104 protein-coding genes, 1 tRNA gene and 3 pseudogenes (2 of these 108 running past the window's edge) are annotated in these 115,343 nt (G+C 57.5%); 63 read left to right on the forward strand and 45 right to left on the reverse strand.

The genetic code is table 11. From position 1 onward, the window contains the following. The 6 genes from RYA97_RS11680 to RYA97_RS11705 form a co-directional block, all read left to right on the forward strand. Positions 1-649, forward strand: the 3' portion of a protein-coding gene (locus RYA97_RS11680; RefSeq protein WP_117140162.1) for an alpha/beta fold hydrolase. Its footprint begins 233 nt before the window's first position; the window shows 649 of its 882 coding nt (coding positions 234-882); the start codon falls outside the window, past its left edge; it ends in the stop codon at positions 647-649. 147 nt (positions 650-796) lie between these two features. Continuing rightward, positions 797-870: transfer RNA gene (locus tag RYA97_RS11685), tRNA-Gly, on the forward strand. Between the two features lie 518 nt (positions 871-1,388). After that, a complete protein-coding gene (locus RYA97_RS11690; RefSeq protein ID WP_005745585.1) occupies positions 1,389-1,682 on the forward strand; it encodes a metal-sensing transcriptional repressor in 294 nt (97 codons plus the stop codon). 8 nt (positions 1,683-1,690) lie between these two features. Continuing rightward, a complete protein-coding gene (locus tag RYA97_RS11695) occupies positions 1,691-2,569 on the forward strand; it encodes a nickel/cobalt efflux protein RcnA (protein ID WP_117140161.1) in 879 nt (292 codons plus the stop codon). Between the two features lie 9 nt (positions 2,570-2,578). Further along, positions 2,579-3,019, forward strand: a complete 441-nt coding sequence (locus RYA97_RS11700) for a YqaA family protein (RefSeq protein ID WP_005779098.1) — start codon at positions 2,579-2,581, stop codon at positions 3,017-3,019. 111 nt (positions 3,020-3,130) lie between these two features. Next, positions 3,131-3,712 carry a hypothetical protein gene (locus RYA97_RS11705; RefSeq protein ID WP_117140160.1) on the forward strand — a complete coding sequence of 194 codons (582 nt, stop codon included), beginning with the start codon at positions 3,131-3,133 and terminating at the stop codon, positions 3,710-3,712. 141 nt (positions 3,713-3,853) lie between these two features. Here the strand turns inward: RYA97_RS11705 and RYA97_RS11710 are convergent, their stop codons facing one another. From RYA97_RS11710 to RYA97_RS11725, 4 genes are all read right to left on the reverse strand, one after another. Next, positions 3,854-5,110, reverse strand: a complete 1,257-nt coding sequence (locus RYA97_RS11710) for a polysaccharide lyase family 1 protein (RefSeq protein ID WP_117140159.1) — start codon at positions 5,108-5,110, stop codon at positions 3,854-3,856. Positions 5,111-5,233: 123 nt separating this feature from the next. After that, on the reverse strand, positions 5,234-5,680 hold the full coding sequence (locus RYA97_RS11715; protein WP_005745579.1) for a GNAT family N-acetyltransferase: 447 nt from the start codon (positions 5,678-5,680) through the stop codon (positions 5,234-5,236). Between the two features lie 24 nt (positions 5,681-5,704). Next, a complete protein-coding gene (gene yiaY, locus RYA97_RS11720) occupies positions 5,705-6,853 on the reverse strand; it encodes an L-threonine dehydrogenase (protein ID WP_005745578.1) in 1,149 nt (382 codons plus the stop codon). Between the two features lie 150 nt (positions 6,854-7,003). Beyond that, on the reverse strand, positions 7,004-8,224 hold the full coding sequence (locus RYA97_RS11725; RefSeq protein ID WP_005745577.1) for a class I SAM-dependent methyltransferase: 1,221 nt from the start codon (positions 8,222-8,224) through the stop codon (positions 7,004-7,006). A gap of 295 nt (positions 8,225-8,519) precedes the next feature. Between RYA97_RS11725 and RYA97_RS11730 the strand changes: the two genes are divergently transcribed. Both RYA97_RS11730 and RYA97_RS11735 read left to right on the forward strand, forming a co-directional pair. Continuing rightward, the gene (locus RYA97_RS11730) at positions 8,520-9,740 is read left to right on the forward strand and encodes an alpha-xenorhabdolysin family binary toxin subunit A (protein ID WP_117140158.1); all 1,221 of its coding nucleotides are present in this window, start codon (positions 8,520-8,522) and stop codon (positions 9,738-9,740) included. After that, a complete protein-coding gene (locus tag RYA97_RS11735; protein ID WP_117140157.1) occupies positions 9,737-10,753 on the forward strand; it encodes an alpha-xenorhabdolysin family binary toxin subunit B in 1,017 nt (338 codons plus the stop codon). Before RYA97_RS11730 ends, RYA97_RS11735 begins: the two co-directional genes overlap by 4 nt. A 57-nt stretch (positions 10,754-10,810) precedes the next feature. Here the strand turns inward: RYA97_RS11735 and RYA97_RS11740 are convergent, their stop codons facing one another. Together RYA97_RS11740 and RYA97_RS11745 are read right to left on the reverse strand one after the other, a co-directional pair. Beyond that, positions 10,811-11,428, reverse strand: a complete 618-nt coding sequence (locus RYA97_RS11740; RefSeq protein ID WP_004664032.1) for a TPM domain-containing protein — start codon at positions 11,426-11,428, stop codon at positions 10,811-10,813. Positions 11,429-11,454: 26 nt separating this feature from the next. Beyond that, positions 11,455-12,147, reverse strand: coding sequence for a TPM domain-containing protein (locus RYA97_RS11745; protein WP_162882965.1), 693 nt, complete (start codon positions 12,145-12,147; stop codon positions 11,455-11,457). A 319-nt stretch (positions 12,148-12,466) separates the two neighbouring features. On the opposite strand from RYA97_RS11745, the gene bglX reads away from it, so the two are divergent. From bglX to RYA97_RS11790, 9 genes are all read left to right on the forward strand, one after another. Continuing rightward, positions 12,467-14,764 carry a beta-glucosidase BglX gene (gene bglX, locus RYA97_RS11750; RefSeq protein WP_117140155.1) on the forward strand — a complete coding sequence of 766 codons (2,298 nt, stop codon included), beginning with the start codon at positions 12,467-12,469 and terminating at the stop codon, positions 14,762-14,764. 69 nt (positions 14,765-14,833) lie between these two features. Continuing rightward, on the forward strand, positions 14,834-16,591 hold the full coding sequence (locus tag RYA97_RS11755) for an ATP-binding protein (RefSeq protein ID WP_005745572.1): 1,758 nt from the start codon (positions 14,834-14,836) through the stop codon (positions 16,589-16,591). A gap of 6 nt (positions 16,592-16,597) precedes the next feature. Continuing rightward, positions 16,598-17,932 carry a sigma-54-dependent transcriptional regulator gene (locus RYA97_RS11760; RefSeq protein ID WP_057402913.1) on the forward strand — a complete coding sequence of 445 codons (1,335 nt, stop codon included), beginning with the start codon at positions 16,598-16,600 and terminating at the stop codon, positions 17,930-17,932. Between the two features lie 224 nt (positions 17,933-18,156). Further along, positions 18,157-20,532 carry a PAS domain-containing protein gene (locus RYA97_RS11765; protein ID WP_117140154.1) on the forward strand — a complete coding sequence of 792 codons (2,376 nt, stop codon included), beginning with the start codon at positions 18,157-18,159 and terminating at the stop codon, positions 20,530-20,532. 131 nt (positions 20,533-20,663) lie between these two features. Continuing rightward, positions 20,664-22,358: a molecular chaperone HscC gene (locus RYA97_RS11770; RefSeq protein WP_005779084.1), complete on the forward strand. Its 1,695-nt coding sequence runs from the start codon at positions 20,664-20,666 to the stop codon at positions 22,356-22,358. Positions 22,359-22,363: 5 nt separating this feature from the next. Further along, complete coding sequence (locus tag RYA97_RS11775; RefSeq protein ID WP_162882961.1) at positions 22,364-23,998, forward strand: J domain-containing protein; 1,635 nt, start codon at positions 22,364-22,366, stop codon at positions 23,996-23,998. 183 nt (positions 23,999-24,181) lie between these two features. After that, complete coding sequence (locus tag RYA97_RS11780) at positions 24,182-25,507, forward strand: MFS transporter (protein ID WP_002554952.1); 1,326 nt, start codon at positions 24,182-24,184, stop codon at positions 25,505-25,507. A gap of 425 nt (positions 25,508-25,932) precedes the next feature. Then, positions 25,933-26,289 carry a hypothetical protein gene (locus RYA97_RS11785; protein ID WP_005733483.1) on the forward strand — a complete coding sequence of 119 codons (357 nt, stop codon included), beginning with the start codon at positions 25,933-25,935 and terminating at the stop codon, positions 26,287-26,289. A 139-nt stretch (positions 26,290-26,428) separates the two neighbouring features. Continuing rightward, positions 26,429-27,052 (forward strand): flavin reductase family protein, encoded by a 624-nt coding sequence (locus tag RYA97_RS11790; RefSeq protein ID WP_117140152.1) that lies wholly within the window; start codon positions 26,429-26,431, stop codon positions 27,050-27,052. On the opposite strand, the gene RYA97_RS11795 is transcribed toward RYA97_RS11790, so the two are convergent. Continuing rightward, a complete protein-coding gene (locus RYA97_RS11795) occupies positions 27,053-27,292 on the reverse strand; it encodes a hypothetical protein (protein ID WP_005745561.1) in 240 nt (79 codons plus the stop codon). A gap of 165 nt (positions 27,293-27,457) precedes the next feature. On the opposite strand from RYA97_RS11795, the gene RYA97_RS11800 reads away from it, so the two are divergent. Then, on the forward strand, positions 27,458-27,628 hold the full coding sequence (locus tag RYA97_RS11800; protein ID WP_162882962.1) for a hypothetical protein: 171 nt from the start codon (positions 27,458-27,460) through the stop codon (positions 27,626-27,628). A gap of 127 nt (positions 27,629-27,755) precedes the next feature. Continuing rightward, positions 27,756-29,252: an MDR family MFS transporter gene (locus RYA97_RS11805; protein ID WP_005753843.1), complete on the forward strand. Its 1,497-nt coding sequence runs from the start codon at positions 27,756-27,758 to the stop codon at positions 29,250-29,252. A gap of 14 nt (positions 29,253-29,266) precedes the next feature. Here RYA97_RS11805 and RYA97_RS11810 read toward each other — a convergent pair whose 3' ends face one another. Together RYA97_RS11810 and RYA97_RS11815 are read right to left on the reverse strand one after the other, a co-directional pair. Continuing rightward, positions 29,267-30,400 (reverse strand): DUF3396 domain-containing protein, encoded by a 1,134-nt coding sequence (locus RYA97_RS11810; protein ID WP_117140151.1) that lies wholly within the window; start codon positions 30,398-30,400, stop codon positions 29,267-29,269. Positions 30,401-30,880: 480 nt separating this feature from the next. Further along, positions 30,881-31,525, reverse strand: coding sequence for a TetR family transcriptional regulator (locus RYA97_RS11815; RefSeq protein WP_316892337.1), 645 nt, complete (start codon positions 31,523-31,525; stop codon positions 30,881-30,883). 255 nt (positions 31,526-31,780) lie between these two features. On the opposite strand from RYA97_RS11815, the gene RYA97_RS11820 reads away from it, so the two are divergent. The 3 genes from RYA97_RS11820 to RYA97_RS11830 are packed head-to-tail and all read left to right on the forward strand — an operon-like array spanning position 31,781 to position 37,536. Continuing rightward, the gene (locus RYA97_RS11820) at positions 31,781-32,941 is read left to right on the forward strand and encodes an efflux RND transporter periplasmic adaptor subunit (RefSeq protein ID WP_002554959.1); all 1,161 of its coding nucleotides are present in this window, start codon (positions 31,781-31,783) and stop codon (positions 32,939-32,941) included. Positions 32,942-32,944: 3 nt separating this feature from the next. Beyond that, positions 32,945-36,079, forward strand: coding sequence for an efflux RND transporter permease subunit (locus RYA97_RS11825; protein ID WP_005745558.1), 3,135 nt, complete (start codon positions 32,945-32,947; stop codon positions 36,077-36,079). After that, a complete protein-coding gene (locus tag RYA97_RS11830; RefSeq protein WP_005745557.1) occupies positions 36,076-37,536 on the forward strand; it encodes an AdeC/AdeK/OprM family multidrug efflux complex outer membrane factor in 1,461 nt (486 codons plus the stop codon). The genes RYA97_RS11825 and RYA97_RS11830 overlap by 4 nt, the downstream gene beginning before the upstream one ends. A gap of 66 nt (positions 37,537-37,602) precedes the next feature. Here RYA97_RS11830 and RYA97_RS11835 read toward each other — a convergent pair whose 3' ends face one another. From RYA97_RS11835 to pcaR, 5 genes are all read right to left on the reverse strand, one after another. Then, positions 37,603-38,904: an MFS family transporter gene (locus RYA97_RS11835; RefSeq protein ID WP_005745556.1), complete on the reverse strand. Its 1,302-nt coding sequence runs from the start codon at positions 38,902-38,904 to the stop codon at positions 37,603-37,605. A 212-nt stretch (positions 38,905-39,116) separates the two neighbouring features. Further along, on the reverse strand, positions 39,117-40,319 hold the full coding sequence (gene pcaF, locus RYA97_RS11840; RefSeq protein ID WP_170947366.1) for a 3-oxoadipyl-CoA thiolase: 1,203 nt from the start codon (positions 40,317-40,319) through the stop codon (positions 39,117-39,119). After that, on the reverse strand, positions 40,316-41,098 hold the full coding sequence (locus RYA97_RS11845; RefSeq protein WP_172681010.1) for a CoA-transferase subunit beta: 783 nt from the start codon (positions 41,096-41,098) through the stop codon (positions 40,316-40,318). The genes pcaF and RYA97_RS11845 overlap by 4 nt, the downstream gene beginning before the upstream one ends. Further along, positions 41,095-41,952, reverse strand: coding sequence for a CoA transferase subunit A (locus tag RYA97_RS11850; protein ID WP_004658869.1), 858 nt, complete (start codon positions 41,950-41,952; stop codon positions 41,095-41,097). The genes RYA97_RS11845 and RYA97_RS11850 overlap by 4 nt, the downstream gene beginning before the upstream one ends. A gap of 200 nt (positions 41,953-42,152) precedes the next feature. Beyond that, positions 42,153-42,995 carry a pca regulon transcriptional regulator PcaR gene (gene pcaR, locus RYA97_RS11855; protein WP_003363842.1) on the reverse strand — a complete coding sequence of 281 codons (843 nt, stop codon included), beginning with the start codon at positions 42,993-42,995 and terminating at the stop codon, positions 42,153-42,155. 835 nt (positions 42,996-43,830) lie between these two features. Between pcaR and RYA97_RS11860 the strand changes: the two genes are divergently transcribed. After that, the gene (locus RYA97_RS11860; RefSeq protein WP_002554967.1) at positions 43,831-44,028 is read left to right on the forward strand and encodes a hypothetical protein; all 198 of its coding nucleotides are present in this window, start codon (positions 43,831-43,833) and stop codon (positions 44,026-44,028) included. A gap of 205 nt (positions 44,029-44,233) precedes the next feature. Continuing rightward, positions 44,234-45,706 (forward strand): inorganic phosphate transporter, encoded by a 1,473-nt coding sequence (locus RYA97_RS11865; RefSeq protein WP_002554968.1) that lies wholly within the window; start codon positions 44,234-44,236, stop codon positions 45,704-45,706. Positions 45,707-45,755: 49 nt separating this feature from the next. On the opposite strand, the gene RYA97_RS11870 is transcribed toward RYA97_RS11865, so the two are convergent. Together RYA97_RS11870 and purU are read right to left on the reverse strand one after the other, a co-directional pair. Continuing rightward, complete coding sequence (locus RYA97_RS11870; RefSeq protein ID WP_005779067.1) at positions 45,756-45,956, reverse strand: hypothetical protein; 201 nt, start codon at positions 45,954-45,956, stop codon at positions 45,756-45,758. A gap of 78 nt (positions 45,957-46,034) precedes the next feature. After that, positions 46,035-46,886, reverse strand: coding sequence for a formyltetrahydrofolate deformylase (gene purU, locus RYA97_RS11875; protein ID WP_003363851.1), 852 nt, complete (start codon positions 46,884-46,886; stop codon positions 46,035-46,037). A gap of 357 nt (positions 46,887-47,243) precedes the next feature. Between purU and mvaT the strand changes: the two genes are divergently transcribed. Further along, complete coding sequence (gene mvaT / locus RYA97_RS11880; RefSeq protein WP_002554971.1) at positions 47,244-47,624, forward strand: histone-like nucleoid-structuring protein MvaT; 381 nt, start codon at positions 47,244-47,246, stop codon at positions 47,622-47,624. A 70-nt stretch (positions 47,625-47,694) separates the two neighbouring features. Here mvaT and sbcB read toward each other — a convergent pair whose 3' ends face one another. Next, complete coding sequence (gene sbcB / locus RYA97_RS11885; RefSeq protein ID WP_004658864.1) at positions 47,695-49,125, reverse strand: exodeoxyribonuclease I; 1,431 nt, start codon at positions 49,123-49,125, stop codon at positions 47,695-47,697. Positions 49,126-49,304: 179 nt separating this feature from the next. On the opposite strand from sbcB, the gene RYA97_RS11890 reads away from it, so the two are divergent. From RYA97_RS11890 to RYA97_RS11905, 4 genes are read left to right on the forward strand one after another with little or no spacing between them, the layout of a single operon-like run. Further along, complete coding sequence (locus RYA97_RS11890; RefSeq protein WP_057454136.1) at positions 49,305-50,030, forward strand: RDD family protein; 726 nt, start codon at positions 49,305-49,307, stop codon at positions 50,028-50,030. Continuing rightward, positions 50,027-51,007 (forward strand): stage II sporulation protein M, encoded by a 981-nt coding sequence (locus tag RYA97_RS11895; RefSeq protein WP_117140082.1) that lies wholly within the window; start codon positions 50,027-50,029, stop codon positions 51,005-51,007. The genes RYA97_RS11890 and RYA97_RS11895 overlap by 4 nt, the downstream gene beginning before the upstream one ends. Further along, a complete protein-coding gene (locus RYA97_RS11900) occupies positions 50,994-52,583 on the forward strand; it encodes a DUF4129 domain-containing protein (RefSeq protein WP_117140081.1) in 1,590 nt (529 codons plus the stop codon). Before RYA97_RS11895 ends, RYA97_RS11900 begins: the two co-directional genes overlap by 14 nt. After that, complete coding sequence (locus RYA97_RS11905; RefSeq protein WP_117140080.1) at positions 52,580-53,797, forward strand: DUF4350 domain-containing protein; 1,218 nt, start codon at positions 52,580-52,582, stop codon at positions 53,795-53,797. The genes RYA97_RS11900 and RYA97_RS11905 overlap by 4 nt, the downstream gene beginning before the upstream one ends. Positions 53,798-53,917: 120 nt before the next feature. Here RYA97_RS11905 and RYA97_RS11910 read toward each other — a convergent pair whose 3' ends face one another. From RYA97_RS11910 to RYA97_RS11920, 3 genes and pseudogenes are all read right to left on the reverse strand, one after another. Beyond that, the gene (locus tag RYA97_RS11910; RefSeq protein ID WP_002554979.1) at positions 53,918-55,303 is read right to left on the reverse strand and encodes a GntP family permease; all 1,386 of its coding nucleotides are present in this window, start codon (positions 55,301-55,303) and stop codon (positions 53,918-53,920) included. A 531-nt stretch (positions 55,304-55,834) separates the two neighbouring features. Then, a pseudogene (locus RYA97_RS11915) lies at positions 55,835-55,969 on the reverse strand (D-amino-acid oxidase); the annotation flags it as partial. Beyond that, a pseudogene (locus tag RYA97_RS11920) lies at positions 55,957-56,229 on the reverse strand (haloacid dehalogenase); the annotation flags it as partial. The pseudogenes RYA97_RS11915 and RYA97_RS11920, both read right to left, overlap by 13 nt. Before the next feature lie 293 nt (positions 56,230-56,522). On the opposite strand from RYA97_RS11920, the gene RYA97_RS11925 reads away from it, so the two are divergent. Both RYA97_RS11925 and RYA97_RS11930 read left to right on the forward strand, forming a co-directional pair. Continuing rightward, a complete protein-coding gene (locus tag RYA97_RS11925) occupies positions 56,523-57,626 on the forward strand; it encodes an AAA family ATPase (RefSeq protein WP_044324659.1) in 1,104 nt (367 codons plus the stop codon). Continuing rightward, a complete protein-coding gene (locus RYA97_RS11930; protein WP_057404443.1) occupies positions 57,623-58,966 on the forward strand; it encodes a DUF58 domain-containing protein in 1,344 nt (447 codons plus the stop codon). Before RYA97_RS11925 ends, RYA97_RS11930 begins: the two co-directional genes overlap by 4 nt. Before the next feature lie 28 nt (positions 58,967-58,994). On the opposite strand, the gene RYA97_RS11935 is transcribed toward RYA97_RS11930, so the two are convergent. After that, a complete protein-coding gene (locus RYA97_RS11935; protein ID WP_005745539.1) occupies positions 58,995-59,354 on the reverse strand; it encodes a PilZ domain-containing protein in 360 nt (119 codons plus the stop codon). A 193-nt stretch (positions 59,355-59,547) separates the two neighbouring features. Next, complete coding sequence (locus RYA97_RS11940; protein ID WP_002554984.1) at positions 59,548-59,943, reverse strand: tetratricopeptide repeat protein; 396 nt, start codon at positions 59,941-59,943, stop codon at positions 59,548-59,550. 176 nt (positions 59,944-60,119) lie between these two features. Between RYA97_RS11940 and pyk the strand changes: the two genes are divergently transcribed. Next, complete coding sequence (pyk, locus tag RYA97_RS11945; RefSeq protein ID WP_002554985.1) at positions 60,120-61,571, forward strand: pyruvate kinase; 1,452 nt, start codon at positions 60,120-60,122, stop codon at positions 61,569-61,571. A 120-nt stretch (positions 61,572-61,691) separates the two neighbouring features. On the opposite strand, the gene RYA97_RS11950 is transcribed toward pyk, so the two are convergent. Then, a complete protein-coding gene (locus RYA97_RS11950; protein WP_316892344.1) occupies positions 61,692-62,630 on the reverse strand; it encodes an iron-sulfur-binding ferredoxin reductase in 939 nt (312 codons plus the stop codon). A gap of 179 nt (positions 62,631-62,809) precedes the next feature. On the opposite strand from RYA97_RS11950, the gene RYA97_RS11955 reads away from it, so the two are divergent. The 5 genes from RYA97_RS11955 to RYA97_RS11975 all read left to right on the forward strand — a co-directional run bounded on the left by RYA97_RS11955 (position 62,810) and on the right by RYA97_RS11975 (position 66,637). Continuing rightward, complete coding sequence (locus tag RYA97_RS11955) at positions 62,810-64,333, forward strand: fumarate hydratase (protein ID WP_002554987.1); 1,524 nt, start codon at positions 62,810-62,812, stop codon at positions 64,331-64,333. Between the two features lie 360 nt (positions 64,334-64,693). Continuing rightward, on the forward strand, positions 64,694-65,182 hold the full coding sequence (locus RYA97_RS11960) for an Hcp family type VI secretion system effector (protein ID WP_044294441.1): 489 nt from the start codon (positions 64,694-64,696) through the stop codon (positions 65,180-65,182). Between the two features lie 51 nt (positions 65,183-65,233). Beyond that, a complete protein-coding gene (locus RYA97_RS11965; protein ID WP_054071787.1) occupies positions 65,234-65,734 on the forward strand; it encodes a type VI secretion system amidase effector protein Tae4 in 501 nt (166 codons plus the stop codon). Continuing rightward, the gene (locus RYA97_RS11970) at positions 65,734-66,168 is read left to right on the forward strand and encodes a type VI secretion system amidase immunity protein Tai4 (RefSeq protein ID WP_117140077.1); all 435 of its coding nucleotides are present in this window, start codon (positions 65,734-65,736) and stop codon (positions 66,166-66,168) included. Before RYA97_RS11965 ends, RYA97_RS11970 begins: the two co-directional genes overlap by 1 nt. A gap of 28 nt (positions 66,169-66,196) precedes the next feature. Then, positions 66,197-66,637: a type VI secretion system amidase immunity protein Tai4 gene (locus RYA97_RS11975; protein ID WP_057404439.1), complete on the forward strand. Its 441-nt coding sequence runs from the start codon at positions 66,197-66,199 to the stop codon at positions 66,635-66,637. A 76-nt stretch (positions 66,638-66,713) separates the two neighbouring features. Here RYA97_RS11975 and RYA97_RS11980 read toward each other — a convergent pair whose 3' ends face one another. After that, positions 66,714-67,199 (reverse strand): hypothetical protein, encoded by a 486-nt coding sequence (locus RYA97_RS11980; protein ID WP_117140076.1) that lies wholly within the window; start codon positions 67,197-67,199, stop codon positions 66,714-66,716. Between the two features lie 435 nt (positions 67,200-67,634). Here RYA97_RS11980 and RYA97_RS11985 point away from each other — a divergent pair, with 435 nt between their 5' ends. Further along, entirely contained in the window at positions 67,635-67,868 is a 234-nt protein-coding gene (locus tag RYA97_RS11985) for a DUF6124 family protein (RefSeq protein WP_002554991.1), read from the forward strand. Between the two features lie 41 nt (positions 67,869-67,909). Here RYA97_RS11985 and RYA97_RS11990 read toward each other — a convergent pair whose 3' ends face one another. The 4 genes from RYA97_RS11990 to RYA97_RS12005 all read right to left on the reverse strand — a co-directional run bounded on the left by RYA97_RS11990 (position 67,910) and on the right by RYA97_RS12005 (position 71,173). Next, the gene (locus tag RYA97_RS11990) at positions 67,910-69,067 is read right to left on the reverse strand and encodes a phospholipase D-like domain-containing protein (RefSeq protein ID WP_005734681.1); all 1,158 of its coding nucleotides are present in this window, start codon (positions 69,065-69,067) and stop codon (positions 67,910-67,912) included. A 1-nt stretch (position 69,068) separates the two neighbouring features. Then, on the reverse strand, positions 69,069-69,650 hold the full coding sequence (locus RYA97_RS11995) for a YceI family protein (protein ID WP_011169403.1): 582 nt from the start codon (positions 69,648-69,650) through the stop codon (positions 69,069-69,071). 81 nt (positions 69,651-69,731) lie between these two features. Next, the gene (locus RYA97_RS12000) at positions 69,732-70,070 is read right to left on the reverse strand and encodes a hypothetical protein (RefSeq protein WP_005741005.1); all 339 of its coding nucleotides are present in this window, start codon (positions 70,068-70,070) and stop codon (positions 69,732-69,734) included. Next, positions 70,067-71,173 (reverse strand): serine hydrolase domain-containing protein, encoded by a 1,107-nt coding sequence (locus RYA97_RS12005; RefSeq protein ID WP_117140075.1) that lies wholly within the window; start codon positions 71,171-71,173, stop codon positions 70,067-70,069. Before RYA97_RS12005 ends, RYA97_RS12000 begins: the two co-directional genes overlap by 4 nt. Positions 71,174-71,486: 313 nt before the next feature. Between RYA97_RS12005 and olsB the strand changes: the two genes are divergently transcribed. After that, positions 71,487-72,242, forward strand: a complete 756-nt coding sequence (gene olsB, locus RYA97_RS12010; protein WP_005741003.1) for an L-ornithine N(alpha)-acyltransferase — start codon at positions 71,487-71,489, stop codon at positions 72,240-72,242. Continuing rightward, positions 72,242-73,078 (forward strand): lysophospholipid acyltransferase family protein, encoded by an 837-nt coding sequence (locus RYA97_RS12015; RefSeq protein WP_046832736.1) that lies wholly within the window; start codon positions 72,242-72,244, stop codon positions 73,076-73,078. The genes olsB and RYA97_RS12015 overlap by 1 nt, the downstream gene beginning before the upstream one ends. Here the strand turns inward: RYA97_RS12015 and RYA97_RS12020 are convergent. Then, positions 73,036-73,635 carry an ACP phosphodiesterase gene (locus tag RYA97_RS12020; RefSeq protein WP_005741002.1) on the reverse strand — a complete coding sequence of 200 codons (600 nt, stop codon included), beginning with the start codon at positions 73,633-73,635 and terminating at the stop codon, positions 73,036-73,038. The genes RYA97_RS12015 and RYA97_RS12020 overlap by 43 nt on opposite strands. A gap of 164 nt (positions 73,636-73,799) precedes the next feature. Here RYA97_RS12020 and RYA97_RS12025 point away from each other — a divergent pair, with 164 nt between their 5' ends. From RYA97_RS12025 to RYA97_RS12035, 3 genes are read left to right on the forward strand one after another with little or no spacing between them, the layout of a single operon-like run. Further along, positions 73,800-74,114 carry an ArsR/SmtB family transcription factor gene (locus RYA97_RS12025; RefSeq protein ID WP_002554999.1) on the forward strand — a complete coding sequence of 105 codons (315 nt, stop codon included), beginning with the start codon at positions 73,800-73,802 and terminating at the stop codon, positions 74,112-74,114. Between the two features lie 28 nt (positions 74,115-74,142). Then, positions 74,143-75,309 (forward strand): MFS transporter, encoded by a 1,167-nt coding sequence (locus tag RYA97_RS12030; protein WP_005741001.1) that lies wholly within the window; start codon positions 74,143-74,145, stop codon positions 75,307-75,309. A 21-nt stretch (positions 75,310-75,330) separates the two neighbouring features. Then, positions 75,331-76,380, forward strand: a complete 1,050-nt coding sequence (locus RYA97_RS12035) for an alkene reductase (protein WP_002555001.1) — start codon at positions 75,331-75,333, stop codon at positions 76,378-76,380. A 71-nt stretch (positions 76,381-76,451) separates the two neighbouring features. Here the strand turns inward: RYA97_RS12035 and RYA97_RS12040 are convergent, their stop codons facing one another. The 4 genes from RYA97_RS12040 to RYA97_RS12055 all read right to left on the reverse strand — a co-directional run bounded on the left by RYA97_RS12040 (position 76,452) and on the right by RYA97_RS12055 (position 80,264). After that, positions 76,452-77,195, reverse strand: coding sequence for a hypothetical protein (locus RYA97_RS12040; RefSeq protein ID WP_039847536.1), 744 nt, complete (start codon positions 77,193-77,195; stop codon positions 76,452-76,454). A 166-nt stretch (positions 77,196-77,361) separates the two neighbouring features. Continuing rightward, a complete protein-coding gene (locus RYA97_RS12045) occupies positions 77,362-78,213 on the reverse strand; it encodes a hypothetical protein (RefSeq protein WP_005740999.1) in 852 nt (283 codons plus the stop codon). 84 nt (positions 78,214-78,297) lie between these two features. Further along, positions 78,298-79,290: an NAD-dependent epimerase/dehydratase family protein gene (locus RYA97_RS12050; RefSeq protein WP_004656428.1), complete on the reverse strand. Its 993-nt coding sequence runs from the start codon at positions 79,288-79,290 to the stop codon at positions 78,298-78,300. Positions 79,291-79,364: 74 nt separating this feature from the next. Beyond that, positions 79,365-80,264 (reverse strand): LysR family transcriptional regulator ArgP, encoded by a 900-nt coding sequence (locus RYA97_RS12055; RefSeq protein ID WP_005779034.1) that lies wholly within the window; start codon positions 80,262-80,264, stop codon positions 79,365-79,367. A gap of 94 nt (positions 80,265-80,358) precedes the next feature. Here RYA97_RS12055 and RYA97_RS12060 point away from each other — a divergent pair, with 94 nt between their 5' ends. The 4 genes from RYA97_RS12060 (at position 80,359) to RYA97_RS12075 (ending at position 85,703) form a co-directional block, all read left to right on the forward strand. Then, positions 80,359-80,961: a LysE/ArgO family amino acid transporter gene (locus tag RYA97_RS12060; protein WP_005779032.1), complete on the forward strand. Its 603-nt coding sequence runs from the start codon at positions 80,359-80,361 to the stop codon at positions 80,959-80,961. 192 nt (positions 80,962-81,153) lie between these two features. Further along, positions 81,154-81,735 (forward strand): superoxide dismutase [Fe], encoded by a 582-nt coding sequence (gene sodB / locus RYA97_RS12065; protein ID WP_003313497.1) that lies wholly within the window; start codon positions 81,154-81,156, stop codon positions 81,733-81,735. A 388-nt stretch (positions 81,736-82,123) separates the two neighbouring features. Continuing rightward, positions 82,124-84,175 (forward strand): putative bifunctional diguanylate cyclase/phosphodiesterase, encoded by a 2,052-nt coding sequence (locus RYA97_RS12070; protein WP_117140073.1) that lies wholly within the window; start codon positions 82,124-82,126, stop codon positions 84,173-84,175. A 169-nt stretch (positions 84,176-84,344) separates the two neighbouring features. Further along, positions 84,345-85,703, forward strand: coding sequence for an imelysin family protein (locus tag RYA97_RS12075; RefSeq protein WP_004666167.1), 1,359 nt, complete (start codon positions 84,345-84,347; stop codon positions 85,701-85,703). Positions 85,704-85,828: 125 nt separating this feature from the next. Here the strand turns inward: RYA97_RS12075 and RYA97_RS12080 are convergent, their stop codons facing one another. After that, the gene (locus tag RYA97_RS12080) at positions 85,829-86,458 is read right to left on the reverse strand and encodes a pyridoxamine 5'-phosphate oxidase family protein (RefSeq protein ID WP_004656445.1); all 630 of its coding nucleotides are present in this window, start codon (positions 86,456-86,458) and stop codon (positions 85,829-85,831) included. Between the two features lie 206 nt (positions 86,459-86,664). On the opposite strand from RYA97_RS12080, the gene RYA97_RS12085 reads away from it, so the two are divergent. The 3 genes from RYA97_RS12085 to RYA97_RS12095 all read left to right on the forward strand — a co-directional run bounded on the left by RYA97_RS12085 (position 86,665) and on the right by RYA97_RS12095 (position 90,358). Next, positions 86,665-88,092, forward strand: coding sequence for a di-heme oxidoredictase family protein (locus RYA97_RS12085; protein WP_054079024.1), 1,428 nt, complete (start codon positions 86,665-86,667; stop codon positions 88,090-88,092). Positions 88,093-88,170: 78 nt separating this feature from the next. Continuing rightward, a complete protein-coding gene (locus RYA97_RS12090) occupies positions 88,171-89,235 on the forward strand; it encodes an imelysin family protein (protein ID WP_005779024.1) in 1,065 nt (354 codons plus the stop codon). Positions 89,236-89,251: 16 nt separating this feature from the next. Next, the gene (locus RYA97_RS12095) at positions 89,252-90,358 is read left to right on the forward strand and encodes a DUF1513 domain-containing protein (RefSeq protein WP_117140071.1); all 1,107 of its coding nucleotides are present in this window, start codon (positions 89,252-89,254) and stop codon (positions 90,356-90,358) included. Between the two features lie 24 nt (positions 90,359-90,382). On the opposite strand, the gene RYA97_RS12100 is transcribed toward RYA97_RS12095, so the two are convergent. The 5 genes from RYA97_RS12100 to colR all read right to left on the reverse strand — a co-directional run bounded on the left by RYA97_RS12100 (position 90,383) and on the right by colR (position 94,178). Further along, the gene (locus RYA97_RS12100) at positions 90,383-90,610 is read right to left on the reverse strand and encodes a hypothetical protein (protein ID WP_002555016.1); all 228 of its coding nucleotides are present in this window, start codon (positions 90,608-90,610) and stop codon (positions 90,383-90,385) included. Then, on the reverse strand, positions 90,607-91,329 hold the full coding sequence (locus tag RYA97_RS12105) for a lipopolysaccharide kinase InaA family protein (RefSeq protein ID WP_002555017.1): 723 nt from the start codon (positions 91,327-91,329) through the stop codon (positions 90,607-90,609). The genes RYA97_RS12100 and RYA97_RS12105 overlap by 4 nt, the downstream gene beginning before the upstream one ends. 4 nt (positions 91,330-91,333) lie before the next feature. Beyond that, positions 91,334-92,014 (reverse strand): class I SAM-dependent methyltransferase, encoded by a 681-nt coding sequence (locus RYA97_RS12110; RefSeq protein WP_002555018.1) that lies wholly within the window; start codon positions 92,012-92,014, stop codon positions 91,334-91,336. 201 nt (positions 92,015-92,215) lie between these two features. Further along, positions 92,216-93,505 (reverse strand): sensor histidine kinase, encoded by a 1,290-nt coding sequence (locus RYA97_RS12115; protein ID WP_002555019.1) that lies wholly within the window; start codon positions 93,503-93,505, stop codon positions 92,216-92,218. Continuing rightward, a complete protein-coding gene (colR, locus tag RYA97_RS12120; protein WP_002555020.1) occupies positions 93,495-94,178 on the reverse strand; it encodes a two-component system response regulator ColR in 684 nt (227 codons plus the stop codon). The genes RYA97_RS12115 and colR overlap by 11 nt, the downstream gene beginning before the upstream one ends. A gap of 177 nt (positions 94,179-94,355) precedes the next feature. Here colR and RYA97_RS12125 point away from each other — a divergent pair, with 177 nt between their 5' ends. After that, positions 94,356-95,096, forward strand: coding sequence for a phosphatase PAP2 family protein (locus RYA97_RS12125; RefSeq protein ID WP_004666171.1), 741 nt, complete (start codon positions 94,356-94,358; stop codon positions 95,094-95,096). Between the two features lie 80 nt (positions 95,097-95,176). Here the strand turns inward: RYA97_RS12125 and groL are convergent, their stop codons facing one another. From groL to RYA97_RS12140, 3 genes are all read right to left on the reverse strand, one after another. Continuing rightward, positions 95,177-96,820 carry a chaperonin GroEL gene (groL, locus tag RYA97_RS12130; protein ID WP_002555022.1) on the reverse strand — a complete coding sequence of 548 codons (1,644 nt, stop codon included), beginning with the start codon at positions 96,818-96,820 and terminating at the stop codon, positions 95,177-95,179. A gap of 49 nt (positions 96,821-96,869) precedes the next feature. Then, positions 96,870-97,163, reverse strand: a complete 294-nt coding sequence (locus RYA97_RS12135) for a co-chaperone GroES (protein ID WP_003304675.1) — start codon at positions 97,161-97,163, stop codon at positions 96,870-96,872. Positions 97,164-97,417: 254 nt separating this feature from the next. After that, the gene (locus RYA97_RS12140) at positions 97,418-97,912 is read right to left on the reverse strand and encodes an FxsA family protein (RefSeq protein ID WP_002555024.1); all 495 of its coding nucleotides are present in this window, start codon (positions 97,910-97,912) and stop codon (positions 97,418-97,420) included. Positions 97,913-98,190: 278 nt separating this feature from the next. On the opposite strand from RYA97_RS12140, the gene RYA97_RS12145 reads away from it, so the two are divergent. After that, the gene (locus RYA97_RS12145; RefSeq protein WP_002555025.1) at positions 98,191-98,949 is read left to right on the forward strand and encodes an SDR family oxidoreductase; all 759 of its coding nucleotides are present in this window, start codon (positions 98,191-98,193) and stop codon (positions 98,947-98,949) included. A 53-nt stretch (positions 98,950-99,002) separates the two neighbouring features. Here RYA97_RS12145 and RYA97_RS12150 read toward each other — a convergent pair whose 3' ends face one another. Continuing rightward, positions 99,003-100,010 (reverse strand): DUF481 domain-containing protein, encoded by a 1,008-nt coding sequence (locus tag RYA97_RS12150; RefSeq protein WP_005733444.1) that lies wholly within the window; start codon positions 100,008-100,010, stop codon positions 99,003-99,005. Between the two features lie 164 nt (positions 100,011-100,174). Here RYA97_RS12150 and RYA97_RS12155 point away from each other — a divergent pair, with 164 nt between their 5' ends. From RYA97_RS12155 to RYA97_RS12195, 9 genes and pseudogenes are all read left to right on the forward strand, one after another. Continuing rightward, a complete protein-coding gene (locus RYA97_RS12155) occupies positions 100,175-100,531 on the forward strand; it encodes an MGMT family protein (protein ID WP_005740986.1) in 357 nt (118 codons plus the stop codon). A 54-nt stretch (positions 100,532-100,585) separates the two neighbouring features. Next, positions 100,586-102,136, forward strand: a complete 1,551-nt coding sequence (locus RYA97_RS12160; RefSeq protein ID WP_010200805.1) for an AmpG family muropeptide MFS transporter — start codon at positions 100,586-100,588, stop codon at positions 102,134-102,136. Positions 102,137-102,164: 28 nt separating this feature from the next. After that, entirely contained in the window at positions 102,165-102,497 is a 333-nt protein-coding gene (locus tag RYA97_RS12165) for a hypothetical protein (RefSeq protein ID WP_117140070.1), read from the forward strand. A gap of 327 nt (positions 102,498-102,824) precedes the next feature. Next, positions 102,825-105,386, forward strand: a complete 2,562-nt coding sequence (locus RYA97_RS12170; protein WP_117140069.1) for a type VI secretion system Vgr family protein — start codon at positions 102,825-102,827, stop codon at positions 105,384-105,386. Then, a complete protein-coding gene (locus tag RYA97_RS12175; protein WP_057405150.1) occupies positions 105,383-107,416 on the forward strand; it encodes a DUF3274 domain-containing protein in 2,034 nt (677 codons plus the stop codon). Before RYA97_RS12170 ends, RYA97_RS12175 begins: the two co-directional genes overlap by 4 nt. After that, entirely contained in the window at positions 107,413-109,089 is a 1,677-nt protein-coding gene (locus tag RYA97_RS12180; protein WP_162882963.1) for a DUF2875 family protein, read from the forward strand. The genes RYA97_RS12175 and RYA97_RS12180 overlap by 4 nt, the downstream gene beginning before the upstream one ends. Next, entirely contained in the window at positions 109,086-109,355 is a 270-nt protein-coding gene (locus tag RYA97_RS12185; RefSeq protein WP_003350919.1) for a PAAR domain-containing protein, read from the forward strand. Before RYA97_RS12180 ends, RYA97_RS12185 begins: the two co-directional genes overlap by 4 nt. A gap of 30 nt (positions 109,356-109,385) precedes the next feature. Beyond that, positions 109,386-110,944, forward strand: a pseudogene (locus tag RYA97_RS12190) (DUF2875 family protein); the annotation flags it as partial. Positions 110,945-111,028: 84 nt separating this feature from the next. Next, complete coding sequence (locus RYA97_RS12195) at positions 111,029-111,364, forward strand: hypothetical protein (protein ID WP_005745021.1); 336 nt, start codon at positions 111,029-111,031, stop codon at positions 111,362-111,364. 175 nt (positions 111,365-111,539) lie between these two features. Here the strand turns inward: RYA97_RS12195 and RYA97_RS12200 are convergent, their stop codons facing one another. Next, positions 111,540-112,370: a mechanosensitive ion channel family protein gene (locus tag RYA97_RS12200; RefSeq protein ID WP_003363993.1), complete on the reverse strand. Its 831-nt coding sequence runs from the start codon at positions 112,368-112,370 to the stop codon at positions 111,540-111,542. A 126-nt stretch (positions 112,371-112,496) separates the two neighbouring features. Then, on the reverse strand, positions 112,497-112,976 hold the full coding sequence (locus RYA97_RS12205; RefSeq protein WP_005745020.1) for a YajQ family cyclic di-GMP-binding protein: 480 nt from the start codon (positions 112,974-112,976) through the stop codon (positions 112,497-112,499). Between the two features lie 169 nt (positions 112,977-113,145). Between RYA97_RS12205 and RYA97_RS12210 the strand changes: the two genes are divergently transcribed. Together RYA97_RS12210 and RYA97_RS12215 are read left to right on the forward strand one after the other, a co-directional pair. Next, positions 113,146-114,066, forward strand: a complete 921-nt coding sequence (locus RYA97_RS12210) for a putative 2-dehydropantoate 2-reductase (RefSeq protein WP_005745019.1) — start codon at positions 113,146-113,148, stop codon at positions 114,064-114,066. Positions 114,067-114,110: 44 nt separating this feature from the next. Continuing rightward, a protein-coding gene (locus RYA97_RS12215) for a sensor histidine kinase (protein WP_005780979.1) crosses the window boundary here: on the forward strand, positions 114,111-115,343 show its 5' portion. The gene runs 804 nt beyond the window's last position; only the first 1,233 of its 2,037 coding nucleotides appear in the window; it begins with the start codon at positions 114,111-114,113; its stop codon lies off the right edge, out of view.

The following is a 115,343-nucleotide window of genomic DNA, read 5'->3' on the forward strand; positions in this document are numbered from 1 at the left end:
CCGGGAAGAGGAAGGTCAGCTTTTGCTGGAACTGATCGACCATTTCAACGCCGAGCACGTTCTGTCCTTCTCCTGGGGCGGCGCAGCTACGCTGGTTGCACTGGCGCATCAACCTAGACGCATCGAAAGCGCGGTGATCAGCTCGTTCTCCCCGGTCATCAACGGTGCCATGCGCGAGTACCTGGACAAAGGCCTCGACTACCTCGGCGCACATAGCCGTTACGACATGGGGCATTTGATCAACAACACTATCGGCAAGCACCTGCCGGCGCTGTTCAAGCGCGTCAACTATCGCCACGTCAGCAGCCTGGACGGTCATGAATATGACCAGATGCACTATCACTTCAGTCAGGTACTGGAGCTTGACCCGGACAACTACCTGACAGCAGGGCAGCGCATCAAGGTGCCGGTGCTGTTCATCAATGGCGCCTGGGACGAGTACACCTCCGCGAACGACGCCGCGCAGTTCTCCCGATACCTGCAGAACTGCAGCTTCAACACCATCGAAGCCACAGGCCACTTCCTGGACATGGAACACAAGGCCGCCTGCCGCGACTCGAAACAGGCGCTCATGAACTTCCTGCAACCGGCACACGCGTCACCCAGCGTCTACAACCGGGTTCAGGGCCACCATGCTTTCGCCTTCTGAAACCCGTGAGCGCCTCTCCGTCAGCCCACACGCATGTGCAGCTGGCGGGGGGTGTGATCAGGAGGGAAATCGCTGCGCGGTGAAATTAGCGCTTCAAATCAAGGCAGGGTTCTGGTACAAAGTCAGCCGCTCAGAGCAGCTCCCAGAGCGGGTATAGTTTAGTGGTAAAACGAAAGCTTCCCAAGCTTTAGTTGAGGGTTCGATTCCCTCTACCCGCTCCATTTCTCTCCTGACACGTTAATTCTCCTCAAATCTCCGAATGGCACGTAGCGTGACAACCTCTACCGCTGTCCGAGCGGGATCTACGCTTCTTCGCATAGCTGCTCATGTTCGGTATCGCTTCTATCTTCAGTCAGACTGATATCCATACATCAACGCATTCCAGCCACCTGACCGCCGAAAAAGCGATAGTACACAGCGTCTGGAATGACGACTTACCAAGCTTGGGTACATGCTAACGACTTGGCAGGAAGCACGTGCTCGTGCCAGCTCAAGCTTCAGAACCCTGGAAACTGAAATCAACTACCTGACTGTTTTTTGAAGATGGCCTGCGAACGTTAACAGGCCACTATCCGTTGCACCCAAGCCATCAAGTTCAGAGGGGCCTGAGGGTAACCAACATCCCGCCAGTCCCATCCTCAATCAACCAAATAGCAACGTCAGGCGCAACACCTTTGACCTTATCCCCCCGGGGAGGATAAGGTGTCAGCCTGGATCATTCACCCAACAGGCTCAAGCGATGAGTGAGCACGAACATCCGTATGACCATACGCACCAGTCACACGAGGCGATCATCAAACGTCTCAAGCGTGCAGACGGCCACTTGCGAAGCATCATCACCATGATCGAAGACGGCCGCGAATGCGTGGACATTGCTCAACAGCTTCATGCCGTCGAGAAAGCGATATGTCAGGCGAAACGCACGCTGATCCAGGATCATATCGATCACTGCCTTGAAAACACCATGGGGGCTCTTGCCAAAGGCGAGCGAGCGCCACTTGAAGCCTTCAAGCAAATCACTAAATACCTGTAAGGCCTCACATGCCCGACTTTGCCGATTTATTGCAGCGAGGCGGTGCCAACGCTTGGCTGTACTTCCCCAGCGCCGTCCTTTTAGGGGCATTGCACGGCTTGGAGCCGGGGCACTCCAAAACCATGATGGCGGCATTCATCGTGGCCATTCGGGGATCGGTGAAGCAGGCTGTCATGCTCGCGCTGGCGGCAACGCTATCCCATACTGCTGTTGTCTGGTTGGTCGCTATCGGCGGCATGTATCTGGGTCAGGGCCTGGATGCCGAAACGACCGAGCCCTACTTTCAGCTTGCGTCCTCAGCGCTGATCATCGCCATCGCGCTGTGGATGTTGTGGCGCACATGGCGCGGCGAGCAGCTGTTTAAATTCAAAGAAGAAAACGGTGGCCACAGCGATCACCACGACCACGAAATACACCATCACAGCCATGACCAGGACCAGGAACACCACCACGGCCTTAGCCATGATCACAGCAATCCGCACAGATTCACGCTGGCTGCCGAGGGTTATCAGGATGCTCATGAGAAGGCCCATGCCGAAGACATTCGCAAGCGGTTCACCTATCGTGAGGTCAGCAACGGTCAGATCCTGATGTTCGGTTTGACCGGTGGGCTCATCCCTTGCCCAGCCGCAATCACTGTTTTACTGCTGTGCCTGCAAGTGAAGCAAGTCACGCTAGGGGCCGCGATGGTGCTTTGTTTCAGCATTGGTTTGGCAATCACTTTGATGACTGTCGGAGCCGCTGCCGCTATCGGCGCTCGCAAAGCATCAAACTGTTTTCCCTGGCTCAATGCAGCTGCCCGACGAGCCCCGTATCTTTCCAGCGTATTGATCATTTGCGCCGGCGTGTACGTGGGTGTCCACGGCTGGAACGGATTGTATTCGTGAGATGACATCGTGTTCGAGCTGACCAGCTATCTGGGCCTCTTTGCCGTGGCATTTGGTGCCGCAACGCTTCTGCCGCTGCAATCTGAAGCGGTATTGGCTGGCATGCTCCTTTCGGAACATTACGTGACGACACTTCTGTTGCTGACTGCAACGACGGGCAATGTTCTGGGGTCGGTCGTGAACTGGTATCTGGGGCGCTCGGTTGAACGCTTTCGGCACAAGCGCTGGTTCCCCATCAGCGAGCGACACCTCGACAAAGCTCAAATCATTTACAGACGCCATGGACGCTGGGCATTGTTGCTAAGTTGGGTGCCTATCATCGGTGACCCGATCACCATGATCGCCGGTGTCCTGCGTGAGCCGCTTTGGAGCTTTCTGCTGGTTGTCACTTTTGCAAAAGCTTTACGCTATTTGACGCTGACAGCGATCACGCTGGGGTGGGCGGTATAGAGGAGACCGGCAGTGGTGGCGCCGCACTCCGTCGCTGATCCAACCCATGCTTCACCCTAACCCCATCTTGTGCTTTCATCGTGCGCCTTATTAAACTCTCAAGGACGAAAAATGCGTGCTGCCATTCTGATGCTGATCATTGCCTGCGTTACAGGCTGTGCATCCAAGCCCAATTACTACGTATCGCCCACCCCGGTCTACATTTCCGCCACCGCCACTTACTGGGTTGAATCTTTCAAGATAGCCCTGGAAGGTGAGAACGATCGCTTTCTTTCAAGGGCCCAGTTAGAAGAGGGTCTTGAACTGGAATTGATCAATCAGTTGAAGCAGGCCCATCGTTATGCAACGACAAAAGAGAGTGCCGATTACCTGCTGGACATTACGGGCTTGTACAAACGACGTATCGGTGACTCAAAAGGCGGATTCATATCGTTTATCGTCGATGACAATACGGTGATGGGCAGCGTGGACTTCAGCTATCAGGTCTCGGTAAAAAAAGCGGAGAAGGAGCTACTCCACTTTGGCCAGTACCGGGATTCGCTTCAGCCTGCCGGAGTGATGGGCAATTGGGAAAACATGAGGACGATGGCCGGAGCTATTACCAACAAAGGTAATTCCGACGTAGAAAAATTTTATATTCGTGTACTGCCTCGCTTCATTGTCGACGATATCAAAGCCATCCCCTCGCGCTGATATCGCGTTGCGTATGCCCAGCCTTACTGCACCCAGAGGCTGAAACGCACCCAAACTGATGATAAGGACCTCACGTACTTCATCGGCTAACAGTGCCAGGCCATTGCGCGGGCAACCAAGGAATCACGATACGTCACGAAGCTATCGTGATTCCCATGAACCAACATCCACCTTCCCCACTCCCGCGTCACGCATCACCTGCCCTCTGGCCTCTTGCGCCGAAACCGGCACCACCAGAAACTGCCGATAATCCCTGAAAGCCTCCAGCACAGATGTGTCCTGAGGACGATAATCATCGCCACTCATCTGTTGCTGATTCGCCACACACGCTCTTCCAATAACACTCATACACACATCGTTTGCGCCAGTTGAACCCGGCCCAAACAAAGCAAACGCTGTACCCGGCTGATCCGTATCGTTGAACAGTGGATGGGCTACGTTTTCAAAATCATTCCCTTCCACCAGCAACTGTGAGGATGAAGTCCGCGACATGATTGCGCCTTGGTAAGTCATGCGCTGAAAGACGTTATTGACCAGTTGAGCGCGGACTTGCGCATTATTCATGCCCCCGGAGTGCGGCGCTCTTCCCGAGGCGTCGTGTATGTAGTTTTTTGACAGCGTCAGCGTGTCCTGACTGCCGAGGAACAGCCAGACCCAGTAATGATGGCCATCGCAGGTCGACGAGTAAGGCGTGCGACCATCGAACTCATTGCTGGAAATGGTGACGTGTGAAGCAGTGCCCCAACCTGTCACGATCATTTGTCTGCCGATACGGGCGAAGGTGTTGTGGTCAATCCACACACCATCGGCTTTGTTCAGAGTGAGCGCATCTCCGCCCCATACGACACTCGGGTTGATGTCTAAAAGCGTCAGGTTACGGACAATCACGTTATGCGCGCCGTCACCGATGAACAGTCCTGCACCTTGGATACCGGCCTTTTTGCCCACGCCTATCAGGGTCTTGTTCGATCCGACTTTCAGTGGCTTCAGCCCTGCATTGTCGTAGGTCACCATGACCGGTGGCCTGGATTGGCAGAAGTTGTTGGGGCCATTGAGAGCAAGCTGCTCGCCGCCATGCGGACACTGCTTGACCATGCAGCCCGGTTCGGTGGTTTCGGCGCTGCCTTTGGCAACGAGACTCCCGCGAAAGTCGAACAGGTGCTCCAGCACAATGACCCGCGGGGTTTCATCGGTACAGGCACCGCGCGAGTCGTAAGACGCGCACAGTGCAGACCGAAGCTGGTCAAGCGTTGAAGGGTATACTGCCGCGGCGGCTCCGCCACCCGTAACCCCTTTGGCAAAACCTTCCGGCAAGTCCGCTGCCTCCAGGTATTGCGCACCCGACAGCATCAGGAACAAAGCAGAAACGCATTGCAAAAGAGCACCCCAAAGCCTCATTTGTTGAACTTCCAGTCCTATTCGCGAAGGGTCGCGAAAACAGTCTGAATGCTAAACGCAGAGCGGCCTCCCTTACTCGTATTCTGTAGACTTGGTCAGGCTCTGTTCAGCCGCGAGCATCCCTCACGAAAACGCCAGCTCCATTCTGATACTGTCGATTCCAGGACCATGCCCGTCCACTTCGACAGAGGTCACGACAAACCCCAGATTCAAGTAGAAGCCCTGAACGTGCTGGCTGGTATCGATGTGGGAACGGGTAACGCCCGGTAATGACCTTACGACATCAAGTCTCGCCTGGGTCAGAAACCTGCCCAGGCCGCTACCGTGTTGCTCACCGTGGACCATGCCCCATGTAAGCTCGGCCACTGACGGGTTTGACAGCACGAGGTATCCCCCGCAAGCCAGAACATCGCCATCACGCTCGACAACGAAATACTGACCCAACGGTGCCATCAGGAAGCTGGCAAATTGCTTGCGCTCCGCAGGATCAAAGTAACGCGGTACGTTGCTGTCGAAAATATCCAGACAGATATTCCGGGCCGAAAGTGTGTAGGGTAAGAGCGTTGCCATTTTTAGCCTGTCTGTTGCGGTTAATCACATTGCCTGACGAAATATCTCCTGAATCTGCTCAAGATCGGCACGACGCGGATTGGTCAGACCGCACGCATCTTTCAGGGCATTGGTCGCCAGGATCGGGAAATCCTCTTCCTTGACGCCAAGCACCGCCAGCCCCGCCGGGATTTCCACGGCAGCCGACAGTGCGCGAATGGCCTCGATTGCCGCCTGAGCACCTTCTTGCGGAGAAAGACCACGAATATTGCAGCCCATCGCATGCGCAACATCAGTCAGGCGCGCAGCGCTGACGCTGGCGTTGAAACGCTGAACATGAGGCAGCAATACGGCGTTGCACACACCGTGCGGCAAATCATAGAAGCCGCCCAGTTGATGCGCCATGGCGTGTACATAGCCCAATGATGCGTTGTTGAACGCCATGCCGGCCAGAAACTGTGCGTAGGCCATGTTTTCGCGTGCAGTAATGTTCGCTCCATTGGTGAAGGCGTCGCGCAGATTGTTGGCAATCAGTGCCATGGCCTGCAACGCGCAGGCATCCGTGATCGGATTGGCAGCCGTCGAGACATAGGCCTCTATCGCGTGAGTCAAGGCATCCATACCGGTGGCGGCGGTCAGTGACTTGGGCATGGCAATCATCATGTTCGGGTCGTTTACGGATAACAGTGGCGTCACGTTACGGTCAATGATGGCCATTTTTACGTGGCGCACTTCGTCGGTAATGATGCAGAAGCGGGTCATTTCGCTGGCGGTTCCGGCGGTGGTGTTGATCGCGATCAGCGGCAACTGCGGTTTTGCCGAACGGTCGACGCCTTCATAGTCGCTGATATGCCCACCGTTACTGGCGCACAGGGCAATGCCCTTGGCGCAGTCGTGAGGTGAACCGCCGCCCAGAGAAATCACGAAATCGCACTGGCGTTCCCGCAGCAAGGCCAGACCGTTCTCGACGTTGGCGATGGTCGGGTTGGGTTTGGCACCGTCATACACTACCGAGTCGATGCCCTGCTCCACCAACAGCCCCGCGACCTGACTGGCCACACCGGCCTTGGCCAGCCCTGCGTCGGTCACGATCAGCGCCTTGAGAAATCCGTATTTGCGAATGGCGAGCATGGCTTCATCAATGCAGCCAGTGCCGATGATGTTCACTGCGGGGATGAAAAAGGTGCTGATCATGACGGACCCTCGTGGGTAGCTCGGATGCTTGGGTGATAGCCCAAGCATCCGCCGTGTGCGAGGTACAACCATTGACCTGGCGCAATGAAGCAGCCTGATAGCAGACCGTTGGTCGAAGACTCTTCGGTCTACGTGTGCAGGGTGGCTATTTCAGCCGATGAAGCCGTCCGCCCTCAGCAGCGTTTCAAGGCACTGCTCGCTGATGCCGTAAAACGTCTTCAGCTCCTGGATACGCGCGATCAACAGGTCCGGGTTGACCGGTTCGGCGCGCTTGACCGCCAGGATCATCTTGTTCTTGTTGGTGTGCTCCAGAGAGATGAACTCAAAGACCTTGGTTTCGTAACCGCACGCTTCCAGCAACAAGGCACGCAGGCTGTCCGTGACCATTTCTGCCTGCTGGCCCATATGCAGGCCGTATTGCAACATCGGTTTCAGCAAGGCCGGGCTCTGGATTTGCAGGCGAATCTGTTTGTGGCAGCACGGCGAGCACATGATGATCGAGGCGCCGGAGCGAATGCCCATGTGAATGGCGTAGTCGGTTGCGATGTCACAGGCATGCAGCGCGATCATCACATCCAGCGCGCTGGGCGCGACAGTACGCACATCGCCGTGCTGGAACGTCAGGCCGGGGTGTTCAAGACCCGCCGCAGCGTTGTTGCACAAGGTGACCATGTCCTCACGCAGCTCGACACCGGTCACCTGCCCTTGCGCCTGCAAGGTATTGCACAGGTAGTCATGGATCGCGAAGGTCAGGTAGCCCTTGCCTGAGCCAAAGTCTGCCACCTTGATCGGCTGATCTAGCTTGAGTGGCGATGAACTCAAGGCATGGGAAAACACTTCGATGAACTTGTTGATCTGCTTCCACTTGCGCGACATCGCAGGGATCAGTTCATGCTGCCGATTGGTGACACCCAAGTCGGCCAGGAACGGGCGGCTCAGCTCCAGATAGCGCTTTTTCTCACGATCATGCCCGGCCGAAGGAGCTTCACGCTCCTGCTGAGCCTTGCTTTTGAACAGCGTGCTCTTGCCCTTCTTGCTGAACTCCAGCTGCACCTCGTCGGTCAGCGACAGCAGGTGCGCGTTCTTGAACGATTCAGGTATCAGGCTGGCAATAGCGCCCACCGCTTCTGCAAGCGGAAAATTCTTGGTGATATCGCGGGTCTTGTAGCGATACACAAAGGTAAGGCATGGCTGTTCCTTGACGGTCAGCGGTTTAATGATGACCCGCTGTAATTCGGCCTCGCTGCCCACGTATTTGGCCAGCACCAGCTTGATCAGCGAGTTTTGCGACAGGCTGGTGTCCAGCAGGCCGAGAAACTGCGCGCGGTGATCGGTCGCAGTGTTGGATGACGTGGGGGTAATGACTGACATTGAAAATGTGCCTCAAACGTCCCGGCCGGGACTCGAAAAATCAGACCGGCATTTTAGGCGCGTCGACGCGTCAAGGGCACCTCTATTTTTCAAAGACTACACACACTGTTTGCACGAACCTACACACCAAAGCGAAACACACATAACCTGTAAAACAATCACGACGAAATTCACGAGCCATTACTTGTACCGCGCAAAAACACCTTTATAGTCGCCCTCACTGATGACAGACAATCAGATCTCACTCCTGGAGCTTTTTGCTCTAACAGAATAACTTGTACAAGGAACGTGCAGTATGTTGAGTCAAGCAGCACTCTTGGAAAACGAAGATATCGCACGGGTTACTTTAAAACCCGTAGAGTACTTGAGCGTCATACTCGATGATGAAAAAAGCGGAGGCCGGAGCGCGGCACTTATTCTGACCAGGGAAGACATCCTCAGTCTTAAGCGTTACGAGCGTCACGCCCTGAACATTCCCACCTCGCTTACTCGTGTCGAACAGCAATTGGGTTTTACAAGAAGTTACATTCCCGGGCTTGAGCCTGAAGATATGCTAGTGACTTACCAGGCAATCAATAATCATGGCAAGAGCTGGCTCAGTATCGAGGATGGCATCAAACGCAGCGGGTTCGCCATTGAATTGTTTGCCACCCAATTCTCGAGACAGGGCGAACAGATCATCAACTACATCGAAAAAATGGATTTTGCCAGACAACTGGACATGACCGTTGCCGATTTAAACATCGAAGAGGTCCGTAACACTGCGCCGGTACCACTGGGTGAAACCGATCAGAGGGTGTGTATCACGCTGGCAGAGTTTCTGAAGAAAACGGCGTCACAAATAAAAAACCATCAGCACGCTGCGCAAACCCTGGCGGACCACATCGATACGTTCAGCACCGTCCTGAGCGTCCAGCTCATTCCCGGCATCAATGACAAGGTGAAACTGGCAAATTGTTCTGATCTGGACCAGCAGATCCAGGATCTGGAAAAAGATATCGAACAACTGACGACGGAAATCGAGCAGAAAAACAACGAGTATAAAACCGCTCTATATAATATTGCCTGGGGTCTTTTCGGCGGGCCCATCGGGGTCGCTATCACGGGGGGCATTTTTGGTGCCCAAGCAGAGGAAATCCGAAAAGAAAAAAATCGAATGGTGGCTTCCAAGAACGAGAAAGTTCAAAAACTCGAAGAAAAATCTCCTTTGGCAGCCGCCGTTCGCAGCCTGCAAATACTGTTTGAAGACATGAATATTCGTATGATGGACGCTCACCAGAGCGCCACCCATTTGAAAGACCTCTGGACCATGCTGGCGGCGTATATCGACCGTTCTGCCAGTGAACTTTCAGCGATCACGACTGATCAGGCGCTGATGATTTTCGCTATGCAGTTTCAAGGCGTAGTCACACCTTGGCGGGAAATAAGAGGCATGGCAAATCAGTTACTTAAGATATTTGATAGTGCACTGGATCAGTTTCAACGCGAACAGCAATCCGGCAAGAGAGGACAATGATCATGAGCACTGAAACCCTGAGTGAGCCGTTGGTCCTCACCCCTCCTGACAATAAAGTCATGACAGCCGCCCGCCAGAATATTCTTGCGCAGGTGAGCACTTTGAAGCTGAACTTTCTGCCGGCCATGAAAGAAAAAATGCTGCCGCTTCAAGACGCATTGATTAGCGCAGACAAGGTCTATCGCCAGGAACTGGCCAATATCACCGTGCAGTTGAATACTGTAAACCTGAAACCGATCGATCAGAAACAACAACTGATTGAGGCCGACGCAACGCTCAGCGACAAACAGAAACAACAAGCGATCAACCTGCTGAACGGGCAGCGCATTCGCCAGGTATCGAATATCACAGCAGCGGTACGCCGCAGCGCGGCGGCCATTGCCGAGCACAGCGACAATGTGGCGCAGATAAACCTGACGCTGGAAAGCAATCGTTTGCTGGAAACACTCCAGCAACAGATCGACAGCATCACCCAACGATCAGCCACGTTAGAAAGCGCAATGGCTTTAATCGCTGAAGACCGACGCCTGCTTGACGCAACGATCAGTACGCTTGAAAAGTACAACATTGCCGACCTGTTCAAGGAACTACTGCCTACCCAGGAGGAGCTACAGCTCATCATCACACCATCGCCAGAGCTTGCGCTGGTCTCCGCAGGGATTGCCAGACTCGAAAAACTACTCGACAAGATCAGCAGCGCCCTGACTTACCTTGATCTTACTCGAGAACGCGACAGGCTGAGGTCGCGCTATAACGCCCTGCTCGACGACTCCCGCATGTCTACCCAGGAAACAAAGGTAATCAAGGAAAAACTCGACGAGTTGACAGGGCTCGCTGGCGTCGCTCAGAGCAAAGCACTTTGGGTACAAGAAGCGAAAAAGGTTTATCAATCGCTCTATCATTTTCTTGATCAGATAACATCGCCAAGTGATGCATCGGCGTTGATCAGCCAGCATGTCGAACAACTGAAGACCTACATAAAATCGTTTTATGACGTAAAACGTATCGTCTGACCCGGACGATTTTCAAGCAAGGCAGATGTCGATAAAATCGACATCTGCCTTTTGCCGTTACCCCAACACCACCAGCCGATTCGGCAGCTCATTCCTGCCGTGCGTCACTGGAACGTGATCGGCAAGCAACTCGCCACAGGCATGGATACAGCCAAGAAACCCCTGCAAGGTCTGCCCGTCTCTGACCTGCTGGGTAAATACGTCGACCATCGCCTTCCAGGTATCGTCATGCAGACGACTGGCAATGCCATGATCAACCAGAATTTCGACATACCGTTCGGCCTCACTGACAAAAACCAGAATGCCGGTTCCGTCATGGGTCTTGTGCAGGTTTTGTTCAAGAAACTGCCGACGTGCCAGATTTCCGGCTCTCCAGCGCCGAACCGAAAGCGGCACCAGCAAGGCCGACACGTTCGACACGCGGCAGACCAGCGCCACAACAATGAACGTACTCATTTGCGCCAGCATCAGTTCGTCCGCGCTCAACCACTGAACGCAGTAATTGACCGTGCCCGGCAGCAGCAGGCCGATCAACCCGGCCCAGATCAGCGGCATGTACGCGTAGTCGTCGGCACGAGCAGCCAGTACCGTAACCAGTTCGGCATCGGTGCGCTGCTCGACGCGATCAATCGCTTCGGCGACCTGCCGCTGTTCATCTCTGTTCAATAACGCCATGCTTCCCTCATTGACCAATCGATCCGCTACCAGTTGCCCGAAGCCCCGCCACCGCCAAAGCGACCGCCATTGCGGTCAGCGGCCCTTTCACGTGTAGGCCGGGCAGCGGCCCCGCGTTTGATACTGATGATCACGATGCCCAGCACGATGAGGGTCAGAACAATCGCGATCAGCCAGACCTGATCGTCACTGGTCTGCTCTTCATATTCGGACATCTGTCTCGTCGGTTCGGGATAATCCGGTATCTGACCGCCCAAAGCCGCGATAACTGCCCGCGTACCGCGCTCGATGCCGACCGCAAAACGATTGTCGTCAAACTCGGGCGTCATCAACATATCGATGATCAAGGAGGCCTGGGCTTCATTGAAACGATCCTTCAGGGCAGCACCGACTTCCATGAATACTTTGCGCTTGTCACGGTAAACCACCAGCAGAACGCTGTCGTCTTCGCCGTGCGGCCCAAGGCTCCAGGCATCACCGAGTCGGGCTCCGAACTCTTCGATGCTCGTGCCTTGCAGATCGGCCAGGGTCACCACTACAACGCGCTCGCCGGTGGCTTGCTCGTGGGCACGCAGAAGTCTGGCCAGACGAACTGTGGTCTGGCTGTCGAGCATTTGTGCAGCATCGACCACACTGCCGGTCATTGGCGGAAAAACCAGCGCGGCTGGCTCCGCCTCGGCACGCAACCCACCTCCCAATAGCATCACCACGTACAACATCCATTGTGAAACAGACTTCAAAATCAGACCTCCGGTGCTTTTTTGAATCTATTGAAACGACACGCCTTAGCCAAAACAAAAGTTCCCCGGCATAATCCATCGCCAACGCCTGATGCGGTCAATAGCTGATCGAACAGGGTTTGTACAAAAATCAATCAAACCACCATTTTCGTACACACCTTGGGGGACTTCGTACAGTGAAGCGGATGGCAACTATCCTTGCGCCCTGTACGAACCATAACGCCAAAGGTCCATAACCCAAAAACTGGCTGTCGGATATTAAACGCGAGTTGCTGACAAAAGCCTTGAGAAATCATTCATGAATAAGCTGTGTTTATTAGGTTTGCTGGTCGGGATGGCCAGTCAGTCGGTGATGGCCCAAAGCGCCGCCGTCACGGACAATACAACGCTTCAAGCCAAGAATGCCTTCATCGGCAAACTCATGAAACAAATGACCCTGGACGAAAAGATCGGCCAGTTGCGTTTGATCAGCATCAGCGCCGACATGCCACAGCCGCAAATTCTCAAGGAAATTGCTGCCGGAAGAATCGGCGGCACGTTCAACTCTATTACCCGTTCGGAAAATCGTCCGCTGCAGGAAGCTGCTGTTGCCAAAAGCCGTCTGAAAATTCCGATGTTTTTTGCCTACGACGTGGTTCACGGTCATCGTACGATTTTCCCGATCAGCCTGGGCATGGCCGCCAGCTGGGACATGGACGCCGTCGCACTGATGGGCCGGGTCTCGGCTAAAGAGGCAAGTGCTGACAGTATCGACATGACATTCGCGCCCATGGTCGATATTTCCCGCGATCCACGCTGGGGCCGCAGCTCCGAAGGCTTTGGCGAGGACACCTACCTGGTGTCACGCATTTCCGATGTGATGGTCCGGTCTTTCCAGGGCAAGAACATCGCAGCCAATGACAGCATCATGGCCGCCGTCAAGCACTTCGCTCTGTATGGCGCGGTCGAAGGCGGACGCGACTACAACACCGTGGACATGAGCATGACGCGCATGTATCAGGACTACCTGCCGCCCTACAAGGCTGGTATCGATGCAGGGGCTGGCGGCGTGATGGTTGCGCTCAACTCGATCAATGGTGTCCCGTCGACCGCCAACAAATGGCTGATGCAGGATCTGCTGCGCAAGGACTGGGGCTTCAAGGGCGTGACCATCAGCGACCATGGCGCGATCAAGGAACTGATCGACCACGGCGTGGCCAAGGACTTTCGCGAGGCCGCCAAGCTGGCGATCAAGGCTGGTGTCGATCTGAGCATGAACGACATGGCCTATGGCGAGCAGTTGCCCGGACTGGTCAAGGACGGCGAGGTTTCCATGAAGGAAATCGACAGCGCCGTGCGTGAAGTACTGGGGGCAAAATACGACATGGGCCTGTTCGCCGCTCCTTACGGTCGAATCGGCGTCGCTGCCGATGACCCGGCAGACACCTATTCCGACGACCGCCTGCACCGTGCCGAGGCTCGCGATGTTGCGCGCAAGACACTGGTGCTGCTGAAGAACCAGAACGAAACGCTGCCGTTGAAGAAACAAGGCACCATCGCGGTTATTGGTGGATTGGCTCAAAGCCACCTCGACATGCTCGGCAGCTGGTCGGCAGCGGGCCGTGCCAATCAGTCGGTCACTGTCTATGAAGGGCTGGCCAACGCGGTCGGCGACAAGGCCAAACTGGTTTACGCCCGTGGTGCCAACGTCAGTGACAACGAGCACATCCTCAACTATCTGAACTTCATCGAGAAGGAAGTCGAGGTCGACCCGCGTCCCGCGCAGGAAATGATCGACGAAGCGGTCAAGGTCGCCGAGCAGGCTGATGTGATTGTTGCCGTGGTAGGCGAGTCGCGCGGTATGTCCCATGAGTCGGCCAGCCGCAGCAGCCTGAACATTCCGGGCAAGCAGCGTGACCTGATCAAGGCACTCAAGGCCACGGGTAAACCACTGGTGCTGGTGTTGATGAATGGCCGTCCCCTGGTACTGGTCGACGAGCAGGAACAGGCCGATGCCATGCTCGAAACCTGGTTCCCGGGCACCGAAGGTGGTAACGCGGTGGCGGATGTACTGTTCGGCGACTACAACCCGTCGGGCAAGCTGGCCATGTCGTTCCCGCGCTCGATCGGTCAACTGCCGGTCTACTATGCACACTTGAATACCGGCCGTCCGTATCATGAAGACAAGCCGGGCAACTATACCTCGCACTATTTCGAGGAGCCCAATGGCCCGCTGTTTCCGTTCGGTTACGGTCTGAGCTATACGCAGTTCGACGTCTCGGACATCAAGCTTTCTGACGCCAGCATGACGCGCAAAGGCAAGCTCACTGCCAGCGTAACCGTGAAAAACACCGGCAAGGTTGCAGGCGCGACCGTGGTGCAGTTGTATATGCATGATGTGGCTGCGTCGATCAGTCGCCCGGTGAAAGAACTGAAGAACTTCGAAAAAGTGATGCTTGAGCCTGGCGAGGAAAAAGTCGTTAACTTCACGCTCAGTGAAAACGACCTCAAGTTCTACAATAGCGAGCTCAAATACGCTGCGGAACCTGGTGAATTCAAGGTCATGATCGGCCTGGACTCGCAGACCGTGAAAGAAGCGTCCTTCAATCTGTTGTAACGCTCGTCCATGGCGCGTTCGCAGGCATTGATCTGCAAACGCGCCAGCGGAGTCCGATCAGGCCGCAACATGACGCTAAAGCATCGTTACTGGCGCATTACCCTGTACATGCTGCTGATTATGGCCGGTGCGGTGCTGTGCGCCGGGCTTGCGATGCATCAGGCCCAGCGTCACGCGCTATCAGAAGATGCGGTGCGTGCCGAAGGGCAACTGGCACTGTATGCCAATACCCTGCATACCCTGATCGAACGTTATCGCGCCCTGCCCTCTGTTCTGGCACTGGACCCGGAGATACGTGCGGCGTTGAGCGGTCCGGTAGCCGCTGACGTGCAGAACGCGCTCAATCTCAAGCTGGAAAAAATCAACAATACGGCGCATTCATCGACGCTTGAATTGCTCGACCTGCACGGTCTGGCAATCAGCGCGAGCAATTGGCGCGCACCCAACAGCTATGTCGGCCACAACTACGGCTTTCGCCCCTACTTTCTGCAAACACGGGCTCAGGGGACCGGGCGCTTTTACGCGGTCGGTGTGACCACCGGAATCCCTGGGTACTTCTTGTCCAGTGCGGTGGTGAACGATACGGGTGCCTTCATCGGTGCGATGGTCGTGAAGCTGGAGTTTCCAGACCTTGAGCAGGAGTGGGGCCAAGGTGACGACCTGCTATTGGTCAGCGACGAAAAAGGCATCGTTTTCATTGCCAATCAATCGGGCTGGCGCTATCGGGAACTGCTGCCTATTTCTGTAGAGGACCGTGCCGACCTGCTGCGCACTCGCCAATACGACAAGAAGGTACTTTCCCCGCTGCGCAGTCGGGTCATGGACAGCTTCGGCGAAAACAGTCATTTGAGCCGTGTAGAAGGCCCGGATGGCACCACGGATTATCTCTGGCAGTCGCTGCCGCTGCCCGATGAAAACTGGACCTTGCACCTGTTGCGCAAGCCACCTACGTCCAGCGAGGACATTCGCAATGCGGGCCTCGCCGCAGCGGGTATCTGGCTGGCACTGGTATTTCTGGGGCTGTTTCTCTATCAGCGCTGGCGACTGGCGCGATTACGGGAGCGCAACCGGGACGAACTGGAGCGTCTGGTGCAAGAGCGCACCCGTGATCTGCAAACCGCGCAGGACGGTCTGGTGCAGTCGGCCAAACTGGCGGCACTGGGGCAGATGTCGGCAGCGCTGGCCCACGAAATCAACCAGCCCCTGACTGCCCAGCGCATGCAACTGGCGACCGTGCGACTGCTGCTGGATCAGGGCCGAATCGATGAAGCCTGCAAAGCGCTGGTTCCAGTCGATCAACAGCTGACACGTATGGCCGCCTTGACCAGCCACCTGAAGACCTTTGCCCGCAAGAGCCCCAGCGGTTTGCGCGAAAGACTGGACCTGGCCACGGTGGTCGATCAGGCCTTGCTGTTGCTCGACCCGCGCCTGCGCGAGGAGCACATCGACTGCGTGCTGCATCTGTCACGTCCCGCCTGGGTGCGTGGCGATGCCATACGTCTGGAGCAGGTGCTGATAAACCTGCTGCGCAATGCGCTCGATGCCATGCGCGAGTGCCCGTCCAGACGCCTTGAAGTGCGTATCGACGCCATCGACAAACAATGGCGGCTCAGCGTCAAAGACAACGGAACGGGGATCGCCGAAGAAAACCTGGCCAGTATTTTCGATCCGTTTTTTACCACCAAACCTGTGGGCGATGGTCTGGGCCTTGGTCTGGCCGTGTCCTACGCCATCATTCACGAACTGGGCGGGCAACTGACGGCGCAAAATCATGCCGAAGGTGCTGTGTTCTGGTTCAGCCTGCCCAATGACTTTCTGGAGACCTGACCCGACATGTTGAACGCGGTCATCGTGGTAGACGACGAGGCTCCCATTCGGCAAGCCGTCGAGCAATGGCTGACGCTGTCGGGGTTTGAGGTGCAAGTCTTCGCCCGTGCTGAGGAATGCCTGGCACAACTGCCGGAGCATTTCCCCGGTGTGGTGCTGACCGACGTACGCATGCCGGGCATGAGTGGTCTGGAACTGCTAAGCCGCCTGCAAGGCATGGACCCGGACCTGCCGGTCATCCTGCTGACCGGCCATGGTGATGTGCCAATGGCTGTAGAGGCGATGCGCGAAGGTGCCTATGATTTTCTGGAAAAGCCCTTCAGCCCGGAAACGCTGATCAGCAACCTGCGGCGCGCGCTGGAGAAACGCCAACTGGTGCTGGAAAACCGCCGTCTGCATGAACAGGCCGATGCCAGAACCCGACTGGACGCCACGCTGCTCGGCGTGTCGCCCAGCCTGCAGACCTTACGCCGTCAGGTGCTTGAGCTCGCGCAGCTGCCGGTCAATGTAATCATTCGGGGGGAAACCGGCAGCGGTAAGGAATTGGTCGCTCGCTGCCTGCACGACTTCGGGCCGCGCGCCGGCAAACCTTTTGTCGCGCTTAATTGCGCGGCCATCCCGGAACATCTGTTCGAAGCCGAGTTGTTCGGGCACGAAAGCGGCGCGTTTACCGGTGCACAGGGCAAACGTATCGGCAGACTGGAGTATGCCGACGGCGGCACCGTGTTTCTTGACGAAATAGAGAGCATGCCCATGGCGCAACAGGTCAAGCTGCTACGCGTTCTGCAAGACAAGCGCCTTGAACGGTTGGGCTCGAATCAGAGTATCGACGTCAACTTGCGGATCGTTGCTGCGACCAAACCGGACCTGCTTGAAGAGGCCCGCGCCGGGCGCTTCCGTGAAGATCTGGCCTATCGCCTGAACGTTGCCGAGCTGCGCCTGCCGCCGTTGCGCGAACGCCTTGAAGACATCGCGCAACTGTTCAGCCACTTCGCCCGAGCCGCCGCCGAGCGTATGGGCCGCGAATCGCCTGCCCTGAGCGCCGCACGCCTGAGTCAGTTGCTCAGCCATGACTGGCCTGGCAACGTACGCGAGCTGGCCAATGCGGCTGAGCGGCAGGCGCTGGGCCTGGAACTCACCTCGCCGCAGCCCGATACTCAATTGCAGGGACACTCTCTGGCAGCACGCCAGGAAGCCTTCGAAGCACAATGCCTGCGCGCTTCGCTGGCCCGTCACAAAGGTGATATCAAGGCTGTGCTCAACGAGCTGCAACTGCCGCGACGGACGCTGAACGAGAAAATGCAGCGCCATGCTCTGGTACGGGAAATGTTCCTGAGCTAGTGGCTACGGACATCCGGTATGGCTTCTTCTGGCGATAACCGAACATTTCCCACGCTGCCGGGTCTGCATACTGTCCCGGCTATGTAAGGCCGTGATGGCTGGATAGTTTTAAGGCATAATGACATCATTCCCGCCTGGCTATTCAAGCTCACATTGGCAGTCCGAAAGTTGGGGCATTTTCTACCGTGAATACTCCCCTCGACCTCCCACTGGGAGGCGGCGATATGGGCCGGCTTATCCGAGAGACAGACTGGTCGACGTCTGCACTGGGACCAAAGCAAGCATGGCCTGCAGCGTTACTGTCATCAATGAACCTGATGCTCAGTTGCCCTGACAGCATGTACCTGCTTTGGGGGGCGGACTTTGTCCTGTTCTTCAATGACGCCTATTCCCAGGTTTTGCCCGTTGCAGCAGAGCAGGCACAAGGACAACCCATTGCCTCGGTGTGGGGTGATGCCTGGGAGGCCGTGCGCCCGCTGGCTGAGCAGGCGCTTGGTGGAAACAGCCGCCGGTCTGACGATATTCAGCGCACCATCGTGCGCAACGGCAGGCCCGAGCAAACCTGGTGGTCGCTTTCCTATTCGCCGCTCTACGGCGATAACGGCCTGATCGAGGGCGTGTTCTGCCGGGTCAATGAAACCACCTCCCAAGTCATTGCCCAGGTCCGGCAAAATGAAAACGAAGCGTTTACCGACCGTGTTCTGTCGAGCATCAATGATTGCATCAAGGTGCTGGACCTCGATTCGCGCCTGACCTTCATGAGCGAAGGCGGCCAGCAGATCATGGAAGTCAGCGATTTCAATGCGATTCGCGGCTGCCCCTGGCCCGATTTCTGGCAGGACCAAGGCAATCTGGACGCCATCGCGGCTGTCGAAGCGGCCCGCGCGGGTCAGAACGCCAGTTTCATGGGATCGGCGAAAACTCTGACGGGCACAGCCAAGTGGTGGCATGTGCAAGTCAGCCCGATTTTCGGCAAGGACGGCAAGCCGGAGAAAATCCTGTGTGTGTCCCGTGACATGACCCAGCTCCGAGACGCTGAACAAGCGCTGATGTCTCTCAACGAAACGCTCGAGCAGCGCGTGATTGAGCGCACCCGTGACCGTGATCGCATCTGGCGCCTGTCGACTGACCTGATGCTGGTGGCGCAGTTCGACGGCATTATCTCGGCAGTCAATCCGGCCTGGACTCAAGCTCTCGGCTGGTCGGCAGAACAACTGCTCGACAGCCAGTTCCTGGGGCTGGTGCACCCCGAAGACGTGGACAGTACGCTGGCCGCCATGAGCGGACTGGAAAACGGCCAGACCATTCCTCACTTCAAGAATCGCTATCGCCATCTGGATGGTTCGTACCGGACCATGTCGTGGACTGCCGTACCGGACAAACAATTCATCCATGCCGTCGGCCGTGACATTCAGGCCGAAGAAGAAGCCAATGAAGCGTTGCGGCTGTCCCAGGACGCCTTGCATCAAGCGCAGAAACTGGAGGCTATCGGCCAACTCACTGGCGGTGTGGCGCACGACTTCAATAACCTGTTGACGGTGATCCGCTCCTGCAGCGACCTGTTGAAGGCACCTAACCTTGAAGAGCATCGCCGTGTGAAGTACGTCGAGGCGATTTCCAGTACGGTAGACCGGGCGGCTCGCTTGACCGGTCAGTTGCTGGCCTTTGCCCGCCGTCAGGCCTTGCAGCCGGAAGTGTTCGATGTCTGCAAGAGCGTAGCGCGTATTGGCGAGATGATGGATACGCTCACCGGCGCACGCATTCAGGTGAACATCGACCTGCCTGCCGAGCCGTGCTTTATCTTCGCCGATGGCAGCCAGTTCGACACTGCGCTGGTCAACATGGTGGTTAACGCCCGCGATGCAATGTCGGGCGCAGGCCGACTCAGCATAAAAGTTGAATGCGCTGCCTGCCCCACTGCCGATCACCCCGCCTCACTCAGCGATGGCGATTATGTGACGGTGTCGCTGACCGATACCGGCGCGGGTATCGCCAAAGAAAAACTGGGCCTGATCTTTGAACCGTTCTACACCACCAAAAGCGTGGGACAGGGTACAGGGCTGGGGTTGTCGCAGGTATTCGGCTTCGCCAAACAATCGGGCGGCGAAGTGCTGGTTGAAAGCGAACTGGGCAGAGGCAGCTGCTTCACGCTGTGCCTGCCGAGTGCAAAAAATCACGAAGTCGTCGCGCAAGACAAGCATTGCGCGCCCATCGCGTTGCCCGGTCTGTGCGTTTTGATGGTCGAGGACAATCAGGACATCGGCACTTTTACCCGACCGATGCTTGAGCAGCTTGGCTTTCAGGTGCTATGGGTCAAAAGTGCCGCCGAGGCGCTGCATGAATTGTCCGGTAACCCGGAAAACTTTCATGTGGTGTTCTCGGATATCGCGATGCCCGGCATGAGCGGGCTGGAACTGTATGCCGAAATCGAGGCGCGTTACCCCTGGATGCCGGTCGTCCTCACCACCGGTTACAGCACTGAATTTGCGACGATCGCCAAGGACGAGGCACACCGCTTCGACCTGTTGCAAAAGCCCTATGCCAGAGAAGATCTGGCGGCGATCCTGCACAGGGCGGTGAGCCGCACCGGGGAACAATAATCCCGCAAAGGCATCCTGAGGCAGGACGCAACCAGGTATTCCCGACGCATAAAACGAAGACAACACCGGTTGCCTTGATTCAGAATCACGCAAAACATTGCAACAATCCTTGAGCAGGGAGCATTTTTGAGATGATCGTCGGTATTGATCTGGGCACCACCAACAGCCTGGTGGCTGTCTGGCGCGACGGCAGCAGCGAGCTGGTTACCAATGCGTTGGGAGAGACGCTGACTCCAAGCGTTGTCGGACTGGACGACGAAGGGCAGATTCTGGTCGGCAAGGCGGCGCGCGAACGTCTGCAAACTCACCCGGAAAAAACCACGGCGCTATTCAAACGTTATATGGGCAGCGCTCAGGAGATTCGCCTGGGATCTGCCACCTATCGTCCGGAAGAGTTGTCCTCGCTGGTACTCAAGAGTCTTAAAGCCGACGTCGAGCGCGCGTTTGGCGAGCCTGTCACCGAGGCGGTGATCAGCGTTCCGGCGTACTTCAGTGACGCTCAGCGTAAAGCGACGCGCATTGCCGGTGAGCTGGCCGGCCTCAAGGTCGAGAAGCTCATCAACGAGCCGACAGCAGCAGCCCTGGCCTATGGACTTCATCAGAAGGAAGGCGAAACCTCGTTTCTGGTCTTCGACCTGGGTGGCGGCACGTTCGACATCTCGATCCTCGAACTCTTCGACGGCGTGATGGAAGTGCGTGCCAGCGCGGGCGACAACTTTCTGGGGGGTGAAGATTTTGACCGCCTGCTGGTCGAGCACTTTCTGACCCTGCACCGAGATGAGCAGGACTTCCCCGGCAAGCAACTCGTAACGCCTTCGCTACGACGTGAAGCCGAGCGCGTGCGCAAGGCGCTGGGCCAGGAAAACAGTGTCGATTTCGTGCTGCGCCATGCCGACCGCGAATGGCGCAAGACAATCACGCAAGAGCAGATGAATGATCTGTTTGCGCCTCTGCTGGCCCGCCTGCGCGCGCCTATCGAGCGAGCCTTGCGCGATGCGAAAATTCGCGTCGCAGATCTGGACGAAATCCTGCTGGTGGGCGGCACTACACGTATGCCGCTGATCCGCAAACTGGCCGCGGGGATGTTCGGCCGTTTTCCGGCCATCACACTCAACCCGGATGAGGTTGTCGCGCAGGGTGCTGCAATTCAGGCAGCACTCAAGCAGCGCGATGCGGCGCTGGAAGAAGTCGTTTTGACCGACGTGTGCCCCTACACCCTGGGTATCGAAACCACACAATACGTGTTCAACGGCTATCAGTCCGGGCATTACCTTCCGATCATCGAGCGCAACAGCGTGGTACCGGTCAGCCGGGTGCGTACCGTAAACACGGTTGCCGATAATCAGGAGCACGTTCTGCTGCGGATCTTTCAAGGTGAAAGCCGCCTGGTCAAAGACAACATCGCGCTGGGCGAGCTGAATATTCCCGTGCCGAAAGCCAAGGCTGGCGAGGTCGAACTGGACGTGCGTTTCACATACGACAACAACGGCCTGCTGGAGGCCGACGTGCGGATCCAGATGACCGGCGAAAATCACAAGCTGGTTATCGAGAACAACCCCGGAGTCATGACACCCGCCGAAATCCGTGAACGACTCAAGGTGCTGGAAGCACTCAAGGTTCATCCTCGCGAACAACAGGTCAACACTCACCTGACAGCACGTCTGGAACGGCTCTATCAGGAGTATCTGGGCGAGGCACGTGAAACCATCGGAGTCTGGGCTGCACAATTCCAGCGCGTGCTGGAAACCCAGGATGACCGGCAGATCAATGAACTGCGCAAACAGCTTGAACAGGAAGCAGACCGTTTCGAACGAGGTGAATGGTGACGGCAATGGATTGCTGGAGCGTACTGGATCTGGGCCATGATGCCGACGAGCGCAGCATCAAGCGCCAATACGCCAGGCTGTTGAAAACCACGCGTCCCGACGACGACCCGGCTGCCTTTCAGGCGCTGCGCGATGCTTACGAGCAGGCGCTGGACTGGGCAAGAAATCGTGCCGAAGACGATGATGAGGGCAGTGAAGTCTGGTCAACTGCTGGCCAGCCCCTCGAATCGCTGCCCCTTGATGAGCCTGTGCTGGTAGTCCGACCGGACCATCGACAGGTACACCCGGCATTCGACATGGCCGAGCCTCCTGCACGCCCGGCAGTAGAGTTGAGCTGGTATGAGCAAGCCAGTCAGACCACACCGGAAAACCTGCACTCACAACGTCAGATAGCCCAGGATCAAGGCTGCGATGAGCTCTTCCAGCAACATCTGGCCCGGCGTTGCCTGCTGGACCCGGAGGACAATCAGGCGCTGATCAAGGCCGCCGTCGAACAGTTGCATTGGCTGACACCCTGGCAAAAAGTACAGCTCAGGACTCATCAGGCGCATCGGCTGACTCAGGCACTGCTGGACAGCTCGCTTGAGTCATTTCATGCCATGCTCGAAAACAACGAGGAACGTGCCTTTCTCGATACGCTCAAGGCACTCCGGCAGCAGCCATGGCTGACATCATTTGATCGCCAGGAGCAACTTGAACAGTGGACCATGACACTGCTGCTCAACAACCATGACTGGTCCCCTGCCCTGTTCGAACGCGTGAGCAGCCTTTTTGCCTGGGATCAGAAACATGACGTGTATGCAGGGCCGCTTTCCCTGTGGATGAATCTGGTCCAGCGTTGTGAAAAGAAGGCATTCGTCGCACGTCAGCAGAAACTGCTCGAAGCCTCACAAGACAGTCCCGAGGCCACGGCTGCGCGTCTTCTTCTGCAACCACCCCCCCTGGATGAAAGGCTGCGACTGGCAAGGCACGGTAATCAAGAGCTGTGGCAAGCCTGCGAAAAACTGGCGTCCGACCTCACTCACCGATTCCCGGATGCCATACAAGAATTCCCGGACGCCGACGTACAATCCTGGCGTAAATTGCCTGAGCAGGTGTCATCCAATTTCAATCTCAGGGCCTATTTTTTCGGCGTATTGACGATCTTCACGACGGCATCACTGGACCCTTCCGGCAGCAACGCCACCTGGTACGAAATAGCTGGCCTTGCGCTTACCGCGCCGATTTTCCTCTTGCTTGTCATCCATATATTCATGTCGTTCTGGCGCCCTTTCGCTGAGCGTATCAAGCCGGTGGATACGCGCTGGAGTGCGCGCTTGCTGCCCGATTACCTGAGCTGGCCCGGTTATCAGGCGCTGGCGCTGCGCCACGGTATTCCGATCGTCACGCTAGGCTATATCTGTGTACAGAAAGGGCCCGTACTGGCAGCGCTGTATGGCGCTGTCCTGCTGCTATGGATCGTGCTGTCGCCCTACCGGATTTCAGGTTTTCAGGATGCCATTTCCGTCAGGACCGGAGGCTGGGATAGCGTAAAAGCCTTCTGCGTCAGAAATACCTTCAAGGCAATCATGATCGTTCTGGGTCTGATGCTCGCTTTCGTCGTGGGCGTGATTGTGTTCGGGCCGGCACGCGGTCACTAACCTCGCTTGAGCACCCATCGGCAAGAATCCGCTTATCTATTTTGTACAGATAAGCGGATTCTTGCTCATCAAAATATCGCAACCGCTCTAGAACAAGCTCTCATGGTGTGGCACAGCTCCTGCTACGTCACAGGCAGGGCAGCTAATGCCTCCTTCCAAAAATAATGAAAAACAAGGAACACCATGGAAACTTCCAATCCCGCCTCCCGTGGGTCGGCTGCTACTGCTGCCGGCCAAAAAACCACTTCCAGCCGTTTAAAATCCATTTTCAGCGGCTCGGTCGGCAACATGGTCGAGTGGTACGACTGGTACGTCTACGCCGCTTTCTCGCTGTACTTCGCCAAAGCGTTCTTCCCCAAGGGCGACACCACCGCACAGTTGCTCAACACGGCCGCGATTTTTGCCGTCGGCTTTCTGATGCGGCCTATCGGTGGCTGGCTGATGGGGCTTTACGCTGACTACAAGGGGCGCAAGGCTGCGCTGATGGCATCGGTGCTGCTGATGTGTTTCGGCTCGCTGATCATTGCCCTGACCCCGGGCTATGAGAGCATCGGCGTCGGTGCCCCGATCCTGCTGGTGTTCGCCCGACTACTGCAGGGCCTGTCTGTCGGGGGTGAATACGGCACCTCGGCCACCTATCTCAGCGAAATGGCCACCAAGGAACGTCGCGGCTTCTTTTCCAGCTTCCAGTACGTCACGCTGATTTCCGGCCAACTCATCGCGCTGGGCGTGTTGATCGTGCTGCAGCAGACGCTGACCACCGAGCAACTGTATGCCTGGGGCTGGCGCATCCCGTTTGTCATCGGTGCCCTGTGTGCAGTCGTCGCGCTGTTTCTGCGTCGTGGCATGGAAGAAACCGAGTCGTTCACCCGCAAGAAAAAGGAAAAGGCCAAGGAAAGCCTGATGCGCACATTGATGCGTCATCCCAAGGAACTGATGACCGTAGTCGGCCTGACGATGGGCGGGACCCTGGCTTTCTATACCTACACCACGTACATGCAGAAGTATCTGGTCAACACCGTCGGCATGAGCATCACCGACTCGACCTCGATATCAGCCGCGACGCTGTTTCTGTTCATGCTGTTGCAGCCGGTGATTGGCGCCCTGTCCGACAAGGTCGGGCGGCGTCCGATCCTGATTGCGTTTGGCGTACTGGGAACGCTGTGTACCGTACCGATCCTGACCACGCTGCATACCATTCAAACCTGGTGGGGCGCTTTCTTCCTGATCATGGCGGCGCTGATCATCGTCAGCGGTTACACCTCGATCAACGCAGTGGTCAAGGCCGAGCTGTTTCCGACCGAGATCCGTGCGCTGGGTGTCGGCCTGCCATACGCACTGACGGTGTCGATTTTCGGTGGTACTGCGGAATACATCGCACTGTGGTTCAAGAGCATCGGTATGGAAACCGGCTACTACTGGTACGTAACCGCTTGCATCGCCTGTTCGCTGCTGGTGTATGTCTTCATGAAAGACACGCGCAAACATTCGCGGATCGAGACAGATTGATCACCCTTCATTAACCCGCTTGAATGGCATGCCAACGCCTGAGTTGGCGTGCCGTTTCCACACCCGTGTGAGGAGCATCAATATCGGTTACATCGATACAACCGCCATGAATGCCCCCTGGAGCGACATGAGCACTTGCTACAAAGTGTTTCAATACAGTGCACACTTTCGAGATCAACCAGCGATAAGACATTGAAAAAATTATACTTCCAGATTGTCAAGAGGCTTTATTACAAGATTTTTCAAAATATGCACTTCAATAACGCAATATCGCCCACAAGGCCCGAAATCAGAGCATCACAGCCAACTATCATTTTCAGCGATGGTCGCTAGCAATCCGATTAACTTCTTAATAATCCGCTGGCGCGTAGCATTGCCTCCATACCGGGATGACAACTCACCCGACACTCATTGGAGGCATCATCATGAAAACGACTAAATTGATCTTCGGCCTGGCTTTCTCTGTTCTGGCTTCAAGCGCCTTTGCACTTCCAGTCACAACTGTTCAAAGCGATATGTCCCGCTCGACCATCGTTGCTGAAGGCGGCACCAAACACACTAACGTCGGTTCAATTCGCGTAGCTGCTGATGGCGCAGACCGTGTCGGTCCAAATCGTCAGGCTGCCGATGGTGCAGACCACGTCGGTGCCAACCGTCTGGCCTCTGATGGCGCGGACCGTGTCGGTGCAAACCGTCAGGCCGCCGATGGTGCAGACCACGTCGGTGCCAACCGCCTGGCCGCTGATGGCGCAGACCACGTCGGTGCCAATCGTCTGGGCTGATAGCCCACGCAACACCCCAAGCCCGGCCGATGTCGGGCTTCTTCATGTCTGGCCCAGGCTGAAATACACGCTACTCTGGCATCCTCTGCAAATGCGCAGCACTATGTCCGCACCCTATAGAGCCCATCAGGAATCAAGCATGTCAGACGCTATTCACTCCTACGAGCCGTCCAAGGGCCACGGCCTGCCGCATGACCCGTTCAACGCGATTGTAGGCCCACGCCCGATCGGCTGGATTTCATCGCAGGATGCCAACGGCAAATTGAATCTGGCACCCTACAGTTTCTTCAATGCCTTCAACTACGTGCCCCCCATCATTGGGTTCTGCAGCGTTGGTCGCAAGGACAGTCTGAATAACATCGAGCAGACCGGTGAGTTTGTCTGGAATCTTGCGACCCGCTCGCTGGCCGAAGCCATGAACCAGAGCTGTGCCCCGGTAGCGCAGGATGTCAGCGAGTTCGAACTGGCCAACCTCACGCCGCTGGCCTCTCATATCGTCTCGGTCCCACGCGTGCTTGAGACGCCGGTGTCGTTTGAATGCAAAGTCACGCAGATCATTCAATTGCAACGCGCCGACCAGGAACTGGTGCCCAGCTGGCTGATTCTGGGCGAAGTGGTAGCCGTACACATCGAGAAATCCCTGCTCAAGGACGGTGTTTATGACACCGCGGCCGCCGAGCCGATCCTGCGTGGCGGCGGTCCTGCAGATTACTTCCAGCTTGGGCCGGAAGCGCTGTTCAAGATGTTTCGCCCAGGCGCCTGATCAGGAATCGCCCCATACAGGCTCGCCCTCGGCATCAATGTCGATCAGCCGCTGCAGCTCCTGCACAGCGGCCAGGTCGGCATCATCGGCGGTCTTGAATTTCTGGTCCGGCAGCAGCGCATGAAAGCGCGGCGCTCCGCCTGCACCCAGCGCCTTGATGGCAATTGCCGCGTTGTACCCCTGCTCGGCAGGCATGACTGCCGACACCACTTCAAACCCGTTGTATTCCTTGCGTGCCATGCGTATGGACCCTGCTCATAAATCAAAGCGCGAATTCTAACGCGTCTTCCAGGGCATTCGTCACGCAGCAACCGCAGATGATGACTACCGACGCAAACTCCAACCTTGTCCTACACTTTAATCAGTTCTTTCAAACTGCTCTGTAGCCGAGGTAAGGAGTGCGTCATGAAAGTCAGAACAAGAAAATGCATGGTTGTCGTCGGTGCTATAGCGGTCCTGGCGGTATACACCGCAGGGGCCTATCGTAACGAGCTGGCTCGTCAGGCCCCACAGGTCGCCAGTTGCACGTTTGGCCATTGCGTGCCGACCGACGCAACCTTCAGCGCCTTGCGATGACGCTTGTGTAGCGTGAATTGCGTCATCGTTCAGCAAAGGCAGCTATCGATTAGCAAGCTATCGGATTAGACTGGTCAGACTCTCCCGCCTCACTTGCGGCGGGTCAACACTGCCATCAGGTTTTGCCTTGACCAGTCTTACTCAAACGCCTCCGGCCATTCGCAGCATTCTGTTCGCGTTGATGATGGCGGTATTGCTCAGCGCTCTGGATCAGACCATCGTTGCTGTTTCGATGCCTGCCATTTCCGCCCAGTTCAGGGACATCGATCTGCTGGCGTGGGTCATTTCCGCGTATATGGTTTCACTGACCGTTGCAGTGCCGATCTACGGCAAGCTGGGCGATCTTTACGGACGGCGTAAACTGATGCTGTTCGGCTTGGGGCTTTTCACCCTCGCCTCGCTGTTCTGTGGCATGGCGCAGAGCATGGAACAACTGGTGCTGGCGCGCGTCCTTCAAGGCATCGGTGCAGGCGGTATGGTTTCGGTAAGCCAGGCAATCATCGCCGACATTGTTCCGCCTCGTGAGCGGGGCCGCTACCAAGGCTACTTCAGCAGCATGTACGCCGTGGCCAGCGTCGCGGGCCCGGTCTTGGGCGGCTTGATGACCGAATACCTGTCCTGGCGCTGGGTGTTCCTGATTAATCTGCCCTTGGGGGCAGCCGCGCTGATCGTCGCATATCGAACCCTGGTCGGCCTGCCAGTGCCGCAGCGCAAACCGATTATCGACTACCTGGGTACGGTGCTGATGATCATCGGCCTGACCGCGCTGCTGTTGGGAATTACCGAAATTGGTCAGGGGCATGGTCTGGGCGATTTCGAGGTTCAGTTGTTACTGGGCACCGCCCTGCTGACGCTGGGCATTTTCGTCTGGTACGAACGCCGCACCGCCGAACCCCTGTTGCCCATGCACCTGTTCACCAATAAAAGTGCCGTGCTTTGCTGGTGCACGGTGTTCTTTACCAGTTTTCAGGCTATTTCCCTGATTGTCCTGATGCCGTTGCGTTACCAGACCGTCACCGGTGGCGGTGCAGACAGTGCCGCCCTGCACCTGCTTCCGCTGGCGATCGGCATGCCGATGGGTGCCTATTTCGCCGGGCGACGCACCGCGCAAACCGGGCGCTACAAACCGCTTATTCTGACCGGGGCGTTGCTGATGCCCATCGCGATTCTGGGCATGGCCTTTACGCCTCCCCAATCGCTGATAGCGATGAGCCTGTTCATGGTCCTTACCGGCATCGCCACCGGCATGCAGTTCCCCACCTCATTGGTCGGCACCCAGAACTCGGTTCAACCAAGGGATATGGGCGTGGCCACCAGCACAACCAATCTGTTCCGCTCGCTGGGGGGTGCAGTAGGCGTGGCATTGATGTCGGCGCTGCTACTGGCTATGTTGCAGCATACCGGTGTCGGCCTGCCCGGCTCGGGAGCGCTGGGTGGCGAAGGCAGCTCCGGTAATGTCCTGCTCGACAGCCTTAATGCAGCAACCGGACCGGCACTGGAAACACTGCGAGCCGAACTGGCGCTGACCTTCAGAAACCTGCTGATCACCAGTGCGGCCATTTCGCTGCTCGGCCTTGCCGCAGCCGTAGCAATGCCCAATACGCTATTGCGAGGCCGGGATTAGCTCGACGCGCTGAATCAGGAAGGCATGCCGGCCCAAAACCACTGGGTTTTCTTGCTTTTTATATGGTTGAACGCCGGCATGAGTTCACCTTCGTCGAAATGTCGACGCGAGCCAAACTGTGCGCTGCTGAACCAGCAGCCTGATCGAGGGCATGCCTGCCCCGCATCAACTGGCGGCAGCGGTTTTTCATCAAATCGCGCGTACCACTGCGCAGTGGTTTCCTCGGTAAAGCCGATACCGGGAGCAAGGTAGGGATGAAGGTTGCCGGTGTCCTGCAGGCGAACCGGTTTGATCATCCGGTTGACCGTCACATAGGGTTGCGGCGGTGGCAGGCCTCGACCACCCAATTCAGGCACCGCACCCGCCCGAATGATCAACCCGTTGCGATAGCTATGAAACACGATGTCGCTGTGCGCGCTCATCTCGCCCCGCAATCTGTCGCTCCCTCCCAGCTGTCTGACAAACCCTTCGCCCAGCACCGTGTACCAACTGACGCCCTTTATACGGTCCAGCAAACGCAGGCTTTCAATGTGCGGACCGGGATCGACCATCAACCCTATGTAGTCCTGAGCCAGTCGATACTCCCAGGGTAAATACTGATGACCATCGCAAGGCAGTACACAGGCGAGCCCGCCAAAGCCATGCTCGGCCTGCACTTCGCTGCTTAGATAGCGGATCCAGGCCTCGTAGTTCTTCAAACCGTCGGGCTCGGTCAGGCAGGACCAGGGCAATACCATTTTCAGACAAGAGCGATCATTATCGGCCTGCCCCTGCGGGGTGTTCATGACAAACAGGCTGTACATGGCGACCTCGGCCTGGGTCGCACTGGCGATAGACCAGATGAACTGCTCGTCCGGGAGGCTTTCGACAACCTGACGCCGGGTCGATGCAAAACCCGATGCGCTCAAGCGACGCATACGCTTGAACAGCTGCCACTTGAGTTTCGGCTTGAACGCGCCATAGAAGCGCGAAAAGCAGGCTTCGACCCGACGCTTCATCTCCAGCGTGTGGCCATTGCGGAAATACAGCGTGGTGATCAACCCAAGTCGAATGACGGGCGTCCCCAATTCAGAATCCATGGCAACCCGTTCGGATTGCTGCGCGACTCCGGCCAGTAGCCTCACAGCATCAGTTGTAGTGTCCGACATGCTCCGCCCTCCCTTTGATCGAGAGACGCGGATTTACGCTAACGCCTGCATGCCCTTTGCATGTTTCGATCACGCCCGACACAGACCTGCGCTCATGCAAGCCACGGCCCTGTCCACGCTCGTACACTTCAGCGGATCTGGCGATGACTTCAAGGCACATAGGCGCAAGATTCGGCAAAAACATGCAACCTTCCTCTCTTCTGATCTTTCCGGAAGCGAAGAGTGAAGGGAGTTTTCCCGCGGGGCAATACTCGGAAATTACTTTGGGAAATCAGCTACATGTATCAGGAAATGTCCTACCTGCCTCCTACAATATTTTGTCGGATCAAGGTCTGATCGGCGGCAACCGGCGGGGGCAATCGATGAGGACGGGTACACAGTCAGTAAACACACTGTATGAAAAGCACGAATTGGAGTTAGGCTTTGTGGGAAAGACAACGGCCCGACCGAACCGGCAGGCGCTACGACCTGTCATCTCCGTCAGGAAGCCTTGCTGATTCTTAGCGTAGGGCTGAAACGCAGCATGTCCAGACACACATCAACCAGTTGCTCGGCCTCTGCCGGCAATGAAAAGCTGTCTGGAACCAGCAGCCATTGATAAATGATGCCGTTTACGTAAGAAAACAGGGCGACTGCGGCCCGGGCCGTATTGAGATCTTTGGGAAGTTGCCCCTGGCGCACGGCATTGTTCAGCCCTAGGGTGATCCGGTCGTGGCACTGTATGGCGTTGTCCTGGCGCTGACGACGAAAATCACACATCTCGTCAGTAAACTCGCACTTGTGAAACAGGATTTCATTTATGCGACGGGTTTTCGGGTCCAGTGCGAGCTCATGAAACAAATGAATCAAAAGATTTCTCATACAGCCCAGTGGGTCTTCTTCCTCTTCGCTCTGACTGGCCTGCGCCATTTCATCGAGTGGTTCCTGAAGGCTGTCGAGCATTGCCTGGACCAGATCGGCCTTGTTGTTGAAGTGCCAGTAAATGGCTCCTCGCGTCACACCAGCAAGGGTTGCGATGTCAGCCAGCGTGGTGCGGGCGACGCCTCGCTCATAAAAAGCCTGCTCGGCAGCCTCCAGAATCTGGCTGCGAGTGATCTGAGCTTCCTCTTTGGTGCGACGAACCATGGCAATAAAACCTCAAAAAATTTACCTCAGGCATGCGTCTGGCGGCAGACCTGGAGATATGACCGGGCGGCATTTGTCTCGCCTTGTCCCGAATTGGCTGTCGGCACTGTGAATAGTGGCCGAATGCGCACAGCGGGTGTTTACAAACAGCCGCGAATGTAAGTATATTCCTTAGCATGCTACTTATCTAGCCGAAATATTTTTTAACACTTCAACGTACTGTTGAGACAACAGGCTCCTGCCCCGAGGATCTTCATGCAATTCAAGCCAGCTGTTACCGTTCTGGTCACTGCCGTCGCCCTGGCAACCCTGCTCAGTGGCTGTAGCAAGAAGGAACAGGCGGCCCCGCCTGCGCAAACCCCTCAGGTCGGCGTCGTTACCCTCAAAGCACAGCCCTATACCCTGACCACCGAGCTGCCAGGCCGGACCACCGCATTCCGCGTCGCCGAGGTACGCCCTCAGGTCAACGGCATCATTCTCAAACGTCTGTTTACCGAAGGTGGCGACGTCAAAGCCGGTCAGCAGCTCTATCAGATCGACCCGGCTGTCTATGAGGCCAATGCCAACAGCGCCAAGGCGACTCTGCAGTCTGCCAAGTCGATGTCTGATCGCTACAAGCAACTGGTCAGCGAGCAAGCGGTAAGCCGTCAGGAATACGACACCGCCCAGGCATCGACGCAGGAAGCTCAGGCCGCCTTGCAGACCGCCCAGATCAACCTGCGCTACACCAAGGTGCTGGCACCTATTTCCGGTCGTATCGGCCGCTCCGCAGTGACCGAAGGCGCGCTGGTCAGCAGCGCCCAGACCGAAGCAATGGCAACCATCCAGCAGCTCGACCCGATTTACGTAGATGTGGTTCAGTCGTCTGCCGACATGCTCAAGCTGCGCAATGACCTGGAAAGCGGCAAGCTGCAGAAAGCCGGCGACAACGCGGCCAAGGTCAAGCTGACGCTGGAAGACAACAGTGTCTATGGCCAGGAAGGCAAGCTGGAATTCTCCGAAGTATCAGTTGATCAGACTACAGGCTCGGTCACCTTGCGCGCCGTGTTCCCGAACCCGGAACATCGCTTGTTGCCTGGCATGTTCGTCCACGCGCAATTGCAGGCTGGCGTCAGTGCGAAAGCCATTCTGGCACCGCAGCAAGGCGTGACCCGCGACCTGAAAGGCACGCCGACCGCCATGATCGTCAACCAGGACAACAAGGTTGAAATGCGTACGCTGGTGGCCAACCGCACCGTGGGCAGCGACTGGCTGATCGAAGACGGCCTGAAAGAAGGTGATCGGGTCATTACCGAAGGCTTGCAGTACGTCAAACCAGGCGCCGAAGTGAAAGTCGCCGAAGCGACCAACGTCAAAGGAGCAAACCCGGCACCTGCCCCGGCCACTGATAAAGCCGCAGGCAGCAAAGGGGAGTAACCCATGTCGAAATTCTTTATTGATCGACCCATTTTTGCCTGGGTTATTGCCCTCGTGATCATGCTGGTCGGTGCGCTGTCGATTTCCAGCCTGCCGATCAACCAGTACCCGAGCATCGCACCGCCAGCCATCGGTATCCAGGTCACCTATCCGGGCGCCTCCGCTCAGACGGTGCAGGACACTGTGGTGCAGGTGATCGAGCAACAGCTCAACGGTATCGACAACCTGCGTTATGTGAGCTCGGAAAGTAACTCCGACGGCAGCATGACCATTACCGCGACCTTCAATCAGGGTACCAACCCTGATACGGCGCAGGTTCAGGTGCAGAACAAGCTCAACCTCGCGACCCCGCTGTTGCCACAGGAAGTGCAGCAACAGGGTATCCGCGTGACCAAGGCAGTGAAGAACTTCCTGATGGTTATCGGCCTGGTGTCCGAAGACGGCAGCATGGGCAAGGAAGACCTGGCCAACTACATCGTGTCGAACATGCAGGACCCGATTTCCCGGACCTCCGGTGTGGGTGACTTCCAGGTGTTCGGTTCGCAGTACGCCATGCGTATCTGGCTGGACCCGGCAAAGCTGAACAACTTCCAGCTGACTCCGGTGGACGTGAAAAACGCGATCACCGCGCAGAACGTCCAGGTATCGTCCGGCCAGTTGGGTGGCCTGCCGTCCATCAGCGGCCAGCAGCTGAACGCCACAATCATCGGCAAGACGCGTCTGCAGACCGCCGAGCAGTTCGGCAACATCTTCCTCAAGGTCAACACCGACGGTTCGCAGGTTCGCCTCAAGGACGTCGCGACTGTCGGCCTGGGCGCAGAGAACTACAGCACCGACTCGCAGTTCGACGGTAAACCGGCATCGGGTCTGGCAATCAAACTCGCGACCGGTGCCAACGCACTGGATACCGCCAAGGCTATTCGCGCGACCGTTTCGTCGCTGGAGCCGTTCTTCCCGCCAGGCATGAAAGTCGTGTACCCGTATGACACCACGCCAGTGGTCAGCGAATCGATCAATGGTGTGGTGCACACCCTGATCGAAGCGATCGTGCTGGTGTTCCTGGTGATGTACCTGTTCCTGCAAAACTTCCGCGCCACGGTCATCACGACCATGACCGTACCGGTAGTATTGCTGGGTACGTTCGGCATCCTCGCGGCATTCGGCTTCACCATCAACACCCTGACCATGTTCGGTATGGTGCTGGCCATCGGCTTGCTGGTGGACGATGCGATCGTGGTGGTGGAAAACGTCGAGCGGGTCATGGAGGAGGAAAAGCTCTCCCCGCGCGACGCCACGATCAAATCCATGACCCAGATCCAGGGTGCGCTGGTCGGTATTGCGCTGGTGCTGTCGGCGGTTCTGCTGCCCATGGCGTTCTTCGGCGGCTCTACCGGGGTGATCTACAAACAGTTCTCGATCACCATCGTCTCGGCCATGGCCCTGTCGGTGGTTGTCGCCCTGATCTTCACCCCGGCGCTGTGCGCCACCATGCTCAAGCCTATCGATCACGAGAAGCACGGCCAGCCAAAACGTGGTTTCTTCGGCTGGTTCAACCGCACCTTTGACCGCAGCGTTCTGAGCTACGAACGTGGCGTCGGCAACATGCTCAAGCACAAATGGCCGGCGTATCTGGGCTATATCCTGATCTGCGCAGGCATGGTCTGGATGTTCATGCGTATCCCGGCCGCGTTCCTTCCGGAAGAAGATCAGGGCGTCATCTTTGCCCAGATCCAGACCCCGGCAGGCTCCTCTACCGAGCGTACGCAGGAAGTCATCGACAACATGCGTGAATACCTGCTGACCAAGGAAAGCGGTGCAGTGAAGTCGGTGTTCTCGGTAAACGGCTTCAACTTTGCGGGCCGCGGTCAAAGCTCGGCGATTGCGTTCGTCATGCTCAAGCCGTGGGAAGAACGTGATTCCAACAACAGCGTCTTCGAACTGGCCAAGCGCGCTCAGGGCTATTTCTTCAGCCTGCGCGACGCAATGGTGTTCGCGGTCGTTCCACCGTCTGTTCTCGAGCTGGGTAACGCCACAGGTTTCGACGTTTACCTGCAGGATCAGGGCGGCGTGGGTCACGACAAACTGATGGAGGCGCGTAACCAGTTCCTCGGCATGGCAGCGCAGAGCAAGATTCTGGCAGGCGTGCGTCCGAACGGGCTGAATGACGAACCGCAGTACCAGTTGATCATCGACGACGAACGCGCCAGTGCGCTGGGCATTACCCTGTCGGACATCAACAACACACTGTCCATCGCGTTGGGCGGCAGCTACGTCAATGACTTCATCGACCGTGGCCGTGTGAAGAAGGTGTACATCCAGGGCGATGCAGGTGCCCGTATGACGCCTGAAGACCTCAAGAAGTGGTACGTGCGCAACAGCTCGGGTGAAATGGTGCCGTTCTCGGCCTTCGCCAGCGGCAAATGGACCTACGGCTCACCGAAGCTGTCGCGCTACAACGGCGTGGCAGCAGAGGAAGTGCTCGGTACTCCTGCCCCGGGTTACAGCAGCGGCGAGGCGATGGCCGAGGTAGAAGCCCTGGCCAAGAAACTGCCGCAAGGTATCGGCATTTCGTGGACCGGTCTGTCCTACGAGGAACGTTTGTCCGGCTCGCAGGCCCCTGCCCTCTACGCGCTGTCATTGCTGGTGGTGTTCCTGTGTCTGGCGGCGCTGTATGAAAGCTGGTCGATCCCGATCGCGGTCATCCTCGTGGTGCCGCTGGGGGTTATCGGTGCACTGATGGCAACCAGCCTGCGTGGCCTGTCCAACGACGTGTTCTTCCAGGTGGGCTTGCTGGTGACGGTGGGTCTGGCGGCGAAGAACGCCATTCTGATCGTCGAGTTCGCCAAAGAGCTGCACGAACAGGGCAAGAGCCTGGTCGACTCGGCAATCGAGGCGTGCCGCATGCGTCTGCGCCCAATTATCATGACGTCCATGGCGTTTATCCTCGGCGTTGTGCCGCTGGCAATCTCCACGGGCGCAGGTTCAGGTAGTCAACATTCGATCGGTACTGGTGTAATTGGCGGTATGATCACCGCCGTTATCCTGGCGATCTTCTGGGTGCCCCTGTTCTTTGTCTCGGTTTCAGGGCTCTTCAAGAGCAAGAAGAAACATATTTCACACGATGAGGCTGGCCAATGAGCAAGTCATTGATCTCTCTTGCAGTTACCGCGTTCATTCTCGGCGGCTGCTCTTTGATCCCCGAGTACAAGCAGCCGGAAGCACCGGTCGCCGCTCAATATCCGCAAGGGCCGGCGTACTCGCCGGTCGAAGGCGCCAAAATGGCTGCCGCGGAGCAAGGCTGGCGGCACTTCTTCAATGATCCGGCGCTGCAACAGCTGATTCAGACTGCACTGCTCAACAACCGCGACCTGCGGGTCGCGGCCCTGAACATTGACGCTTACCGTGCTCAGTACCGTATTCAGCGCTCGGACCTGTTCCCTGCTGTTTCGGCGACAGGTAGCGGTACTCGTCAACGCGTGCCAGCCGACCAGTCGCAAACCGGTCAGGCAGGCATCACCAGCAGCTACTCGGCCAGCCTGGGCGTCAGCTCGTACGAGCTGGACCTCTTCGGCCGGGTCCGCAGCCTCAGCGAGCAGGCGCTGGAGACCTACTTCTCCAGCGAAGAAGCGCGTCGCAGCACCCAGATCAGTCTGGTGGCCAGCGTCGCCAATGCCTACATGACCTGGCAGGCCGACAAGGAACTGCTCAAGCTGACGCAGGACACCCTCAAGACCTACGAAGAAAGCTATCGCCTGACCTCGCGCAGCAATGAAGTCGGTGTTTCCTCGGCCCTGGACCTGAGCCAGTCACGCACCGCCGTCGAAAGCGCGCGTGCCAAACTGGCTCAGTACGAGCGTCTGGTTGCACAGGATCAGAACAGTCTGGTTCTGCTGCTCGGCACCAGCCTGCCTGACAACCTGCCGGCCAGCCACTTGCTGGATTCAGACATGCTGACCGAAATGCCGGCTGGCCTGCCGTCCGACCTGCTGCAGCGTCGTCCGGACATTCTGGAGGCCGAGCATACGCTCAAGGCAGCCAACGCCAACATTGGCGCAGCACGCGCAGCGTTCTTCCCCAGCATCAGCCTGACGGCCAGTGCCGGAACCAGCAGCAGCGAGCTGTCCGGCCTGTTCAAGGGCGGATCGGGTGCATGGCTGTTCCAGCCAAGCATCAACATCCCGATCTTCAACGCCGGCAACCTGCGCGCCAGCCTGGACTACTCGAAAATCCAGAAAGAAATCAGCGTCGCCAACTACGAGAAGGCGATTCAAACCGCCTTCCAGGAAGTGTCTGACGGCCTGGCTTCACGCAAGACCTACGACGAGCAGCTCCAGGCGCAACGTGACTTCGTCGCGGCCAACCAGGACTACTACCGTCTGGCCGAGCGTCGCTACCGGATCGGTATCGACAGCAACCTGACCTTCCTCGACGCCCAGCGCTCGTTGTTCAGCGCGCAACAAACGCTGATCACCGATCGTCTGTCGCAGCTGACCAGCGAGGTCAACCTGTACAAGGCCCTCGGCGGCGGCTGGTACGAAAGAACCGGGCAGACCGAAACCATCTCCAAAGAGAAGCCTTCGGTTCAGCTGTTCTGATTTAAAGCGGCACACAAAAAAACCACCTGATCAGGTGGTTTTTTTGTGGCCGAAACAAGCCTGCGATCAATGGTCCTGATGCAGGTACTTGGGCTCTTTGGGCAGGCGCAGACTGAACAGAAAGGCCACAGCCATCATTACCGTCACGTACCAGTAGAAGCTGTTTTCCATCCCGGCACTTTTGAGTTTCAGTGCGACAAATTCGGCAGAACCGCCGAACACTGCGTTGGCAACCGCATAAGCCAGCCCGACACCCAGTGCGCGGACCTGAGGCGGAAACATCTCGGCTTTGACCAGCCCGCTTATCGAGGTGTAAAAGCTGACAATTGCCAACGCCAGGGTAATCAGCACAAAGGCAATGAACGGGTTGGTGGTGGTTTTCAGGGTCATCAGAATCGGCACCGTGCACAGTGTACCCAGCGCGCCGAACCACAACATCGAATTACGACGACCGATGCGGTCCGCCAGCATGCCGAAAAACGGCTGCATGCACATGTACAGAAACAGCGCGCCGGTCATGATGTAGCTGGCGGTCTTGGCTTCCATGCCTCCGGTGTTGACCAGGTATTTCTGCATGTAGGTCGTGAAGGTGTAGAAAATCAGCGAGCCACCGGCGGTGTAACCCAGCACTGTGATGAAGGCTGCGGCATGATGCTTGAACAGTGCGGCAATACTGCCGGCGTCCTTGTCCTGACGGCTTTCGGCGGTGGTGGTTTCATTGAGTGTGCGACGCAGCAGCAAGGCAATGACAGCGGCGGCCGCACCGATCACGAACGGGATACGCCAGCCGTAGTCACGCAGTTCTTCGGTGGTCAGGAATTGCTGAAGGATGACCACTGTCAACACGGCAAGCAACTGGCCGCCGATCAGGGTGACGTACTGGAACGAGGCATAAAAACCGCGCTGCCCGCGTAAGGCCACTTCACTCATGTAAGTGGCCGTGGTGCCATATTCACCGCCCACCGACAGGCCTTGAAGCAAGCGCGCCATGAGCAGCAAGGCCGGCGCCCAGGCACCGATCGACGCGTAGGTCGGCAGGCAGGCAATGATCAGCGATCCCGCGCACATCATGGTGACCGAAATCAGCATGGAGTTCTTGCGGCCATGTTTGTCTGCGACACGACCAAACAGCCAGCCGCCAATCGGACGCATCAGAAAGCCAGCGGCAAACACACCTGCGGTGTTGAGCAACTGAACGGTCGGATCATCGGAAGGAAAGAAAGCCGGTGCGAAATAAATCGCGCAGAAGGCGTAGATATAAAAGTCGAACCATTCGACCAGGTTGCCGGATGAAGCACCGACAATGGCGAAAATTCTTTTGCTTCGCTCCTCGCCGGTGTAATGCGGTGCTTTTGATGTTGTAGTCATTATTTTCCCCAAGCAGAACTGTCCATAAGAAACAATCTGTAACACCGTCTTTAATCGAGCACAATAAGTCAGAGCAATTCAGCCACCAGGAAAAATCGGCAGGATTGAACATCCAGTGCCCGGACGAACAACAACCCGGATCATCGGCCCGCCTTTTCGTGGAGGCAGACAAACGATCCGGGTTGCTGGACAACAGGTTGAAACGGGAGCGCTTACCGCTCGATGGCCAGCGCAAGGCCCTGCCCTACGCCGACGCACATGGTTGCCAGGCCTTTGCGCCCCCCGGTTTTTTCCAGGTGGTGCAACGCCGTCAGCACCAGCCGCGCGCCGCTCATACCCAGCGGATGACCGAGCGCAATGGCCCCGCCGTTAGGGTTGACCTGCGGTGCGTCGTCCGCCAGGCCCAGTTCGCGCAGAACTGCCAGACCCTGGCTGGCGAAGGCTTCGTTGAGCTCGATGACGTCGAAATCAGTCACCGCCAGACCCAGCCGCTCGACCAGCTTGCGTACCGCAGGCACCGGGCCGATGCCCATCACCCGAGGCGCAACCGCCGCGCTGGCCATGCCCAACACACGGGCGCGTGGCGTCAGGCCGTGCTTTTTAACAGCGTCGGCCGAAGCCAGAATCAATGCAGCAGCCCCGTCGTTGACCCCGGAGGCATTACCTGCGGTGACAGTTTTGTCCGCGCCGTTGACCGGCTTGAGTTTGCTCAGGGTTTCCAGGCTGGTATCACTGCGCGGATGCTCATCCTTGTCGACGATGGTTTCGCCTTTTTTGTGCGCAACCCGTACCGGCACAATCTCTTCCTCGAAAAAGCCCGCAGCCTGGGCAACGGCAGTGCGCTGCTGGCTGCGCAGGGCGAAAGCGTCCTGATCGGCTCGAGAAATCCTGAAGTCGGTTGCAACGTTGTCGCCTGTCTCGGGCATTGAGTCCACGCCGTACTGTGCTTTCATCGCCGGATTGATGAAGCGCCAGCCGATGGTGGTGTCTTCCAGCTTCATGTTGCGCGAGAACGCTGCATCAGCCTTGCCCATCACGAACGGTGCACGGGACATCGATTCGACGCCACCGGCAATCGCCAGCTCGATCTCGCCGGAAGCGATGGCACGGAACGCGGTGCCGATGGCGTCCATCCCGGAAGCACACAGGCGATTGAGAGTCACCCCCGGCACGCTCTCCGGCAGCCCCGCCAACAGCGCAGCCATGCGCGCAACGTTGCGGTTGTCCTCACCGGCCTGGTTGGCACAGCCGAAGAACACTTCGTCGATCTCTTCCCAGTTGACCGATGGGTTGCGCTCCATCAGTGCCTTGATCGGCACAGCGGCCAGGTCGTCGGCACGCACCGAAGACAGCCCCCCGCCAAAGCGACCGATGGGTGTGCGAATCGCATCGCAAATAAATACTTCACGCATCACGCTTCTCCTGCAACCTGACCATGAGCGGCGGCAGTCCGGGCTTCCAGATCACGCAGCGCCGTCAGCTCGACCTCGGTAGGCTCTTCGGAAACGACCACTGTGTCGGCAAAGCGGATCTCCCAGCCCGTGGCAGCAATCACCTGCTCGCGGGTCACGCCAGGGTGCAGCGTGGTCACAACGAACTCGTTGGTGCCTGCTTCCGGCTCCATGATGCACAGGTCGGTAATGATCCCCACCGGGCCGGCACCGGGCAGCCCCAGGCGCTTGCGCGAATCGCCGCCCTCGCCGTGGCCGACCGAGGTAATGAAGTCCAGCTTGTTGACGAACGAACGCGCCGACTGCTTGAGAATGATCAGCACTGACTTGGCCGAACCGGCGATTTCCGGCGCGCCACCGGCACCCGGCAAGCGCACTTTGGGATGATGATAATCACCGACAACGGTGGTGTTGATGTTGCCGAAACGGTCCACCTGCGCTGCGCCGAGAAAGCCGACGTCGACGCGCCCGCCCTGCAGCCAGTAACGAAAGATTTCGCTGGTGGATACCACCGTGTCGGCGGTTTCCGCCAACTCGCCATCGCCAATCGACAGCGGCAACACGGTAGGTTTGGCACCAATCGGGCCGGACTCGTAGATCAGCACCACGTCGGGTGCTGATGTCAGACGCGCCAGGTTCGCAGCCTTGGAGGGCAGACCGATGCCAACGAAGCACACCGAGCCATTACGCAGACGACGGGCTGCTGCAACGGTCATCATTTCACTGGTGGAGTAAGTCATTATTTGGCCTCCGAAGCGCGAGCCAGCTTGCTCTGGAATTCACTGAAATCTGCGGTGCCGTGGATATATTCGTCAATCCACGCGGTGAAGGTTTCACGGTCCCGGGCAATCGGGTCCCAGGCCTGGTAGAACGGGTTGTCACGCTCGTAATAGCCGTGCGCATAGGAGGGGTGAGCACCACCGGGCACCAGACACACGGCGCTCAATGCCCAGGTCGGCAGTACACAGGAATTCATCGGCGCTTGCAGGTCATCGACAATTTCTTCCACCGTCACAATGCATCGCTTCGCAGCCAGCGCGGCCTCTTTCTGCGCGCCGAGAATCCCCCACAGCAGCACGTTGCCTTTGCGGTCGGCTTTCTGCGCATGGATAACAGTCACATCCGGGCGTACCGATGGCACAGCCGCCAGCACCTCACCGGTAAACGGGCAGGTTACCGTCTTGATCAGCGGGTTGACCTTGGGCAGGTCGGACCCGGCGTAGGCGCGCAGCACCGCGAACGGAAGGCCCGATGCACCAGCCACGTAGGCGTTGGCAAGGTCGGCATGGCTGTGCTCTTCGATTTCCAGCGCGCGCGGCCATTGCTTTTCAACCGCATCACGCAGACGGTGCAGAGAACCGACACCGGGGTTGCCGCCCCACGAAAAAATCAGACGCTTCGCACAACCGGCACCGATCAACTGGTCGTAGATCAGGTCGGGCGTCATGCGCACAAGGGTCAGGTCTTTTTTACCCTGACGGATAATTTCATGACCAGCGGCCGTGGGGATCAAATGCGTGAAGCCTTCCAACGCAACGATGTCGCCATCGTTGACCAGTTGCTTCACCGCATCGCGTAGAGAAAGAATGTCTGCCATGAGGTGCTCCGAACCCAACATCACGTTCAATGAACAGCGCGAAGACCTGCGCCGGAATGAAAATGAGGTTATGCCTGAGCAGACAGGCAAACAATCCGATAATCGACTAACCGTTCGGTAACCGAACAAATTCAGCTAACTAACAATCGCTCACGAGCTCGGATAACCAGGCCCGTTTAACCATACCCAGGCAAACAAGGTCAGGTAAACAGCTGCGTACTCAGGTCGCGACTGGCATCGAGCATGATCGGCAGAAAGCGCTGTTCCAGCTCGCTGCGTGCCACACGCCCGGCGCTGGTACTGACATTCAGCGCAGCCAGCACCTGGCCCGACGCATCATAGACCGGCACGGCAATCGAGCGCAGCCCCTGCTCCAGTTCCTGATCGACAATACACCAGCCTTGTTGACGAACCAGTTGCAGACACTCGAGCAGCGCTTCCGGCGTGCGAATGGTACGACTGGTCTTGGGCTGCAGATCGACATGATCAAGGTATTCATGCAACGACACATCATCCAGCGCGGCCAGCAGAATTCGGCCCATGGACGTGCAATATGCCGGAAGGCGGCCGCCCACCGAGAGGTCGACCGAGATCAAACGCTGCGTGGTCGCCGAGCGCGCTATATAAAGGATGTCGTCACCTTCCAGCGTGGCCATGTTGCATGCCTCGTGCAACTGATCGCTCATACGGTCCAGATACGGCTGCGAAGAGGTCGCCAGAGGCGTCGATGAAAGATAAGCGTGGCCCAGGGTCAGCACTTTGGGCAGCAGCGAGTACGTACGGCCATCGGTGGTCGCGTAACCCAGCTTGATCAACGTGTGCAGACAACGACGTACCGCAGCGCGGGGGATTTCCGTCCGGTGGCTGATCTGTGCAATGGTCAGGTGCCGCTTGCGCTCCTGAAATGCATGAATAACGGCAAGCCCGCGCGCCAGCGAAGTCATGAAATCCGGGTCGCCGGTCAGCGCCTGAATGCGCTTTGCGGGTGACGCCACGATGGGCGGTGCCAATGAGGCAAAAGATTTACGCAGTTCATCGTTCATTGACACACCCTCTGTAACTCCCTTCAGCCCCTGTGGAGCGCAGGTTTCAGGTCTATTGGAAGCAGTGAAGACAGCCTCTGCTTGTGCGATTATCGAACAGGTGGCCGATAATCGCAATTGACCCGCCGTAAATATACTTATACCTTTACCTCTGCCACGAAGTGACTTCTTGGAAATTACTGGTCAGGTACCCACTGAGAAGTCCAAGGCAGCGGCCTTGCTTACCAAGCAAGGCCGTTTTCATTGCGGCAGCGCCTGCTGCGCATGAACACGCCCCGCCTGCTGAACCCCGCATCACAACTCCAGATATCGTGCATATAAAACTCTCTGAATTCCATCGTCAGGGTTTTGTCACCTGGTGTGTAAAATTTGTTTTATAAAAGTTCCGTCATATAAATGGCTCACTAAAACTTCGGAACAATCGTACAAAAAAACCAGACCTGTGAACTTATTCAACCTCTGTTGTTGACGTAACAGAACTTCTTGGAGATAGTATCCATCAGTGGGTCGGCAACACCCTCGCAAACGATTGATCCGTTCACCCGATTTCTGCCTCGATTATCCCGTCGAAGCGCTGTCACGGTGCACCATCGCCGCGCGATCAAAGGGAAGCCTGCCAGCGCAAGCCTTGCGCTTGAAATCACACACATGTCGCTACGACAGCTGTTTCTCTGGTGTACGTAGCCGCAGGCAATAACAGGATGTTCCGCAACCCTTTCGGGTAATGGCCCGAGCAGGTCTCTGGCTGTATCTGGTATACAGTCCGAATGGCGTGAACATACTTGCATTGTTTTGCGTCATCACCAGAACTCAATCGACTCGATCAGGTATTACAGTGACTAAAGATGAACTGCGCGCGGAACTTGAGCGCCAGGAACAACGTTACAAGGATGTCTACGGCGGTGAAATCACCACCTACGCCGCGCAACCGGAACCGGAACGCAAGCCTTGGCGCAAAAGAGCCAGCCTGCTGGACCAGGCGTTCAAGCAAGAATTGCAAAAAATGGAAGAAGGCCTGAAAGAAGAGCCGTGACATCGCGGGTCTCATGATCCCCGACCGCTCATCTCTGCCTTCCAGCCCCCGGAACTAACCGCCTCACAGCCTCATTGAGTATTCAGCGGGGCGGCGCTCATGCGTCTTTTTTTTGGTTTGAGGCGACACCTCGCAGTGACGACAAGTCGTTCGGTATTTTTTCTGTCATAATCGCGCCCCCTTCAGACCCGGTCAGAAAACCTACATGATCGATTTATTCAGCGGGCTTGATGCCTGGGTGCTTGTGAGCCTTTTGCTCGCCCTGGCTTTTGTCCTCACCTTCGAGTTCATCAACGGCTTTCATGACACCGCCAACGCGGTGGCGACAGTCATTTACACCAAAGCCATGCCGCCTCATCTGGCCGTGTTCTTCTCTGGTGTATTCAACTTCCTCGGCGTGCTGCTGGGCGGTGTGGGTGTTGCCTACGCAATCGTCCATCTGCTGCCGGTCGAACTGCTCATCAACGTCAACACCGGACATGGCCTGGCCATGGTGTTCTCGCTGCTGGCGGCGGCCATTACCTGGAACCTCGGTACCTGGTACTTCGGCATCCCGGCCTCCAGCTCGCACACCTTGATCGGTTCGATACTCGGTGTCGGTCTGGCCAATGCACTGATCAACGGCATTCCGTTGGCCGACGGCGTCAACTGGCAGAAAGCGATCGACATTGGCGCTTCGCTGGTGTTCTCGCCGCTGGCCGGCTTCATCGTTGCAGGCCTGGTGCTGGTTGCGCTGAAATGGTGGCGCCCGCAGTCGAAGATGCATAAAACCCCGGACCAGCGTCGCAAGCTGGACGACAAAAAGCACCCGCCATTCTGGAACCGCCTGGTGCTGGTCATTTCCGCAATGGCGGTCAGCTTCGTACATGGTTCGAATGACGGCCAGAAAGGCATCGGCCTGATCATGCTGGTGTTGATCGGCATCGTGCCCAGCCAGTTTGTACTGGACCTGACCAGCACGACCTACCAGATCGAACGTACCCGCGATGCGACCCAGCATCTGAGCCAGTTTTATCAACGCAACAGCAGCACGCTGGGCGAATATCTGGCCATGGGCAAAGCTGAAAAAGGCGACTTGCCGTCCAGCTCTGCCTGTAATCCGAAGCAGACCGAACCCACCATCGACGCGTTGCTCGACCGCCTCAAAGGCGTGTCCGACTACCACTCGCTGGCCCCTGAAAGCCGTATCGAAGTGCGCCGCTATCTCTTGTGCCTGGACGACACAGCCCGCAAGGTCGGCAAACTTCCAGACCTGTCAGCGCGTGAAAAGTCCGATCTGGAGAAACTTCGCAAAGACCTGACCACCACCACAGAATACGCACCGTTCTGGGTAATTCTGGCGGTCGCACTGGCACTGGGCATCGGTACCATGGTTGGCTGGAAACGCGTGGTACTGACGATCGGCGAGAAGATCGGCAAGCAAGGCATGACTTACGCACAGGGCATGTCGGCGCAAATCACCACCGCCTGTGCAATCGGCCTGGCTAACGTGTTCAGTCTGCCGGTTTCCACCACCCACATCCTGTCATCAGGCGTTGCCGGGACCATGGTCGCCAACAAGAGCGGCCTGCAAGGCGGAACCGTTCGCACCATCCTGCTGGCCTGGGTGCTGACCCTGCCTGCAACGGTCGCCTTGTCCGCAGCGCTGTTCTGGCTGGCCTCCAAGGCACTGTCCTGACTCAGAGCCCTTCAGGTGGTGCAGCCTTGCACTGCCTGAGGGGCTTGATTCACCCCTCTCCCTCCGCACCTTTCTCGACAAGCCTTTCAGCGGGCATTTCCGATTGCTGCAACTCACGCCATAGCGCTGCTGCACCGTCGAAATCGGCACCGTTTTCCGGAGTCAGGGCAGCGGGGTCATAGCGGCTGAGACAGCCCTCGCCAAGCGTGGCGGGAGCGGTGGATGTGGCTTTTTCGAAAGGATCGGTCATTGGCTGTCACCCTGAGCGTTGCACCATTGCCGACGAGCCAGGTCGGGAGCGCGACAGGCGCACTCCCGAAAAGATAGATCAGTCGAAGACGACTGTCTTGTTGTCGTGTACCAGAACACGGTCTTCCAGATGAGCGCGCAGGCCGCGGGCCAATACCATCTTTTCCACGTCGCGACCGAAGCGCACCATGTTTTCGATGCTGTCGCGATGGCTGACGCGCACCACATCCTGCTCGATGATCGGGCCGGCATCGAGCTCTTCGGTCACATAGTGACAGGTCGCGCCAATCAGCTTGACGCCACGCAACGACGCCTGATGATAAGGCTTGGCGCCGACGAAGGATGGCAGGAAGCTGTGGTGAATGTTGATCACCTGATGGGCATATTCACGGCACAGCTGTGGCGGCAGAATTTGCATGTAACGCGCAAGGACCACAACGTCCGCCTGATGATGCCCGACCAGACGCGAGACTTCGGCAAATGCAGGCTCCTTGTCTTTCGGGTCCACCGGGACATGGTAATAAGGAATGTCATGCCACTCGACCATGCTGCGCAGGTCCTGATGGTTTGAAATCACACAGGCTATGTCACAGTCGAGTTCGTCGCTGTGCCAACGGTGCAGCAGATCGGCCAGACAGTGCGATTCGCGGCTTGCCATGAGCACGACGCGCTTCTTCTGCGCCGAGTCGGTGATGCGCCAGTCCATCGAAAACTCTTCCGCGATCGGCGTGAACGCTTCACGGAACCCGTCCAGGTCAAAAGGCAGGGTGTCGGCACGTATCTCGTGACGCATGAAAAACCAGCCGCTGAGATTGTCCGAATGATGACTCGCTTCGGTGATCCAGCCGTTATGGGACGCCAGAAAGTTACTGACTTTGGCAACGATGCCTACACGGTCCGGGCAAGCAATCACCAGACGAAAAGTGCGCATTGGGGGAAACTCCAGAACTTCGCAAAGCCGCTATTCTAGCGGCTGCGCAGCAAAACTGCAGTATCTTTGCTGCCTGAATGTGCTGGCAGAAAAGGACACCGCCCAGGCAAAAGATTGCACCGTGCCAGTATCGACTTTTACCACCCGCGACGCCTAACAAGACCTATATAAAGAAGGGCTTTATAGCGAGGATCTTTTGAAGGGGGCTCGGCGCTTGCCTAGTTCAGACGTCTGTAGGACGCGTGTATATTGCTAAATAATTCAAATAAAACTTTTATTTAATGTTTACTTGCTCATTTACAGTGACTATTATTGCCCCACTGTATCCCTGCAACCTACACAACATAAGGTCTCCTCATGTCCCTGATCAACGAATACCGCGCCACAGAAGAAGCCATCAAAGAACTGCAAGCCCGTTTGAAGAACCTGTCGCAAGACGACAAACTGCAAACCGAGCTGGAATTCGAAGGCAAGCTGCGTACGCTGATGGGCGAATATCAAAAGTCGCTGCGTGACATCATTGCCCTGCTGGATCCGGATGCCAAGGTAAACAAAGCCCCCCGTGGCGGCGCTGTTAAACCTGCCGGTACCAAACGCGCCCGCAAGGTCAAGCAATACAAGAACCCGCACAACGGTGAAGTCATCGAAACCAAAGGTGGCAACCACAAGACATTGAAAGAGTGGAAAGCCAAGTGGGGCAGCGACGACGTCGAAAGCTGGGCCACTCTGCTGGGCTAAGCGTCAAACGGTCGCGCTTCATTGCGATTGCAAAAACGCCAGCCTGCTGGCGTTTTTTATTGTCCGTTATTTATACACCCAGACGTTTACTCAGCGCCTGCGCGTAATCCTGCCATTGGCGCAATACCTCCAACTGCTCTGGCGCGGCACTAAGAGAGCATTCAGCCAGCGCAGTCGCAAAGTCCTTCAGGGTATTGGGCGCCCCCCGTTCCGGGTCGCTCAGCCGCTGCTGACAGAAGTCCTGCCACCGCTGTTGCTCTTCACTGCTCAAGGTGTCAGGAAAGTTACGAGCGCGGTACCTGAATAACAATTCAGGCAAGCGGGCGTCATCAAACGGCCACGCGTCACGTGCCAGTTGTTCGGGCTCGGCTTGCCGAACTTGCTCGCACAGTCGACGATCACGGTCACCAATAAAACCGTCATATAACTGCTGTTCTGGATCCTCACTTGCAGCAAAATCTTCCTTGCCATAAAGGACGCTCAGTTTATCCTGCCAAACTTCCCGGCTTTCACTCAACTGCGTTGCGCGTGCCTGGTAGCCCGCCATGTCCAGTTGCAGCCGCTGTTGATCTTCGCTGCGTAGCACCCCCAGGGGGGCTATCACCGGGCAACGGTTTATATGCAGTAATTTGAGCGGCACCGGCAATTCGCCTTCCCCCAGCGCTTCATGCCGGGTATATAAACGCTGCTTGAGTATTTCAGCGTCGTCTTGCAACAACGGTGAAGGGTCAAGGTGCAGGTCACAGACGATCAGCGCGTTGCGGTTATGCGGGTGCCATGCCAGCGGAAGCACCACGCCAAGGTAATTGCGTGCCGCAGAAAAACGTCCCGATATATGCACCAGTGGCTGCATCAGACGAACCTGCTCCTGGACTTTCTGTTTACTGCGTAATGCGAACAGGTAGTCATAAAGCTTCGGCTGTTTTTCACGAATCAGGCGCGCCAGGGCAATAGTTGCACGCACGTCGGATAACGCATCATGCGCCTGTCCATGATCAATGCCGTTGGCAGCAGTCAGTCGTTCCAGCTTGAGTGTGACGCGACCGTCCTGTTCGGGCCAGACAATGCCGTCGGGGCGTAATGCATAGGCCGCGCGCACGACATCAATCAGATCCCAGCGGCTGTTACCGCCCTGCCACTCGCGTGCATAAGGGTCGAAGAAGTTGCGATAAAAACTGTAACGCGTGACTTCATCGTCAAAACGCAAGGTGTTGTAACCCGCACCACATGTCCCTGGCGCAGATAGTTCGGCATGTACGCGGGTCATGAAATCCGCCTCGCACAGGCCTTTTTCCGCCAGCGTGGCCGGCGTTATTCCAGTAATCATACAGGCAACGGGATGGGGCAGAATGTCGTCACTCAGCTGGCAATGAAGATTGACCGGCGGCGCGATTTCATTGAGTTCGGTATCGGTGCGGATGCCGGCCATCTGCAGCGCACGGTCATTGCGCGGGTTGATGCCGGTGGTTTCGTAGTCGTACCAGAAAATGCTGGAAGTCACGGGCTGATCCTGAACAAAAGACCCGCGAAGTGTAGGGCGTGACAGGTGTCATTGCCTAATCGGGTAATATCCGGCGTACCGGGAAATGTTTTCTTACAGCCCGCGTCTTGAATGGTCGGTTGCTTAGCTCCGCTGCGATAGCTAGCATCAGTTTTCGTTTTCAGGCGCGTCCTCCGACAATGTCATCCCTTCCCGCTTCGCCAAGGAATGCAGCGCTGCCCACGCCACTGGACACCCGCATTGAAATCGAGACGCCGGAAGGCATCGATATGGTTCTTCGCCCTGCCGGACTGGTTTCCCGCGCATTGGCGTTCGGAATCGACTTCGCCATTCGCGCAGCCGTTATCGGCGTGTTCTTTTTACTCTTGCAGTGGTTTGACAAGCTCGGCATGGGCCTGGCCGCCATCGTGTTTTTTCTGGTCAACTGGTGGTACATGGTGCTGTTTGAAGTGCTGAGTCAGGGGCGTACTCCCGGAAAGCGGGTCCTCGGCCTGCGAGTGGTCAACGACGACGGCACACCGATAGACTGGTCCGCGTCGTTGATACGCAACCTGCTGCGTTTCGTCGACATGCTCCCGCTGGGCTACGGGCTAGGTGCAATCAGTTGTCTGAGCCATCCATTGTTCAAACGGCTGGGTGATCTCGCAGCCGGGACGCTGGTTATCTATAGCGACCAGCCTGTAACGCGCCCCACCCTGCCAGAGGCAGAACCGGTGATTGTGCCGTTCGCCCTGCATCTGGACGAACAACGGGCAGTGCTCGGTCTGGCGGAACGACAAGGTGAACTGTCCATTGCCCGCACCCGCGAGCTGGCCGCAATTCTTGCTGAACCCTTGCACATCCCCGCTGATCAGGCGGTCGCTCATGTAAACGGCATCGCCCGCAACCTGCTGGGGCCGAAATGAAGCAGAGCCTCTTTGAAACCCGCCATAAAGATGAGTGGCAACGTTTTGGTCAGCGCCTCGATGCGCTGGAAAACGGCAAGGCCGATGTCAATGCTTGCGAAACATTCCCCGGTGATTATCGACGCGTCTGCCACCACCTGGCGCTGGCACAGGAGCGTGGCTACAGCAGCCACCTGGTCGACCCCTTGCATCAACTGGCCATGCGTGGCCATCAACAAATTTACCGTCACCGCAGCGCGATGGGCGCTCGTCTGCTGGGCTTTGTACTCGGAGGTTTTCCGCGACTGGTGCGCGCCGAATGGCGTTTCGTCCTGGTCGCCAGCCTGTTGTTCTTTGGCAGCCTGATCGGCATGGGGTTGTTGGTCTACGGTTTTCCGCAACTGATCTACAGCATCGTCAGTCCTGAGCAACTGGCCGACATGCAGAGCATGTATGACCCGTCGGCCAGCCGGATCGGACAACCCGCTGAAAGAGCCTCCGACGCAGACTGGATGATGTTCGGCTACTACATCATGAACAATATCGGTATTGCCTTTCAAACCTACGCCAGCGGTTTGCTGTTCGGGCTGGGCAGCCTGTTTTTTCTGCTGTTCAATGGGTTGATGACAGGCGCAATTGCCGGTCATCTGACCGACATAGGTTTTGGGCAGACATTCTGGACATTCGTCATCGGTCACGGTGCTTTCGAGCTGACCGCCATCGCCCTGGCCGGGGCGGCGGGTCTGAAGCTGGGATGGGCTTTGCTGGCCCCAGGAAGACTAACGCGCAGTGCCGCGCTGCGTATTGCGGCCAGGACCAGTGTGCAACTGATCGGCGGGGTCATTCTGTTCCTGCTTATTGCGGCATTCATTGAGGCTTACTGGTCATCGATGACCTGGCCCGGACCGCTGCTCAAGTACCTTGCAGGTGCCGCCCTATGGTTGCTGGTCGCCGCGTATCTGACCCTGGCAGGACGTCCCCCTCATGCGCCTGACTGAGTCAAACGTCGCCATACGTCCTCGATCCCCTTGGGAAGCCATAGACCTGGGCGTGCTGTTCGCGGGTCGGCACCGCGGTCTGCTGATGAGCAGTTGGGCAATCGTCACCCTGCCCGTTTTTTGCCTGCTCAGCGCACTGCTATGGGACTATCCCACGGCCGCCATTCTGCTGTTCTGGTGGCTCAAGCCTGCGTTCGAACGCTTGTCGCTGCTCATCCTGTCGCAGTCACTGTTCGGGGCAACGCCGACGCTCGGGCAAGCCCTCAAGGCGTGGCCCGCCACTTTGAAAAGCCAGCTGTTGCCAAGCCTGTTGTGGCGAAGACTCAGCCTGAGTCGCAGCTTTCAGTTGCCGGTGCAGCAACTGGAGCATCTGGCAGGTACGGAGCGCGCCCTGCGCATCAGCCTGCTCAGCCAGAAAGACCTGCGCGCCGCACGGCTGCTTACCATCGTCGGCGCACACCTGGAATACTCATTGTGGATAGGTCTCCTGATCCTGCTTTACGCGTTTATTCCGCAGCAGATCCAGATCGACTGGCACTGGATGAGTCTGCTCGAAGTTGAAAACCAGTGGCTATGGATCGACCACCTGACCAACCTCTTTTATGCCCTGGCGCTGGTACTCTGGGAACCCATCTATGTTGCGTGCGGCTTTACCCTGTACCTCAATCGCCGTACGGTCCTTGAGGCGTGGGATATAGAGCTGGTTTTCAGACGTCTGCGTCAGCGCCTGATCGGCAGTGCCTATGTGTTGTTGATCGGCGTCGGACTGGCGCTTTCGACAGCACCAGCAACGGCCTGGGCAGAACAACAGAGCTACAGCTGCCCGCTGCCCGATAGCAGCGCGGCAGAACCGCCCACCACCCTCGCAGCACCGGACACGCCGCGCCTGACCCGTCAGACACTGACCAGCGAAGCAGCCCGCAGCGAAATACACGGCATCCTGCAACAGCCGCCCTTCAAGAACCCCAAAACCGAGACAGGCTGGCGCTTCCCTGAACAACAGAAAAGCCAGTCAGTGGTTCGGGACACTCACGACCAAGGCTGGCTGATTACCTGGCTCAATCGGCTTCTTCGGGCCGCAAGCGCCTTGGCCAGCCTGATTGAAGTGCTGCTCTGGGGCGTGGTTATCGGCCTGACCGGGCTGGTGCTTTGGTATTACAAAGACTGGTTCAAAACCTTTGCAAGCAGGGCGCCCGGCAGAACAAAAATCGCCCGCCCGGCTCCCCGGCAGCTACTGGGCCTGCAAATGAATGCCGAAAGCCTGCCTGAAGATGTCGCCGGCCGGGCCGAACAGCTTTGGAGCAGCCAGCCCCGTGAAGCCCTCAGCCTGTTGTACCGCGCACTGCTCAGTCGCTTGCTGAACGACTATCGACTGCCGTTGAAAAGCGCCGATACCGAAGCTCAGGTATTGGCGCACATCGCTGCGCTGAACCATCCGCTGCTCAGTGAATTCAGTCATGACCTGACCATGCACTGGCAGAACCTTGCCTACGGGCATCGACTGCCACCGGCCCATGCCCGGCAGCAACTCTGCGATGGCTGGCGTCGGCTGTTCAACCCGGCGGTGCAGGCATGAGCCGCCGTAGCGGAATACTGATCGGGCTACTGGCCCTTTTACTGCTGGCAGGCGCAGGGCTTTACCTGAGCCGTTACCTGGAGCGCTACGAGAAAACCGTGGATCAGGGCCCCTCGCCACAGGCAAAGGCCAATCCCTGGCTTGCGGCCGAATACTTCCTGCGTGGCCTCTCTATCCCGGTAAACACCACTGACACGCTGGCCCGACTTCCCGACCCGAGTCAAAGTACCCAGACGCTGCTATTGCTCAATGACCGGGAAGACATGACACCTGCACAAACCGAACGGCTGCTGAACTGGGCCGAAGCGGGCGGGCACCTGCTATTGGTGGCCGAGCAACTCTGGAATGAGAAAAAAGGTCGCAGCGGCGATCTGTTGCTGGACAGGTTGCAGGTTCATCAGTACCTCACCACGGCCATCAATGCGCAGGAACAACAGCTGAGCGACGCTCAGCCGCCGCTGCCCATCCCGTTGATAACCCCCTCGCCAAAACGCAAAAAAGAGCCTTGGCCGGAACTGACCCGCCTGTATCTGGAAAACGAAAGTGCCCCGGCATACATGAGCTTCGATCCGGCGTTCCATCTGGAAGACCCGCAAGACCATGCACAGTCGTGGGCCAACAGCGCCGATGCCACACACCTGCTGCAAATAAACCGTGGTAACGGATTGATCACGATTGTGACTGACGCCAACCTGTGGAAAACCCGCTCGATCGGCAACTATGACAATGCCTGGCTGCTCTGGTATCTGACCCAGGGCAGTGAAGTGACCCTGGTGCTGCAAGCCGAACACGACAACCTGCTGACCCTGCTGCTGCGCAACTACCCTCAGGCACTGCTGATGCTGGCGTTGCTGATTGGCCTGGGCCTCTGGCACATCGGCTTGCGCGAAGGCCCGATGCGTCGGCCCGCCCCACTTGCACGCCGCCAACTGACCGAGCACCTGCGTGCCAGCGCCGAGTTCCTGCGCAGGCGCAGCGGGCAACAGACGCTGATAAAGAGCCTGCAACAAGACATCCTGCGCCGCGCCCGCCAGCTTCATCCAGGTTTCGAGCGGCTGGCAATTGCCGAACAATGGCAGGTGCTTTCGCGCCTGACGCGACAGCCCACCAGCGCCATCAGCGACGCCCTGCGCCCTCGCCCGCCGCAACGCGTCTCACACAGTGAATTCACCCGTCAGGTAGCCCACCTGCAAACGCTCAGGAATGCCCTATGATCCTGCACTGGCGAATTGTTGGATATCTGCGATATTGAAATCAAACCTTTAGAAGCTCATGGGTACGTAGTGTTGGATACCTCATTTGGGCAGGCGTCGGCGCTGCGAATGAATCCCGACTCAACTTACTGTAATAACCGCATTCAAGATCAACACCACAACCAATCCGACCACCGCCACAATGGATTGAACCACCGAGATAGTCTTCGTCGCCTCTCCCATTGTCATGCCAAAGGACTCCTTCACCATCCAGAAGCCTGCATGATTCGCATAGTTGAAAAACAGCGAACCGCAGCCGATTGACAATGCCAGCAAGGGCAAGTTGAGGGTGGGATCAGCACCCGCAAGCGGTGCCAACAGGCCTGCAGCCCCTACGATACCCACAGTTGCGGAGCCAGTAGAGACCGAGAGTAACATCGCAATCAGCCAACCCAGGATTAACGGAGGGAAGGCAGACTGCTGGGTCAGGTGCACGATAGCATCGCCTACCTTGGCACTGGTTAGCATCTCCTGAAATGCCCCGCCTCCTGCGATGATCATGATGATGGAGGCAATAGGCTTGAGGCTTTTACCCAGCGAATCGCGCACCTTTTCAGCGTCGCCACCGCGCGCCAGTACCAGGCTTGCGCCGGCGAAAAGCACGCCTAAGAGCATGGATATCAAAGGGTTGCCCACGAAACTGGCCATTTGCAGGATCGCATTGCCCTTTGGTAGCACCATCTCGGCGACGGCATTGATCAGCATCAGGATCGCCGGTAGCAAGGCTGCCAGTACGCCGAGCAAAACGCCGGGACGGGGTTGATTGTCGGTTTTTTCGGCCAGAGTGAACTGATCAAGTAATGCCTGATCAGGCCTGGTGCTCATGCGCTTCGAAATGAACGCGCCATAAAGTGGACCGCCCAAAATCATTGCTGGAATAGCCGCGAGAAAACCGTAGAGCATTGTGGGACCCACTGAGGTCTTGAGTGCGGCGATGGCCGTCAATGGGCCAGGGTGCGGCGGTACCATGCCATGCATGGCCGCGAGCGCCGAAATCACTGGAACACCCACATACACATACGCCGAGCCTTTGAAGCGAGCCTGGCTTTCCAGCTTTCGCGCCACACTGAATATCAGCGGCAGCATAATCACCAAACCCACCTCGAAAAACATGGGTATGCCAACTACAAACGCAACCATCATCATTGCCCAAGGTATCAGGCGATCCGGGGTGCGCTTGAGGATGACCTCGGCCAGCTGCTCCGTGACGCCAGCATCAGCCAGGATTTTGCCTAGCATCGCGCCAAGCGCGATCACAATCCCAACGGCCCCTAGTGTCTTTCCGGCACCGGCGATCAAGTGAGCGACGATACTTTCTGGCTGCATTTGGGTAGCAAAGCCCACACCAACAGAAACTACCATCAGGGCCAAAAGCGGGTGCATCTTGAGGCGCGACACGATCAGTGCCACCAATACCACGACGCTGACAAGCGCGGTCATTAGAAGCTGTATATCTAAGGTAGTCATGAAAATATCTCAGTTGGGCTGGCGCTGAGGCTGCACTCAGTATTTGAAAAACCGGTTCGAGACGTAACGCTCGACGGAGCACGCAAAAAACCAGACAGCGTATGGGTGCCTTCACGTGCAACACCCGTTTCAGGAAAGGCAAACACTTCGCGACCTGCTGCCATGTCACTGCTGTCAGGTAGTTCAGTCAGGAGGTCAACATGGAAATAGGCATGAGAGCGACGCCACTCTAGCGAGGTGCCGGCGTAGTCACGGGCCAGGGTGCCAGTGATTGGCTGCAATCTGCTGGGCCAATTGGTCATGAAGACGTTGATACAGCGGCAAACGGGCATCGTTGGACAGAGCATTCATTGACCTATTCGCCTTGTTATATAGTCATATATATGAATTTCAGCAAAGTATTTCCCCAATGACAAAAACTTGTCAAGACTGATCTTGTTTCATAAGCAAGATCAGGTCGTAACTGCAGACAGAGGGCAGATGCGAGCTGTGTTCAGGGACGCCAGCTAATCTGCGGAGCAATGCAGTCGATCAGAAGTCCGCCACTTTACTCCAGGCTGATTTCCGGAATCGGCCCGGGTGATACGGTCGCGGATCAACGATCGGGGGTGCGCCGCTGACAATATCGGCAATCAAGTGACCCGCGCCGGGGCTTAAAGACCGACCAATTCTGGCAATCCGCCAATGTCCGGGATCTGGTGGTAGCCGAAGGCGACATCCGCCGGCTGCTCATGGCCGCGGGCGACGAAGGCTTTGTGCATGATTTTCATGTCATGGGCCGACATCAAGTCATAACGGAAGCTTGAAGATACGTGCAGCACATCTTCAGGTGCGCAGCCAAGGCTATCGAGCATGAACTCAAACGCTGCCAGGCGCGGTTTATAGGCTTGAGCCTGTTGAGCGGTGAACACTTTGTGGAACGACGCTACTCCTGAATAAAGCCGGAGGGGCACTGCCTGTGAGTGCCCGATCCTGGTCGATTGCTGTCTTTACCTAACATGCACGCAAACGCACCTGCCTTTCAGACAGAAAAGGCATCCTTGCGTAGATATCTATCTTTGGTGCAGACGGCAGCTATGTCAGTGCAATTGAATGGCATGCACCAATACGCCGCATGCCCTGAGCGGTTACCATGGAAATAATGCTCGGCAAGAGAAAAAACATTCAGTCGCTGCGCACAAAAATTACGAAAAAGCCAAATCAGGTAAGTAATTGATTTATGGACGATAAATCTAATATAAAAGTTAGTGACGCTCCAGAAGTCGCGAGCGATCAAACGCCCGAAACATCAGGCAGCACCGGGCCCTTTATCGAGCCTGCCATCGAACCGGCCAGCCCGACGAGCGCCGCGAGCACTCAGTTGCAGCAGCGGCAACGCGCCAGCCAGCTGGCTCAGGCGTTGCGTAACGAGCTGCAAAAGGCTGTGATTGGCCAAAACGCAGTGATCGAGGACGTGCTGACCGCCCTGATCGGCGGCGGGCATGTGCTGCTGGAAGGCGTACCGGGGCTGGGTAAGACGTTGCTGGTCCGGGCGCTTGCCAGTTGCATAGGCTGTGAGTTCGCGCGCATTCAATTTACGCCGGACCTGATGCCCAGCGATGTCACCGGCCATGCTGTGTACGACATGCAGACCGAGCAGTTCAAGCTGCGCAAGGGGCCGCTGTTCACCAACCTGCTGCTGGCCGACGAAATAAACAGGGCACCGGCCAAGACGCAGGCCGCGCTGCTCGAAGCCATGCAGGAGCGGCAAGTAACCCTCGAAGGTAGGGCGCTGCCCATCCCGCAGCCGTTCATGGTGTTGGCAACCCAGAACCCTATCGAACAGGAAGGCACTTACCCACTGCCGGAAGCCGAACTGGATCGTTTCATGCTCAAGCTGCGCATGGACTATCCCGAAGCGCTGGAAGAGCTGAACATGGTGCGCCAGGTCACCCGCTCGACCCGTGCCGACATGCTGGATGTGCGACCGCTGCGGGTCATCATGCAGGCTCGGGAGGTTCAGGCACTGCAACGCATTGCCAGCGAGCTGCCCATTGATGAACAGGTGCTGGACTACGCAGTACGCGTGGCGCGCAGTACGCGCACCTGGCCAGGTCTTAGCCAGGGCGCAGGGCCGCGCGCTTCAATTGCACTGGTGCGTGGCGGGCGGGCCAGAGCATTGTTGCGCGGCGGTGAGTTCGTTACTCCGGACGACATCAAGGGCTGCGCGCTGGCTGTGTTGCGACACAGGGTCAGGCTGTCACCGGAACTGGACATCGAGGGCCTTTCAGTGGATCAGGTGCTTCGGCAGATCCTTGATCAGGTCTCGGCACCGCGCCTGTGAATCAGGTTCTGAAACCGTCGGTTCCGATGCTGCGCTGGCTCGGTGGGTTCATGTGCGTTGCATTACTGACAGGAACGCTCCATGCGCTGGGCATCGAGTATCCGGCAAAAATCGACGAGTTTTATTGGGCAGCGTTGCTGGCATTCGCGGGTGTCAGCCTGCTTGATGCATTCTGGCTGTTCAGGCGTCCCTCGCCACGCGTGCAGCGCGAGCTTGCGGGCAGCCTGGCGCTGGACCGCTGGAACGAGGCGCGGCTCGACCTGCAACACAACGGTGCCAAGCCAGTCACCATGCAGGTGTTCGATCATGTGCCGCATGGCCTGGAACATGAAAACCTGCCGCAGTCCATCATCCTGCCTGCGCGCGGCAAAGGCAGCATCGGTTACCGTCTGCGCCCCTCGAGCCGTGGTCATTTCATCTTCGAGCAGTGCGAAATCAGCCTGCCGGGGCCTTTGGGCCTGTGGACGGCACGCCGCTATCTTCCGGTACACAGCACGACCCGCGTCTACCCGGACTTCGCCCGACTTTACGGTGGGCAACTGCTGGCGGTGGACAACTGGCTGAGCCAACTGGGGGTGCGCCAGTTGCAACGTCGCGGGGCAGGAATGGAATTCAATCAGTTGCGCGAGTTTCGTGAAGGCGACAGCTTGCGCCAGATAGACTGGAAAGCTACCGCCCGCCAGCGCTCCCCCATTGCTCGCGAGTATCAGGACGAGCGGGATCAACAGATCGTTTTCATGCTCGATTGCGGACGTCGAATGCGCAGCCAGGACGGTGATTTGTCTCACTTCGATCACGCGCTCAATGCCTGCCTGCTATTGAGTTATGTCGCACTGCGTCAGGGTGACTCGGTTGGCCTTGCGACGTTTGCGGGTGAGCAGGACCGCTATCTGGCCCCCGTAAAAGGGCCGGGGCAGCTCAACCTGTTGCTCAACTCGGTCTATGACCTGCAGACCACCCGGCGCCCTGCTGACTACAGCGCCGCCGTTCGCCAATTGATGGTGCGCCATAAAAGACGTTCACTGGTGGTACTGATCACCAACCTGCGCGATGAAGACGATGAGGAACTGGTGGCTGCTGCAAGACAGCTTGGCAAGCAGCACCGGGTGCTGATTGCCAGCCTCAGGGAGGAAGTGCTCGACAGTCTGCGTCAGGCCCCCGTACAAACCTATGATCAAGCGCTGGATTATTGCGGAACCCTGAATTTCCTCAACGCTCGCGCTTCGCTGCACGACCGCTTGAGCGCTCAAGGCATTGCAATAATGGATGCTCGACCAAGGGAGCTGGGGCCGCAGCTGGTCAGCCGTTATCTGAGCTTGAAAAAGGCAGGTACGCTATAAGCGAAACCTTGCGGGTCAGCCAGCAGCCTCAGGCTGAGGCTTCATAAAAGGGGTAGAAACAGAAATACTCCCGCAAGAGCTGGACGAACGCCAGGTATTCTGTCGAGACCTGAGACAACTCGAAACCGGAGTCGTAGCTCCCTGGCGTCTCGTCTTCGTGGCTCCAGAGGCACTTGGCGCTAAGATCTATTGATTGCCCGATATTGCCATTCGGCATTTTCAGACACAGATCGAACCTGGCCCCTACCAGAACGGGCAGTTCGCTGATCAGCATCAGCCCTTCCCCGGACACATTCCCCAAACACCCCATCAGCTTGCCAGTATGACGATTGAAGACCTGCAGGTAATCCTGCAATTGGTGCCGTTCTATTTTCCGCTCTTTATACATGGCAGGCTGCCTTCTAAGACCACTGTTGCGATCACGTAACACCGTTCGCTGGCTGCGGACTTCAAAAACGAGGCACTGCGCGATAACCGCCTCGGCCTAGAGCTCTGCAGCTCGTCCACTATGTGATCACAGCCTAGCTCAGAATTTTTCAAAATCCACCCGAACACGGCGCCTGCCATTCAAATGAGGGTAACTATTTTGATACGGGAGCGTTTCGAACAGGTGCAGGGATCGGCCTGGCAGGCTGAGCCTTGGGGTAGAGACCCGTTTGTGCGAGCGTATCGAGCCTGGCCCGTGCACGGAACGCGTATTCGCTCTCTGGATACTGAGTCATCAGGAATTGATAGGTCTGCGCAGCGTCGACATACAGTTTCTGCCGCTCCAGGCACTGGCCACGCAGCATCGACACTTCCGGCTGAACATAACGGCGCGAACGGCTTTGACGCTCGACCTTGGAAAGATCCAGCATGACCCGGTCACAATCACCTTCCTGATAGGCACGGTAAGCGTGATCGAGGTTGGAATTCATCGCCCAGCGGGTGCAACCGCTGAGCGCAGTCAGTAATACAACAATCGTTACAATACGCATGGGACTCTCCTGTTCTCTGCCCTGTATCGGCGTCACAGCCTGTTTCTTCAAGTAAATCGCACACCGACCGTCAGCCGATTGCCCTCCCTGAGAGCAACACGGTAGTGCAAAGGAACAATGACTAAAGACCCAGACAGGAGTAGCCTCTCGCTGCGCTTCAATTAAGGAGTTTGTGCATGACCGTTCGCCGCACCAAAATCGTCGCCACACTTGGCCCTGCCAGCAACTCGCCGGAAGTCATCGAACAACTGATCCTTTCGGGTCTGGACGTTGCTCGTCTGAACTTCTCTCACGGTACTCCGGATGAGCATAAGGCACGCGCCAAACTGATCCGCGAAATCGCCGCCAGACACGGGCGCTTCGTCGCTCTGCTGGGCGACCTGCAGGGTCCTAAAATTCGTATCGCAAAGTTCACCGACAAGCGAATCGAGCTGAAGGTCGGTGACAAGTTCACCTTCTCCACCGCTCATCCGCTGACCAGTGGCAACCAGCAAATCGTGGGTATCGACTACCCGGATCTGGTCAAGGATTGCGGCGTAGGCGACGAGCTGCTGCTCGACGACGGTCGCGTAGTGATGCGCGTCGACACCCAGACGGCTGACGAACTGCATTGCACCGTGCTGATCGGCGGCCCGCTGTCCGATCACAAGGGCATCAACCGTCGCGGCGGTGGCCTGACGGCTCCGGCACTGACCGAGAAAGACAAGCAGGACATCAAGCTCGCTGCCGAAATGGACCTGGATTACCTGGCCGTTTCCTTCCCGCGCGATGCCGCCGACATGGAATACGCTCGCCAGTTGCGCGACGAATCCGGCGGTACAGCCTGGCTGGTGGCCAAGATCGAACGTGCCGAAGCCGTTGCCAACGACGAAGTGCTCGATGAGCTGATCCGCGCCAGTGACGCTGTCATGGTTGCCCGAGGCGACCTGGGCGTTGAAATCGGTGATGCCGAGCTGGTTGGCGTACAGAAACGCATCATTCTGCACGCACGTCGCCACAACAAGGCGGTGATCGTTGCCACGCAAATGATGGAGTCGATGATCTCAAGCCCCATGCCGACGCGTGCCGAAGTGTCCGACGTGGCCAACGCCGTGCTCGACTACACCGACGCCGTCATGCTGTCGGCGGAAAGTGCTGCGGGCTCCTACCCGATCGAAGCGGTTCAGGCGATGGCGCGTATCTGCATCGGCGCTGAAAAGCACCCGACCGGCAAGACTTCCAGCCACCGTATCGGCCACTCGTTCACCCGTTGTGACGAAAGCATCGCGCTGGCGGCCATGTACACCGCCAACCACTTCCCGGGTGTGAAGGCGATCATCGCACTGACCGAAAGCGGCTATACCCCGCTGATCATGTCGCGCATCCGCTCCTCGGTGCCGATCTACGCGTTCTCTCCGCACCGTGGTACTCAAGCGCGTGCAGCGATGTTCCGTGGCGTCTACACCGTGCCGTTCGACCCGGCAGCCCTGCCACCGGGTCAGGTCAGCCAGGCCGCAGTCGACGAACTGCTCAAGCGTGGTCTGGTCGAGCAAGGTGACTGGGTCATCCTCACCAAGGGTGACAGCTACCACACCATCGGTGGCACCAACGGCATGAAAATTCTGCACGTCGGCGACCCATTGGTCTGATAGCAGAACGCTGCAAGCCAAGGCCCCGTCTCGCAAGAGTCGGGGCCTTTTTGCATTGTGTATGCCTGACGAATCTTTGTGATTAACCGTGCCGAACGAGAGCCGTGACTAACATGCACCTTATTCCCGCGCCACAAACACATCCGCCAGCAATTGATTACGCGGCAGCCCTGCCAGATACAAGCGCTTGGCAAATATCTCCACGCTGTCGGCACTGCCACACAACAACGCCATCGCATGCCGCGACAACAGCCGCAGCTCGGACAGGGTCGTCTCCAGCGTCTGCACGGTAATCAGTTGAACAAGCAACTGTGGATAACGCTCAGCCAGGGCTTGCAGCTCATTGGCCAGATAGTGCTGCTGGCTGTCATGGGCCAGATGAATCAGGCGGATGGTGCCCTGATGCTCCTGACGCAACGCCTCACGCAATACGCCCCATAGCGGGCCGAGCCCGGTACCGGCAGCCAGCAAGAGCAGAGGTTTTTCCTGCCAGTCGGGGTCATAGCGCAGCGCCCCGCCGCGCAGTTCGCCGAGCCTCAACGTGTCACCGACCCGCAACTGTCGGGCGACGTCGCGGAAGGCCCCGGACTGGTGGCAGTCGATATGAAATTCCAGAAACGGGTCCTCGCCCGGAAGGCTCGCCAGCGAATAAGGCCGGGCAACACCGCTGTCAGTCCACAACACCTGGTGTTGCCCGGCGCTATAGCGCAGAGGTCGCGCAGGCTCCAGACGCAAACGCAGCACGGTCGGGCAGAGCCAGTCGCAGCCCACTACTGTCGCAGGCAGGCCGTCACGCTGCGGGTCAAACACCTCGACAGCCAGGTCACCGACCACTCGGCACTGGCAGGCGAGGCGCCAACCCTGCTGGCGCTTTTCAGCGGGCAAGGCGTCGGGCAACGCGTCCTCAGGCTCACCTTTGACACAGCGCACCAGGCACGCATGGCAACTGCCGGCACGACAGCTATAGGGAACCGGCACACCGGCATGGTTCAGGGCGTCGAGCAGATTGCTGGCCGATGCCACCGACCAGCTACGCTCACCAACATGCAATTGAGGCATTCAGGCGGCCTGTGCAGAAAATAACGGCGATTGTACAGACTGGCCTGTCGGGCGGGTTATACTGCCGCGCCTTTTTGCGCCCGCTACGGCTAACCTGACAGCTCTGGTTCAAGCCGCAGTTCCAGACTGCCGCCGATAGCGTAATTGAATGTTCCCGTCCTTACAGAGGAGCGCGCCGCATGACCGTGATCAAGCAAGACGACCTGATTCAGAGCGTTGCAGACGCACTGCAGTTCATTTCCTACTACCACCCCGTGGATTTCATCCAGGCCATGCACGAGGCGTATCTGCGTGAAGAGTCGCCTGCCGCTCGCGACTCCATCGCTCAGATCCTGATCAACTCGCGCATGTGCGCGACCGGTCATCGCCCGATCTGCCAGGACACCGGTATCGTTACCGTTTTCGTACGCGTGGGTATGGATGTTCGCTGGGATGGCGCCACCATGGGCCTGGACGACATGATCAACGAAGGCGTGCGTCGCGCTTACAACCTGCCTGAAAACGTGCTGCGTGCCTCGATCCTCGCCGACCCGGCAGGCGCTCGCAAAAACACCAAGGACAACACCCCGGCTGTTATCCACTACTCCATCGTTCCAGGTAATACCGTGGAAGTGGACGTCGCGGCGAAAGGCGGCGGTTCGGAAAACAAATCGAAGATGGCGATGCTCAACCCGTCCGATTCGATCGTCGACTGGGTCCTGAAAACCGTGCCAACCATGGGCGCAGGCTGGTGCCCACCGGGCATGCTCGGCATCGGCATCGGCGGCACCGCGGAAAAGGCAGCGGTCATGGCCAAGGAAGTGTTGATGGAGTCCATCGACATTCATGAGCTGAAGGCCCGTGGCCCGCAGAACCGCATCGAAGAGATGCGTCTGGAACTGTTCGAAAAGGTCAACCAGCTGGGCATAGGCGCTCAGGGCCTGGGCGGTCTGACCACCGTGCTCGACGTCAAGATCATGGATTACCCGACCCATGCTGCGTCGCTGCCGGTGTGCATGATCCCTAACTGCGCGGCCACCCGCCACGCGCACTTCGTACTCGACGGCAGCGGCCCTGCCTCGCTGGAAGCGCCGTCGCTGGACGCCTACCCGGAAATCGTCTGGGAAGCCGGCCCATCGGCCCGCCGCGTCAACCTCGACACCCTGACCCCGGAAGAAGTGCAAAGCTGGAAGCCGGGCGAAACCGTGCTGCTCAATGGCAAGATGCTTACCGGACGCGACGCCGCGCACAAGCGCATGGTCGAAATGCTCAACAAGGGCGAAAGCCTGCCGGTCGATCTCAAGGGTCGTTTCATCTACTACGTCGGCCCGGTTGATCCGGTACGCGAAGAAGTCGTTGGCCCGGCAGGCCCAACCACGGCCACGCGGATGGACAAGTTCACCCGTCAGATCCTCGACCAGACCGGCCTGCTGGGCATGATCGGCAAATCCGAACGCGGCCCGACCGCCATCGAAGCGATCCGTGACCACAAGGCCGTGTATCTGATGGCCGTCGGCGGCGCTGCATACCTCGTGGCTCAGGCGATCAAGAAATCCCGAGTCGTGGCTTTTGCCGAGCTGGGTATGGAAGCGATCTACGAGTTCGAGGTCAAGGACATGCCGGTTACCGTTGCCGTAGACAGCACCGGCGAATCCGTGCACATCACAGGCCCGCAGATCTGGCAGAAGAAGATCAGCGACAGTCTGGCGGTGGAAGTGCAGTAAATTCTGATCTGCAAGACAATAAAAACCCGGCGCAAGCCGGGTTTTTTATGCGGATTAACTTACGGCCCCTGCGATCTTCCAGTGCAATCCGGAATAGACCGTTCAGCCTGCGGCCAATATAACAAGGCAACTTATCCCCAATAAACAATACGACTCACTGGTAATATACATCGCACCCTGCGATCAGTCCGTAATACATTTCAGACAATAAACCGAGACAGTTCGCTACTCCCCAGAGGTTCAATACCCCTTTCCCTCCCTGAAAGACAGATTATTCTTCTGCTGGCTGTAAACCATTGAGCGCATGAAAAATAAATGTACTTCTCAGGCATACCGCCTGATAAACAGGGAGATTTCAAAATGGCTTTTGACGCCTATATCAAGATAGAAGGCATTCCAGGCGAAGCGCTGGATGACCGCTACAAGGACTGTATCGAGATCACCGGGTATGGCTTCGGCATGCATCAAAGTACTTCCGCCACGGCGAGTTCTTCCGGTGGTGCATCGTCCGGAAGGACTTCCTTGAGTGATTTCTCGTTCACCAAATCACTGGACAAGTCGAGCTGCAAGCTCATGGAAACCTTGTGCGCAGGCAGACACCTGAAAGAAGTCGTGTTGTCACTGCATCGTGCAGGCGGAGACAAGGTCAAATACTTTGAAGTGCTGCTGGAAGAAGTCATCATTTCCAACTACACCCAGCATGCCAACGATGGCATACCCAGTGAAACGATCAGCTTGAATTACGGGAAAATAAAAACCACCTACACACAGCAAAAAAGATCGGATGGTGCCGGTGGAGGAAATGTCTCGGGTGGCTGGAACCGTATCAACAACAAGGTCTATTCCTGATTTTTTTGAACGCTCATGCATTGAACCTTACAGAACGATCAGGGAAAGACTATGGCACGGCCATTTTTTACTGCCGCCTGGGCGGCTTCGCAACATATTTATGATCCGGTGGCACCGGAAAAAAGAGTGGCAGAGGTGATTGGGGGGTTTGTGGCGAAGAATATAAATAATCCTGATCCTTCGACAAAGTGGAGGAACACCTGTGCTGTGCGATTAAGTTACATCCTGAACTACTCAGGATTGAAAATACCTAAGATAGCTAAACAGACAGTCTCTGGCGCAGATCAGCATCAGTACTTTTTCCGTGTATCGAACCTGAAAAGCTTTTTGGAAACGCACTGGGGCAAGCCTGAGGTCGTCAAATACCCGCCCTCTGACGGCGGAGCGCTTGCAAGAAAAAAAGGAGTTATATTATTTGAAATATCGGGTTGGACAGACGCAAAAGGCCATGCAACGTTATTTGACGGTGACATTTGCTATGACCATTGCTACTTTAACGAGCCCGACGTTAACTACCGTACGGATATGGCAAATTTCTGGAGCTTAGTTTAATGAAGCTCATTGTCACAGCCATCACAGTCTGTCTCGCACTCTTGGCAACCGAGAGCTTCGCACATACAAAATCCTCATCACCAGAGGGCATGCACCGAAGCTATGAACAAAACTTCAAGGACCTGGTCCTTGCTACCTGTATAGCAAACGCTTACGCCTCTGACGTAAAGGTCGGAATTGATGCTGGAAGTAGCGTCACCGCCATTGAGGACTGGGCAAATTACGACTGGGAAGTAGGACCCGATGGAATTCGAGCGCTCGTAAGCAAGTATCTGGCCAGAGATTATACGAACCCCTTAACCGAGTCCGAGATAAAGGGTGTGAAATTTGACCTTTTAAAGTGCTTGGACCTTTACCACAGCAAGGAGCTGAATGCCTTGACAAAAAAAACTGTCGTAAATCCAACACACACCTACATGCAGGACTACAAATAACATCCATATTCACAGGGAGGTTCGTAGAATGAAATCATGTCTTACGGCCCTAACAGCATCTCTGGTCTTAACAACATCCAACAGCTTCGCCTACACCCCCACCTCATCGCCTGAAGGAATGTACAGAACCTTTGAAAAAAACTACAAGGACATGGCACTCGCCACCTGCATAACCACCGCTTATAAATATGATGTGAACGTCGGCATTGACGCGGGCAGTAGTGTCAGCGCGATGCGTGACTGGACCTACTATGACATGGAAAAAAGCCCCCTTGCAGTCAAGGCATTGGTTGAAAAATACCTCGCCAGAGACTACACAAACCCTTTGGCCGAATCCCAGATAAAGGGAATAAAATTCGACCTATTGAAATGCCTGGACATGTATCACAGCAAGGAACTGGACGCGCTAACGAAAAAAGTCGTGACTCACCCGAATCAGACCTACATGCAGAATATCAAAAAGCCTTAACTATTTCCTTCACGCAACAAGCCTGTCCAGCAACGCTGCACAGGCTATTTTCATTGCAAGCATTTTATTACGTACATTATCTATAGGGCGGAGACACATCATGCTGATTCAATGTAATCCGATAGCTTTTTAACGTCTCCCCCTCGATAATGTACTGCTTGCTGAAATACTGATAAACAGCGCCAGTCACTTCTACACCAACACCATTTGGCGTTTCGAAAATCTTCACATCACTCAGAGCGCTGTCAGTCAGCAGAAAAAGACTAGAGTCGTTCAACTGCTTCAGCACTTGCGAGTCGCTGCCATCCAGACGTTTACTGATGTAAAAACGCAAGGTGTCCAGATCTGTTGCGGGTGCGCCGTAGCGGGTAATGTAAAGCCAGTCCCCCTGTGGCAGCTCGCGCTTCATCACTACTTCGTCCGCGCCCGAAGGGCTGTCCAGATAGCCGAACAGTGTAAGTTTCAAAACCACTATCGAGAACAGCAGCCAGAAGAAGAATTTATAGTTGAATTTCAGATTGAGGCTTTCCGGCTGTTGCCCATCGTTCCCTATATTATCCATTCCTGTCCTTCGCGCTGAACACGTCTTTGTGACGTAGAAAATAGTGTACCCACGTTTACGAGGCAGGCAACGAGAACAGCCTCAGAAAACCTTTTTCGATAACTCTTGTAAGAATTAACCGCAGGACACCTCCCTTCCATTTGAAGGAAATTTCCGAGAAAATCCCGGTCTTTTGCGCTTGGCTATTCAGGTCTCTAGCCTTCAACGGTCGCTGCCCAATCAGCGATCAGGTTTGGTAGACCTGAGTGACCTGTGCGCAATGCGCCACCTTCTACAGGGCGCATTCTTACGGCCTGCGTTTATGGTGGCCGTGCGCTTGGCGTTTTCGGACGCACCGGCTTGCCTGGTCACCGGTCTACCAACCTGCGTACGGCCGCCACCCTGATCGTTTGGTAGCGAACAGGGCGGCTCCTTCAATGATCAGGAGTTGCAAACATGCCCCATAAAATCGTCCCCGACCCGCCCACCGCCCTGTTCACCGTCAACGCATCCGTCAGCCAGGAAGAGGCGCTCAACTACGCTTCGGACTTGCTGCGCTGCATCATTACGACAGCGTATGAATCCGGCGACAGCACCCAAGGCACCAGCCGCGATCTGGCGTTTTCGGTATTGCACATGGCCGAGATGGCCAAAGCCATGGTTGACCGCTCACTGGAATGCATCGTTTGACCAGATGACAACCCGGGGCCACGCTCGGCCCCGCGTACACCTCAATTACGCTGATCCAGCAGGTTCACCACCAGCCGGTCGATCCACCCCCACAAGCGCTGTTTGACGCGTCGCCACAGTGGTCTGGCCTTCCAGTCTGCCAGTGTGGTTTCGGCGCTCAGGGCGAAGTCTTTTTCGAAGCTGGCGACCACATCGCGGGTCAGCCCTGGGTCGAGGGCTTCGAGGTTGGCTTCAAGGTTGAAGCGCAGGTTCCAGTGGTCGAAGTTGCACGAGCCGATGCTCACCCAGTCGTCGATCAGGACCATTTTCAAGTGCAGAAAACACGGCTGGTATTCGAAGACCTTGACCCCGGCCCGCAGCAAGCGCGGGTAGTAACGGTGACCGGCGTAGCGTACGGACGGGTGATCGGTGCGTGGCCCGGTCAGCAGCAAACGTACATCGACGCCGCGCGAGGCTGCCCTGCGCAAGGCGCGGCGAACTTTCCAGGTGGGTAGAAAGTAGGGGGTTGCCAGCCAGATGCGCTTTTGCCCGGTGTTCAGCGTGCGCACCAGCGATTGCAGAATGTCGCGGTGCTGGCGAGAGTCGGCGTACGCCACACGGCCAAGGCCTTCACCGGCTACCGGAGCGGTGGGCAGATGATCCAGACCAAAGTTTTCTTTCGGGCGCCAGGCGAAACGTCGGGCATTGGCGTGAAACTGCCGGTTGAACAACGCTTGCCAGTCAAGAACCAGCGGCCCGGTGATTTCCACCATCACTTCGTGCCATTGGCTGACATCCTTGTCTGGCTCCCAGAATTCATCGGTTACACCCGTACCGCCGACCACCGCCAGCGTCTTGTCGACCACCAGCAATTTGCGATGGTCGCGGTAGAAGTTGCGCACGCCGCGTCGCCAGTGAATAGGGTTGTAGAAACGCAGAATCACACCGGCATCGGTCAGTTGCTTGCGCAGGCCGGCGTCGAAGGCTTTAGAACCGAAGTCGTCGAACAGGCAGCGCACGATCACACCACGCCTGCCCGCCTCGACCAGCGCCCGCACGATGGCATCGGCGCAGGCCCCGGCTTCGACCAGATACAGCTCCAGGTCAACCTGCTGCTCGGCCCGGTCAATAGCTGCAATCATGCGCGGGAAGAACGCAGGACCGTCGATCAGCAATTGAAAGCGGTTGTTTTCACGCCACGGGAAAATCGCACCGTTCATATCAGCGCGCCGTGAAGATCAGGACAGCCCCGACCGGGACTGACAGACTGACCGCCGACAAGCCTGCCGCGTTGCGCAGGGCATTGAAGTCCGAAACCATATCGAAGTCCTGAGCATGAATCACCAGCGGTTCGAGCGTCACAACCTGAAAGCGGCGCTCGTCGAGGCGCGTCGCCAGCAGTTCGGCGTTATAGCTGTGACTCTTGCCGCGCAGGCTGACGGTCAGTGGTAAACGCAATTCCAGTTGCGCGCCGGGGGCAAGGTTATTGATCGGGCGCATGTCGAGCTGGGCATTGATCTGCGCAACGGGAAACTTGTGTACCTGAAACACCTGCTCCCGCAGGCGCTCGTCACGCAGGGGAATACCGGTGCTAATGGACTCCGTTTCGACTTCCACCTCAGCCAGCCCTTTGGGGTCGACCTTGCCATGCAGCACGAGGAAGCGATGCACCTCGGCAATATCGGCATTTTTGGTTGACGTGAACGAGAGCCGCGACGACTCGTTATCCAGATACCAGTTCGCATGGGCAGGTAACGCCACTGCGGCCAGCATGACCAGCAGCAGGCGATTCATAGTGAGCATGCAGACTCCAGACGTGCAATTGAGGGCCACCTTATCCGCCTGTCTGACCTCTGGCAAACCACGACGTTCGGCAGCAATCCATCAAGGCTCGGATGGCAACAGTCGGCAGCCTTGTCGCTCACCCTGCCACGACGCACTGCTGGTTCGTCCAAGCCCGTTGGCAATGACCTTTTTCTGGCTGCTGTCGTCGATCAGCGCGCTGGGCACGTACTGTTTGACGTAGCCCATGCAATACGCCTCGGAGTTGTTCATGACGTACCTGCACGAGCAGTATTCCTTGGCGGTGTAGGCACTGATGATGGTGGGGAATGCCTGCAGGTTCACGCGGTACTGCCAGGCAAGTACCGCGAGCGCAGCAAGGATCAGCAACAGCAGGCTGCTGAAGGGTCGACGCAGGATGAACATTCGGCGACTGCTCATTGCCCGCCCTCCTTGCCAAAGGCTGCCTGTATGCGCTTGAGCATCTGATTGTGGTTGTAAGTACCGTCGCGGTCATCGGCATAGCGCACGATCACCAGCTTCCGGTCGGGGATCACGTACAGCGCCTGCCCCCAATGGCCCAGTGCGGCAAAGGTATCAGGGGGCGCATCCGGCCACGGCCCCCTGCCGCCATCGGCAGTTCGATTGAGCCACCATTGGCCGCCAGGGACTTCGACGTTGGCATCTATCTGCTCGCCTGCAAACGGCGTCAGCACGAAGTTCATCCATTCCTTGTTGAGCAACTGCCGAGCCTGCCATTGCCCGCCGCGCTGCATCAGCAAGCCGATGCGTGCCAGGTCGCGGGCGGTCATGTAGGCATAGGACGACCCTACAAATGTACCCACGCCATCGGTTTCCCAGACGGCACTGCGGATGCCAAGCGGGTCAAACAGTGCGGTCCACGGATAATCCGCATACGCCTGTGGCCCGACGATATTTTTCAACGCAGCAGCCAGGACCGTGCTGTCGCCGCTGGAATACAGGTACGCCTTGCCGGGGGATCTGGCTGCGCGGTGCTCGGCGGTGAAGCGCGCCATGTCGTCACGCCCACGGGTGTAGAGCATGGCGACTACGGAAGAGTTAAGCGGTGCATATTCGTAATCTTCCTGCCAATTCAGCCCCGAAGCCCAGTGCATCAGGTCTTTGATGGCGATATCGGGGTGCGCCTTGAACGGCGGGTAGAACTTCGCCACCGGATCATTGAGTTGAAAGCGCCCGTCGGTAAACGCCACGCCCAGCACTGTCGCCATCACGCTCTTGCTGATCGACCAGGTCAGGTGCGGGGTTTGCGCTGTGGTCACACCGCCGTAGCGCTCATACACAACTTCGCCATCACGAATCACCAGCAGCGCATCGGTGCGAATGCCCTTGCGTGTGGCGTCGTCACGGGGCGGGAAGGCGTAGGCCTCGAGTTCTTCGATTGCCGCAGATCGCGGCGCAGGCTGAGATGACCATTGCTCTGTCGGCCATGTTTGAGCAACGACGCCCTGGGCACTGAAGCCCAGGATCAAAACCAGACACAGGCGGAAAGATCTACGCGGCATGACAGAGCCTCTACAGAGTAATCCGCATACCGTATCAGGGCTTCGTGACAGTCAGCCATTACCCCGGGACAGGACGCAGAGCGTCCAGAACGGCATACCCACGCGGAGCATGGGCACGATAGTGGTCCTTCGTAAGCCGCTCGCTCCTCCCGCTCCACCAGCGTGGAAATGCCCACAGCGTTGCCCGTCACACAACCATCACCAAAGCTTCACAGGCATGACACGCCATCTCCCTAGCCTGCAAGTACGGCAAAGCGCCTGGACAAATCAGTCAACCAGCCAAACTCTGCATGGCTGGCTCATGGAGATTCGTATGACCCAGATCGCCCGCATTCGTGACAACACTTCTGAACGTCGTCTTCAGGCCGAGCGCCTGATTGGAGCGCGCGCCCTGCAGGAAGCACAGGCGTTGCGTTTCAGTGTGTTCAGCGAAGAGTTCAACGCCCGTCTCAACGGCGCTGAACAAGGCCTGGATATCGACGATTACGATGTTCATTGCTCGCACATTGGTGTGCGTGACCTGAACACCGGGCGTCTGGTTGCCACTACCCGGCTGCTCGACCACAAGGCTGCCAGCACGCTGGGGCGTTTCTACAGTGAAGAAGAATTCAGCCTGCACGGTCTGGTTCATCTGCAGGGTCCGATTCTTGAACTGGGACGTACCTGCGTAGACCCGGCCTACCGCAACGGTGGCACCATCGCGGTGTTGTGGAGCGAGCTGGCCGAGGTGCTGAACGAAGGCGGCTACAGCTACCTGATGGGCTGCGCGAGCATCCCGATGCACGACGGCGGCATTCAGGCGCACGCGATCATGCAACGCCTGCGCGAACGCTACCTGTGCAACGAGCACTTGCGCGCCGAGCCGAAAAACCCGCTGCCGACGCTCGATATCCCGAGCAATGTGATCTGCGAGATGCCGCCACTGCTCAAGGCTTACATGCGCCTGGGCGCCAAGATCTGCGGCGAACCTTGCTGGGACGAAGATTTCCAGGTGGCCGACGTCTTCATCCTGCTCAAGCGCGACGACTTGTGCCCGCGTTACGCCCGCCACTTCAAGGCGGCCGTGTGATGGGCCGGGCACGCGGCTATGCCCGCGTAGTCCGGGTGCTGCTGGTCGTGGCGCTCGGCTTGACGATTGCCGGAACGTTCGCGGTTCTGGAACGCACCAGAATCGGTGGGTCGATGGAGCGCAGGCAGCGCTGGAGCCGTTGGTTCATGGCGCGCCTGACCAATGCCCTGCCGTTTCGCGTCACCGTGACAGGTCAGTTGCCAACCCAGCCAATGCTGTGGGTCAGTAACCATGTGTCGTGGACCGACATTGCACTGCTGGGCATGCTGGCACCGCTGTCGTTTCTGTCGAAGGCCGAAGTCCGGACCTGGCCGGTAGCGGGCTGGCTGGCACTGAAGGCTGGTACGCTGTTCATTCGTCGCGGGTCGGGCGACAGCCGTCTGATTCAAAAGCAGATGTGCAATCACCTGCAACAAGGCAACGCACTGCTGATCTTCCCGGAAGGCACCACCACCGATGGCAGAAGCCTGCGCACCTTCCACGGCCGTCTGCTGTCCAGTGCCATTGAAGCCGGCGTGCCGATCCAGCCAGTGGCCATCGGTTACTCGCGCGACGGCAAACCGGACCCGATTGCCCCGTTCATTGGCGACGACGATTTGCTGTCCCATTTGCGCCGGTTGTTCGCCAATGAGCAGAGCGATGTGCACATTCACCTGCTGACCCCGATTCCGACGGCGGATCAGGAACGCGCTGCACTGGCGTTCAAGGCCCAGCAAGCCGTTCAGGTGGCGCTGTTCGGTGAACCTGTCACGGGGGAGTCAGTGATCGGTAAACAAGTATCCGGCGAGCCTGCTCAGCCGAGCGAAGTGGCTTCGCGCTCGGCCAGGGCAGCCTGAGCAAAATCCTCCAATAGCGGATAGAACTCGGCGAAATCCGCACTCAAGGGCTGGTAAAGCGCCTGCAGTTCCTGCATGCCGCCTGCCAGCCCTTCGGGCCGTGACAAGCGTCGCGATATCCCGCTCAGCACCTGCCCCAGCACCTCGAAATCCCGATACGAACCCAGCCAGTCCTGCGCGGCCATGCGCGGCGCGATCAATGCGAGCCGCTCGGGCAATTGCGGCTCGGCGGCCAGCGTGCCATAGACTTTGCCAGTGAATACGTCCAGCGGCAGATCGGCATAGCGATGCCAGTCGCGAGCCAGACAATGATCGAAAAAGACGTCGAGCATAATGCCTGCATAGCGTCGCCGCTGGGATGGAAAGCGGGCAATGGAAGCCTTGATCAGCGGGTGGCTGTCAGTGAAAGCGTCAATGCTGCGATGCAGCCGAATGGCCGCTTCAAGCTCTGCAGGAAAACGTCCCGACAGCGGACCTTTGACGAAGTCGCCATACAGGCTGCCAAGCAATTGAGCAGGCCGATGCCCGCCAAGATGAAGATGTGCCAGATAGTTCATGCCTGCAAGCCTACGCCGCTTTCAAGGCCGAGGTCTATATATCGATATAACCCGATATAGCGATTTTGCCAGTCCTAAGCACAAAATCATATTTGTATATCGCGAAATACAGATATAAGGTTCGTCCTATCGCGATATATCGCTACACCGCCTGTGAGAACGACATGCCTATCGACCTCGACGACATAATAAAAGCCCTGGCCCATCCGGTCCGCCGAGAAATCCTGACCTGGTTGAAGGACCCCCGCGCGAGCTTTCCTGCTCAGCAATACTCGATTGAACACGGCGTGTGCGCCGGACAGATCGATCAGCGTGCAGGATTGTCCCAATCCACTGTCTCGGCCCATCTGGCGACCTTGCAACGCGCTGGCCTGATCAGCAGCAAGAAGGTTGGCCAATGGCATTTCTTCAGACGCAACGAAGAAGTCATACAGGCATTCGTTCAGGCGCTGGTTGAAGAGCTGAACAACCCGACCTGATTTTCCAACGTTTACCAGGAGCTGCCCCGTGCCTCTTTCGCTACTTATTCTGGCCCTGAGCGCCTTTGCCATCGGCACCACCGAATTCGTCATCATGGGCCTGCTGCCCGATGTGGCGGCTGACCTTGGTGTATCTATCCCCGGCGCAGGCTGGCTGGTCACCGGCTATGCGCTGGGCGTGGCCGTCGGCGCGCCGTTCATGGCCATGGCCACGGCAAAACTGCCGCGCAAGGCTGCGCTGGTCACGTTGATGGGCATTTTCATCATCGGCAACCTGCTCTGCGCACTGGCCAGTGACTACAACGTATTGATGTTCGCCCGCGTGGTTACAGCGCTGTGTCATGGTGCGTTCTTCGGCATCGGTTCGGTAGTTGCTGCAGGGCTGGTGCCTGCCAATCGCCGCGCTTCGGCAGTAGCGTTGATGTTCACCGGTCTGACCCTGGCCAACGTGCTGGGCGTGCCTTTGGGTACTGCATTGGGTCAATACGCAGGCTGGCGCTCGACCTTCTGGGCGGTAACAGTCATCGGCGTGATTGCACTGATCGGCCTGATCCGCTTTCTGCCGACCAACCGCAAAGAAGAAAAACTCGACATGCGCGCCGAACTGGCCGCACTGAAAGGTGCCGGTATCTGGCTGTCGCTTACCATGACCGCGCTGTTTTCAGCGTCCATGTTCACCCTGTTCACCTACATTGCCCCGCTGCTCGGCGAAGTCACCGGCGTATCGCCCAAGGGCGTGACCTGGACCCTGCTGTTGATAGGCCTGGGCCTGACCGCAGGTAACGTGATTGGCGGCAAGATGGCCGACCGCCGTGTGTCATCCACGCTGATTGCCGTGTTCGTCTCGATGGCGGTGATCTCAACCGCTCTCAGCTGGACCAGCGCCGCGCTGATCCCGACTGAAATCACCCTGTTCCTCTGGGCGGTCGCTGCCTTTGCCGCCGTCCCGGCTCTGCAGATCAACGTGGTGACCTTCGGCAAAGCCGCGCCCAACCTGGTTTCAACCCTGAACATCGGCGCTTTCAACGTGGGCAACGCGCTTGGTGCCTGGGTCGGTGGCAGCGTCATCGCCCACGGCCTGGGCCTGACCAGCGTACCGCTGGCCGCTGCCATGCTGGCAGTGCTCGCGCTGCTGATCACACTGATTACTTTTCGTCAGACCGGCAACCCCGATCTGGCACCTGCTACACATTGATCAATCACGAGGATTCGACACATGACGACTATCTTTGACCCGATCACCATTGGCGATCTGCAACTGCCAAACCGCATCATCATGGCGCCACTGACGCGCTGCCGCGCCGACGAAGGTCGCGTACCCAATGCATTGATGTCCGAGTATTACGTGCAGCGTGCTTCTGCAGGCCTGATCCTGACTGAAGCCACATCGGTCACGCCGATGGGTGTTGGTTACCCGGACACACCCGGCATCTGGTCCAACGACCAAGTACGCGGCTGGAGCAACATCACCAAGGCCGTGCATACCGCTGGTGGCCGGATTGTGCTGCAGCTGTGGCACGTTGGCCGCATCTCCCACCCGGCGTACCTGAACGGCGAAACTCCGGTGGCCCCTAGCGCTATCGCAGCTGAAGGCCACGTCAGCCTGATGCGCCCGATCACCCCGCTACCGACCCCGCGCGCGCTGGAACTGGCAGAAATCGGTGACATCGTCGAGGCCTATCGCGTCGGTGCGGAAAACGCCAAGGCTGCGGGCTTCGACGGCGTGGAAGTACACGGTGCCAACGGCTACCTGCTGGAACAGTTCCTGCTGACCGGCTCCAACCAGCGCACTGACGAGTACGGCGGTTCGGTAGAAAACCGTGCTCGTCTGCTGCTGGAAGTGACTGATGCGGTCATTGAGGTGTGGGGCGCTGGTCGCGTAGGCGTACACCTTTCGCCTCGCTTCGACATGCACGACATGAGCGATGCTAACCGCACTGAAACCTTCAGCTACGTGGCCAAAGAGCTTGGCAAGCGCGGTATCGCGTTCATCTGTGCCCGTGAGCGTGACGCCGAAGACAGCCTCGGCCCGCAGTTGAAGAAGGATTTCGGTGGCGTCTATATCGCCAATGAAAAATTCACCAAGGACACCGCAAATACCTGGCTGGCAGAAGGCAAGGCCGACGCTATCGCATTTGGTGTGCCTTATATTGCCAACCCGGACCTGCCTGAGCGTCTGGCCAGCGATGCGCCTCTGAATGAAGCGCATCCCGAAACGTTCTACGGCAAAGGGCCGGTCGGCTATATCGACTACCCACGCCTGTAACACGGCGCTGCAACAGCAAAAAACCCTGACTCGCAAGAGCCGGGGTTTTTTATCGCCCGTACTTATTACTGTTACAGCTTAGCCTCAGGCCCGACTGTACCTAGCACATTGCCTTCGGCATCAGTGATAGTCCCGTCCGGTAACTTCCAGCGACCGTCGGCGTAGTTGACAGAGCCATCTGCCATAACCCAGGTCCCGTCCTTGTGTTGAACATCGCCGCCGGGGTGCTCGACCGAACCGTCGGCATGCACGGTGGTGCCATCCAGGTGTTGAACAGTGCCATCCGTGTGCGTCAAGGACTGGCCATCTGCCGCCGCAACACTTCCATTCGGATAACTGACCGTACCATCGGGGTTGAAGACACTGTTTAGCGGGTGGACCAGTTGTAAAACACCGGTGACCGTGCTTATGACTGCCAGCAGCTTGTCCAGGCGCGAAGGTGCCTCAGGGGCCGGCGTTAACTTTTGCGCAACGGGTGATTTGATAACAGGTTTGACGGGCGGTTTGACAGGTGGCCTCACTGGTTTTTTCACCTTGACCGGGGGTTTCACGGGCGGTCTCACGGGCGGCTTCACTGGACCTGCCCCTTTGACCGGAGGTTTTACAGGCGGCTTTACAGGCGGTTTGACAGGTGGCTTTACAGGCGGTTTGAACTTTACCGGTGGCTTGACCTGCTGGCGTACCAAATCTTCCGGATAATCCGGTACGTCGGCGTAAGTGGGCAACGGCGTCCTGGAAACTTCGTCTACTCCCTGGTCTGAGTCTTCAGCCGGGATGTAATTTTCGGTCTTTTCTTGCGGGGCATCGGTGTACATTTCATTGATTCCATTCATTGTTGAAACTCCAATTTAGTTAACAGCCAGGCAAGCGTAAGCCTTCCTTCTATTGGCAAGTACATATCTATTTAACGAGTACAAAAAAAAATGTCAGGAAATTTGCCAGCGGCTATCTGCTATGGACAGCCGCCGGCAAGTCTTGCCTTCAACGACGCGCGTTGAGCTGTTGCGACAGATTCTGGATCTGGCTGGTGAGGGTATTGATATTGCGGGTGACCTGAGCACGAAACGCGTCGAACTCGGCAGTATTGGCCTCTGCTGACGGGGCCGGGCGGTTTTCCTGTTCGCTTTTGAGGACCATCAGGTCCTGCTCCAGGCGCTCGACAGCAGCCGACGGGTTGCCCTGTTTCTTCAATGTCGCAACATCGGCTGCCACGCTTTTGATTTGCGCATCCAGCTTGCCCTGATCGGCCTGTGCGGTTTTCAGATCGGGCAGCGCGGCTTTCAGCGTGGTCAGCTCAGCGACGACGCTTTTGAGCTGCTCCTGCAACTGCGCGCTTTCAATGTGCTGCTGGGCGGTTTGCGCGGCCATCTGCTCCAGGCGCTTGTCGAGACTGCCCTGCTGGCCTTCAACGCCCTCGCGCTGTTTGTCCTGATCTTCCAGTTGCGCTTCCAGCAGCTTGATGCGCTGCTTGAGCGCCTCGCCATCGCTGGACAGCGCCTCGGTCGCAACGACTTTGCCGGAAATATCCTGCAGGCGTCCCGCCGCTTCTTCGCTGATGCGCGCAAAGCTCTCCTGAGTGGCCACCAATTGCTGTTCCATGAGGGAGACCTGCTGAAAGCTCCACCAGCCCAGACCGCAAAAGGCAATGAACAGCGCGCCGACCAACGCCCATAGCGGTCCGGTGCTCGGGCCCTTTACCTTGACCACCGGTGTGGTACGCGAATAGACCGTGGTGCGTTCGCGTGCACCATTGCCCGGCGCGAAGTCGTCATCGTCGTCCTTGGCGCTCAGGCTGGGAACGTCATCGACGTCGTCGTATGGATCGTTGCGCATGAATAACCCTTCAGGAAGCTGTTAAACCAAAGTCGGGCAGTATAACAACAGCGCGTAACCAATCTCACTGTGCCACTACCGCATTCAGATTGCGTGCTGTGCCTGCCACCAGCCGCAGAATTCATCCAGCGCTGTCCACAGGCTGACCTGAGGCTGATAATCCAGATAATGCCTGGCGCGGCTGATATCAAGCGTAAAATCCCTGTTCATGACCTGCATGCCCATTCTTGACAGGGTAGGTTCAGGTCGGCCCGGCCACAGCAGGCAGGCACCCTCGTTGATTGCTGCGGCACTGTAGGCCAGTCCGTATGAACGATAACGGGTGACTTGAGGCAGATGCATCTGGCGCATCACATAATTGATTGCGTCCCACAGCGGGACCGGCGTGCCGTTGCTGATGTTGTAGGCCTTGCCCAGCGCCGAGCCGGTTGCCAGCAAGCTGCTCAGCATGGCTTCGTTGAGGTTGTGCATGCTGGTGAAATCCACCACGTTCAAACCGTTGCCGACAATCGACAGACGCTTCTTGCGCTGCATGTGCAGCAAACGCGGGAAAATACTGTTGTCGCCCGCGCCAGTGACGAAGCGCGGCCGCAGGGCGATCACTTCCAGACCGAACTCTTCGGCACCAAAGACCTTTTGCTCGGCCAGGTATTTGGTCGCCGCATAGTGATTATGGAAACGCTTGGGCACCTGCTCTTCCTTGATGCCGCGGTGCGATTTGCCATCAAAGTAGATCGAGGGCGACGAAAGATGAACCAACCTTCGCACCCTTTGTTTCAGGCAGCCCTCGACGATGTTTTCGGTAAGCTGCACGTTGCCCTGCATGAAATCCTGGCGGCGTCCCCACAGGCCGACGGAGCCTGCGCAGTGCACCACCGCTTCCACGTCATCGCACAGCGCCCGCACCAGATAAGGGTCAGCAAGGTCGCCCTGGATGAACTCGGCGCCACGCCTGACCAGGTGCTCGACACCTTCGGCACGACGGCCATTGATCCGCACGCTCATGCCCTGCTCAAGGGCAAAACGCGCAAAGCGTCCGCCGATGAAGCCGCTCGCGCCGGTGACCAGAATCTTCATTTACCGCTCCGTTAACGCATCTGCAGAAAAGGGAAAACCCTGCCTGCATGGATTACACATGATCATGTTGACGATCATTCCTCGCTCAGCGGCACCAGCCAATCGGCCGAATGTTGCGCAAGATGTTCGGTAAGCTGCGTCAAGAGCTGTCCGCCATTGCGCCAATGGTGCCAGTACAACGGCACATCGATGCAGCGCTCCGGCAGCAATTCAAGCAGAGTGCCGCTGCGCAACTGGTCGCGCACCTGCAACTCGGGCGCCAGGCCCCAGCCCATCCCGGCCTCGATCATACGTATGAAACCTTCGGACGACGGGCACAAATGATGCTCGAAGCCGTCCTGAACGCCAAGAAGTGCCAGATAACGATGCTGCAGAAGGTCGTCCGGCCCGTACACCAGTGCTGCCGATCTGGCCAGATTTGCCGGGCTGACACCGTCCGGAAAATGGCGGGCGATGAACGCGGGACTGGCCAGCGCCCGATAGCGCATGGCCCCCAGCAACTGGCTGCGCGCCCCGGCCACCGGACGCTCGCTGCCACACAGGCAGGCCGCGACCTCGCCTGCACGCATGCGCTTGAGCCCTACGTCCTGATCTTCGACAACCAGATCCAGCAACAGCCGGTGTTGCGTGCAAAACGCGCCGATGGCCGGTGCCCACCAGGTCGCCAGACTGTCGGCATTCAAGGCGATTCGCAGACGCTCGGGCATGCCCTCTTCATCCAGCGCCGGCACCTGACTCTGCAAGTCGCGCTCCAGCAAACGGACCTGCTGTACATGATTGAGCAGGCGGCGTCCGATGTCGGTCGGGCTCGGTGGCGTCGCGCGCACCAGCACCGGCAGACCAATGCGTGCCTCCAGCAATTTGATGCGCTGCGAAACCGCAGATTGAGACAGCCCCAGCACCTGAGCGGCACGCTCGAAACCGGCTTGCTCGATCACAGCCGCCAATGCAGATAACAATTTGTAGTCGAACATCAGTTTTCCTAATGAGCGATGAGTATTATTTGTTTTCCTTATAGCGCTCAACGCATAAGAATCGCCATCTGAATCTGCTCAATGGAACGTCTTTATGTGGCAAAGCTACCTTAATGGCCTGCTGATCGCGGCAGGCCTGATCATGGCTATCGGTACTCAGAACGCTTTTGTACTCGCTCAGGGCCTGCGCCGTGAACATCACGTGCCCGTGGCGTTGCTGTGCATTGTGTGCGACGCCATTCTGGTAGCGGCAGGCGTCTTCGGACTGGCCAATGTGCTCACACAAAACCCGACATTGCTGGCGGTAGCGCGCTGGGGCGGTGTGATATTCCTGAGCTGGTATGGCCTGCAGGCACTGCGGCGCGCGTGCTCGCGGCAAAGCCTTGAACACAGCGCAGCCGTTGGCAAAAGATCGCTGCGCACGGTGTTGCTTAGTGCGCTGGCCGTTACCTTGCTGAACCCGCACGTGTATCTGGACACCGTACTGCTGATTGGCTCGCTCGGGGCACAACAGGACGTGCCGGGGGCGTACGTGGCCGGTGCTGCCAGCGCCTCGCTGCTGTGGTTCTCAAGCCTGGCACTAGGTGCGGCATGGCTCGCGCCCTGGCTGGCCCGCCCCGCCACATGGCGCATGCTGGACGTGATGATCGCCGTGATGATGTTCAGCGTGGCCTTTCAGTTGATCCGCTCAGCCTGACGGGTTTCATGACCTCCAGGTCAAACGCGTTGGAACCTCTATCCCACACAGTTGTTGCGTGGTTAAGCCGCAGACCCGGTGCTATGATCCGGGGTCTGCGCCGCAAAAGAGTAAAACTCCCGGTGCATGCTGTATCTGGCCGCCCGTGATCGGCCGTGCGATTACCGCAATTGACCTGAAAGGAGATAAACCATGGCTTTTGAATTGCCGCCACTGCCCTACGCCAAAGACGCTCTGGTGCCGCACATTTCTGCGGAGACTCTGGAATATCACCACGACAAGCACCACAACACCTACGTCGTGAACCTGAACAACCTGGTGCCAGGCACCGAGTTCGAAGGTAAGACCCTGGAAGAAATCATCAAGACCTCCTCGGGCGGTATCTTCAACAACGCCGCTCAGGTCTGGAACCACACGTTCTACTGGAACTGCCTGGCCCCTAACGCTGGCGGCGAGCCTACCGGCGCTCTGGCCGAAGCCATCAACAAGGCGTTCGGTTCCTTCGACAAGTTCAAGGAAGAGTTCAGCAAGACTTCCATCGGCACTTTCGGCTCCGGCTGGGGCTGGCTGGTGAAGAAGGCTGATGGCTCTCTGGCTCTGGCCAGCACCATCGGTGCCGGCAACCCGCTGACCAGCGGCGACACCCCGCTGCTGACCTGCGATGTGTGGGAACACGCCTACTACATCGACTACCGCAATCTGCGTCCTAAGTACGTAGAAGCGTTCTGGAACCTGGTGAACTGGGACTTCGTGGCCAAGCAATTCGCAGCCTGATTCCAGCCTCATCGAAAAACCCGGCCTCGCGCCGGGTTTTTTATGCTCCAGGTTTATACCTGTAGTCTTTCCAGATTCGTGTTTAATAAACGGCGTCAGACTTCGACCTGCCAGTCAGGTGAACAGCAAATGTTTTTTCGCCTGTCGCTGTTACTTTGTGTATTGTCAGAAAACGCTAGCTGACTCGCATCACGACGTAATTCTTTACAGTGTTCTGCTCAAGTTACCCACCTGGCCACCCGACACACTCAGGTGGCTTGGGCCAGTAGGTGCAAGGAACGCGAAGATCAGCCAGACGCACCGTTTCTGACCACGTCACGACGGTCGGATCTGGCTTTTCGAGGGTCATAGGGCGATATGTCCTCAGACACGAACTAAGGAACGGCCATTGAAGCTGGAACTCAAGAATAGCCTTTCGGTAAAGTTGCTGCGCGTCGTACTGCTTTCGGCGCTGCTGGTAGGCGTCGTACTAAGCTGTGCGCAAATCGTTTTCGACGCCTACAAGACGCGTCAGGCCGTGGCGAACGATGCCGAACGAATTCTCGGAATGTTCCGCGATCCCTCCACGCAGGCCGTTTACAGCCTGGACCGCGAAATGGGCATGCAGGTCATCGAAGGCCTGTTTCAGGACGACGCGGTACGCAGGGCATCGATAGGACACCCCAACGAAAGCCTGCTCGCAGAAAAAGACCGCCCGCTGAAAAGCTCTCCAACCCGCTGGCTGACAGACCTTATCCTCGGCCAGGAGCGCAGCTTCACCACGCAACTGGTCGGTCGCAGCCCCTACAGCGAGTATTACGGCGACCTGCGTATCACGCTGGACACTGCCAATTACGGCGAAAGCTTTCTGGTCAATGCCGCAATCATCTTCATCGCTGGTGTATTGCGTGCATTGGCAATGGGGCTGGTGTTGTACTTGGTCTATCACTGGTTGCTGACCAGGCCACTGTCGAAAATCATCGAACATCTGATCGCGATCAACCCCGACCGCCCCAGCGAACACCAATTGCCATTGCTCAAAGGCCACGAGAAAAACGAACTGGGGATTTGGGTCAATACCGCCAACCAGCTGCTGGCCTCCATCGAGCGCCACACTTATCTGCGCCACGAGGCGGAGAACAATCTGCAGCGCATGGCGCAATACGATTTCCTGACCGGCCTGCCCAACCGGCTTCAGTTGCAGATCGGTCTGGACAGAATTCTCGAAGATGCGGGGCGTCAGCAGCACCGGGTCGCGATTCTCTGCGTTGGCCTGGATGACTTCAAAGGTATTAACGAACAGTTCAGCTATCAGGCAGGCGATCAACTGTTACTCGCGCTGGCTGACCGGCTGCGCGCCCACAGCGGGCGACTCGGCGCTCTGGCGCGATTGGGCGGCGATCAGTTTGCACTGGTGCAGGCCAAAATCGAGCAACCCTATGAGGCAGCAGAGCTGGCGCAGAATATTCTGGATGAGCTGGAGGCCCCGTTTATAGTCGGTGAACAGCAGATCCGCTTACGAGCGACCATTGGCATCACGCTATTTCCCGAAGACGGCGACAACACCGAGAAACTGCTGCAAAAAGCTGAACAGACCATGACGCTGGCCAAAGCCCGCTCGCGTAACCGGTATCAGTTCTACATCGCCAGCGTCGACAGCGAAATGCGCCGCCGTCGTGAACTCGAAAAAGATCTGCGCGAAGCCTTGCCGGGCAATCAGTTGTACCTGGTCTATCAGCCGCAGATCAGCTATCGCGATCACCGCATCGTTGGCGTGGAAGCCCTGATCCGCTGGCAACATCCAGAGCATGGTCTGGTGCCGCCGGATGTATTCATCCCGTTGGCCGAGCAGAATGGCACCATCATCGCCATCGGCGAATGGGTGCTTGATCAGGCCTGCCGCCAGTTACGCGAATGGCTTGATCAAGGCTTCACCGACTTGCGCATGGCGGTCAACCTGTCGACCGTGCAACTGCATCACGCGGAACTGCCGCGCGTGGTCAACAACCTGTTGCAGATCTACCGCCTGCCACCGCGCAGCCTGGAACTGGAAGTGACCGAAACCGGCCTGATGGAAGATATCAATACCGCCGCCCAGCACCTGCTGAGCCTGCGACGCTCCGGCGCCTTGATCGCCATTGATGATTTCGGTACCGGTTACTCGTCGCTGAGTTACCTGAAAAGCCTGCCGCTGGACAAGATCAAGATCGACCGGAGTTTCGTTCAGGACCTGATTGACGACGACGATGACGCCACCATCGTGCGGGCCATTATCCAGCTGGGTAAAAGCCTTGGCATGCAGGTCATCGCCGAGGGTGTGGAGACGCTAGAGCAGGAAGCCTATATCGTCACTCAGGGCTGTCACGAAGGCCAGGGCTACCTGTACAGCAAGCCGCTGCCCGGTCGGGAATTGCTGGCCTACCTGAAACAGTCGAGAGAGCGTAACGCCGCCAGCCTTTGAACGGCAGTGCTCTTTCGAGCCATCTTGAAACCGACTGTTACAACCTGCTGAATACCTGAACACGACCGCAAAGGCGTTTTGCCTTTACATCGAATGCAAATCTTTCGCATCATGTCGCAGATTTTCTGGGCGCACCCCGCCATCAACTTTATCGACGCAGGATTCCGTCATGATTCGTATGCCTCTGGCAACCGCTAGTCTGTTGGCCATCGCTATCTCTCTCGCCGGTTGTGGCGAAGGCAAGGACAAGGCTGCCGCCCCGGCACCCGCGCCAGCCGCTGCTCCTGCGACTCCCGCGGCGACGCCTGCTGCCCCTGCTCCGGCCGCAGCCGCCCAGACTGACGACGCGGCGGCCAAGGCTGTGGTCGCGAATTACGCCAACATGGTGTCTGCGGTGTTCGACGACGCCGAAGCTGGTGCGAAAAAACTGAGCACCGCCGTCGACGCATTCCTGGCAAAACCCAACGATGAAACTTTGAAAGCCGCACGGGATGCGTGGGTAGCTGCGCGTGTGCCTTACATGCAGAGCGAGGTTTTCCGCTTCGGCAACACCATCATCGACGACTGGGAAGGACAGGTTAACGCCTGGCCCCTGGACGAAGGCCTGATCGACTATGTCGCCAAGGATTACCAGCACGCGCTGGGCAACCCGGGCGCGACTGCCAATATCATCGCCAACACCGAAATTCAGGTCGGCGAAGACAAGGTCGACGTGAAGGAGATCACCTCCGAAAAACTCGCCAGCCTGAACGAGCTGGGCGGTTCCGAAGCGAACGTTGCTACCGGCTACCACGCCATTGAATTTCTGCTGTGGGGCCAGGACCTGAACGGCACCGGCCCTGGTGCCGGGGCTCGTCCAGCCAGTGACTACCTTGAAGGCGCCGGTGCGACCGGCGGCCACAACGACCGCCGCCGCGCCTACCTCAAGGCTGTTACCGATCTGCTGGTCAGCGATCTGGAAGAAATGTCCGGCAACTGGAAGGCCGGCGTTGCCGACAACTACCGCGCCACGCTGGAAGCCGAATCCGGCGAAAGCGGTCTGCGCAAAATGCTCTTCGGCATGGGCAGCCTGTCGCTGGGTGAACTGGCGGGCGAGCGTATGAAAGTCGCACTGGAAGCCAACTCCAGCGAAGACGAACACGACTGCTTCAGCGACAACACGCACAACTCTCACTTCTACAACGGCAAGGGTATTCGCAACGTTTACCTGGGCGAATACACGCGCACCGATGGCAGCAAAGTCAGCGGCCCGAGCCTTTCGTCTCTGGTTGCCAAGGTAGACCCTGCCACCGACGCCACCTTGCGCGCCGATCTGGACGACACCCAGGCCAAGCTACAGGTCATCGTTGATCACGCCAACAAGGGTGAGCACTTCGACCAGTTGATCGCTGCCGGCAACACGGCAGGCAATCAAGTGGTGCGTGACGCCATTGCTGCGCTGGTCAAACAGACGGGGGCTATCGAACAGGCCGCTGGCAAGCTCGGCATCACCGACCTGAACCCGGACAACGCTGATCACGAGTTCTGACAGGTACTGTTTGCGGTAACAACCAATGCCGGTCAGTTCGCTGACCGGCATTTTTTATGCCTGACCGATATGCGTTGCTTTCAACTGCTGAGCCCTGACCATTACAGAAGCGAGTTCCCGGAGCTTCAATACAACGTATCCGCGATGCGTCCCGGCAAAGCCTTGTCATAGGCGTCACCGTCGATCTGCTCGGCCGAAACCGCTTTTAGTATTTGCCCGGCAGTCGGCAGCGTGCTGCGTTCGATGTGCCGGGTTGCATCCCATAAACCGGACCTGATGGTTGCCCTGCTGCATTGGAAGTACACGCTGGTCACGGAGATGCGCAGCACTGACCTGGGCAGTTGGCCGTTCACCTCAAAACGCGACAACAGTTCGGGCTGAACCGATATCTGCGCTGTTCCGTTGACCCGCAAGGTCTCGCCCACGCCAGGGATGAGGAACAGCAACGCGACGCGTGGGTCGCTGATGATATTGCGCAGGGTATCGATGCGGTTGTTGCCGCGCCGGTCAGGCAGATAAAGCGTCTTGCTGTCCTCGATATGCACGAAGCCCGCCTGATCGCCACGCGGAGACGCATCAAGGCCATCAGACCCGGCAGAGGCCAGCACAACAAAGGGTGCCGACTCGATGAAGGGCCGGTAGACCGCGTGAATATGGTCAACTTCCTTGATCATGGAAGGAGGAGCAATCGGGCCATAGAGCGCTTCCAGCGTCTCGATTGTGGTCACGAGCGCGCTGTTTTCCGGGTTATCCATTGATGTGGCCTCTGCTGGGCATGTTGTCTGTGTGTGCTGTCAGCTTCGACATGTGCAGCATAGGCAAAAATGCCGGGACCGGACCAGCCTCAGAGATTCGTAACAACGCATTACGTCAGAGCGGGCAAACGATAATCCCTCTTATTCAAACCGCACGAGGCTGATAAGCTTGCACGCCCCGATTTTCGCCTCGTTGCAGGATGTGTATGAGTACGCGGCTCCGTCTATCCCTCGCCTTGCTTACGACTCTGGCCGTGAGTGCATGCGATGACGCCCCGCGTTTCACTCATGCCGAGCCGGGAGAAGCCTTGTCCGGAGGCAGTGCGACGGTCAGGAAGAGCGATCAGAATGCCTTTTCCATGCCCTCGGCCAACTTGTCGCCCGTGCGGCGGCTGGACTTCAGTGTCGGCAACAGTTTTTTCCGCAGTCCGTGGGTGATTGCGCCATCGACCACGACCGCTCGCGACGGGCTTGGGCCGTTGTTCAACACCAACGCTTGCCAGAACTGCCACATCAAGGACGGTCGTGGTCATCCGCCAGAAACTGGCGACAGCAACGCCGTGTCGATGCTGGTCAGGCTGTCGATTCCTGATGACCCGGCCTACGCCGATCTTGTGCAGCGCAATGGCGTGCTGCCTGAGCCGACTTACGGTGGGCAGTTGCAGGACATGTCGAACCCCGGCGTGGCCCCCGAGGGCAAGGTGCGGGTCGAGTACGATGCGCTGGCGGTCGAGTTTCGCGATGGCACCTCAGTCGAGCTGCGCCAGCCGACCCTCCGAATCACCCAGTTGGGTTACGGACCGATGCACCCCGATACCCACATCTCGGCGCGCATAGCCCCGCCGATGATCGGGCTGGGGTTGCTTGAGGCGATTGCCGATGAAGCAATTCTTGCCAATGCCGACCCGGATGACAAGAACGCCGATGGCATATCGGGACGCCCAAACTGGGTCTGGGACGATGCACAGCAAAAAGTCGTCATGGGCCGATTCGGCTGGAAAGCCGGGCAACCCAACCTGAATCAGCAGAACGTGCACGCTTTTTCCGGCGACATGGGGCTGACTACCAGCCTGCGCCGCTTTGATGACTGCACGCCAGCCCAGACCGATTGCCTGGCAGCGCCCAACGGCAATGGCCCGAACGGCGAGCCGGAGGTCAGCGACAACATCCTGCGTCTGGTGGAGTTCTACACACGCAACCTGGGGGTTCCGGCACGCCGCAAGGTCGATGACCCTCAGGTGCTGGCGGGCAAGAATCTGTTTTTTCAGGCGGGTTGCCAGCAATGCCACACGCCCTCGTTCAAGACCCGTAGCGACGCTGCCGAACCTGAGCTGGCCAATCAGGATATTCGCCCTTACAGCGATTTGCTGCTGCACGACATGGGCGAAGGGCTGGCCGACAACCGTACCGAGTTCCAGGCCACTGGCCGCGAGTGGCGCACGCCCCCACTGTGGGGGCTTGGCCTGACCGGCACGGTGAGCGGGCACACCCAACTGTTGCACGATGGTCGCGCCCGCAATGTACTTGAGGCGATACTGTGGCATGGCGGCGAAGCCCAGGCAGCGCAGCGGCAGGTTCTTGCATTTGACGCGCAACAGCGTGAAGCGCTGTTGGCGTTTCTGAATTCGTTATGATTGCTCCCATTCCAGAATCGTCTCGTTCAACATTATTTTTTCAAAATCATCTTTCGAAAATAAAATAAGGAGCCGGACATGTTCCGACCCAAGTTGTTGCTGACCAGCCTTGCGGCGCTTGCATTGGGTGCCTGCTCGCCATCCGACCCTCAGGCGGTCACGTCCGCAGCCATTGCCAAACAGGTAATCCTGCCGACCTACAGCCGTTGGGTCGATGCTGATCGTCAGTTGGCAACCAGCGCACTGGCGTTCTGTCAGGGCAAGACTGATCTGGCCACAGCACGCGCCGACTTTCTCAAGGCGCAGAAGACCTGGGCCGAGCTGCAACCGCTGCTGATCGGCCCTCTGGCCGAGGGCAATCGCGCCTGGCAAATACAGTTCTGGCCAGACAAGAAGAACCTGGTTGGCCGGCAGGTCGAGCAACTGGTGACGGCACAGCCGCAGATCACTGCTCAGGAGCTGTCCAAGGCCAGCGTCGTGGTGCAAGGTTTGTCCGCTTACGAATACATTCTGTTCGACGCGGAAATCGACATGGCCAACGCCGAACAGAAAGCCCGCTACTGCCCGCTGCTGATGGCAATCGGCGAGCGTCAAAAGCAGCTTGCCGAGGAAATCCTCAGCAGCTGGAACAGTACCGACGGCATGCTTGCGCAACTGAGCAAATTCCCCAACCAGCGCTACGCAGATTCTCATGAAGCCATCGCCGAACTGCTGCGGGTTCAGGTCACGGCCCTCGACAGTCTGAAGAAGAAACTGGGCACGCCACTGGGTCGCCAGAGCAAGGGCCAGCCGCAACCCTTCCAGGCAGATGCATGGCGCAGCAAATCGTCGCTCAGCAGCCTGGAAGCCAGCCTGATCAGCGCCGAAACGGTCTGGACCGGTGTCGACAACAAGGGCCTGCGCAGCTTGCTGCCCGCCGAGCAGAAACCGCTGGCTGACAAAATCGATGCGGCCTACGCTACCAGCCGCAAATTACTGTCGGAACTCAAGCCGCCGCTCGCCGACCTGCTGGCCACCGAAGCAGGACGTCAGCAGCTCAATGCGTTCTACGACAGCCTCAATGCGGTGCACCGCCTGCATGAAGGCGAGCTGGCCAAGGCATTGGGCATTCAGTTGGGCTTCAACGCCAACGACGGCGATTGATCAAGAGGTACACGTGATGTTGCGACGTCAGGCCATGGCCCTCGGCAGTCTCTTGCTCAGCGCTTTCACGCTGGGCGGCTGGACGCTGTTCAGGCAAAAAGACGCACCCCCTCTGCTGCTCTCCGCTCGCGACGATGGCGAAGGCAAACACTACGCGGTGGGTTTCCGGCTCGACGGAACGCAGGTATTTGCCACCCAGGTGGGCCAGCGCTGCCACGACATCATCAATCATCCCGACCTGCCGATTGCGGTGTTCATCGCACGTCGTCCAGGTACTGAAAGCTATCTGATCGATTTGCGCGATGGCCGCTTGCTGCAAACCATCGCTTCGCAGCCGAACCGACACTTCTATGGTCATGCGGTGATTCACCGCGACGGCGAATGGCTATATGCGACGGAAAACGACACCCTTGACCCAGGCCGAGGGCTACTGGGCGTCTATCGATTCGTTGATCAGCGACTGGTGCACTCGGCTGAAATTCCTACGCACGGTATCGGTCCGCATCAGGTTTCGTGGATGCCGGATGGCGAAACGCTGGTAGTCGCGAACGGCGGTATTCGCACCGAAGCGGAAAGCCGGGTAGAGATGAACCTGAATGCCATGCAGCCCAGCCTGGTGATCATGCAGCGTGACGGTATATTGCTGAGCAAGGAGACTCTTTCCCAGCAGATGAACAGCGTGCGTCACATGGGCATCGCCAGCGACGGCACCATCGTGGCAGGCCAGCAGTTCATGGGCGACAGCCACGAAGTAGCCGAGTTGCTGGCAATCAAACGGCCGGGGCAGCCCTTTCAGGCCTTTCCGGTGGCAGAAGAACAACTGCGGGCGATGGCTCATTACACTGCAAGCGTTGCAGTGCACAGTGATCTGCGCCTGGTAGCCCTGACAGCGCCGCGTGGCAACCGGTTCTTTATCTGGGATCTGGACAGCGGTGCATTGAAGCTGGATGCGCCGCTACCAGACTGCGCAGGCGTGGGTGCGGTAGCCGACGGGTTTATCGTGACTTCGGGCCAAGGGCGTTGCCGCTTCTATGATTGTCGCAAAGCGCAACTGCTGGCCAAACCGTTGGACCTGCCAGCAGGGCTGTGGGACAACCACCTTCATCTGGCTCAAGCAGGATAGTCAGAAGTCAGGCAGCAAAGCGCCTCAGTTCCTCACCCCAGCCCCTTGCGCCAGGCTGTACATGAACAGCAACAGGTCATGATCAGGCTGCACGCTCACCAGACTCTTGGCCACACGCGGCAACGGGCAATATCCCTCGCCGTGCTGTGTCGTGAGTATCTGGGTAGACGGTTGTTCAAGCGCTGCCACTGCGACGGTGGCAATTGCCAATGCACCGAAGATAAACAGACCTCTTGCCATTTCTAGCTTCATGACTCTAAACCTTTGATAGAGCTGCCAAACGCTGCCTGATAAAAGTAGATCAACTTTTGCCAGTCTGCAGCGCTGAATGACGAATGGCGTCGTAGCTGTTTCATATCATGCTGGGCCGCCCCTTGGGCTGTCAGGCGACGCCGGCCTTTTTCGAGGTCCAGCAAGGCAACCTCGACTTTGGCATCCGGCCCCTCACCGGTCACACGTACAAATATGTGCTTGATATACAGGCAGCTATGCTGCCAGCGGCCAAGGTGCATGCGGGCCAGGGTGGCCGCCACTTCCTTGAGCACGAGCTCATAGAACAGCTCGCCATGCCGCTCGCGTCCTCCGCCAGCCTGCCACTTTTCTATCTCTTCGAAACCTTCCAGCGCAACCGTGACCAGCAATGCCCGCCAGGCATTGTCCTCGCCGCGCTCGGCACCACAAAACACCACTTCCGGCACGACTACGCCAAGCTTGCGCAGACCTTCAAGCGCTTCACGCTCACGCAATACAGTCGGTCGCCCCAAAGGGTGCAGCAAACTGCGGTATATATGCCCTGTCTGACGCTTGGCATAAAGCGTTTGCCCGTTGTCCATCGTGAGCCGCTGTACACCACTTTCTCCACCTCGACGGGAATTGGGTTCTTCAACCCATTCGCCGTGCTGACTCCAGAAATGGTTGAACTCATCCTGCACCGAGTTCACAACTGGCTCTTTCAAGGACTGCAAACCCATCTGTTTACCTTTTACGTAAGACGTAGACACGCCACATGGCGTACATCGGCAGAAAATCCATTCGGTTCTGGATACGAAATCCTGCCTGTTCAAATTCGGATTCTGCGGTAGCAACCGGTAACACAAAACGATTCTGGTAACTTTCCTGCCCGTTTTTCTGGAGACGCTGTTTCTCCAGACGTGCACGCTTCCATGCTTTGAAATTGCCGTCGACCCATAATGAGACAATCACACTGTCCCGGGTTACGCGCTGGAACTCACGCAATAGAGCCATCCGGTCGCTTGACTGACCGACGTGGTGCAGCAGGCGCATGCAGAAGATGCTATCTACTGCGTTATCAGGCAGGTCGATGTCAAAGGCAGATGTCTGCAAAGGTTGTACCCTTTTCACAACTTCTGCAGGCTGTGACGCACAAGCGGTGCTGAGCATGTCTGCGGAGTTGTCAGCCCCGATGATCGAGCGGTTCGGTTTCTCGGCCAACAATGGCCAGAAACGCCCCGCGCCGCAAGGCAGATCCAGCACCAGGCCAGGGTCACCGGCCAGGTGAAGCGCCTTTCTCGCCAGTTGTTCATCGCGATGATGCGACAACTTGCGCCAAAGACCGTCCTGATGCTTTTCAAGGTACTGACGAGCATGCGACTTGTCGTACTTGCGGGAAAACTCGAGTTCTATGCGGTCGCTCATGAGAGCTGCTCCTGACGTTGATGCGGGCCAAACTAAAGGCACCGCTGTCACTGTCAGGTCATCTGAATGTGAAAATATTGTTACCTCTATACTTCAGATGTTTCTAGATTTTACAGAGAGTTAGACGCCGTGTGTGACTTATCGACGAAGTGCAGTCGATTTACCGTCACACACTGAGGTGGATCTGCTCGAAAATGAACGTCAGGTTTTGTTCAGGTTCAATGTCACTTCGAACCGGCAACCGTGTGGCTCCATGGGCGTGAGATCGACGCTCCATCCCTGGTTGGCGCAGATGCGCTGCACCAGTGACAAACCAAGGCCCAGGCCTTCCCCGCGCTGCTCGTTACCACGTACAAATGGCTCGAACATGGCCTCGCGTTTTTCCTCGGGAATACCGACGCCACTGTCTTCCACGGTGAAACTTTCGGCGTGCAGGGTCAGCGCAATGAATCCGTAATCAGTGTAGTGCAGCGCGTTGCGCAGCAAGTTACCCATCACGGCATGGAGGAAGGTCGCGTTGTAACGAATTTCGGAAAGCTGGTCATCGGCAGGTGGCGTGTAGGTCAGTTGCAGCCCCTTGCCTTCTATCGGATCACGCCATTGAGAGATCAACTGCTCGGCCACTCCGACCAGCGTGGCCTTGGGCGTCATGGCCGGGTCTTCACGCTGGGTGCGGGCGAGCATGAGGAACGTTTGCACCAGATCACGCATCTCTTCGCAGGCGCGGCCAATGCGCTCGACCTGACGACGCCCTCGCAGGTCGAGCGCAGGGTTTTCCAGCAGCAGCTCGCAGGAGCTGGCCAGTACCATCAATGGGGTGCGCAGCTCGTGACTCACGTCACTGGTGAACATGCGCTCACGAATCAACGCTTGCCTCAGACGCCCCAGCGTTGCATCGAACGCCACCGCTAGCTCGCCGACCTCATCAGCGGCGTAGTCAGGTGCCAGTGGCGGTGCCAGCCCCAGCAACTGGTCACGGTGACGAACCTGTCTGGCCAGACGCACTACCGGTGCCATCACTCGACGGGCCAATACCCAGCCGAGAAATACCGCCAGCGCCAACGCCAGAACAAAACCGACCAGCACGACAGCGAACAAAACCCGCTCACGCTCTTCAAAATCGCTTTGGTCCTGAAGCAGGGCGTAATGCCGACCGTCTACCACCTCGATCATGGCGTGGTACGACAGTGGCCCACGGAAGACCTCATGAAAACCGGGTTCAAGGTGCCGAAGGTCTTTGGGCAGATCGAAATCGCCCGGACCGTTGCTGAAATAGAACAACTGATCGGGCTTGGGCCGGTGGCTCCAGTCACTGACACTGTCCATCAGCATCAGGCGATTAAGGTCGCCGCCAAGACCGGCAGAAATCAGTTTTTCTTCGACCAGATGGACAGTGGAAATAATGCCGATGGCGAAAGACCCGGCGACCAGTGCACTCATCAATGCAAAGGCAATGATGATCCGTTGGGCAAGACTCTGTTTAAACTCCATCCCGGCCCTCGGCCAAGCGATAGCCCACACCGTGCACGGTCTGCAACAGCGGTTTGCCGAACGGTTTGTCGATCACCTGACGCAACTGATGCACATGACTGCGCAGGCTGTCGCTGTCCGGGCAGTCGTCGCCCCACAGAGCCTCTTCCAGAATCTCGCGGCGCAATACATGCGGGCTTTTCTGCATCAGGACGGCGAGCAGTTTGAGCCCGACCGGGTTGAGTTTGAGCATCCGGCCTTCACGCGTCACCTCAAGGGTGTCGAGGTCATAGACCAGATCGGCGACCTGCAAGGTACGCCGTCCGCCGCCCTGGGCACGGCGCAACACCGCTTCGATGCGCGCGGCCAGTTCGGACAGGGCGAACGGCTTGAGCAGGTAGTCATCAGCGCCGGAGCGGAAGCCTTGCAGACGGTCGTCCAGCTGGTCACGTGCGGTCAGCATGATGACCGGGGTATCGCGACGGGCATCTTCGCGCAGACGCTTGCACAGCGTGTAGCCGTCGATGCCCGGCAGCATGATGTCGAGGACAATCAGGTCGTAATGCTCGGTGGCTGCCAGGTGCAGTCCTGAGAGGCCATCCTGAGCGCAGTCGACGGTATAGCCTTTCATGCCCAGGTAATCGGCCATGTTCGCCAGGATGTCGCGGTTGTCTTCAACCAGAAGAATTCGCATAACGCACTCTCATATGCAGTTTGGGCTGGCGCAGCTTAAGACGAAGTGAGCGTCAGGGCCAGCGCCGATATGGCATGACGATTTTTTCACCTATGATTTACAAAGCACATGACACACTTTGAGACAAACCGTCGCACACAATGATAGCGGCATGCCTTTCACCGATCTGGATTCGATATGTCGAAAACCGTCGCCCCACCCTATTCTCGCTCAATAAATCCATGGATTTATCTGGGTATCCCCGCTGTTGTCGCGCTGATCCTCGTACTCCTTGAGCTGACTTCGCTGGACATGGACATCGCCAGGCTTGCCTTCGATCCCGTCAGTGGGCAATTCATTGGCAGGCATAGCTATTTTCTGGAAGACGTCCTTCACGACCGCGCCAAACAACTGGTGATGGTTTTCGGCGTACTGGCGATGATCGGCTTTGCCGCGTCATTCAAGGTAGAACGCCTGATCCCGTGGCGCAGAGAACTGGGTTGTCTGGTGTTGTCCATGGCGCTTTCAACCGCCTTCGTGACACCAGTAAAAGTGGTGACCTCGGTGCAATGCCCCTGGAGCCTGACCGAGTTCGGCGGCCAGGAAACCTACAGTGAACTGTTGAGCCCGCGCCCCGCCACCGACAAGCCAGGTCGCTGCTGGCCGGGAGGTCATGCGGCCACCGGTTTTACCCTGTTTGCCCTGTTCTTCGCCTTGCGCGACCGCCGCCCGAGAATGGCGAAAATGGGGCTGGCCCTGGCCTTCGGTTTGGGAACAGTGTTCTCTATCGGCCGAATGCTGCAAGGCGCGCACTTCTTTTCCCATAACATCTGGACTGCAGTGTTTTGCTGGTTGATCTGTCTGGGGGTTTACTACTTTGTACTTTACCGCCCCGAACCCAAGGGCCTCGATAACAGCAAAGTACAACCGACGCACTGATTGATCCGGAACAGCAAGACAAAAAAACCCCGCACAAGGCGGGGTTCTTTATGGGTGTAGCTTTTCGGGGTAAAGCCGGCTTACATCATGCCGCCCATACCACCCATGCCGCCCATGTCCGGCATGCCGCCGCCTGCTGGCTTGTCTTCAGGCACGTCAGCGATCATCGCTTCGGTGGTGATCATCAAGCTGGCAATGGAGGACGCCGCCTGCAGAGCAGAACGAGTCACCTTGGCCGGGTCAAGGATACCCATTTCGATCATGTCGCCGTATTCGCCGGAAGCAGCGTTGTAACCGAAGTTACCCGAACCCTGCTTGACCTTGTCAACAACAACGCTTGGTTCGTCACCGGAGTTGGCAACGATCTGGCGCAGAGGCGCTTCGACTGCACGACGCAGCAGAGCGATACCGACGTCCTGATCAGCGTTGTCGCCTTTCAGGCCTTCGATAGCCTGCAGGGAGCGAACCAGTGCCACGCCACCGCCAGGTACCACGCCTTCTTCAACGGCTGCGCGGGTTGCGTGCAGGGCGTCTTCAACGCGGGCTTTCTTCTCTTTCATCTCGACTTCGGAACCGGCACCGACCTTGATCACTGCAACGCCGCCAGACAGCTTGGCCAGACGCTCTTGCAGTTTTTCCTTGTCGTAGTCCGAGCTGGTGTCGCCGATTTGCTGACGGATCTGGGAGATACGCGAGTCGATATCGGTTTTCACGCCAGCACCATCGATGATGGTGGTGTTTTCCTTGTTCAGGATGACGCGCTTGGCATTACCCAGGTGTTCCAGGGTAGTGGTTTCCAGGCTCAGGCCGATCTCTTCGGAGATAACGGTACCGCCAGTCAGAACAGCGATGTCCTGCAGCATGGCCTTGCGACGATCGCCGAAACCTGGAGCCTTGACGGCTGCAACTTTCACGATACCGCGCATGTTGTTGACAACCAGAGTGGCCAGCGCTTCGCCTTCAACGTCTTCGGCAACGATCAGCAGAGGACGGCCAGCCTTGGCGACTGCTTCCAGAACCGGCAGCATTTCGCGAATGTTGGAGATCTTCTTGTCGACCAGCAACAGCAGCGGGCTGTCCAGCTCGGCAACCATGGTGTCCGGCTTGTTGATGAAGTACGGGGACAGGTAACCACGGTCAAACTGCATGCCTTCTACAACAGACAGCTCGTTTTCCAGACCCGAACCTTCTTCAACGGTGATAACGCCGTCTTTGGTCACTTTTTCCATGGCTTCGGCAATGATGTCGCCGATGGAGTGATCGGAGTTGGCCGAGATGGTGCCGACCTGGGCAATAGCCTTGGTGTCGGTGCATGGCTTGGACAGCTTCTTCAGCTCGGCAACAATGGCGATGGTCGCCTTGTCGATGCCGCGCTTGAGGTCCATCGGGTTCATGCCGGCAGCGACAGCCTTCAGGCCTTCGTTGACGATAGCCTGAGCCAGAACGGTAGCAGTAGTAGTACCGTCACCGGCATCGTCGTTGGCACGGGAGGCAACGTCTTTGACCAGCTGCGCGCCCATGTTTTCGAAACGGTCTTTAAGCTCGATTTCCTTGGCAACCGACACACCGTCTTTGGTGATCAGCGGAGCGCCAAAGCTTTTCTCGATGATAACGTTACGGCCTTTAGGGCCCAGGGTCGCTTTAACTGCGTCAGCCAGGACGTTTACACCGGCGAGCATTTTTTTGCGGCCAGAATCGCCGAATTTAACTTCTTTAGCAGCCATGATCATTATTCCTTGAATACTTTGTAGTAACGGAAATCAGCGGGAGCACTCAGCCTTCGACGACAGCAAGAATCTCGTTCTCGCTCATCACCAGCAGGTCTTCGCCGTCTACTTTCACTGTGTTGCTGCCGGAATAAGGGCCGAACACAACCTTGTCACCCACTTTCACAGCCAGCGCACGTACTTCACCGTTGTCCAGCACGCGGCCGGTACCCACAGCAACGATCTCGCCACGGTTAGGCTTTTCAGCAGCCGAACCTGGCAGAACGATACCGCCGGCAGTTTTCGTTTCTTCTTCACTGCGACGGATTACGACGCGGTCATGCAGAGGACGAAGCTTCATTGTCGATCTCCTGATTATGTTTGTTTGATCGTCCGGTGAGTGCACCGGCCGGTTTAAATCCGGACTTGCCGGTTACGGTTCGACGCGCGAACCGCAGAATACGGTCTGGCCTTCATGCCAGAAACCTTGCGGTGACCCATACATAAGGGCGGGCAAAGTGATTACAAGTCTTGGGCAAAAAAATTTTACAACCCAATTGCCACCCCAAAACGGGCGCGGCACCCGAAGGTGCCGCGCTGCCGGGGGTGTAACGGCTACTTGTCGCGATGTTCGAACTCGCCTTCGATCACATCCGGCTCGCGGGTCGGCTGGTGAATGGCATTGGGGCGATGGCTGGCAGGTCCCTGATTGGCCTGAGTCTGCAGATCATCGGCGAAGGCGCGCTGACGCATAGCCTGATCCTCTGCACGGCGACGAACCTTGTTGATCAGCAGACGACGAGTAATCGGCAGCAGACAGATCACACCCAGAATGTCACTGATGAAGCCGGGCAACAGCAGTAGACCGCCACCGACAGCGACCATCAGGCCTTCGAGCATTTCCTGGGCAGGCAGCTCGCCACGCGCCAGACTTTCGCGCGCACGCAGCGCCGTTGCAAAACCGGCTACCCGCATGACGAACAAGCCCAGCATCGACGTCGCGACGACCAGCAGGAAGGTCCAGAGAAAGCCGATGGACATCCCGACACGAACCAGCAGAAACAGCTCAAGTACCGGGAATAATAAGAACAGCAGCAAAAAAACACGCATCAAATGAGTTCCTCAAGGGAAGAATGCCTTCCGAGTAGACCGTATGTGATGTCAGAAGGTCGTTAATTCAAGCTCCCTGCGCTTGGGTAACAGCTTAATTATGCGCATAAGTCAGCTGAACCTGGGCTTCACAAACGTGTATCGGTGTATTTCAGGGCTGGGTGGCAGAGGCGAGACGAACGGGCGAAAACAGCCTATAACGTGCTCTGGCTATGGCATAAGCACTCGCATCAAGCCAGTGATGCCATGGAAACGATCAACTGTGATTGGGCACGCACATGGAATTGAAAGACAAGCTGATAATTATCACCGGCGGATGCCAGGGGCTAGGCAGAGCCATGGCCGAATATCTGGCTGGCAAGGGCGCGAACCTGGCACTGCTGGACCTGAATCAGGACAAACTTGATCAGGCCGTCGTAGCCTGTGAGGCGCTCGGGGTCAAGGCTCGCGCCTATCTATGCAATGTCGCCAATGAAGAACAGGTCGTCGACACGGTCAATAAGGTCGCCGAGGATTTCGGGGCCATTCATGGCCTGGTCAACAACGCCGGTATTTTGCGTGACGGCCTGCTGGTCAAGGTCAAGGATGGCGTGATGACCAAACTGAGCCTGGCGCAATGGCAATCGGTGATTGACGTCAATCTGACCGGCGTATTCCTCTGCACGCGCGAGGTAGCAGCGAAGATGATCGAGCAGAAGAGTCAGGGCGCGATCATCAATATCTCGTCGATTTCACGGGCAGGGAATATCGGACAAACCAACTATTCGGCAGCCAAGGCCGGTGTTGCCGCCGCTACGGTTACCTGGGCAAGGGAACTGGCACGCTACGGAATCCGTGTGGCGGGCGTGGCACCTGGGTTCATTGAAACCGAAATGACCGGCAGCATGCGCCCTGAGGCACTTGAGAAAATGACCTCGGCCATCCCGCTCAAGCGTATGGGCAAGCCCGACGAAATCGCCCACTCGGTGGCTTACATTCTTGAAAACGATTATTTCAGTGGCCGCATACTGGAGCTGGACGGCGCGATGAGAATCTAGTCAGCGCATAGCGGCAGAGCGATGCACACGGTGTGCATCGCTCGCCACATTGTTTACCAGCTCACACCGAAACCGGCGGTATAGCGGGTCTTGTCCACGTCGCCGTTATCCGAGCCACTGATGATGTTTTTCTCGGCCTTCAGGTTAAGCGACGCCCAGTCGGTAACCTTGTAGCGCAGCCCGGCTTCGACATCCATCGAGTAATCGGCAACGCCACTCAACGGCTTGCCCAGTTCGCCGTTGCTGAAGAACTCGAACTTCTTGCCGATCAGGTAGCGGTTGTAATCCCAGGTGCCGGCAACGGAATAGAAGTTTTCCTTCTGGCCATTGGAGAATTCGAAATCTGTACGGTTGAGCAGCGCACCGACCTTGAAGGCTCCCAGCTCGTCATCCCACAACTGGTAACCAGGACCTGTACCGACAACACGCTGGCGCGACAGGTCTTCGATCTTGTCGCGCTTGTAGGTCACACGAGCATCCCAGAAGAATTTCTCGGTCAGGAAGCGGTCCAGCGAGTATTCGGCGCTCCAGTTGTCGGTGCCCACCACATCATCGGTCGTTTCGCGGTTGTAATCGCCTTTGGCGTTATGGCGCCATTGGCCGTGACGCGCCGAAGTCTTGAAGGCAATGTTGTAGTCATTGGTATCGTTTTCTGCCTGCTGGAAATCCAGCGCCGCATCGATATTGCCTTTCCAGACAAGATCAGTGATAACCGGCTTGGGCTTGATGATCTGATGAATGCTTGCCAGTTCGACGGTCTTGGGTGCATCGCCATTAGCCAGTACGACCTTGCCGTCGTCCGAAGCCTGCAACGACTTGGAGACTTCGCCTGTGTGCTCATCCTGCTTTACCAACAGTGGCTGATCGCTTTGCAGGGTTTTGACCTGCTTCCAGTCCAACGGAATAGCGCCGCCGTATTCGGTCTGCAATAGCAGCTTGCCACCGTCGAACACTTTGATTGTGCCAGTCAGCCTATCACCGTTCTTCAACCAGACAGTGTCGGCAAGCAATGGAGTGGAAACAGTAGTAATTGCGAGGCACAGCAGGGTTCTGGACAACATAAGCGGTAATCAGGCTCTGTTTGGCGGGAAGGCGGGCATCATCCTGCAGAAAAACATCAAGGCGATCTCAATCCATGGACCGCCGGACACGGTGGTAACAGACAGCGACGATCGACCAAAGTTCCGCGAACGACAATCAATATCGTTTTATACAGGATAAACGCGTGACCGACCCGGACTTGACACTTCTTTACCCTGGCGAGCCGTCAGCTGCCGAAATGCGACGTACGGCCCTCTACCTGACGATGGCGCAAATACCGGAGGGCAAGGTGGTCGCCTACGGTCAACTGGCTGAACTGGCAGGGCTGGGCAAAGCTGCGCGCTGGGTGGGCCGTACATTGAGTCAGTTGCCGGACGGCTCTTCCCTGCCCTGGCATCGGGTGCTGGGGGCCGGCGGTCGGCTCAGTCTGCCCGTTGGCAGTGTGTCCGGTGACGAACAGCGGGCCCGTTTGCGCGCCGAGGGCGTTACCATTCTGAATAATCGGGTGGATATGCAGCGCCATGGCTGGCGTCCCCTATAGCACAGCGGTTAGAGTGCGCCCTTTGTTTTCGTAACCTGAGGCAGATTCCAGCCCATGCCCCGTAAAACCTGGCGCGCCGCGCTCGCCGCATATGCCAGCCCGTCGACATTAGTGTTACTGCTGCTCGGATTCGCTGCGGGCATGCCTTATATGCTGGTCTTTTCGACATTATCCGTGTGGTTACGCGAAGCCGGTGTTGCTCGCGAGACCATCGGTTATGCGAGCCTGATCGGTCTTGCCTACGCCTTTAAATGGGTCTGGTCGCCCTTACTCGACCAATGGCGCCTGCCGTTTCTGGGCAAGCTGGGGCGGCGGCGCTCCTGGCTGGTGCTGGCACAGAGTCTGGTGATTCTCGGCCTGATCGGGATGGGCTTCTGCGATCCGCAGAAGCATTTATCCTGGCTGATCGCAATTGCCGTGGTGGTGGCCTTCGCCTCCGCAACCCAAGACATCGCCATCGACGCCTATCGCCTTGAAATCGCTCAGGACACCCAGCAGGCCGCCCTCGCCGCCAGCTATATGTCCGGCTATCGGGTGGCCGCACTGTTGGCGACCGCGGGCGCGCTGTACTTCGCTGAAGGTTTCGGCTCAACAGGCTTTGCCTACAAGCATTCGGCGTGGACCGGCACCTATGTGCTGTTTGGCCTGCTGATGCTGCCAGCGCTGGTCACTACACTGATCATGCGCGAGCCACCCGTACCGTTGCGCACCCAACTGTCGGCAGCGCGCTATGGTTTTACCCACCAGTTGGCCTCGGTGTTCGTGCTCATTGTGCTGCTGGTTTCAGTACCAGCAATGTTTACCCAGCTTTACAACACCGACTTCGCCAGCGTGCTGTTCAACGGCACCAGCTGGATGGACCTGCTGCTGGAAGACCGGGCTTTCCTGCGCGCCATTCTCTATACGCTTCTGACCTTCGCCTGCCTGTCGTCAATGGGTCGTCGCGGGCTGGCACCGGTGCTTACGCCGATCAACGACTTCATCATGCGTTATCGCTGGCAGGCCCTGCTGTTACTGGGCCTGATTGCAACCTATCGAATGTCGGACACGGTGATGGGCGTCATGGCCAACGTGTTCTACATCGACCAGGGCTTCACCAAGGACCAGATCGCCAGTGTCAGCAAGATCTTCGGCCTGATCATGACGCTGCTGGGCGCTGGTGCCGGTGGTCTGCTGATCGTACGCTTCGGCATCATGCCGATCCTGTTCATCGGCGGCTTCACCTCGGCAGCGACCAACATCCTGTTCCTGTTGCTGGCGGACATGGGGCCGAACGTGAAGATGCTGATCCTGACCATCTCACTGGACAACTTCAGCTCAGGGCTGGCGACATCAGCGTTTGTCGCCTACCTGTCGAGCCTCACCAACCTTAAGTTTTCCGCCACTCAATACGCACTGCTCAGTTCCATCATGCTGTTGTTGCCGCGTTTGCTGGGCGGTTATTCCGGCGTGGTGGTGGAGAAATTCGGTTATCACAATTTCTTCCTGATCACCGCTTTACTGGGCATTCCAACGCTGGTGATGATCATCCTGCAATGGAGCCGCGAGATACGCACCGCGAAGGCCGAGGCGCCGACAGAAGTTTCAGAGATCGAGAAATCCTGATCGCTGGATCACTCATCAAGGAAAAAAAGTGGACACCGAAAACCAAACACGCCCTTTCAACCCCATGCCACTGATTCTTATCAGCCTGGGGATCTGGCTACCCATCATCGGCACCCTGCTGACATATTATCTGTCGCGAGACGCTGATGGCCTGTCCGGATCAATGGCCTTGGGCAGTGCGGTAGTGCTGCTCGCGCAGGTGGAAATCTTCGCGATCATCTTTCTGCTGATTTATGCGTTCGCCGTAAAGCCATGGAGACTGTCCAGAAAGATACGCACAGTGTTCTCCATCAACGCAGTAGCCGCCACTGTCGCAGGCCTCGGCATTATCGTCACGCTGGCCAATATAAGCCTGCAGTAATCGCCAACTAAAAAGCCCTGATGCTCGTGAGCCAGGGCTTTTCATATCACACTCCTCCAGCCCTCTCTACTAAAAGCAAAGCCTTGCAGCCTGCATGGCCGTGCTCATTACGCCGTAAGAAACGCACTACAGCTTCTTATGAATTGGACGACGAAATCGTTAGCCATTCCCCACTACCTCAGCGCGCCGTGAGGAGTAATGTTGCCCGGTGATGGCCCATTGCAATTTAAGTGTGTGCCCCCGGAAAGAAGTCTATAGACTCACGCCCCTCTCTATATCAGCACTCTCTAGCGGAACGAGCGGCTGGTTTTATATAACGGAGCAACAATGTTAAAGGATCTAACGGCGCTATTTGCGCCACAAAACCGTCGCTTGATCAAGCTGACGACCGTTGCCCGTGACGAACAGGAACTCCTGCTGGAACGTTTTTCCGGTACTGAAAGCCTGTCCGAGCTGTTCAGTTTCGAGTTGTCGATGATCAGCCGCGATGCCGGCCTGGAACTCAAATCGCAGATCGGCCAGCCTGCACAATTGGCAATAGAACTCGCCACCGGCGAATCGCGCTACATCAATGGTTATATCAGTGCCTTCAGCCTGGAAGGCAGCGACGGCGGCCTGGCCCGCTACAGCGCCACACTAAGCCCTTGGCTATGGATGCTCTCGCGACGCGTCGACTCGCGCATATTTCAGGAACAGACCATCGAAGCCGTTATCCGAACGGTATTTGCGGCCTACGGCGCATTGCCCGACTTCGAGTTTCAACTCAGCCAGCCACTCAAGACGCACAGTTACATCACCCAATACCGTGAAAGCGATCTGACCTTTGTATTGAGGTTGCTGGAACACGAAGGCCTGTTCTTCTATTTCGATCACAATCAGGAAAAGCACACGCTGATCATTCTTGATCACTCGCGTGACCTCTCGCCCCTGCCGCAACAGCCAAGCATTCGTTATCACAGCGCATCCGTTACCGAGACAGCGGACTCGATTACCGAATGGCGCAGCCATCGACGCCTGCAATCGGGGCGCATGTCCATTCAGACATTTGACTACAAGCAGCCCCGTAATCAGTTGCCTGTCGGCATGCCGAGCCTCAATGAGCAGGGCAACGTCGACGCGTATGAAGTGTATGACGTGCTCGATCACTATAGCCATGGCACCTTCAAAGACGGTGAACGCCTGGTGCGTCAGCGCCTGGAAGCCATTGAAGTACAGGGCAAGACATTCACCGGCAACAGTACCTGCCGCGCCATGTACCCTGGCCACACCTTTGAGCTGACCCAGCATTTTGATCATGACCGCGGCTCTGCTGAAGATCGCAGTTTTCTGCTGATAACGGTCAAGCATGAGGGCAGCAACAATTACCTGTCGGACGAAGGCGCGGGCTACACAAACGAGTTCGTGTGCATTCGCCACAAAATCCCCTACCGTCATCCGATCACCGTCCCGCGCCCGAGCATTCCGGGCCCTCTGAGCGCCATCGTGGTCGGGCCGGAAGGTGAGGAAGTGTTCACTGACGAGCTGGCGCGGATACAGGTCAGGTTCCACTGGCAGCGCGGCGACAGCCTGCCGCAAGGCACCACCTGGTTAAGGGTGGCGATGCCCAGTGCCGGTAGCGGCTTCGGGCATCAGTTCATGCCACGCATCGGCCAGGAAGTGCTGGTGACCTTTCTGGCGGGCGATATCGACCGGCCTCTGGTGACGTCGGTGCTCTACAACAACATTAATCTGCCGCCACGCTTCAGCAAGGCCTCGGGGCTGCCCGGCAACCGCACGCTGTCGGGGATCCGCACCCAGGAACACAAAGGCAGCGGCTTCAACGAACTGCTGTTCGATGACACGCCAGGCTCGCTGCGCGCGCGCATGGGCACGACCCATCAGGCCACCGCCCTCAACCTGGGCAAACTGACCGACCCGCGCACTGACGGCACCGCCCAGCCACGCGGCAACGGCGCAGAACTGCGCACCGATGCCGCCATCGCCCTGCGTGCCGCGCAGGGCATGTTGCTCACCACCTATGCGCGTACCGACGCAAAAGGCTCACAGCTGGATCGCGAAGAGCTGCTCAAACTGCTGGCCGAGTGCGGCGAGCTGTTCAAATCCCTCGGCGAAACCGCCGCCGCGCGCGGCGGTCAGGCAGTGGATGCTCAAGGCATCGACGCCTTGCGTCAGTCGCTGAATCAATGGCCCGCGCCGGACAGCAACGGCTTGGGCGACCCGGTACTGGCCATGACCGCAGCAGCAGGTATTGCCAGCGCCACGCCGCGCTCGCAGGTTCACTATGCCGGTGAACACCACGACACCACCGCGCAGAACAACCTGCAATTGACCAGCGGCGCGGCCATGCACCTGCAAGCGGGCAAAGGGCTGTCAGCCTTCGCCCAGGACGCGGGGATCAGCGCCATCGCCAACCGCGGCAAAGTGCTGGTGCAGGCCCAGGAAGACGACATCGCCCTCAATGCCCAGAAAAACCTGCACGTCTCGGCCGTCGAAGGCGAAGTGGTCATCACCGCGCCGACCATTCGCCTGGTCGCCGATGACGGCAGTTACATCAAGATTGGCGGCGGCGTCGAGATCGGCTCGCAAGGCAAAGTCACTGTGCACGCCAGCGAGCACGACTGGATCGGCCCCAAGACCGACAGCGCTGCGATCCCCTCTTTCGGCCGCGACCCCGCCGCCCAGCAGGTCACCTTCCACTACCCCGGCCACAGCGAACAAAGCCCGCGGGCAGCAGCGGATCACTCGTATGAAATCAAACTGGAAGATGGCAGCCTGGTGAAAGGAATGACGAACGCAGACGGACTGACGGAGCGCGTGGAACGCGAAATGATGCATCAGGCGCAAGTATCGGCACTACGCAGCGGCACACCGAAAGGAGGTGCGCAATGAACGGCGTCGATGAATACGCCGTTGCCCAAGGCAATACGCGCCTGATCCCCAACCTCAACACCACCTGCAAAATGGAAGTGCCCGGCGATTTGCCAGGCGTAGTGATCTTTCTGCACGGTGTGAATGACCCGGGGGCGTCGTACAGCATGGTGGAGAGCGGGTTGTGTCAGGGGGTGAATGAGCGACTGGACCGGCCGGATCTGGTGGCGGGGCGGTACGGGGCTGAATACGAAAAGTTAAGAAAGCTACCATCTGAAGATGTGCAAGACGATCAGAAGGGCATTCTGGACGATCCCGACACCTATCTTTATCAACGCGACACCAAGAATCCGAAAACCCGTAGCCTGATGATTCCCTTTTATTGGGGATATCGGGCCGAGCCTGGCGAGGTGAAACGGGACAAAAACGACGACCCAACCAAGCTCCGCGACCAGTATCAGGACGTGCGCGGCAATCGTCTGGACAGGCACTTTGGCAAAGGTGGAGGTTTTTTTGCCAACGCCACCAACAACCTGTCGCAGATGTACGACAAGGGTTTGGATAAAACACTTCTTCATAAGGCGGTGCAGGCAAGGCTACCCAATACGCTGTACATGGGCGAAGGCCCGCATCGCCGTTATTTTGTTCTGGCGGCTACCCGGCTGGCCATGCTGGTACGCGAGATACGCCGCGTATCCCCGGACGAAACCATCACCATCATGGGCCACAGCCAAGGCACCTTGATCACGTTGCTGGCGCAAGCCTTGCTGGTGGATGAAGGTCAGCGATGCGCGGATACGCTGATCATGGTGGACTCGCCTTACAGCCTGTTCCCTAATGTCACACCCAAGGGCCACGACACGCTGTCCACGCTGACGCGTATTGTCACTGAAGTCACTCAGGCACCTCACACCCAGCCGCCGCTGTCGGACCTGCGTAACCCTGCAACCTATTGCGGGCGAAGCGGCCCGAAATGGAGTCCGGCGCAGGGTGTACGCAAGGACAAGGTCGGTAATCTGGCGATTTTTCCGGAGCGCGATAATCGCGGCAAGGTGTACTTGTACTTCTGCCCGGACGACACCACCGTTGCTCTGGATGACGTCAAGGGCATCGGCACGTATGGCGTTTGGGATACGCTGGGCAAGAAAAACGGCCGGCAACCCATGAATGAATTACAACCGTTGCGTTTCTACCAACGCATGTGGACCAAGCGCCATCGTGACAACGCTCCGGTACTGGTCGGAAAGCCGGCAGGTCATGAGCTGCTGCGTGCGGACAATGAGCCACGCTACCCTGGAGGCTGGACAGTGGCAGGTGTCATCTCGCAAGCCCCGGTAGAGATGGGCCAGTTGTGCCTGATAAATGCCGAACCCTTGAGCCCTCCACATGAGCCACAGATGTTTGGTGGTGAGTTTGAATCAGGCACTGCCACCAAAGCAGGCTTAGACAAGCCCGATGATGTGAGCATCAACGCCGCACTGGGCAATCCTAGCGCCAAGTTCAACTGGATTAATATCAGGACCTATTCAGGCCGGATAGATTTGGAGCAAGAGCGCGACCGCTGGAATAAAGGCAAAGCATCCGGTGATCAAACTAGCGCCATGCAAAGTCGGCGACTGACCGGAGAAGGCGCCCCTAAACCCTCGGACAGGTACGCTCTGGAGCGAGAGGAAACCCCCAATGAAATTCGGGCAAGGCTGGCCGAGGCTCCGGAGTTGGACCCGAACAGCTATCACTCGGCGGTGTTGCGCAGCCCGGAAAATCAGCGCTGGGTCACGGCGATGGACATTGCGATTGGGCAGGCGAAATGCCTGGACGATCCTGAGATGCGTGAGGTGTTGGTGGCGATTGCGAATTGGAGGATAGATAAAACTACATTCGGAATCATTGAAAGATTACCGGGATGGGCAAAAATTAGCGTCGAAGCTCAGACATTGGTGAAAGCCAGTCATGCGTATTACCAACGAGGCATATTTCCGCCCTCTGGGCTGGTATCACTAACGCCGCCGTCTTTAGTAACCGCCCCACTTGAAAAAAGTGGTGAAAAGTGAAGCTCCATCAACCGAAAATCTCACTACGCCCCAAGCTGAAGGCGTATATCTGGATAACTGGAATACTACTTTTTCTCTGGATAGGGTTCGTCCTACTTGCCTACTTTAAAGCACAGGAAAACAACATGGAACTTCGTGACATACACTCGGTAACACGCTGGGGCATTGCAGCCATTTTGGGCACTTTACTGCTGATCTACAGCGGCCACTGGTGGGGTAAAGCCGTTGCTCATGAGAAGGTTGAACTAGCCGCGTATAAATCTAACGTAGCAGCACAAGTTTCCGAACAGCAGGCGCTGCAAAAACGGACCTACGCTTTAGAAATGCGCGGAATCGGACTAGCCGTAGGGGGATGGCATCAATCATCTGTATGGCGAAAAATCAAAGAAAAGAAAAATAATTTTACATCAATATATTCGCAAAACCCCGAAGATTATACGGATTCCTTACTCTCTCGAGAGAATACCCAGAGCATTAATATCCGTGCTGCATTCAAGCACTCAGCAGGCGAGGCGGTCGCATATTGGCCCATCCCAACGTTTGCAATTGCCCCCCCCAAACAACCTGCGGATACGGGTGCTGCTGACAATATTTTAAATGGGCGCAACGCTGCTACTTTAGGTGTGACACTGTTTTTGTGGCAAGACGCTGAAAACACCACCCATGCTCAAAAAATGCTTGAACGCTTATTCCGTCTTTTTGACGATAATCCCCAAGTGCCTCAGGCGCTAATCGTAAGTGAAGATGGTGACGTCACGCGAAACGGCTTGCGTGTGGCGGGTACTCCCGGACTGCAAAATGCTCAAGTCGTACCAACAGTGTTCGAAAGCATGACAGGCCTACTGGTCACTCGCTCGGATCGGGTAGATCGCTACATCCGTCAGTACGCGACTAATGAATCAGAGGACAATCAAAACAAGAACAGCGATCTGGGCAAGCTATGGAGTTTTTACTGGGAGCGCGACAAGAATCTGTATGAAGCGGGTGCAGGCACCTATAATCCCAAGGTACCAGATGCCCCGAGCACCATGTCCACCGCCTACTGGCAATCCCAGCTCCCCACCCTCTGGAAAACCATCAGCAATCGCGGCCCCGGCAATTTCGAGCCCTCCCCTTGGTTACCTATTCGCTGGGGTCAGCATCAGGTCAAGGAGTTCGACGCTGCGCCGGTACTCGGCTATTTGCACCGCCCGATCAAGGTGCCCATGCAGGATGAAAACGGCAAGCGCCTGAAACCTGCATTGCAAGCCAAAGCCTTGCAAGCCGCCTGGGTACAGGCGCTGGATACTTTGCCCGAAGGGCAGAAACCTGTACGGGTGTTCTATGACAGCACCAACAACCCGGAAGCCGAAATTGCCCTGAACAACGCCCTGCACGACCTGAACAAGGACGGCCACGGTCTTGAGCTGGGCAATGTCGAAGAGGGTTACGACATCGGTCGCCGTCTGGGTAATACCGGGGTCAGCGGTGCGCTGGTCGAGATCAATCTGGCTACCATCGCCAGTTACAAGGATGGCGGCGTCAGCGCCGTGGTCTACGCCGGCACCGATGGCAGCCTGACCGTACAAATGGTCCGCCCGCCCGATGAAGCCCGTAAAGCGAAGAACAGCCAGAACCGCGGCGCAGACCCGTTTACCTTCGGCTCGCCAACCGGCGGGGCACCTGCAGAGTGAGTTACCCCGTCTGCCTGGGCGACGCCACCAGCAGTGGTGGCCGAGTGGTGTCCTGCCAACTGGCAGGCACTCACACCCTCAACGGCAAGCCTCCGGCCGTGCTGGGCGACAAAGCCACCTGCCCGCTTCATTCAGGAGAATTCGCCTTTATCGAAGGCCACCCCACCCGAAAACTGAACGGCATACCGGTGGTCCTGCACGGCCACCGACTGGCGTGCGGCTGCCAGGGTGTGGCCAGCCACGCCATGAATGTGCGAGTGGTCTAGGGGTTTTATTTGTGATCAGACCATGCAAGGGAAGCACAGGAAAACGATATGGAATTGCGTGACATACATTCGGTAATGCGCTGGAGTATTGCAGGAATTCTAGGTGCGGTTCTGCTCAGCTACAGCGGGCATTGGTGGGGCAAAGCTATTGCTAATGAAAAGCGCGAACTGGCGGCTTATAAATCCGAGATTATTGCTAAAAATACAGAACAACAGGTTGCGCAAGCACGAACATACTCACTAGAAATACGAGGCGTAGGCCTTGCAGTCAATGACTGGCATCAATCGTCTGTCTGGCGAGAAATTGCTAAAAAAAGCAACAATTTCTCATCGATATTTCCGTCGGACTCTAAAGCCTATAACCCATCATTGAGCTCGCGAGAAACTACAGCGGATATTAATACTCGGGTGGCTTTTCAGCATTCCGCAGGAGAGTCAGTAGCCTATTGGCCAATTCCAGCCTTTGCTTTAGGCCCTCCGAACCCTTACGAAAAGCCCTACCGTGCAGCGAACCTGATCAACTCTGGCCGGAATGCAGCGACCTTAGGTGTCACCCAGCTTCTCTGGCAAAACGATGAGAGCACCAACTACGCACAAAACACGATCGAGCGCCTGTTTCAGTTTTTTGAGGCTAATCCTAAAGTTCCGCAAGCACTGATCGCAAGCGAGGACGGGGACGTCACGCGGAACATATATCGCAAACGTGGCACTCTTGGCCTGCAGAAAAATACTCAAGTAGTACCAACGGTATTTGAAAGCATGACAGGCCTGCTGGTCACCCGCTCTGACAGGGTAGATCGATATATTCGTCCCTATGCGACAAACGAGCCCGAGGACAACCAGAGCAAAGATACCGATCTAGGCAAGCTTTGGGCTTTCTACTGGGATCGGGACAAAGCATTTATGGACTGGTACGAAACTGCCGAGAAAGCGAAAGGCGTTGAAACCCCCCTACGCCCCCGGAACCATGTCCACCGCCTACTGGCAATCCCAACTCCCCACCCTCTGGAAAACCATTAGCAACCGAGGCCCTGGCAACTTCGAGCCCTCCCCGTGGCTGCCCATCCGCTGGGGTCAGCATCAGGTCAAGGAGTTCGACGCTGCGCCGGTACTCGGCTATTTGCACCGCCCGATCAAGGCGCCCATGCAGGATGAAAACGGCAAGCGCTTGAAACCTGCTTTGCAAGCCAAAGCCTTGCAAGCCGCCTGGGTGCACGCGCTGGATACCTTGCCCGACGGTCAGAAACCTGTACGGGTGTTCTACGACAGCACCAACAACCCGGAAGCGGAAATCGCTCTGAACAACGCCTTCCACGACCTGAACAAGGACGGCCACGGTCTTGAGCTGGGCAATGTCGAAGAGGGCTACGACATCGGTCGTCGTCTGGGCAATACCGGGGTCAGTGGTGCCCTGGTCGAGATCAATCTGGCGACCATCGCCAGTTACAAGGACGGCGGCGTCAGTGCGGTGGTCTACGCAGGCACCGATGGCAGCCTGACCGTACAAATGGTCCGCCGCCGATGAAGCCCGCAAAGTGAAGAACACTCAGAACCGCGGCGCAGACCCGTTTACCTACGGCTCACCGTAAGTACGAGCCGTGCGGGAGGTGTGACATTTTACTATCGAAGAAAAAACCTACACGCCAACTGGATAGGAAAACAGGGACAGAACAATGACTACCGAAGCTAAAAATCATATCGGCCACTATTTTTTCCTCACGCTCATTGGCTTGGGAATCTGGCTGCCCATTAGCGGTATAGCCCTTTGTATATACGTGCTTCAAACAGCCAGCAATTTAGGCATGGGAGCGCTGACTGTCGTCGGAACGATATTTTCACTCCTGTGCATAGAGTTTGTCGCAACTGGCCTGTTGCTTATATACGCATATTTGAAGAAACCGTGGAGATGCTCCAGAAAAATCCGAACAGTTTTTTTCATACATGCGTTGGCAGCAGGCCTGACTGCATTTTCAGCCTTTATATGCTTTTTGATCATAAAGCTACAATGAGTCCCAAAAGTCACACCCAAAAAAAATGACTGATCTGTGTAGACGCAATATTCAAGAAGCCGATGATGAGTCGGCTATAAACGCGACACTCGCCACAAAAGACTAACCTTTAACGAACGCATACAAAAAAGCCCCGACTCTCACAAGCCAAGGCTTTTTCATACCGCACAAACCACTATTCCTGAACCACCCGCACAATCCGTTGCGGCAATGGAATCTCGATGCCTGCGTCCTTCAAGCGGTCGCGTGCTTCGATGTTGAACATCGACGTCACGTCGCCCATGTCGCCACTGCTGGTCCAGACACGCAGGGACAAGGTAATTGCGTTCTCCCCCAGCGCTGCCACCACGGCCTGTGGGGCCGGGTCCTTTAGTACGCGTGGGTCGTCTGCCATGTCCAGCAGGACCTGCAATGCTTTCCTCAAATCCGCATCGTGGCTGACGCCGATATCGAAGGTGATCTTGCGGGTTGGCTGACGGTTGGTGTTGGTGATGATGCCGTTGGACAGGTTGCCGTTGGGAATGATCACCGTACGGTTGTCGCCGGTGCGCAGCACGGTGTGGAAGATCTGGATGTTGTCGACAGTTCCCGACACACCCTGGGCTTCGATCCAGTCACCGATACGGAACGGACGGAACAACAGAATCAGCACACCACCCGCAAAGTTCGCCAGGCTGCCTTGTAATGCCAGACCAATCGCCAGGCCGGCAGCACCGATAGCGGCCACGAACGAGGTAGTTTCGACGCCGATCATCGACGCGACGCTGACCACCAGCAGGATTTTCAGAATGATGTTCGCCAGGTTGCTGACGAAGCCCTGCAAGGCCAGGTCGGCGTGTCGCAAGGCCAGCAACGCGCCCAGTTTTCCGGTCAGCCGGTTGATCAGCCACCAGCCCACACACAGCGTTACGACTGCCAGCAGCAAGCGGCTGCCGTACTCCATGATCATCGGAATCCAGGCCTGCGACGCTTGCCACAGATGACCGACTTCTGCGTTTAAATCCATCGTTATCTCCTTACCCGCCATGAACTGCCATCGAAACCACGGCGGCCTGCCGTCATTTCAATGCTCAAGGCGATTCGGACTGGCCGGGGGACGCAGGGTTCCCCGGCTTTCAGTGCAAATAAAATATTAGTCGCGGAAGTTGTTGAATTGCAGCGGCATGCCCGAATCATAGGCACGCAGCGCTGCGATCGCTTCTTGCAGGTCGTCGCGTTTCTTGCCGGTAACCCGCACCTGCTCGCCCTGAATGGCGGCCTGGACCTTGAGTTTGCCCTCTTTGATATGGGCGACGATTTTTTTCGCCAGTTCCTTGTCGATGCCTTCGCGCAGGGTGACTTCCTGCTTCATCAGTTTGCCCGAAGCGTAGGCATCCTTGATCTCGAGGCATTTTGCATCGATCTTGCGTTTGACCAGCGCCAGCTTGAGGATTTCGATCATGGCCTCCAGCTGAAAGTCTGCTTCTGCGGTCAGCGTGACAGTCAGTTCCTTGAACTCGAACGTGCCTTTGCCTTTGAGGTCATAGCGACGGTCCAGCTCTTTGATGGCATTGTCGACGGCATTCGTGACTTCGTGTTTATCCAATTCGGACACTACGTCGAACGAGGGCATGTATGTTCTCCAGATAAACGGCGTGCGCACGATTCGGGCACGCGTGACTTGACGGTTTGAAAGAACGCTCATTATAACGAGACTTTTCCTGCATTCACTGTGAGCCTTTCATGCACATCCTTGTTTTCACCTTCAGCAGACCGCTTCAACGCCTTAACGTGCCTCACTGATGGCGGTGACATGGCATGTTCTCGGCGCGGGAAGTCTGGGCACTCTGTGGGCGGCGCGACTGGCGCGCGCAGGTCTGCCGGTGCGGCTGATTCTTCGCAATGCTGAACGGCTGGCGGCTTATAACACCAGTGGCGGTTGCGTGACACTGGTCGAAAACGATATCGCCCACACGTACTCGGTCGAAGCACAGACCGCCGAACATCACCAACCCATCGAGCGGCTGCTGGTCGCCTGCAAGGCCTACGACGCTGAGCAGGCTGTTGCGCAGTTGGCACCGCGTCTGGCGGCACATGCCGACGTCATCCTGCTACAAAACGGCCTGGGCAGTCAGGACGCTGTGGCTGCAAGAATCCCCCACATCCGCTGCGTGTTCGCCTCCAGCACTGAAGGCGCGTTTCTGGAGTCGGACTGGCGTGTCAGGTTAGCTGGCCACGGTTTCAACTGGCTTGGCGATGTATCGAACCCGACGGCACCCGCACTTCTGCAGGACTTGCACGCCAGTGGCATTCCCCACGAATGGACACCGGACATCCTGACGCGGCTGTGGCGCAAGCTGGCCCTGAACTGCGCGATCAACCCGCTGACGGTCCTGCACGACTGCCGTAATGGTGGCCTGCTCGAGCACGCCTGCGAGGTCGCAACACTGTGCGCCGAGCTGAGCGATTTGCTGGGCCGCTGCGGCCAGCCAGCGGCAGCGCATGACTTGCATGCTGAAGTGCTGCGGGTCATTCATGCAACGGCAGCCAATTACTCATCCATGTATCAGGATGTGCTTCACGGGCGACGCACCGAAATCAGCTACCTGCTGGGTTACGCGTGTGCGGCAGCCGTGCGTCATCGCTGTCCGGCAGCACACCTGCAGCAATTGCAGACACGTCTGACAGCCCATCTGGCACACAAGGGTTTGCGTACTGACTAGCGCGCGCTACCCTGCTCGCATCACATGTCACTGCGACCTTCCCAATGCCTTTGCGCCAACGCCTGGAAAACCTGCCGGTAGGTCAGAAACTGCTGGCCGCCCTGCTGGTCCTGATGACCACCGTGCTGCTGGTTGCGAACCTGACCTTCATCAGCGCGGCTTATTACATCTCTCAGGAAGCGATGGCCCCGCAGGCCCTGCAGACCATTGGCCGTCTGATCAGCAGCGCCAATCTCAACGAGCGCGCCTTGAACTCGCCTGCCGATGCGCGTGCCTTGCTCAAGGAACTCAAAAGCTACGGCCCGCTACGTGCAGCGGCCATATACGACAACGACGGAGAGCGACTTGAGCAGATGCAACAGGGCGAGGGCCTGCAACTGCCCAGACACTACAAGGACCTCGAAAGCTGGCGGCTTACTGAATTTCGCAGCACGCAGGTCATTACCGTACCGAAAGGCGACGAACCGCCCGGGCACATGTTACTGGTTGCCAGCAGCGAGCTGCCTCCCGCGTTCTACACCGGCACACTGACCGCGAGTCTGGGCATTCTGGTGTTCAGCGTATTGCTGTGGCTGGTGGTGGCCCGGCAGATCCGGCGCTTGATCACAGAGCCCATTTATCAGTTGGAAGAACTGTCGCGGCAGGTCACCCGCGAAGAAAACTACGCACTGCGCGCAGAGCCTGGCAACGAGGATGAAATCGGCAGTCTGGCCGAGGCATTCAATACCATGCTGTCGCGTATCGAAGCGCGTGAGCAACAACTCAAGCGCGCTCGAGATGACTCCCAGGAAGCTTACGATCAAGCACAGGGGCTGGCCGAGGAAACCCGCCACACCAACCGCAAACTGGAACTGGAAGTCCAGGTGCGCAGCAAGATCGAGAAGAAGCTCACCGGCTTTCAGAACTACCTCAACAGCATCATTGATTCGATGCCCTCGGCGATGATCGCGCTGGACGAGCAGCTGTACGTCACCCAGTGGAATCAGGAGGCGACAGCGCTGTCCGGAACCACGCTGGACGAAGCGTTGAACCAGCCGATCTTTCTGGCCTTCGAGCCGATGCGCTCGTTTCTGCCGCAAATCAAGCACACCGTCGAGCGCCACAGCGTGACCAAGATCGAGCGCGTGACCTGGATCAAAAACGACGAGTCGCGCCACTATGCGCTGACGTTCTACCCGCTGACCGGCGATGCCGGGCGTGGCGTGGTGATCCGTATCGATGACATCACCCAGCGTATATCGCTGGAAGAAATGATGGTGCAGTCGGAGAAGATGTTG

It is taken from the genome of Pseudomonas syringae group sp. 26L6 (genome assembly GCF_032587815.1).
Taxonomy (GTDB): domain Bacteria; phylum Pseudomonadota; class Gammaproteobacteria; order Pseudomonadales; family Pseudomonadaceae; genus Aquipseudomonas; species Aquipseudomonas amygdali.

Bases quoted from the DNA above. Each gene is read 5' to 3' on its own strand.
- RYA97_RS11690 (WP_005745585.1), top strand. From the start codon at position 1,389: ATGAGTGAGCACGAACATCCGTATGACCATACGCACCAGTCACACGAG.
- RYA97_RS11695 (WP_117140161.1), top strand. From the start codon at position 1,691: ATGCCCGACTTTGCCGATTTATTGCAGCGAGGCGGTGCCAACGCTTGG.
- RYA97_RS11705 (WP_117140160.1), top strand. From the start codon at position 3,131: ATGCGTGCTGCCATTCTGATGCTGATCATTGCCTGCGTTACAGGCTGT.
- RYA97_RS11710 (WP_117140159.1), bottom strand. From the start codon at position 5,110: ATGAGGCTTTGGGGTGCTCTTTTGCAATGCGTTTCTGCTTTGTTCCTG.
- RYA97_RS11715 (WP_005745579.1), bottom strand. From the start codon at position 5,680: ATGGCAACGCTCTTACCCTACACACTTTCGGCCCGGAATATCTGTCTG.
- yiaY (WP_005745578.1), bottom strand. From the start codon at position 6,853: ATGATCAGCACCTTTTTCATCCCCGCAGTGAACATCATCGGCACTGGC.
- RYA97_RS11725 (WP_005745577.1), bottom strand. From the start codon at position 8,224: ATGTCAGTCATTACCCCCACGTCATCCAACACTGCGACCGATCACCGC.
- RYA97_RS11730 (WP_117140158.1), top strand. From the start codon at position 8,520: ATGTTGAGTCAAGCAGCACTCTTGGAAAACGAAGATATCGCACGGGTT.
- RYA97_RS11735 (WP_117140157.1), top strand. From the start codon at position 9,737: ATGATCATGAGCACTGAAACCCTGAGTGAGCCGTTGGTCCTCACCCCT.
- RYA97_RS11740 (WP_004664032.1), bottom strand. From the start codon at position 11,428: ATGGCGTTATTGAACAGAGATGAACAGCGGCAGGTCGCCGAAGCGATT.
- RYA97_RS11745 (WP_162882965.1), bottom strand. From the start codon at position 12,147: ATGTTGTACGTGGTGATGCTATTGGGAGGTGGGTTGCGTGCCGAGGCG.
- bglX (WP_117140155.1), top strand. From the start codon at position 12,467: ATGAATAAGCTGTGTTTATTAGGTTTGCTGGTCGGGATGGCCAGTCAG.
- RYA97_RS11755 (WP_005745572.1), top strand. From the start codon at position 14,834: ATGACGCTAAAGCATCGTTACTGGCGCATTACCCTGTACATGCTGCTG.
- RYA97_RS11760 (WP_057402913.1), top strand. From the start codon at position 16,598: ATGTTGAACGCGGTCATCGTGGTAGACGACGAGGCTCCCATTCGGCAA.
- RYA97_RS11765 (WP_117140154.1), top strand. From the start codon at position 18,157: ATGGGCCGGCTTATCCGAGAGACAGACTGGTCGACGTCTGCACTGGGA.
- RYA97_RS11770 (WP_005779084.1), top strand. From the start codon at position 20,664: ATGATCGTCGGTATTGATCTGGGCACCACCAACAGCCTGGTGGCTGTC.
- RYA97_RS11775 (WP_162882961.1), top strand. From the start codon at position 22,364: ATGGATTGCTGGAGCGTACTGGATCTGGGCCATGATGCCGACGAGCGC.
- RYA97_RS11780 (WP_002554952.1), top strand. From the start codon at position 24,182: ATGGAAACTTCCAATCCCGCCTCCCGTGGGTCGGCTGCTACTGCTGCC.
- RYA97_RS11785 (WP_005733483.1), top strand. From the start codon at position 25,933: ATGAAAACGACTAAATTGATCTTCGGCCTGGCTTTCTCTGTTCTGGCT.
- RYA97_RS11790 (WP_117140152.1), top strand. From the start codon at position 26,429: ATGTCAGACGCTATTCACTCCTACGAGCCGTCCAAGGGCCACGGCCTG.
- RYA97_RS11795 (WP_005745561.1), bottom strand. From the start codon at position 27,292: ATGGCACGCAAGGAATACAACGGGTTTGAAGTGGTGTCGGCAGTCATG.
- RYA97_RS11800 (WP_162882962.1), top strand. From the start codon at position 27,458: ATGAAAGTCAGAACAAGAAAATGCATGGTTGTCGTCGGTGCTATAGCG.
- RYA97_RS11810 (WP_117140151.1), bottom strand. From the start codon at position 30,400: ATGTCGGACACTACAACTGATGCTGTGAGGCTACTGGCCGGAGTCGCG.
- RYA97_RS11815 (WP_316892337.1), bottom strand. From the start codon at position 31,525: ATGGTTCGTCGCACCAAAGAGGAAGCTCAGATCACTCGCAGCCAGATT.
- RYA97_RS11820 (WP_002554959.1), top strand. From the start codon at position 31,781: ATGCAATTCAAGCCAGCTGTTACCGTTCTGGTCACTGCCGTCGCCCTG.
- RYA97_RS11825 (WP_005745558.1), top strand. From the start codon at position 32,945: ATGTCGAAATTCTTTATTGATCGACCCATTTTTGCCTGGGTTATTGCC.
- RYA97_RS11830 (WP_005745557.1), top strand. From the start codon at position 36,076: ATGAGCAAGTCATTGATCTCTCTTGCAGTTACCGCGTTCATTCTCGGC.
- RYA97_RS11835 (WP_005745556.1), bottom strand. From the start codon at position 38,904: ATGACTACAACATCAAAAGCACCGCATTACACCGGCGAGGAGCGAAGC.
- RYA97_RS11850 (WP_004658869.1), bottom strand. From the start codon at position 41,952: ATGGCAGACATTCTTTCTCTACGCGATGCGGTGAAGCAACTGGTCAAC.
- pcaR (WP_003363842.1), bottom strand. From the start codon at position 42,995: ATGAACGATGAACTGCGTAAATCTTTTGCCTCATTGGCACCGCCCATC.
- RYA97_RS11865 (WP_002554968.1), top strand. From the start codon at position 44,234: ATGATCGATTTATTCAGCGGGCTTGATGCCTGGGTGCTTGTGAGCCTT.
- RYA97_RS11870 (WP_005779067.1), bottom strand. From the start codon at position 45,956: ATGACCGATCCTTTCGAAAAAGCCACATCCACCGCTCCCGCCACGCTT.
- purU (WP_003363851.1), bottom strand. From the start codon at position 46,886: ATGCGCACTTTTCGTCTGGTGATTGCTTGCCCGGACCGTGTAGGCATC.
- mvaT (WP_002554971.1), top strand. From the start codon at position 47,244: ATGTCCCTGATCAACGAATACCGCGCCACAGAAGAAGCCATCAAAGAA.
- RYA97_RS11890 (WP_057454136.1), top strand. From the start codon at position 49,305: ATGTCATCCCTTCCCGCTTCGCCAAGGAATGCAGCGCTGCCCACGCCA.
- RYA97_RS11895 (WP_117140082.1), top strand. From the start codon at position 50,027: ATGAAGCAGAGCCTCTTTGAAACCCGCCATAAAGATGAGTGGCAACGT.
- RYA97_RS11900 (WP_117140081.1), top strand. From the start codon at position 50,994: ATGCGCCTGACTGAGTCAAACGTCGCCATACGTCCTCGATCCCCTTGG.
- RYA97_RS11905 (WP_117140080.1), top strand. From the start codon at position 52,580: ATGAGCCGCCGTAGCGGAATACTGATCGGGCTACTGGCCCTTTTACTG.
- RYA97_RS11910 (WP_002554979.1), bottom strand. From the start codon at position 55,303: ATGACTACCTTAGATATACAGCTTCTAATGACCGCGCTTGTCAGCGTC.
- RYA97_RS11925 (WP_044324659.1), top strand. From the start codon at position 56,523: ATGGACGATAAATCTAATATAAAAGTTAGTGACGCTCCAGAAGTCGCG.
- RYA97_RS11935 (WP_005745539.1), bottom strand. From the start codon at position 59,354: ATGTATAAAGAGCGGAAAATAGAACGGCACCAATTGCAGGATTACCTG.
- RYA97_RS11940 (WP_002554984.1), bottom strand. From the start codon at position 59,943: ATGCGTATTGTAACGATTGTTGTATTACTGACTGCGCTCAGCGGTTGC.
- pyk (WP_002554985.1), top strand. From the start codon at position 60,120: ATGACCGTTCGCCGCACCAAAATCGTCGCCACACTTGGCCCTGCCAGC.
- RYA97_RS11950 (WP_316892344.1), bottom strand. From the start codon at position 62,630: ATGCCTCAATTGCATGTTGGTGAGCGTAGCTGGTCGGTGGCATCGGCC.
- RYA97_RS11955 (WP_002554987.1), top strand. From the start codon at position 62,810: ATGACCGTGATCAAGCAAGACGACCTGATTCAGAGCGTTGCAGACGCA.
- RYA97_RS11960 (WP_044294441.1), top strand. From the start codon at position 64,694: ATGGCTTTTGACGCCTATATCAAGATAGAAGGCATTCCAGGCGAAGCG.
- RYA97_RS11965 (WP_054071787.1), top strand. From the start codon at position 65,234: ATGGCACGGCCATTTTTTACTGCCGCCTGGGCGGCTTCGCAACATATT.
- RYA97_RS11970 (WP_117140077.1), top strand. From the start codon at position 65,734: ATGAAGCTCATTGTCACAGCCATCACAGTCTGTCTCGCACTCTTGGCA.
- RYA97_RS11975 (WP_057404439.1), top strand. From the start codon at position 66,197: ATGAAATCATGTCTTACGGCCCTAACAGCATCTCTGGTCTTAACAACA.
- RYA97_RS11980 (WP_117140076.1), bottom strand. From the start codon at position 67,199: ATGGATAATATAGGGAACGATGGGCAACAGCCGGAAAGCCTCAATCTG.
- RYA97_RS11985 (WP_002554991.1), top strand. From the start codon at position 67,635: ATGCCCCATAAAATCGTCCCCGACCCGCCCACCGCCCTGTTCACCGTC.
- RYA97_RS11990 (WP_005734681.1), bottom strand. From the start codon at position 69,067: ATGAACGGTGCGATTTTCCCGTGGCGTGAAAACAACCGCTTTCAATTG.
- RYA97_RS11995 (WP_011169403.1), bottom strand. From the start codon at position 69,650: ATGCTCACTATGAATCGCCTGCTGCTGGTCATGCTGGCCGCAGTGGCG.
- RYA97_RS12000 (WP_005741005.1), bottom strand. From the start codon at position 70,070: ATGAGCAGTCGCCGAATGTTCATCCTGCGTCGACCCTTCAGCAGCCTG.
- RYA97_RS12005 (WP_117140075.1), bottom strand. From the start codon at position 71,173: ATGCCGCGTAGATCTTTCCGCCTGTGTCTGGTTTTGATCCTGGGCTTC.
- olsB (WP_005741003.1), top strand. From the start codon at position 71,487: ATGACCCAGATCGCCCGCATTCGTGACAACACTTCTGAACGTCGTCTT.
- RYA97_RS12015 (WP_046832736.1), top strand. From the start codon at position 72,242: ATGGGCCGGGCACGCGGCTATGCCCGCGTAGTCCGGGTGCTGCTGGTC.
- RYA97_RS12020 (WP_005741002.1), bottom strand. From the start codon at position 73,635: ATGAACTATCTGGCACATCTTCATCTTGGCGGGCATCGGCCTGCTCAA.
- RYA97_RS12025 (WP_002554999.1), top strand. From the start codon at position 73,800: ATGCCTATCGACCTCGACGACATAATAAAAGCCCTGGCCCATCCGGTC.
- RYA97_RS12035 (WP_002555001.1), top strand. From the start codon at position 75,331: ATGACGACTATCTTTGACCCGATCACCATTGGCGATCTGCAACTGCCA.
- RYA97_RS12040 (WP_039847536.1), bottom strand. From the start codon at position 77,195: ATGTACACCGATGCCCCGCAAGAAAAGACCGAAAATTACATCCCGGCT.
- RYA97_RS12045 (WP_005740999.1), bottom strand. From the start codon at position 78,213: ATGCGCAACGATCCATACGACGACGTCGATGACGTTCCCAGCCTGAGC.
- RYA97_RS12050 (WP_004656428.1), bottom strand. From the start codon at position 79,290: ATGAAGATTCTGGTCACCGGCGCGAGCGGCTTCATCGGCGGACGCTTT.
- RYA97_RS12055 (WP_005779034.1), bottom strand. From the start codon at position 80,264: ATGTTCGACTACAAATTGTTATCTGCATTGGCGGCTGTGATCGAGCAA.
- RYA97_RS12060 (WP_005779032.1), top strand. From the start codon at position 80,359: ATGTGGCAAAGCTACCTTAATGGCCTGCTGATCGCGGCAGGCCTGATC.
- sodB (WP_003313497.1), top strand. From the start codon at position 81,154: ATGGCTTTTGAATTGCCGCCACTGCCCTACGCCAAAGACGCTCTGGTG.
- RYA97_RS12075 (WP_004666167.1), top strand. From the start codon at position 84,345: ATGATTCGTATGCCTCTGGCAACCGCTAGTCTGTTGGCCATCGCTATC.
- RYA97_RS12080 (WP_004656445.1), bottom strand. From the start codon at position 86,458: ATGGATAACCCGGAAAACAGCGCGCTCGTGACCACAATCGAGACGCTG.
- RYA97_RS12085 (WP_054079024.1), top strand. From the start codon at position 86,665: ATGAGTACGCGGCTCCGTCTATCCCTCGCCTTGCTTACGACTCTGGCC.
- RYA97_RS12090 (WP_005779024.1), top strand. From the start codon at position 88,171: ATGTTCCGACCCAAGTTGTTGCTGACCAGCCTTGCGGCGCTTGCATTG.
- RYA97_RS12095 (WP_117140071.1), top strand. From the start codon at position 89,252: ATGTTGCGACGTCAGGCCATGGCCCTCGGCAGTCTCTTGCTCAGCGCT.
- RYA97_RS12100 (WP_002555016.1), bottom strand. From the start codon at position 90,610: ATGAAGCTAGAAATGGCAAGAGGTCTGTTTATCTTCGGTGCATTGGCA.
- RYA97_RS12105 (WP_002555017.1), bottom strand. From the start codon at position 91,329: ATGGGTTTGCAGTCCTTGAAAGAGCCAGTTGTGAACTCGGTGCAGGAT.
- RYA97_RS12110 (WP_002555018.1), bottom strand. From the start codon at position 92,014: ATGAGCGACCGCATAGAACTCGAGTTTTCCCGCAAGTACGACAAGTCG.
- RYA97_RS12115 (WP_002555019.1), bottom strand. From the start codon at position 93,505: ATGGAGTTTAAACAGAGTCTTGCCCAACGGATCATCATTGCCTTTGCA.
- colR (WP_002555020.1), bottom strand. From the start codon at position 94,178: ATGCGAATTCTTCTGGTTGAAGACAACCGCGACATCCTGGCGAACATG.
- RYA97_RS12125 (WP_004666171.1), top strand. From the start codon at position 94,356: ATGTCGAAAACCGTCGCCCCACCCTATTCTCGCTCAATAAATCCATGG.
- groL (WP_002555022.1), bottom strand. From the start codon at position 96,820: ATGGCTGCTAAAGAAGTTAAATTCGGCGATTCTGGCCGCAAAAAAATG.
- RYA97_RS12135 (WP_003304675.1), bottom strand. From the start codon at position 97,163: ATGAAGCTTCGTCCTCTGCATGACCGCGTCGTAATCCGTCGCAGTGAA.
- RYA97_RS12140 (WP_002555024.1), bottom strand. From the start codon at position 97,912: ATGCGTGTTTTTTTGCTGCTGTTCTTATTATTCCCGGTACTTGAGCTG.
- RYA97_RS12145 (WP_002555025.1), top strand. From the start codon at position 98,191: ATGGAATTGAAAGACAAGCTGATAATTATCACCGGCGGATGCCAGGGG.
- RYA97_RS12150 (WP_005733444.1), bottom strand. From the start codon at position 100,010: ATGTTGTCCAGAACCCTGCTGTGCCTCGCAATTACTACTGTTTCCACT.
- RYA97_RS12160 (WP_010200805.1), top strand. From the start codon at position 100,586: ATGCCCCGTAAAACCTGGCGCGCCGCGCTCGCCGCATATGCCAGCCCG.
- RYA97_RS12170 (WP_117140069.1), top strand. From the start codon at position 102,825: ATGTTAAAGGATCTAACGGCGCTATTTGCGCCACAAAACCGTCGCTTG.
- RYA97_RS12175 (WP_057405150.1), top strand. From the start codon at position 105,383: ATGAACGGCGTCGATGAATACGCCGTTGCCCAAGGCAATACGCGCCTG.
- RYA97_RS12195 (WP_005745021.1), top strand. From the start codon at position 111,029: ATGACTACCGAAGCTAAAAATCATATCGGCCACTATTTTTTCCTCACG.
- RYA97_RS12200 (WP_003363993.1), bottom strand. From the start codon at position 112,370: ATGGATTTAAACGCAGAAGTCGGTCATCTGTGGCAAGCGTCGCAGGCC.
- RYA97_RS12205 (WP_005745020.1), bottom strand. From the start codon at position 112,976: ATGCCCTCGTTCGACGTAGTGTCCGAATTGGATAAACACGAAGTCACG.
- RYA97_RS12210 (WP_005745019.1), top strand. From the start codon at position 113,146: ATGGCGGTGACATGGCATGTTCTCGGCGCGGGAAGTCTGGGCACTCTG.